Source organism: Rhodococcus sp. NCIMB 12038 (assembly GCF_002165735.1).
In the GTDB taxonomy this organism is placed as follows: Bacteria; Actinomycetota; Actinomycetes; order Mycobacteriales; family Mycobacteriaceae; genus Rhodococcus_F.
Window position 1 is genome coordinate 284433 of record NZ_NHML01000004.1, and the last position, 115343, is coordinate 399775.

Consider the following 115343-nt stretch of genomic DNA (forward strand, 5'->3'; position numbering starts at 1 on the left):
CATCCTGCTGGTCCTGGTCCTCATCCCCGGCATCGGCACCGTGTCCCAGGGCACCCGCGGCTGGTTCGTGGTCGCCGGATTCTCGTTGCAGCCCGCCGAACTGACCAAGATCGCGCTGGCAGTGTGGGGTGCGCACATCCTGGCGTCGCGCCGCAGCGACATCTCCAGCGTCCGCGACATGCTGGTGCCGCTGGTTCCGGCCGCTCTCGTCGCGTTCGTCCTGATCATCCTGCAGCCCGACCTGGGCACCACGGTCTCGCTGGCCATCATCCTGATGGCGCTGCTGTGGTTCGCGGGACTGCCGCTGAAGCTGTTCGTCGCCATCGTCGGCACCGGCGTGACCGGAATCGTGATCCTCGCGCTCACCGCCGGCTACCGGTCCGCCCGCGTGCGCGAGTTCCTCAACCCCGGCTCCGACCCGCAGGGCATCGGATACCAGTCGCGGCAGGCGATGTACTCGCTCGCGGACGGCGGGATCCTCGGACGCGGGCTCGGGCAGAGCCGCGCGAAGTGGAGCTACCTGCCGAACGCGCACAACGACTTCATCTTCGCGATCATCGGCGAGGAACTCGGATATCTCGGCGGCGCCGCCGTCCTCGGCCTGTTCGGGCTGTTCGTGTACACGGGCCTGCGCATCGCGGCCCGATCCGCCGACCCGTTCCTGCGGTTGCTCACCGGAACGGCGACGGTGTGGATCACCGGGCAGGCGTTCATCAACGTGGGATATGTCATCGGGCTGCTCCCCGTCACCGGTCTGCAGTTGCCGCTGGTGTCCGCGGGCGGAACGTCGACGGCCACCACACTGTTCATGTTCGGTCTCGTCGCCAACGCGGCGCGGCACGAACCGGAGGCGGTCGCGGCGCTGCACTCCGGGCAGGACGGCCCGTTCGGTCGTCTGCTGCGGCTCCGCAAACCGGAGGCGTATTCACCGGTGCGGGCGGACGCGGCGCGCGCGGAGGCGGTGCGCCGGGCCGAGGCGCGTCGCCGGGCCGGTCGCGAGATGGCCCCGCGGACCCGCAGCATCACATACGAGAAGGGCCGCCCCGAACGCGGCAAGGGCCGCACCCCCGAACGCGGTGCACGTCAACAGCGAAGCTCGGGTGGCCGAGCAGGAGAGCGAGGATTTCGTAGGTGAACGGCGACAAGTCCACCCTGTCGGTGATCGTGGCCGGCGGTGGTACCGCCGGGCACATCGAACCGGCCCTGGCCGTGGCCGACGCGATCAAGGCGATCGACGACACCGCGGTGGTGACCGCTCTCGGCACGGCGCGCGGCCTCGAAACCACGCTGGTTCCCGAGCGGGGCTACCCCCTCGAACTCGTGCCGCCGGTGCCGCTGCCCCGTAAACCCACGCTCGATCTACTGCGGCTGCCCGGGCGCGTGCGCGCATCGGTGCGCCGCACCCGCGAGGTGCTCGACGCGACCGGCGCCGACGTCGTCGTCGGTTTCGGCGGCTACGTCGCGCTGCCCGCGTACCTCGCGGCGGGCCCCGGTCTGCTCCGCCGCCGTCGTCGCATTCCGATCGTCGTGCACGAGGCGAACGCCAGCGCCGGGATCGCGAACAAGATCGGTGCCCGCCGCGCCGCCCGCGTCCTGGCCGCGGTCGCCGGTTCCGGAGTGTCGGCGCGGGGGCGCTCGGACGCCGAGATCCTCGGGATCCCGGTGCGGGCGTCGATCACCGGTCTCGACCGGGCCGCGCTGCGCGCGGAGGCGCGGGCACACTTCGGCCTCCCCGCAGACGGCCCGGTGCTGCTCGTGTTCGGCGGTTCCCAGGGCGCGCGGTCGCTGAACGAGGCCGTGTCGGGTGCGGCCGAGTCGCTCGCGGCGGCCGGGGTGGCCGTCCTGCACGCGCACGGACCGAAGAACACCCTCGACGTTCCCGCGACCCCGGGCGGCCCGCCGTACGTGGCCGTTCCCTACCTGTCGCGGATGGACCTCGCATATTCGGCTGCGGACGCCGTGATCTGCCGGTCGGGTGCGATGACGGTGGCGGAAGTGTCGGCGGTCGGCCTTCCCGCGGTGTACGTGCCACTGCCACACGGCAACGGTGAGCAGGAACTGAACGCGCGGCCGGTCGTCGCCGCCGGAGGTGGAATGATTGTGGCCGACGGAGACCTGTCCGCCGGATTCGTCGCGGAGACCGTGATCCCTCTGCTGCGCGACCCCGCACAGCTCGAGGACATGGGGCGACGCGCGGCCGGAGCGGGTCACCGCAGCGCAGCCGCCGAGGTTGCGCGCATCGTGATCGACGTGGCCGCGCAGACGAGGGGAACCCGATGACCGACCTGCCCGCGCAGTTGGAACGTGTCCACATGGTCGGGATCGGCGGCGCCGGAATGTCCGGAATCGCGAGGATCCTGCTGGCCAGGGGTGGCCAGGTGTCCGGTTCGGACGCCAAGGAGAGCCGCGGCGTCCTCGCGTTGCGTGCCCGCGGCGCGCAGGTCCGCATCGGCCACGACGCCTCCGCGCTCGACCTGCTGCCCGGCGGCCCGACCGTCGTGGTCACCACCCACGCCGCCATCCCCAAGGACAACCCGGAACTCGTGGAGGCGGCCCGGCGCGGGATTCCCGTGATCCTGCGGCCCGCGGTGCTGGCCTCGCTGATGCAGGGACACCGCACCCTGCTGGTGTCGGGCACCCACGGCAAGACGTCGACGACGTCCATGCTGGTGGTGGCACTGCAACACTGCGGGTTCGATCCGTCGTTCGCGGTCGGCGGCGAACTCAACGAGGCCGGAACCAACGCCCACCACGGCAGCGGCGACGTGTTCGTCGCCGAGGCCGACGAGAGCGACGGTTCACTGCTCCAGTACGACCCGGACGTCGTCGTCGTCACCAACGTCGAGGCCGATCACCTCGACTACTTCGGCAGCCCCGAGGCCTACATCCAGGTATTCGACGATTTCGCGGCCCGGCTGTCGCACGGCGGGCTGCTCGTCGCCTGCCTCGACGACCCGGGGTCCGCGGCACTCGCGCAGCGGGTGGCGGCACGCGGACTGCCCGGGGTGCGGGTGCTCGGCTACGGCAGCGCCGAGAACGCGGACGGGGCCTTCGCACCGATCGACGGCGTCGAGGTCGGCGCGCGCCTGCTGAGTTTCGAGGCCAGGGACGTCGGCGGGGTACTGCAGTTCCAGCTGGCCGGCGAGCAGGCACCGAGAACGATCCGGATGAACGTGCCGGGCAGGCACATGGCGCTCAACGCGCTGGCCGCGCTCCTCGCAGCCCGGGAGGCCGGCGCCGACGTGGACGAGATCCTCGAGGGCATCGCCGGTTTCGGGGGAGTGCACCGCCGGTTCCAGTTCACCGGCCGCGAGCACGGGGTCCGCGTGTTCGACGACTACGCGCACCACCCGACGGAGGTACGGGCGGTGCTCGGCGCCGCCGCCGACCTGGTGCGCCAGCCCCACGAGGCCGACCGCCGCGATTCCGAGGACTCGGTGCGCAGCGGGAAGGTCATCGTGGTCTTCCAGCCGCACCTGTATTCCCGCACAGCAACATTCGCGGAGGAATTCGGGCAAGCACTCGACCTCGCCGACGAGGTCGTCGTCCTCGACGTGTACGGCGCGCGGGAAGAACCGCTCCCGGGCGTCAGCGGCGCCCTGGTCGCGCTGTCGGTGTCGAAGCCGGTGCACTACCAGCCGGACCTGTCGCAGGCGCCGCGTCAGGTCGCGGCACTCGCGTCCCCGGGTGACGTTGTCATCACCATGGGTGCAGGCGACGTGACGATGCTCGGGAACCAGATCCTCGACGCTCTGCGTGCGGCTCCGCACCACCACCCGTCGCGATGACGCGGGAGCGCCGCGGCCGGTCCGAGCGGCCGGACCGCCCTGTCCGCCGCGACGCCGCGCGCAGTCCGCGACCGGACACGTCCGGCGCACGCGCGACGGCGGGCGACCGGACGTCCTCGCGTCGGCGCGGCGCGACCGCTACCGACCCCGGCCCGCGGCGCACCCGCGAATCGGCTTCGGCGGCACGGAAGTTTGCGGCGGTGGAGACACCGCGGCGTCCGTGGTATAGGCGGCCGGCGGTGATGGGCGCCGTCGGCGTCGTGGTGGTCGTGGCGCTCGGTCTCGTCGCGTGGTTCACGCCGCTGCTGTCGGTGCGTCAGACGGACGTCGCGGGGGCGACGTCGATTTCCGAGGAGCAGATTCGCCAGGCGCTGGCGGTGCCGCAGGGGCAGCCGCTGCTCCGCGTCGACACCGAGGGCGCGGCCCTGCGGGTCGCCGCGATCCCGAAGGTGGCGTCCGCCCGCGTGCAGCGGGTGTACCCGTCCACCATCCGCGTCACGGTAACCGAGCGGGTGCCCGTCGTGTTCGTCGACAGCCCCGGCGGCACCCATCTCCTCGACTCGGAGGCCGTGGATTACGAGATCGCCCCGCCGCCGCCCGGGGTGCCGAGACTGGTGACCGAGAAGCCGGGGTGGGGTGACCCGTCGACGGAGGCGGCGATCGAGGTGCTGGAGTCGATGCCGCCCCAGCTGCGCGGTCAGGTGGGACAGGTTGCCGCGAAGTCGATTTCGGATATCGCGGTGACGTTGCTCGACGGCCGGATCGTGGTGTGGGGCGGCACGGAGAAGTCCGAGCGCAAGGCCGCGGTCACGCTGCCGCTGCTCACCCAGCCCGGGCAGACGTACGACGTGTCCAGTCCCGACCTGCCGACGGTGCGGTGAGGGGTCGTGACCGGGATGCGAGAGAGTTGCGGGCGAGTTCGTCAAATAACTCGGCGCGTCTCGGCGCGCCTAATGGCGTATCCGTATGGCGGTGCATAGCGTTTCGCTCTAGTCGAGCAGCACTTGACATAACCGTAACCCTATGGTTGAGGTTGAGGGTTCAGGCTGGGCTGATCTGTACGAAAGCGTGATACACACTCATGGAAGGCGAGAGCCGATGACGCCCCCGCACAACTACCTCGCCGTAATAAAGGTCGTCGGCATCGGCGGCGGCGGCGTGAACGCAGTCAACCGGATGATCGAGCAGGGACTCAAGGGAGTCGAGTTCATTGCCGTCAACACCGACGCGCAAGCGCTGCTGATGAGTGACGCCGACGTCAAGCTCGACGTCGGCCGGGAACTCACCCGCGGGCTCGGCGCCGGTGCGGATCCCGAAGTCGGCCGCAAGGCCGCAGAAGACCACAAGGACGAGATCGAGGAAGTCCTCAAGGGCGCCGACATGGTGTTCGTGACCGCAGGCGAGGGCGGCGGCACCGGCACCGGTGGCGCGCCGGTCGTGGCGAGTATCGCGCGCAAGCTCGGAGCCCTCACCGTCGGCGTCGTCACGCGCCCCTTCTCCTTCGAGGGCAAGCGCCGCGGCGGCCAGGCCGACACCGGCATCCAGTCGCTGCGCGAATCGTGCGACACCCTCATCGTGATCCCCAACGACCGCCTCCTCCAGCTCGGCGACGCCGCGGTCAGCCTCATGGACGCGTTCCGCAGCGCCGACGAGGTCCTGCTCAACGGTGTCCAGGGCATCACCGACCTCATCACCACTCCCGGACTGATCAACGTCGACTTCGCCGACGTCAAGGGAGTCATGTCCGGCGCGGGTAGCGCGCTGATGGGCATCGGATCCTCGCGCGGCGAGGGCCGGGCCATCAAGGCCGCGGAATCGGCGATCAACTCCCCGCTGCTCGAGGCGTCGATGGAGGGTGCGCGCGGCGTGCTGCTCTCGATCGCCGGTGGCAGCGACCTCGGTCTGTTCGAGATCAACGAGGCTGCCTCGCTGGTGCAGGAAGCCGCTCACATCGACGCCAACATCATCTTCGGCACCGTCATCGACGATTCGCTCGGCGACGAGGTGCGGGTCACCGTCATCGCCGCCGGGTTCGACGGCGGCACCCCCACCCGCAGGCCGGTCGAGTCGGGTGCTGCCGGTCGCAGCGCCATCGGCGCCGGACGGGCGGGCGAGGTCGGGCAGTCCGCCGAGCAGCAGAACAGCGAGCCGATGTCGGTGACCCGCGAGACGATCAGCTCCCACCAGAGCCCGAGCAGTCTGCCGCCGCTTCCCGGAAACGGGCAGCCCCGCGCGGTGCCGGTGTCCGACGAGGAGGGTGAAGACGAAGTCGACGTGCCCTCCTTCATGCGTCGTTGAGTTCGCCGTCCGCCCCCGAGTTCAGGGTTCGCCGGGTCGTCACCACCCGTGCCGGAGGACACTCCGCCGCACCGTACGACACGTTCAATCTCGGTGATCACGTCGGCGACGATCCGGCTGCGGTGGAGGCGAACCGGCGCCGGCTCGCAAGCGAGATCGGCGTGCCGTTCGACCACCTGGTGTGGATGGAGCAGATCCACAGCCGCAACGTGACCGTCGTCGACGGGCCCACCGACACGCCGGTGCCCGCGACGGACGCGCTCGTGACGACGGTGCGGGGGCTCGCGCTCGCGACCCTCAGTGCCGACTGCGTCCCGGTGCTGCTGTCCGACGACGAGGCCGGGGTCATCGCCGCCGTCCACGCCGGCCGGATCGGCGCCCGCATCGGCATCGTTCCGCGGGTGCTCGACGTCATGGTCGAGCAGGGAGCGCGGATCGACCGGATCGGCGCGTTCCTGGGTCCTGCCGCGAGCGGCAGGCAGTACGAGGTGCCCGCGGCGATGCAGGCGGACGTCGAGAAGTTCCTTCCCGGCAGCGCTGTCCGCACCGTCAAGGGGACCCCCGGTCTCGACCTGCGGGCGGGTCTGCGGAAGCAACTGCTCGACGCGGGTGTCGCCGGAGTGGCGGAGGATCCACGCTGCACCATCGAGGATCAGACGCTGTTCAGTCATCGCCGCCAGGCCCCGACCGGTCGGCTCGCGGCGGTGATCTGGATGGATACTGGGCAGGACAGCGTGTGACAACTGCCGGCGGTGCCGGCGGTGACAACTGCCGGCGTCGCCGGCGAGAGATTCGGTGTGGGAGTGGAAACGATGAGCAGGGTCGGGGACATCGAGGCTGCGCTCGGCGCCGTGCGCGCACGGCTCGACGCGGCGTGCCGGGACGCCGGTCGCGACCCCTCGGAGGTGTCGCTCCTGCCCGTCACGAAGTTCTTCCCCGAATCGGACGCGCGGATCCTGTACGACCTCGGATGCCGTGAATTCGGGGAGTCGCGGGAGCAGGAGGCCACGGCGAAGATCGCGGAGTTCCGCACCGCGGTGCCGGACCCGTCGGTGCGGTGGCACATGATCGGGCATCTCCAGCGCAACAAGGCGAAGGCCGTCGCGCACTGGGCGTATGCGATCCACTCGGTGGACAGCGAACGACTCGTCGGCGCCCTCGGCCGCGCGGCGACCACGGCCCTGGAGGCGGGGGAGCGGCCCGCGCCTCTTCGGGTGCTGCTGCAGGTCAGTCTGGACGGTGACCCGCAGCGCGGCGGCGCCGCGATCGCCGACCTCGATCGCCTTGCCGCGCAGGTGCAGTCGTCGCCGGGACTCGAGTACCGCGGACTGATGGCGGTTCCGCCGATCGAGGCAGACCCGGACGCGGCGTTCGAGGAACTGCACAACATACACGCGCGGCTGCAGCGCGACCATCCGGATGCGACGGAACTCTCGGCGGGCATGACGAATGATCTCGAGCACGCCGTTCGACACGGGTCCACCTGCGTGCGTGTCGGAACCGCGCTGTTGGGTTCGAGGCCTATAACCTCGAAATAGATCGCTCAGGTGATCGCCAACCCGTCCACACCGCTGCGACCGGTCGCAGTTGGATCCTGTCCGCCGCGCCAAGGAAGGTCGATCAATGAGCAGTCTGCACAAGTTCAAGGCTTACTTCGGCATGGTTCCCCTCGACGACTACGAGGACGAGTACCTGGACGAGCCGGAACCTGCGCGCAGGCCCGCTCGACCGGCCCGCGACAGTGGACGCGATCCGTATCTCGACCGTGACGACCGCGATTTCGCCGAACCAGCCTTCAGTAAGGCCGCCTACGCGCCCGGTCGCCGGGACGATCTGGACGACGACTTCGACCGGTACGAGAGCCCCCGGCACTCGTCCCGGGTGGAACCCGTGGCCGTCCGGTCGGCACGTCCCAGCGCGAGCGGTGCTGTGCGCGGCAGCACCCGCGGCGCGCTCGCCGTCGACACGCGATCCGACCGGGTCGAGAGCCGTCGCGGACCCCTCTTCGACGAAGGTGGCCCCCTGTCCAAGATCACCACGCTCCGCCCCCGCGACTACGGGGAGGCCCGCACCATCGGTGAGCGGTTCCGGGACGGCACCCCCGTCATCATGGACCTGGTCGAGATGAGCAACGCCGACGCCAAGCGCCTCGTGGATTTCGCCGCCGGTCTGGCGTTCGCACTGCGCGGGTCGTTCGACAAGGTGGCCACGAAGGTGTTCTTGCTCTCACCTGCAGACATCGACGTGTCCGCCGAGGAGCGTCGCCGCATCGCGGAAACCGGTTTCTACAGCCAGAAGTAAGCCGGGGAGCGGGGGAAACGACCATCGGGATCCGAACGTCCGACACGACGCGAGCCGCGACGGCTGTGGCGCAGAACGCCCTGGCCACGCGGCTCGTTTTGATCGGCCGGACATTCTCAGGCAGAGTGAAGGTGTGGCCTTGTTCTCGGTGATCTACTTGATACTGTTTGTCTTTTGGCTGCTTCTCATCGGCAGAATCATTGTCGAGTTCGTACGGACCTTCGCACGAGACTGGCGGCCAACCGGCGTCGTGGTCGTCATTCTCGAAGCGATTTTTACGGTCACCGATCCACCGGTCAAACTGCTTCGGCGGTTGATCCCCCCGATCAATCTCGGTGGGGTGCGGTTGGATCTATCCATCATGGTCTTGCTGTTCATCGTCTTCATCCTGATGTCGATCGTTCAGGGACAAGCGCGTGCCACGGGAGTGGTGTGACAGAATGGACCCCATTGATCCAGTCTTGTTTCACCGTTACGTAGACTGCGCTGTAACTGAATGCTTGCTAGACCGCCAAATGACGCGTGAAGGGATCCTTCCATGCCGCTGACTCCCGCTGATGTGCACAATGTCGCGTTCAGCAAGCCACCGATCGGTAAGCGGGGCTACAACGAAGACGAAGTCGATGCGTTTCTCGACCTCGTCGAGCAAGAGTTGTCGCGCCTGATCGAGGAGAACGCCGACCTTCGGCAGCGAGTAGGGGAGCTCGACAAGGAGCTCGCCGATGCGAAGAAGGCTCCCCGCTCCACGTCTGCAGCACCCACTCCTGCCCCCAAGGCGGAGTCCGCTCGCGTCGCCGAGCAGCCCAAGGCGCCGGCTCCGGCGCCCGCTCCGGCCCCGGCCGCTGCGGCTGCCCCGGCTCCCGCTCAGGGCGCTGACGCTCACATGCAGGCCGCCAAGGTCCTGGGTCTCGCCCAGGAGATGGCAGACCGTCTCACGAGCGACGCGAAGACCGAGTCCGAGCAGTTGCTCGGCAACGCACGCACCAACTCGGAGCAGCTGGTCAGCGACGCGCGGAACCGTTCCGAGACGATGATCTCGGACGCCCGCCAGAAGTCGGAAGCACTGATCACCGACGCGCAGACCCGTTCCGAGACCCAGCTGCGCCAGGCCAAGGAGAAGGCCGACGCGCTGCAGGCGGATGCGGAGAAGAAGCACACCGAGATCATGGCGACGATCAACCAGCAGCGTTCGGTGCTGGAGGGTCGAATCGAGCAGCTGAAGACGTTCGAGCGCGAATACCGTGTGCGCCTGAAGTCGTACCTGGAGTCGCAGCTCGAGGAACTGGAGCAGCGGGGATCCGCGGTTCCGGTGGACGGCGGTCAGGATTCGTTCGCGCAGGGTGGATCGCAGTCCAATTACAGCCAGTCCTACGCCAAGGGCAATAGCTGACTGAGCGCGCGGTAGTTGCCCAGCCAGCGGCCCGGATAGAGGTTGAGCCGTGCTGGTCGTGACACTCGCTCTTGCAGCGGTGGGGTTCGCTCTCCTGGTGGTGGCTCTCATGACCGGTTCGGTCGTGTGGGCCTGGGGATGCATCGTGGTATGCGTCGCCGGAGCGGTCCTGCTGCTCGTCAGCGCCCTCGCGGGCAAGAAGGCCGCGGTCGTGCCGAGGCAACCCGCGAGCGGCGTCCCCGGTGACCGCGGTCCCGCAGCGGATACGGACACGACGCCCGGATCCGACGAGACCGACTGAGCTGCCGTCCGGCGGTGGCGGCTAGACTGCATTCAGCGAATAATTCAGTAACCGAGTTTCGTGGCGACGATCCGGCCATCACCGGGGAGCCTTCGGAAGAACGGCCGGCACGCCGGCTCAGTAGAACCGAACGGGTGGGCCCGTCACAGCCCGGCACCGAGAGGCGCCCTCCGGGGTGCAAGCGGGGTGGTACCGCGGTGGTGACGCAGGAGGCGTCCCCGTCGTCCCCGTGCCGAGTACGTCAGGCACGAGGAGATCGCGGTGACCGACACCAGCAACGTGACCAGCAGCAACGAGTCGTACCCCAAGGTCGATTACGGCGTCTCTCAGGACGCCGGCGTCCGGTTCCCCCAGATCGAGCAGCGGGTGCTGGCCGGCTGGGACGAGGACGACACGTTCCGGGCCTCGGTCACCCAGCGTGACGACGCCCCCGAGTTCGTGTTCTACGACGGCCCGCCGTTCGCGAACGGTCTCCCGCACTACGGCCACCTCCTCACGGGGTACGTCAAGGACCTGGTCCCGCGGTTCCAGACCATGCGCGGGAAGAAGGTCGAGCGCCGATTCGGCTGGGACTGTCACGGGCTGCCCGCCGAACTCGAGGCGGAGAAGCAACTCGGCATCAAGGACAAGTCCGAGATCGACGTCATGGGTCTCGAGAAGTTCAACGAGTACTGCAAGTCGTCGGTGCTGCGCTACACGGACGAGTGGCGCGACTACGTCACCCGGCAGGCCCGGTGGGTCGACTTCGACAACGACTACAAGACCCTGGACCTCGACTTCATGGAGTCGGTCATGTGGGCATTCAAGGAATTGTTCGACAAGGGCCTGATCTATCAGGGTTTCCGCGTGCTGCCGTACAGCTGGTACGAGCAGACGCCGCTGTCGAACCAGGAGACGCGGCTCGACGACGCGTACAAGATGCGCCAGGATCCGGCCGTCACGGTCGACATGCCGCTGCGCGGTGAGGGTCCGCTCGACGGTGCCAACGCCATCATCTGGACCACCACCCCCTGGACGCTGCCGTCCAACCTCGCCGTCGCGGTCCATCCGGACATCGACTACGTGCAGGTCGCGGGTGGCGACGGGAAGCGCTACGTACTGGCGAAGGACCGGCTGGGTCACTATGCCCGCGAACTCGGCGAGGCGCCCGAGGTGCTGTCCGAGCACAAGGGTTCCGAGCTCGTCGGGCTCAGCTACGACCCGCCGTTCGATTTCTTCGCCGGCCACGACAACGCGCACCGGGTGCTGTCCGCCGACTACGTGACCACCGAGTCCGGCACCGGAATCGTGCACATGGCACCGGCTTTCGGTGAAGAGGACTACGACTACTGCGTCCGCAACGGGATCGAACTGGTGCAGCCGCTCGACCCGGGCGGCAAGTTCACGGCGATGGTGCCGCCGTACGAGGGTCTCCTGGTGTTCGACGCGAACCCGGTCATCATCAAGGACCTCAAGGCTGCTGGAAAGTTGCTGCGGCACGAGACGATCGAGCACTCGTACCCGCACAGCTGGCGCAGCGGGCAGCCGCTGATCTATATGGCGGTCCCGTCGTGGTTCGTCGCCGTCACCAAGTTCCGCGACCGCATGGTGGAGCTGAACCAGGACATCACCTGGGTGCCCGAGCACATCCGCGACGGTCAGTTCGGCAAGTGGCTCGAGGGTGCCCGCGACTGGAACATCAGCCGCAACCGGTACTGGGGCAGCCCGATTCCGGTGTGGGTGTCCGACGATCCGGCGTACCCGCGTACCGACGTGTACGGCTCCCTCGACGAACTCGAGCGTGACTTCGGGGTGCGGCCGACGGATCTGCACCGCCCGATGATCGACGACCTGGTGCGTCCGAACCCGGACGACCCGACCGGGAAGTCGATGATGCGGCGCGTGCCGGAGGTCCTCGACTGCTGGTTCGAGTCCGGGTCGATGCCGTACGCGCAGGTGCACTACCCGTTCGAGAACCGGGAATGGTTCGACTCCCATTTCCCGGGCGATTTCATCGTGGAGTACAACGGGCAGACCCGCGGGTGGTTCTACACGCTGCACGTGCTGGCGACGGCGTTGTTCGATCGTCCCGCGTTCAAGACCGTTGCGGCCCACGGCATCGTCCTGGGTGAGGACGGCCTGAAGATGAGCAAGTCCAAGGGCAACTACCCGGACGTGAAGGAGGTGTTCGAGCGCGACGGCTCCGACGCCATGCGCTGGTTCCTCATGTCGTCGCCGATCCTGCGCGGCGGAAACCTCGTCGTCACCGAGCAGGGCATCCGCGAGGGTGTCCGGCAGGCGCTGCTGCCGCTGTGGAACGCGTGGAGTTTCCTGCAGTTGTACGCGCCGACGTCCGGTGAGTGGCGCACGGATTCGACGAACGTCCTGGACCGGTACATCCTCGCGAAGCTGGCGGGCACCCGGGACGTCATCACCGACGCGCTCGAGACGAACGACATCGCCGGGGCGTGCGACGAACTGCGCACGTTCTGCGACGCGTTGACGAACTGGTATGTGCGGCGGTCGCGTTCGCGCTTCTGGGACGAGGACGCCGAGGCAGTCGACACCCTGCACACCGTGCTCGAGGTGGTCACCCGGCTCGCCGCTCCGTTGCTGCCGCTGATCAGTGAGGTGATCTGGCGGGGGCTGACCGGCGGACGGTCGGTGCATCTCGCGGACTGGCCCGCGGGAGCGGAGCCTGCGGAGCGACCCGGAAGCTCTGTGGGGGAGCTGCCTGCGGATCCGGAGCTGGTGTCGGCGATGGACGAGGTCCGCTCGGTGTGCTCGACGGTGCTGGGTCTGCGCAAGGCGCAGAACCTGCGGGTACGGCTGCCGTTGCCCGAGGTGACGGTCGCGGCCGAGGACGCGGAGCGGCTGCGCCCGTATCTCGGCCTGATCGCCGACGAGGTCAACGTCAAGAAGGTCGAGCTCACCACCGACGTGGACGTGCACGGCCGGTTCGAGCTCGTCGTCAACGCGCGCGCCGCGGGGCCGCGGCTGGGCAAGGACGTGCAGACCGTCATCAAGGCCGTGAAGGCCGGTGACTGGTCGGAGAATTCGGACGGCGTCGTCGTCGCGGCGGGGATCGAGTTGCTGCCGGAGGAGTACACGCAGCGGCTGGTCGCCGCCGAACCGGAGTCGACGGCGGCCCTGCCCGACGGTGCCGGTCTGGTCGTCCTGGACTCGGCGGTCACCGAGGAACTGGAAGCCGAGGGCTGGGCGAAGGACCGGATCCGCGAGTTGCAGGACGCGCGCCGCGCGGCCGGGCTCGAGGTGTCCGATCGGATCACCGTTGTCCTCGACGTGCCGGCGGAACGGCGGGACTGGGCGCTCGCGCACCGGGACCTGATCGCGGGCGAGATCCTCGCCGTCGAACTGGAACTGGCCGAGGCGCCGGGCGATGCCGTCGAACTCGGTGAGGGTGTGCGGGCGGCGATCACGAAGGCGTGACCTGTCGGACCGGGCGGGTATTTTGCACCAGGTGAGTCGTCGGTGGGTGCTGCACCTCGACATGGACGCGTTCTTCGCGTCGGTCGAGCAGCTCACCCGGCCGACGCTCCGCGGCCGCCCGGTTCTCGTCGGTGGTCTCGGCGGACGCGGTGTCGTCGCCGGGGCCAGCTACGAGGCGCGGGTGTTCGGCGCGCGGTCGGCCATGCCGATGCATCAGGCCCGGAGGCTGGTGGGCCCGGGTGCGGTGGTGCTGCCGCCGCGCGGCCGGCTGTACGGCTTGCTGAGCAAGTCCGTGTTCGACGCGCTCCGCGGGCCGATGCCGGTGCTCGAGCAACTGTCGATGGACGAGGCGTTCGGTGAACCCGTGGAACTGGCCGGAGCGGATGCGGCCACGGTGCAACGCTATTGCGAGGGACTGCGGGCCCTGGTTCTCGAGGAGACGGGGCTCGTCGCGTCCATCGGGGCCGGGTCGGGGAAGCAGGTGGCCAAGATCGCGTCCGGTCTGGCCAAACCCGACGGGATCACGGTGATTTCGCCGGACCGGCAGCACGCGGTGCTGGACGAGCTTCCGGTGCGGAAGCTGTGGGGTATCGGCCCGGTCGCGGAGGAGAAACTGAAGCGGCTCGGCATCGAGACCATCGGCGGTTTCGCGCGGACGCCCGAATCGGAGGTCGCATCCATTCTGGGCACCACGATCGGACCGGGCCTGCACCGTTTGGCGCAGGGCATCGACAATCGGCCCGTCGCCGAACGCGCGGAGTCGAAACAGGTCAGTGCGGAGACGACTTTCGCCACCGACATCGTCACGATGGCGGAGTTGCGGGGTGCCGTCGAGTCGAGCGCGGCGTCGGCGTTCGTGCGGCTGCAGAAGGACGGCCGGGCCGCGCGCACGGTGGTGCTGAAGCTGAAGAAGGCGGACATGAGCATCGTGACGCGCTCGGTCACGCTGCCCTACGCGACCCTCGACCGTCAGATTCTGGTCGCGGCCGCGCAGCGTCAGGTGATCGACCCGATCGAACTCGGGCCGGTGCGTCTGGTCGGGGTGGGATTCGCCGGACTGTCGACGGTGCGCCAGGGCTCGCTGTTCCCCGAACTGGACCTGGACGTCCCGGGCTACCAGGAGTCGAAGATCACGGAGGCGAGCGGTGACGACGGCCCGTCCGCGGCAGTCCCCGCACCCGCCCGGGCAATCGACACGCGGTGGCATCCCGGCCTCGACGTGACGCACCCGGACTTCGGCCACGGCTGGGTGCAGGGTGCCGGGCACGGTGTCGTGACCGTCCGATTCGAAACGCGCACAACGGGTCCGGGAAAGGCGCGCACCTTCAAGGAGGACGACGGGCAACTCGAGACGGCCGATGTGGAAGGCTCGCTCGCGTGACCGGACCCGCCGCCCGGACGAGGGAGTGGAGACCGGCTCCGCGAGAAGGTAGCCTCGGGCGCTGATGCCTACCCTTGGGTAATGTCGCCCGGGTAGCGAACGTGCTCAGATCGTCCGAGAACGAACACCGAGAATGAAGAGGTTATTGAGTTGAAGCTTCGTAAGATCACGGTTGCCGGAGTAGCAATCGCCGCAGCCCTCACGATGTCCGCGTGTGGCTCCGACGACGGCGACACGGCGGCCAAGACCACGACGACGACTTCCGCAGCTGCCGAGACCTCGGAAGCCATCGAGGTGCCCACCGCGGCCGATCTCAACGCGCTTCTGGTGCAGGGCCTCGACCCGGCCACCCCGCTCGAGGTCAAGTCCGCGATGGTCGAGGGCTCGGAACAGGATCCGGAGCTCATCAACCAGGTCGCCGCCGCCGCCAAGGCCAACAACGCCCAGGTCACCGTTCTCGACCCGGTCATCGACAACGGTGACGGCACCGCCAGCGGCCAGCTGCAGCTGACCGTCAACGGCCAGGTCCAGCAGGGTGGCGTTCCGGCCATCTTCGTTCCCGGCGAGAACGGAACGTGGAAGCTGTCGAAGATCACCGCATGCCAGATCGTGTCGCTCGCGCAGCTGACCTCGCCTGCATGCCCTGCCTGATTCCAGGCCGAACTGTGCGGTCCTGACGGATCGCCGCGCTCTCGCACCGATGCCGGTGTCCCCTCGGGGACACCGGCATCGGTCGTTCCGGGGTCGGCTCAGCCGGCGGGTGCGGGCGCGAGCTTCGCCACGGCGGTGCTCGTCAGGTCGCCGAAGACGCCGGCGTCGATCGGATCCTGTCCCGTCGCGACCAGTTGAGTGACGGTGCTGCCGACGACGACCACTACCACGTCCGAGACGAGACTGACACCCTCGCTGGTGGTGACGAGCCGGAACGCCGTCGACGCGTCGCCCGCGGGCTGCTGCCCGCGGCCCCCGATCCGGTACTGCACCTGCACGCCGTCGGCGTCCGTGCCGCTGTATTGGGTGCATCCCGCCAGCCGGTCCTGCACCGCGGCGAAGGCCTGGGCCGCGTCGGCTCCGGTGGCGTAGCTCGCCGCGTCCTGGTCGATGGTCGCGAAGCCCGGGCCGGTGAACCAGCCGGACGCGGACGCCGGCGCTCCCGGGCGCTGGTCCGCGACCGGTGACAGCACCGCGCCGCAGTCCGCGGGATCCGTGCTCGATTTGTCGGAATCCGCCGACTCCGACGCCGGCGGCAACCCCAGATCCTCGTCGGGATCGGGCACCGGGGTGAATCCGACCGGAAGGTCGCCGACGTCGAGGAGCGCCGCCTTCAGCGCGGCCCGATCGGCGAACGGTGTGGCCGGCGCGTCCGGCGCCGCGGTCACCACCGGACCGAGCGGCTCCAGCGATCCGGCGTCGCCTGCGTCGCCGGACGCGTTCGACGAGCAGGCCGACAGTGCGAGCACGGCCAGCAGGGAGCAGGAGACGGCGACGGGTCCGCGGCGCATCAGGACCCCCACCGGACCGAGTTCGACGTGGTCTGGTGCAGGCGGGTGGCGCCGTCGGGGTCGCTGTACTCCTGGTCACCGCCCACGGTCACCGTCCCGGACACCGGCAGCGGAAGGCCCAGGTCGACGGTCATGGTGCCCGAGCCCTGCATCACGTACTGGTCGACGTTCAGCGTGCCTGCCTCTCCGGGCAGTTCCCACACGGGGGACTTCGGCTTCTGGTCGATCGTGTAGTCGACGGTGAGGCGGTTGCCGTCCCGCGCGGTCAGGGTGGCGACGGTCGTCTGGTCGAGCGCGATGCCGCTCATCACCTGCTGGCGGATCGTCCACTGGGCGCCCACACCGACCGGTTCCGACGGAAACGGGACCGTGCGGTACACGGCCTGGTAGAAGGCCTGCTCGATCGCGGAGCGGGCGATGTCCTGAGCGTCGGCGTCCGGTCGCAGTCGCAGCGCGGTGATCGCACCGGTGGGATCGACGGTGAAGCCGGCGCCGGAACCGGCACTGGCTTCGAGTGCGCTGCCGAGGCGGTCGTCGGGGCTGGTGACGTCGCCGAGCGTGAGGTCGACGGTGGTGCTGCCGTCCGCGTCCTCGGTCGCCCGGCCGACGGCGGCGGTGAGAGGGAGCGTCACCTGGGGGGAGGAGAAGTCCTGGGCGGGCTGGTCGTCGATCTGCTGGAACACCTGCGCGTCCGTGGTCAGCTGGACGTCCTGCGTGACCCCTGCCGGCGGTCTGCGTGAGATCACCTCCCGCGGTTCCTCGCCGGGCTGGATCAGTTCGACGGTGGTGGCGGAGATCGGGACGGTCACTTCGGCGGGAGTGGACGTGGACCCTGCGGGGCTCGACTCCGAGGAGTCGCCGTCACCTCCGCACCCTGCGGTCAGAGCGACCAGGGAGAGGGTTGCGGCGAGTAGGCAGAATCCGGGTCGCAGAGCATTCGAGAACAGTGGCACGCCCCCAGGCTAGTGCGCGCGGGAGCGCGTGAACGGAGGCTTGCCTCCGTAGTGGATGATGAACGGGTGAGTCAAGACCCCACGGCAGAGAACGAGACCGACGCCGAAGACCGGAACGACGGTGACACGTCCCGCGCCGTAGCCCCCCGGCCGGCGAAGCATCAGCGCAGGCTGCTGCTGTTCGCGATCGCAGGGACGATCCTCGCGACCGACCTGCTGACGAAGATCCTCGCCGTCGCCAACATCGAGCCCGGGCGCCCGGTCTGGCTGATCGGGGACCTCGTCTCGCTACGGCTCGTGCGGAACCCGGGCGCGGCGTTCTCCATGGCCACCGGCATGACGTGGCTGCTGACCCTCGTCGCCGTGGGGGTGGTGATCGGAGTCGTCCGCATCGGCCGGACGCTGCGCTCGCCGTGGTGGGCGCTCGGTCTCGGACTGGTGCTGGGGGGCGCCCTCGGCAATCTCGTCGACCGGTTCTTCCGGGCCCCCGGAGTGATGCAGGGGCACGTCGTCGATTTCGTCTCCGTCGGCTGGTGGCCGGTGTTCAACGTGGCGGACTCCGCGATCGTGTGCGGTGCGATCCTGCTCGTCGTGCTCACCCTGGTGGGGCTGGAACCGGACGGAACACGCAAGGGGGTAGAGAAGTGAGGGAAACACGGTCGATGCCGGTCCCGGACGGGCTCGAAGCGATGCGGGTCGACGCCGGCCTCGCGCGACTGCTCGGCCTGTCGCGCACCGCGGTCGCGCAGCTCACCGAGGAAGGCTCGGTGCTCGTCGACGGCGCACCCGTGGGCAAGTCCGACCGGCTGTCCGCAGGCACCTGGCTCGAGGTTGAACTGCCGGAACCGCCGCGGCCGCTGACCATCGAGGCGGAACCCGTCGAGGGCATGGAGATCCTGTACGCCGACGACGACGTGGTCGCCGTCGACAAACCGGTCGGGGTCGCGGCCCACGCCAGCGTGGGGTGGACCGGTCCGACGGTGATCGGCGGCCTCGCCGCCGCCGGCTTCCGGATCTCGACGTCCGGTGCGCACGAGCGCCAGGGCATCGTGCACCGGCTGGACGTCGGTACGTCCGGAGTGATGGTGGTGGCCACGTCGGAGCGCGCCTACACGCTCCTCAAGCGCGCGTTCAAGCAGCGGACCATCGACAAGCGGTACCACGCACTGGTGCAGGGGCACCCGGATCCGAGCAGCGGAACCATCGACGCCCCCATCGGCAGGCACCGCAGCAACGACTGGAAGTTCGCCGTCACCGCGGACGGCAAACCCAGCATCACCCACTACGACACGGTCGAAGCGTTCCAGGCGGCGAGCCTGCTCGACATCCACCTGGAGACGGGCCGGACCCATCAGATCCGCGTCCACTTCGCCGCGCTGCGGCACCCGTGCTGCGGCGACCTCACGTACGGGGCCGACCCGCGGCTGGCGGAACGCCTCGGTCTGGAGCGTCAGTGGCTGCACGCCCGGTCGCTCGGTTTCGCGCATCCCGCGGACGGGCGGTGGGTCGAGATCACGTCCAAGTACCCGAAGGATCTCGAGGACGCTCTCGGGGTTCTGCGGGCGAGCTGAGGTGCGGCTCCCGCGCCCCGGCGGTACCGCGGTGCCGGCCGTGCTCACCGCCGTCGTCCTGATCGCGGTGACGGTCGTGCTCGGGGCACTGAACCCCGTCCGGCGTGCGCCCGTGTCGACGGACACGCTGGGCCCGGACAACGGGGAAGTGGTGGCCGACTACCTGGCCCGGGCGGACCGATCGCTCGACGAGGCGGACGGTCGCCAGGAGCGCTGGGCGCTGGTCTCGTTCACGCGTCCGGTGACCACGGAGACCGTCCGGGACGCCGCGTCCGGCACTCGGGTGTCGCAGGTGCTCTTCCGCGTGCCGCTCGACCGGGTACAGACCCCCCTCGTGCCTGTGTCCGTCGCGGCAGGCGACGCGGCCCTCGCCCGGGCGAGCGACCTGGCCGCCGGACGCGCCCAGGCGATGACGGGCGAAACGGCGCGGCAGGCGCAGATCGCGGCGGTCTCGTCGGCGGAACTCGCCCGGAACTGCGCGTGCGTGATCGGCGTCGTCGTCCGCGGCGATCACGACGCTCTGGCCGCGCTGCGGTCCGAACCGGACGTCCGGGCGGTCGAGGCGCTCGGCGCCGACGCCGTCGCCGGGCGGTTCGCGGTGCGCCCGCTGCTGCCGGAGCAGGTCGAGACCGTCGCGCCCGGCCCCGACGACGGGGTCGTCCCGGGGAGCGGTTCGTGACGGCGCGGAAGGCGGAAACCGTGGGCGCCGCCTGCGGAGTCGGCGCCTACGTGCTGTGGGGCGCGTTCCCGGCGTTCTTCGGCCTGCTCGGCCCGGCCGGGTCGGTGGAGATCCTCGCGCACCGCGTGGTGTGGACGCTCGCGCTCATGTTCGTCGTCCTCGCGGTCTCGGGCCGGCTCCGCTCGCTGCGCGGGCTCAGCGCGCGCACCTGGCTGCTGGTCGCGGCCGCCTCGACGGCCATCGCGGTCAACTGGGGCACCTACATCTACGGGGTCACCTCGGACCGGGTGGTCGAGACGGCGCTCGGGTATTTCATCAACCCGTTGGTGAGCGTGCTGCTCGGGGTCGTGATCTTCCGGGAACGGCTCGTCCCCGCCCAGATCGTCGCGCTCGCTCTCGCCGCCGTCGCGGTGATCGTGATCACCGTCGACTACGGGCATCCGCCGTACATCGCGCTCACCCTCGCCGCCTCGTTCGCGCTGTACGGGCTGTGCAAGAAGGTGATGCCACTCGACCCGCGGACGAGCCTCGCCGCCGAGGGCATCGTGGCCGCACCCGTCGCTGTCGGCTACCTCGTGTTCCTCGCCCTCACCGGAACAGGCACGTTCCTCGGGTTCGGCGTCGGGCACACCCTGCTGCTGATGGCCGCGGGCCCGGTGACCGCCCTGCCGCTGCTGCTGTTCGGCGCGGCGGCGCAACGGGTGCCGTTGCGCACCCTCGGCATGCTGCAGTACCTGACACCGGCGCTGCAGATGGCGTGGGGCGTCGCCGTTCTCCACGAGGGCATGCCCGCGTCGCGGTGGATCGGTTTCGCCCTGATCTGGGTGGCGCTCGCGATCTTCAGTACCGATGCGCTGGTACGGGTCCGGCGCGAGCGGCGCAATTCCACCCCGTCCCAGGCGCCCGTCCCGTAACTCGCGTCACGACTTCGGCGACACCCGCCGTCGGCGACCGGAGCTGTCGGTCCGAGGGCCTACACTCGTGAGGCTCCCAGACCTTCAGAGAGGCGCACGTGGCTGACTCGTTCGTACATCTGCACAATCACACCGAGTACTCGATGCTCGACGGTGCGGCCAAGGTCGGCCCCCTGTTCGAAGAGGCAGCGCGGCTGGAGATGTCGGCGGTCGGCATGACCGACCACGGCAACATGTACGGTGCCAGCGAGTTCTACAACGTGGCGAAGAAGCAGGGCATCAAGCCGATCATCGGCATCGAGGCGTACGTCGCGCCCGAGTCCCGCTTCAACACCAAGCGGGTGCTGTGGGGCGACCGCAGCCAGAAGTCCGACGACGTCTCCGGTAGCGGCGCGTACACCCACATGACGATGGTCGCGGAGAACGCGACCGGTCTGCGCAACCTGTTCAAGCTGTCCTCCCTCGCGTCGATCGAGGGTCAGCTCGGCAAGTGGGCGCGCATGGACGAAGACCTCATCGCCACCCACCACGAAGGCATCATCGCGACCACGGGCTGCCCGTCCGGCGAGATCCAGACCCGGCTGCGTCTCGGCCACGACCGCGAGGCGCTCGAGGCGGCCGCCAAGTGGCAGGAGATCTGGGGCAAGGACAACTTCTTCCTCGAGCTGATGGACCACGGACTGTCGATCGAGCGACGGGTGCGTGAGGGCCTCCTCGAGATCAGCAAGAAGCTCAAGATTCCGCCACTCGCCACCAACGACTGCCACTACGTCACGAAGGACGCCGCGGAGAACCACGAGGCGCTCCTGTGCATCCAGACCGGCAAGACGCTGTCCGACCCCACCCGGTTCAAGTTCGACGGTGACGGCTACTTCCTCAAGTCCGCCGCGGAGATGCGGGCCCTGTGGGACGACCAGGTCCCCGGCGCGTGCGACAACACCCTCCTCATCGCCGAGCGCGTCCAGTCGTACGACGACGTGTGGGCGCACCACGACCGGATGCCGATCTTCCCGGTCCCCGAGGGCGAGACGCAGGGCACCTGGCTGCGCAAGGAGGTCATGCGCGGGCTGGACCGCCGGTTCCCCGACGGACCGCCCGAGGAGTACCTGGCCCGCGCCGACTACGAGATCGGCGTCATCCTCGAAATGGGCTTCCCCGCCTACTTCCTCGTCGTCGGCGACCTCATCAACCACGCCCGTGAGGTCGGCATCCGGGTCGGTCCCGGCCGAGGCTCGGCCGCCGGTTCGCTCGTCGCCTACGCGATGGGCATCACCAACATCGACCCCATCCCGCACGGCCTGCTGTTCGAGCGGTTCCTGAACCCCGAGCGCGTGTCCATGCCCGATATCGACATCGACTTCGACGATCGCCGTCGCGGTGAGATGGTGCGCTACGCGACGGACAAGTGGGGCAGCGACCGCGTCGCCCAGGTCATCACGTTCGGAACCATCAAGACGAAGGCGGCCATCAAGGACTCCGCCCGCGTCCAGTTCGGTCAGCCCGGTTTCGCGATCGCCGACCAGATCACCAAGGCGCTGCCGCCGCCGATCATGGCCAAGGACATCTCGGTGTCCGGCATCACCGACCCGAACCACGAGCGCTACAAGGAAGCGGTGGAGGTTCGCGCCCTCATCGATTCCAACCCGGACGTCGCGAAGATCTACCAGACGGCCAAGGGACTCGAGGGCCTGATCCGTAACGCCGGCGTCCACGCCTGCGCGGTGATCATGTCGTCCGAACCGCTGATGGACGCGATTCCCGTGTGGAAGCGCGCCCAGGACGGCGCCATCATCACCGGCTGGGACTACCCGTCGTGCGAGGCCATCGGCCTGCTGAAGATGGACTTCCTCGGACTGCGGAACCTCACCGTCATCGGTGACGCCATCGACAACATCAAGGCGAACCGGGGGATCGAACTCGATCTCGACACCCTCCCGCTCGACGACGCGGCCACGTACGAACTGCTCTCTCGCGGCGACACTCTCGGGGTGTTCCAACTCGACGGCAGCGCGATGCGCGACCTGCTGCGCCGCATGCAGCCCACCGGCTTCGAGGACATCGTCGCGGTGCTCGCGCTGTACCGGCCCGGTCCGATGGGCATGAACGCGCACAACGACTACGCCGACCGCAAGAACGGGCGGCAAGAGGTCAAACCCATCCACCCCGAGCTCGAGGAGCCCCTGAAGGAGATCCTGGCCGACACGTACGGCCTGATCGTCTACCAGGAGCAGATCATGCAGATCGCGCAGAAGGTGGCCGGGTATTCGCTCGGACAGGCCGACATTCTCCGTCGCGCCATGGGTAAGAAGAAGCTCTCGGTGCTGGAGGAGGCGTACGCCGGTTTCCGCGAGGGCATGCTCGCCAACGAGTTCTCCGAACCCGCCATCAAGGCGCTGTGGGACACCATCCTTCCGTTCGCCGGGTATGCGTTCAACAAGTCGCACGCCGCCGGATACGGACTGGTGTCGTTCTGGACCGGGTACCTCAAGGCCAACTATCCGGCCGAATACATGGCCGGTCTGCTCACCTCGGTCGGTGACGACAAGGACAAGGCCGCCGTCTATCTCGCAGACTGTCGCAAGATGGGCATCACCGTGCTTCCGCCGGACGTCAACGAATCGGAGGTCAACTTCGCCTCCGTCGGAGAGGATATCCGGTTCGGCATGGGCGCCGTCCGCAACGTCGGTGCCAACGTGGTGGGCTCGATCATCAAGGCGCGCAAGGAGAAGTCCAAGTTCGTCGACTTCTCCGACTACCTCAACAAGATCGACGCGGCCGCCTGCTCCAAGAAGGTCACCGAATCGCTGATCAAGGCAGGCGGATTCGACTCGCTGGGCCACCCGCGCAAGGGGCTCATGCTCGTCCACGCCGACGCCATCGACGCGGTGATGGGCACCAAGAAGGCGGAGGCGATCGGCCAGTTCGACCTGTTCGGTGGCGACGACGCCGACGAGTCGATCGCCTCGGTGTTCAACGTGAAGATCCCCGAGGAGGAGTGGGACTCCAAGCACCGGTTGGCGCTGGAACGGGAAATGCTGGGACTGTACGTGTCCGGGCACCCGCTCAACGGCGTCGAGCACGTGCTGTCGGCGCAGTCCGACACCGCGATTCCGACCATCCTCGAAGGCGACATCAAGGACGGCACCCAGGTCACCGTCGGCGGCATCCTCGCGTCGGTGAACCGGAGGATCAACAAGAACGGTCTCACCTGGGCGTCCGCGCAGCTCGAGGACCTGACCGGTGGCATCGAGGTGCTGTTCTTCCCGCAGGCCTACTCGGTGTACGGGATGGACGTCACGGAGGACTCCGTGGTGCTCGTCAAGGCACGCGTGTCGATCCGCGACGACCGGATCTCGCTCATCGCCAACGACCTTGCGGTGCCGGACCTCTCGGCGGTGGGGGTCGCGAAGCCGCTGGCGGTCAGCCTGCCGCTGCGTCAGTGCACCAAGGACAAGATCGGCGCGCTGCGGCAGGTGCTCACCCGCCATCCGGGCACGTCGGACGTGCACGTGCGGTTGATCGGCGGCACCGAGGTCACGTTGTGGAAGGTGGACGACGTGCTCCGGGTGGAACCGTCGTCGGCGTTGATGGGCGACCTCAAGGCGCTGCTCGGACCGAGCTGCCTGTCCGTGTGATCGCTTCGGTGGGTGCGGCTAGGAGCGCGGCGGGAAGAGCCGCCGCGCCCACCACACCACGACGGCGGCCGCGGCGGCGGTGAGAACGGCCGCCTGCAGCGTCTGGGTGACGACGAGGATCGTGACGAAGACCAGCAGCGCGACTGCCAGGGCCTCCAGCTTGTAGAGGGGCCACTCGGTGCCGGCGAGATCGACGGTCCTCGACTGGGTGCTGCGGGATACATCGCGGCGCACCCAAGCGTCGTGTGTCGTCATCGCACGTCACCTCACTGGAGCGGGTCGGGGAGCGGACGTCCCCGCGTGCGATCAGGGTACTCGGAATCCGGAGTTCGGCGCAACGAACAAACGGATGTGGCCTTTCGCATGTGCGCTGGTTCGGTGGAATCGGTGGCGGGCTCTCGCGGATCAGGTGTTGACTGGACGCATGCCACTCACAGGTGAATACGAACCCAGTCCGTCCAAGTGGGCAGCGGATCAGGCCGAGTTGATGGAATCCACCGACGGTGCCGAGGGCACGACGCTGGGCGGCAGGCCCGTCGTCCTGTTGACCACCCGTGGAGCGAAATCCGGCAAGATCCGCAAGACGCCGCTGATGCGTGTCGAGCACGACGGAACGTACGCGGTCGTCGCCTCGCTCGGCGGCGCCCCGAAGAACCCGGTCTGGTACTACAACGTGAAGGCCGAACCGCACGTCGAACTCCGCGACGGCTCGGCGACCAACGACATGGTGGCCCGTGAGGTGACGGGCGACGAGAAGGCCACGTGGTGGGAGCGGGCCGTCGCCGCGTTCCCGGACTACGCCGAGTATCAGAAGAAGACCGACCGGGAGATCCCGGTGTTCGTGCTCGAACCCGCCTGAGTCTCGCCCCGCCGCTGTCGTTCGCCGTTCGACCGTCCCCGACCGGAGGCCCGATGAGAGCGAAAACCGTTGCCGATCAACTGGTGCGTCAACTCCAGGACGTCGGCGTCCGGCGAATCTACGGAATCGTGGGCGACAGCCTCAATCCCGTCGTCGATGCCGTCCGGCGGTCGGGCGGCGCGGAGAACGGCGGCATCGACTGGATCCACGTGCGGCACGAGGAGGCCGCCGCCTTCGCCGCGGCCGCGGAGGCGCAGATCACCGGCAAGCTGGCGGTGTGCGCCGGCTCGTGCGGGCCGGGCAATCTGCACCTGATCAACGGACTCTACGACGCGGACCGCTCGGGGGCGCCGGTGCTCGCGATCGCGGCGCAGATTCCGAGCGAGCAGATCGGTCTCGGCTACTTCCAGGAAACCCACCCGGACCGGCTGTTCGTCGAGTGCTCCCGGTACGCGGAGCTGATCGGAACTCCCGCCCAGGCCCCGCGCGTCATGGCGTCCGCGATCGCGCACGCGACCGCGCTGTCCGGTGTCGCGGTGATCACCCTGCCGGGTGATATCGCGGACCGCCCTGCCGTGGGGCGGGCGCCGTCGGTGCCGCGCACCGGTGCGCCGGCGATCGTGCCCGACCAATCCGACGTGCAGGCACTCGCCGACGCGGTGAACGCGGCGGGGAAGGTCGCGATATTCGCCGGCGAAGGGGTCCGCGGGGCCCGCGAGGAGTTGCTGGGCCTGGCCGACACGATCGGTGCGCCGATCGGGCACACCCTCCGCGGCAAGGAATGGATCCAGTACGACAACCCCTTCGACGTCGGGATGACGGGGCTGCTGGGGTATGGGGCGGCGCACGACGGGATGCACGGCGCCGACCTCCTGCTGCTCGTCGGAACGGACTTCCCGTACAACCAGTTCCTGCCCGACGGCGTCCGCACCGCGCAGATCGACTGGGCCGCACAGCGAATCGGCCGGAGAACGGACGTCGAGCTGGCGGTGCACGGCGACGTGGGAAGCACGTTGCGTGCGCTCGCCCCGCTGATCCGGCGGAAGGACGACCGCCGCTTCCTCGACGACATGCTCGAGAAGCACCGGACGCTGATGAACAAGGTGGTCGGCGCGTACACGAAACCGGCCAAGCAACGCGTCCCGATCCATCCCGAGTACGCGGCGTCGATCCTCGACGACCTCGCCGCCGAGGACGCGATCTTCACCACGGACACGGGAATGTCGAACGTGTGGACGGCGCGCTACCTGACGCCGAACGGCTCGCGGCGTTTCCTCTCCTCTGCCCTGCACGGATCGATGGCGAACGCCCTGCCGCATGCGATCGGCGCCCAGGTATGCGCGCCCGGCAGACAGGTGGTGTCCGTGTCGGGCGACGGCGGGCTGTCGATGCTGCTGGGGGAACTGGTGACGGTCGCGATGTACCGGCTCCCGGTCAAGATCGTGGTGTTCAACAATTCCACGCTCGGCATGGTCAAGCTGGAGATGCTGGTGGACGGGCTGCCGGATTTCGGGGTCGACGTCGCACCGGTCGACTACTCGGCGGTGGCCTCCGCGCTGGGCATCTTCGCCCGCCGGATAGAGAATCCGGCCGACATCGAATCGGGTCTGCGGCAGGCGTTCGATCACGACGGACCGGCACTCGTCGATCTCGTCACCGACCCGTTGGCGCTGTCGCTGCCACCGACCATCACGGGTGGGCAGCTCACCGGTTTCGCGTTGGCGCTGTCGAAGATGGTGATGAACGGGGGTGTCGGCGAGGCCGTGAAAATGGCGAAGTCGAACGTCCGGAACGTGCCGCGACCGTCCCAGTTCGATCCGCGCGGCTGAACCCGACTGGTATCCCATGGCCGGAGAGTGGGAACATATCCGGGTGTCCACATCGCCCGATACCGCAGCCCAGAACATCACCTCGCCCCTGACAGTGGGCGACATCGACGCGGCCATCGAGCGAATTTCCCACGTGATCGACGCGACCCCACTGCAGTGGAGCGACCGCCTGTCGACGCTGACGGGCGCGAACGTCTACCTCAAGCGTGAAGACCTGCAGGTCGTCCGCTCCTACAAACTTCGCGGCGCCTACAACCTCATGGCCCAGCTCGACGCCGGCGAGCGCGCCGCCGGAGTCGTGACCGCCAGCGCCGGCAACCATGCGCAGGGCGTCGCGTTCGCCTGCCGCACAATGGAAATCACCGGCCGCATCTACGTCCCGTCGAACACCCCCAAACAGAAGCGTGATCGCATCCGTGCGCACGGCGGTGAGTTCGTCGAGCTGATCCTGACGGGGGAGACGTACGACGCCGCTGCCGCTGCGGCCGCCGCCGACGTGCGGCGGACGGGCGCGACGATGGTTGCGCCGTTCGACGACGCCCGGACCGCGGCCGGTCAGGGCACCATCGCCGCCGAGATCCTCGCCCAGCTCGGCACGGCCCCCGATTCCGTACTGGTGCCGGTCGGCGGCGGCGGGTGCATTGCCGGCATCGCCACGTACCTGCATGCGCACGCACCGCGCACGGCCATCGTCGGCGTGGAGCCGACGGGGGCGGCGTCGATGACGGCGGCCCTGGTGGCCGGTGGTCCCGTGACGCTGACAGAGATCGACCCGTTCGTCGACGGCGCGTCGGTGAAGCGGGTCGGCGACCTGCCCTACGCCGTGGTCTCCGCCCTCGGCGCTGAGGTAGTGACGCACACGTCGCTGGGCCAGGCCGATCGGTCGTCCACGATCCGACTCGATCCGGAGACGTTCGTGATGACCAACCTCGACGAGGGTGCGCTGTGCACCGCGATGCTCGAGCTGTACCAGAACGAGGGCATCATCGCCGAGCCCGCGGGCGCGCTGTCGGTGGCGGCGCTCGCGAACATCACGTTCGAGCCCGGTTCCACGGTGGTGTGCCTGATCTCGGGCGGCAACAACGACGTCTCGCGGTACGGCGAGATCCTGGAACGCTCGCTGGTGAATCTCGGTCTCAAGCACTACTTCCTCGTCGACTTCCCGCAGGAGCCGGGCGCGCTGCGCCGCTTCCTGGACGAGGTGCTCGGTCCCGAGGACGACATCACCCTGTTCGAGTACGTCAAGCGGAACAACCGGGAGACCGGCGCCGCTCTGGTGGGTATCGAACTCGGCAAGGCGGAGGGGCTCGGCGAGCTGCTCGAGCGGATGGAGCAGTCCCGCATGCAGGTGGAACGCCTGGAGCCGGGAAGCCCCGCGTACCGCTACCTCACCTGAGCCGCTACTTCTGCAGCAGCCGCGCGACGACCTTCTTGTACAGCTCGGGCTCGGGCATGGGAAGCCTGAGCAGCGCGGCCAGGTAGATGCCGTCGCCGACGAGGCGCACGATCTCGGCCTGCACAGGATCGTCGATCTCGTCCTGCAGGCCCTCGTCCCAGCTGCGCATGACGTCGGTGACGGCCTTCTGGATCTCGTCGTGCTGACCGTCGACGCTCCGTAGGGCGGCGATGGTGGAACGGTAGAGGGCGAGTTCCTCGGTGGTGCTCGCGTCGGGGACCTGCAGGTACCACTCGGACATCGAGGTGCCGCCGGACACGGCGTCGGCGAGCTGGGCGTCGGCCCGCTCGCCGAGCCGGCGCACCATGGCGGCGAGGAGTGCTTCCTTGCTGGGGAAGTGATAGAGCAGTCCGCCCTTGGACACCCCGGCCTCCGCCGCGACGGCTTCGAGGGTCACCTGGGCTATCCCCACGTCGAGCAGCAGCTTCTCGAGGGCGTCGAGTATTCGATCGCGCGTACCGGCAGCCATGGAGAGGGACTGTACCCGGGAAATAACTTTACCGTCCGGACGGTTAACGGTAAGGTTACGAAACTGTACCGGCCGGACGGTTCATCACGGTGACGGCCCCAATCGAAAGTCGCAGGAAGATAAATGTCTGTCTCCACGGATCGCGGGATCAACGACGCCTACGGCGCTCCAGGTCAGTCCTCCGCATCACGCCGAGACTGGCTCGGATTGGTCGTCCTGGCCTTCGCCGTCCTCCTGATCGCCGTCGACGGCACGGTGCTCGACCTCGCACTGCCGTTCATCAGCGCCGACCTCGAGCCCAGCAGCACTCAACTGCTGTGGATCATCGACGTCTACTCCTTCGTCCTTGCCGGACTGCTCATCACCATGGGCACGCTCGGCGACCGGATCGGACGGCGCCGTCTGCTGCTGATCGGCGCCGCCGGATTCGGTATCGCCTCGCTGATCGCGGCGTGGGCGCCGACACCCGAGATGTTGATCGCGGCCCGTGTGCTGCAGGGAATCTCGGGTGCCACCCTGATGCCCGCGACCCTCGGACTGATCCGCACGATCTTCGTCGACCCGCGACAGCGGACCCTCGCCATCGGCGTGTGGGGCGCGATGGCCGGCGGCGGCACCGCGGCGGGTCCGCTGATCGGCGGCTGGCTGCTCGAGCACTTCTGGTGGGGTTCGGTGTTCCTGATCAACCTCCCCGTGATGCTGGTGCTGATCGCCGTGGGGCCGCTCGTGATCCCCGAGTCGAAGGACCCCGCGCCGGGACGGTTCGACCTGCTCAGCGCGGCACTGTCGATGACGACGATGCTGCCGCTGGTGTACGCGGTCAAGGAAACCGTGGTGCACGGCCTCGACCCGGTGCTCCTCGGCGTCGGTCTCGTCGGTGTTCTGTCGGGCGTGGTCTTCGTGCGCAGGCAGAAGTCGATGAAGGACCCGATGATCGACATCGGCCTCTTCGCCAAGCCGGCGTTCTCGACCGCGGTCCTCACCAACCTGCTGTCCATCTTCGCGCTCGCCGGCGTGCTGTTCTTCGGCTCGCAGTACCTGCAGTTGGTGCTCGGCAACACCGCGTTCGAATCGGGTGTGCTGATGCTGCCCGGCATGCTGATGAGCGCGGTCACCGCGCTCGCGGCGGCCTGGATGGTGCGCCGGTGGGCCACCTCGCACGTGCTCGGCGGCGGCCTCGCCGTCGCGGGTGTGGGTGCGGCACTGATGCTCACGCTCGGCGTGGACGGTGCCCCGACGATGTTCGTGGTCGGCTTCGGTCTCGCCGGAGCCGGTGTCGGTATCGCGCTGACGCTGACGTCCGACCTCGTGGTGAGCGCCGTCGAGCCCGAACGGGCCGGCGCCGCCTCCGCGGTGTCCGAGACCGCGTACGAACTCGGCATCGCGCTCGGTGTCGCCGTGCTCGGCAGCGTCGTCATGGCGATCTTCCGCAGCGGCCTCGACACGTCGATGCTGCCGCAGGAACAGATCGAGCCCGCCCAGGGCACGCTCGGTGCCGCGGTCGCGGAGGCTCAGCATCTCCCCGAGGCCGCGCGGACGGTGTTCCTCGAGTCCGCGCAGTCGGCGTTCGTCGACGGCATGCACGTCGCCGCGGGCGCGACCGCCGTGATCCTGTTCGCGACCGCGATCCTCGTCCTGCGGATGCTGCGCGACCGTCAGGGTGAGCTGTCGAGCAGCACGAACGAGTGACCCGGTAGCACCGTCGCCGACCCGGTCTCGTCCTGCGTCGGCGGCTCCCACCACAGTACGGGGGAGCCGCCGACCGGGACGGTCACCGGTTCGGCACTGAGGTTGCAGGCCAGGCGAAGTGCGCCGCGGTGCACCACGATCCACTGCTGCGCCTCGTCGTAGTCGACGGACAGGTTCGCGAGCCACGGGTCCGTCAGCTCGGTACGCTCCCGGCGAAGCCGCAGCAGCGAGCGATAGCACTCCAGCAACCGCGCATGCGGATCGCGGACCAGTTCGTCCCAGTCGAGCTTGGACCGCTCGAACGTCTCCGGGTCCTGCGGGTCCGGAACGTCGTCGGTGCTCCAGCCGTGCTCCGCGAACTCGGCCTTGCGTCCCTCCGCGGTCGCCCGCGCGAGCTCCGGCTCCGGGTGCGAGGTGAAGAACTGGAAGGGGGTGCTCGCCCCCCACTCCTCGCCCATGAACAGCATCGGCGTGAACGGCGAGCAGAGCACGAGCGCCGCCTTCACGGCGAGCTGCCCGGAATCGAGATACGTGCCGGGGCGGTCGCCGATCGCTCGGTTGCCGATCTGATCGTGCGTGCACGTGTACGTGACCAGCGAACTGGCCGGGATCCGCCGCGTGTCCAGCGGCCTGCCGTGCGTGCGGCCCCGGAACGTCGAGAACGTGCCTGCATGGAACCATCCCTGGCGCAGCGTGTCCGCGAGGCAGGCCATCGAACCGAAATCTCCGTAATAGCCCTGCCTCTCGCCGGAGACCGCCGCGTGGATGGCGTGATGCACGTCGTCGTCCCACTGGGCGTCGAGGCCGAAGCCGCCTGCCGACCGCGACGTGATCAGGCGCGGATCGTTGAGGTCGCTCTCGGCGATCAGCGTCAGCGGCCGCCTCAGGTGCGCGGACAGCCGGCGGGTCTCGACGGCCAGATCCTCGAGAAGGTGGGTGGCGGTGTGGTCGACGAGCGCGTGGACGGCGTCGAGGCGGAGCGCGTCGATGTGGAACTCGCGGAACCACCGCAGCGCGTTGCCGATGATGTAGCGGCGCACCTCGCCGCTGTCCGGTCCGTCCAGGTTGATGCTGCGGCCCCACGTGTTGGCCCCCTGCGCCAGGTACGGGCCGTACCGGTCGAGGTAGTTCCCCGACGGTCCGAGGTGGTTGTAGACGGCGTCGAGAACCACGCCGAGACCGCGGGCGTGGCACGCGTCGACGAGGGTCTGCAGCCCGTCCGGTCCGCCGTAGCCCTCGTGGACCGTGTACCAGAGGACACCGTCGTATCCCCAGTTGTGGGTTCCGTTGAACCCGTTGACGGGCATCAGTTCCACGAAATCGACGCCGAGTCCGACGAGATGGTCGAGCCGGTCGACCGCGGCGGCGAACGTGCCCTCCGGAGTGAACGTGCCGACGTGCAATTCGTAGACGACGGAGCCGGCGAGCTGCCGCCCGGTCCACTGTGAGTCCGTCCAGAGGCTCTCGTCGAGCGTGTGGAGCTGGGATGCGCTGTGGACGCCGTCGGGCTGGCGCGGCGACCGGGGATCGGGAAGCGGGGTGTCGCTGTCGTCGAGGACGAACGCGTACCGCGAGTCCGGCGACGCGTCGACGTCGGCCCGCCACCACCCGTCCGGTGACGGGGTCATGTCATGGCGTTTGCCGTCCACCTCCACGCAAACGGACGTCGGGATCGGGGCCCATACCTCGAATGTGTGCACCCGATCAGCATGCCTCGACCGGGCGGGCCGCGCAGGACAGTCAGCTCTCGGGCGCGGAAGAGTCCTCGACCTCCTCGATGATCTCGGCGCCGAGAACCGACAGCCGGTGTTCCTCGGCGTCCTGCACCGTGCCGAAGTCCTGCTCCTCGAGCACGTTACGGTCCTTGTCGAGGTATCGATACGTAGCCATGCCCCCACGATGGCACACGGCGGCAGAGATGGCGGCGAGTCGGCCCTTTCGCCCCGCATCCGGAAGTAGCAAGCTGAGAGTACGGACTCGAACGTCGCGAGGAGCAGTCATGCACGTAGCAGTGGGAGACCGGTTGCACGTACAAGGCAGGGTGGTCGGGGTGCACGAAACGACCGCCGAGGTCGTGGAGGTACACGGCGAGAACGGCGAACCGCCCTATCTCGTCCGATACGACGACGGCCACGAGGCCCTCGTGTTTCCCGGATCCGATGCCTGGGTGGAACACCCGAAGTCGTAGGCATCGGGCGTTTTCGCCTGGTCCAGGCGCGGCGGATCGCCGTGCCGAATTGGTTGCACGATCGATGAATCGAATGCGTCTATCGTGAGACCGTGCCCGACTCCGCGAAGAGGCCCTACAGTTCGCCGTTGCGTGCCGAATCGGCGCGCCGGACCCGCCTTCTCGTCCGGGATGCCGCGGGCCGATTGTTCGCCGAACGCGGATACGTCAGCACCACGGTGCGGAACGTGGCCGAGGCGGCCGGGGTGTCGGCCCGCACGGTGTTCACCGCGTACCCGGGCGGCAAGGCGGAACTGTTCCACGAGGCACTGCACGCGGCGATCCAGGGCGACACCGACGCCGCGCCTGCCGCCCGCATACCCCGGGACGGCGACCCGGTGGAGCGGATCCTCGAACAGATGGTGGAGTACAGCACCGACGTCCTGGAACGGGCTGGAACCCTGATGGCGACGTCGATCGAATCCTCGGGTGCGGACGAGGACATGCGGCGTTTCGCCGACGAGGGGGCGCGGGCGTCCGCCGAGAATGCGATGACCCTCGCCGAGGGACTCGCCGCGCACGAACTGCTGCGCCCCGAGATCTCCGTCCAGCGGGCCGCCGACGTGCTGTTCACGGTCGTGTCCCCGCAGGTGTATTCGATGCTGCGCCTGCAGTGCGGGTGGGATGTCGAGGATTACCGGAACTGGGTGAAGGCGACGATCCGGGCCAGCCTGCTCCGCTGAGGGCCGACAACCCCGCTTAGGGCAGCAGTATGAATTTGCCGGCCGCGTGCGGCTTCCGGAGATCGGCGTGAGCGCGCGCCGCCTCCGACAGCGCGTAGGTGCGCGCGATCCGCACCCGTACGTCACCGCTGCCCGCGAGGTCGACGAGGAACCCGCGGGCCCGCTTCCGCGGTTCCATGCCTTCCGGCCCCAGCGCCCCGACGATCCGGAACCCGGCCTCGCCCACCCGTGGTCCGGGGACGGTCGTCACCAACCGCGACGGGTCCCGCACCAGGCCCACGGACACGTCGATGGCCTCGTCGCTGCCCGCGGTGTCGATGACGGCGTCCACCCCGTCCGGTGCCAGGACTCGGATCCGGTCGGTCAGGCCGTCCCCGTAGGACACCGGTGTCGCACCGAGCGACCGCACGTAGTCGTGGTTCCCGGGGCGCGCCGTGCCGATGATCGTGGCGCCGCGGGCCCGGGCCAACTGCACGACGAACGACCCCACGCCGCCCGCCGCCCCGTGCACGAGCAGCAGGTCGCCGGTGCCGACGTTCGCCGTGTCGAGGGTGTCGACCGCGGTGGTACCCACCGCGAGAAGTCCGGCGGCCTCGTTCCACGGCAATGACGCCGGTTTCGGGATCACCGAATCACCGGACACCACGAGCCGGTCCGCGTACGCCTCCGACAACGGGTACGCGATCACCTCGTCGCCCACCGCAATGGGGCCGCTCGGTCCCGTGGCGGCGTCACCCACCTCCGCGACGACGCCCGCCGCCTCGCTGCCCAGCCGCATCGGCAGGGCGGCGGGATCGGCGCCGAACGCGCCGCTGTAGAGCTTGTAGTCGATCGGGTTGACCCCGATCGCGCGGACCTCGATCACCACCTCGCCCGGTGCGGGATCCACCGGTTCCGCATCGACGACGGCGAGGACCTCCGGCCCTCCGTACGCCCGGGCAACCACACGTCGCATACAAGGGCCAGTACCCCCGTGAGTACTTATTAACCGCCCATGGTTAAGAAGTACTCACGGGGCCAGCAGGGCAATGGGGTAACGGGCGAACAGGGTGGCGACCTCGACGCGGCCGCCGGGGTGCGTCGTCGAGGTGAGCAGGTCGGTCCACGTGCCGTCCGGGAGGGTCACCGTGGTGTCGCCCCAGCCGTCCTGCTGCAGCCCGACGCTGTGCCGGGTGGCCAGGGCCACGACGTCCGGCGCCGACCCATGGGGCCCGCGGGTGAATCCGATCAGGTGTTCGGCCGCGGTCCCCGATGCGAAGACCGGCGCGTACGTGCCGCCTGCGAAGCTGCCGGGGCGGTCCCGCCGCAGGCGCAGCGCCGTCCGCACGACGTGCATCTTCGCCGCGCCGGTGGCGTCGACCGGAGGAGTGCCGAGCCCCGCCAGCACGGTCCGCCGCACGTCGTAATCGACGGGTCGGCGGTTGTCGGGGTCGACGAGCGAGTCCTCCCACAGTTCGGTGCCCTGGTACACGTCCGGGATCCCGGGCCCGCACAGCTGGAGGAGCTTCTGGCCGAGCGCATCGGACCAGGCGTGCGGCGCCAGTTGCGTGCACAGCGACCCGAGCGCCTTGCCGACGGTTCCGTCGATCACCGTGTCCAGCCAGCGGTGGAGGTCGCGTTCGAAGTCCTCGTTCACGTCGTTCCACGACGTCCGGGTCCCGGCTTCCCGGACGGCCTTCTCCGCGTACGCGTGGACGCGGTCGCGGAAGTCGGGCACGTCGCCCGCGGCGCGGCCGTCGACCGGCCACACACCGAACAGGTTCTGCCACAGGAACAGTCCGGTGACGGGGTCGGGGCTGGGGGCGATGCGCTCCCACTGGTCGACGCATTCCGCCCACAGGTCCGGCACCTGCGACAGGATGCCGATCCGGGCGCGGACGTCCTCGCCGCGCTTGGTGTCGTGCGTCGAGAGCGTCGTCATCGCCCGCGGCCACCGGCTGGCGCGCTCGGCCGCGGCGAGGTGGAATTCGGCGGGGGAGACGCCGACGTTCGCGGGGTTGCCGCCCACCTCCTGCAGCGACACCAGCCGGGCCGTGCGGTAGAACAGGCAGTCCTCCACGGATTTCGCCATCACCGCGCCGCAGACCTGCTGGAAGCGGGTGGCCGCCTCCCCGCCGGTGATGAGGGCGGCGGCGAGGGCGGACAGCGCCGCGGACCGTCCCGGTTCGCGCCGCGCGGCGTCGCCGATCACGCGGGTCGCGAGCCCGGCGAGCGGGCTGTAGTCGGAGCGGTACACGGGCATCGCGGCGACGACGTCCACGACGGCGTCGCGCAGGTCCTCGGCGGTGCAGTCGGTGCCGGTCTCGGCGCGGATCGCGCGGACGAGGCGCCGGACCTCCGGGGCGAGGCCGGTGCCGGCGACGTCGCGTTTGATCGCGGTTTCGTGCTCGTGGATCCACGTCGCGTCACCCCGGTCGCCCGTGCGGGACGCCGACAGGGCGGTGAGCGCGGGAGCTCCCGACGGGTCGACGAACACGCCGCCGAGTTCGGCCAGTGCGTCGTAGCCCGTGGTGCCCTGGATCGGCAGGTGATCGTCCAGCGGTTCGGAGTGCCCGAGAATCTTCTCGATCACCAGCCAGCGGTCCGCGCCGATCACGCCGCGCAGCCGGTCGAGGTACCCGGCCGGGTCGGACAACCCGTCGGGGTGGTCGATGCGCACGCCGTCGATCAACTCGTCCGCCACCCAGCTCCGCAGTTCGCGGTGCGAGGCCTCGAACACGCGCGGATCCTCCTGACGGATCCCGGCCAGTTCGCTGACCGCGAAGAATCGGCGGTACCCGATGAGCCCGGAGTTCCATGGGACCAGGCGGTACGACTGCGCGTCGTGCACCGACTCCGGCTCGGTCGCGTCCGTGCCGGGGGCGATGGGGAAGCGGTGCTCGTAGAACGCGAGCAGCGGCTCGGGTCCCGAGCGGTCGACGGTCAGCGACTCGAGGTCGGCGTCCGATCCGAGGACGGGCAGCGCGAGCCGTCCGCCCGCGCCGTTGTCCTCGCTCCAGTCGATGTCGAAGAAGTCGGAGTATTCGGAGCCGAGACCGTGTGTGAGAACATCCCACCACCAGGCATTCTCACGCGGATTCGCGACGCCCACGTGGTTGGGGACCAGGTCGACGACGAGGCCCATGCCGCGGCCCCGCAACTCCCGCGACAACGCGGCCAGCGCCTCCCTGCCACCGAGGGCGGGGGACACGCGGGTCACGTCGGTGACGTCGTACCCGTGGGTCGATCCCGTCGTGGCCGTCAGGATCGGCGACAGGTAGACGTGCGAGATCCCGAGGTCGTCCAGATAGTCGGCGACGGCGGCGGCGTCCGCCAGGGTGAAGCAGTCTCCGCGCAGTTGCAGCCGGTAGGTGGCCGTGATCGCCATCGTCGTCCCCGGCTCAGGCGGTCCGGCGCAGCACGACCAGCGACCGGGCCTCGACCTGCAGCGAATTCCCGGCCTTGATCACCGCGTCCTTCGCCCCTGTCGGCACGGCGGTGTCGAGCACGACCGCCCACTCGTCGGCGTAATCGGAGTTCGGCGTGGAGAACTCGATCTCCTCGTCGTGCGCGTTGAAACACAGCAGGAACGAGTCGCCGACCACCCGCTCGCCGCGATGGTTGGGTTCGGGGATGCCCTCGCCGTTGAGGAATACCGCGAGGGACTTCCCGAAACCGCTGTCCCAGTCCTCGGGGGTCATCTCCTCACCGGACGGCGTGAGCCAGGCGATGTCGCGGGTCTGGTCGCCGCTGCGGATGGGGGTGCCCTCGAAGAACCGGCGGCGGCGGAACACCGGATTCTTCATCCGTAGCGCGATGACCCGTTTGGTGAACTCGACGAGGTCGGCGTTGGTGTCCGCCAGTGACCAGTCCATCCACGACAATTCCGAGTCCTGGCAGTACACGTTGTTGTTGCCCTGCTGGGTGCGGCCCATCTCGTCACCGTGCGCCAGCATCGGCGTCCCCTGGCTGAGCAGGAGTGTGGCCAGGATGTTGCGGCTCTGCCGCCCACGCAGATCGAGGATCTCCGGATCGTCCGTGGGGCCCTCGATACCGCAGTTCCAGGACCGGTTGTGGCTCTCGCCGTCGTTGTTGTCCTCGCCGTTGGCCTCGTTGTGCTTCTCGTTGTACGACACCAGGTCGTGCAGGGTGAACCCGTCGTGGGCGATGACGAAGTTGATGCTCGCGCCGGGGCGGCGGCCGGTCGCCTCGTAGAGGTCGGAGGACCCGGTGAGCCGGGACGCGAATTCGCCGAGCGTCGCCGGCTCGCCCCGCCAGTAGTCGCGGACGGTGTCCCGGTACTTGCCGTTCCACTCCGTCCACAGGCCGGGGAAGTTGCCCACCTGGTAGCCGCCCTCGCCGACGTCCCAGGGTTCGGCGATGAGCTTGACCTGGCTGACGATCGGATCCTGCTGGACGAGGTCGAAGAATGCGGAGAGCCGGTCGACGTCGTGCAGTTCGCGGGCGAGCGTCGACGCGAGGTCGAAGCGGAAGCCGTCGACGTGCATCTCGGTGACCCAGTACCGCAGCGAGTCCATGATCAGCTGCAGCGTGTGCGGGTGCCGGGCGTTGAGGCTGTTCCCGGTGCCCGTGTAGTCCATGTAGTGCTCGGCGTCGCCGTCGACGAGGCGGTAGTAGGCGGCGTTGTCGATGCCGCGGAACGAGATGGTCGGACCGAGATGGTTGCCCTCGGCGGTGTGGTTGTAGACGACGTCGAGGATCACCTCGATGCCCGCCTCGTGGAACGAGCGGACCATCGCCTTGAACTCCGATACCGCGGCGCCCGGCTTCTCCGCCGACGAATACCCGGTGTGCGGGGCCAGGAAGCCGAACGTGTTGTAACCCCAGTAGTTCCGCAGCCCCTTGTCGAGCAGGGTCTGATCGTGCATGAACTGGTGCACCGGCATCAGTTCGATCGCGGTCACGCCGAGGTCGACGAGGTGGTCGATGATCACCGGATGTGCGAGGCCCGCGTACGTGCCGCGGAGTTCTTCCGGCACACCGGGATGCGTCGCCGTCATGCCCTTGACGTGGGCCTCGTAGATCACGGTGTCGTGGTACGGGTGCTTCGGTGCGCGGTCGGCGGCCCAGTCGAAGAACGGGTTGATCACGACTGTGGTCATCGTGTGGCCGAGCGAATCGTGTCCGGGCAGCCCCGGCGCCGAGTCGTCCTCGGCTTCCGCTTCGAGTGCGTCCTCGGCGTCCTCCGCCTCGATGTCGTCGTCGGTATCGACGATCAGGGCGGCGTCCTCGTATTCGTCGTCCCCGGCATCCTCGGGGGCGGCCTCAGTGGACGCGTCGATGTCGTAGGAGAACAGGGACCGGTCGCCGTCGAATTCGCCGTCGAACGCCTTGCCGTAGGGGTCGAGGAGCAGCTTGCTGGGGTCGCAGCGGTGCCCGGCCGAGGGGTCCCACGGTCCGTGGATCCGGTACCCGTACCGCTGCCCGGGCACGACGGTCGGCAGGTAGGCGTGCCACACGTAGCCGTCGACCTCGTCGAGACGCACCCGCGTCTCCGTGCCGTCCTTCGCGATCAGGCACAGATCGACCGCCTCGGCGACCTCGGAAAACAGGGAGAAGTTCGTCCCGGCCCCGTCGTAGGTGGCGCCCAGTGGGTAGGCGCTGCCGGGCCACACGGGAATGGGCGTGGTGCCGGTCGACTCGCTCGCTTCCATATCGAGAACATTAGCCCGCGTTCGCGTCGCTCTCAGCCCGACGGGAGCACAGCGTCAGCCCTGGGTGGAGGTCCGTGCGGCAGCAAGCATTCCGGTTGTGATCTTCAGCACGTCCTCGCTGGTGCACACGTACGGCGGCATCGCGTAGATCAGGTTGCGGAAGGGTCGCAACCAGACCCCGGCCGCCACCGCGGCGTCGGTCGCGGCCCGCATGTCGACGGGCTCCGAGAGTTCGATCACTCCGATCGCGCCGAGCACCCGGACGTCCCGGACGCCGGGCAGTTCCCGGGCAGGCGCAAGACCCGATTCGAGCCCGCGGCGCACGTCCTCGACCTCGCCTCGCCAGTCGCGCGACAGCAGGAGTTCGATCGACGCCACCGCGACGGCGCAGGCGAGCGGGTTCGCCATGAACGTGGGTCCGTGCATCAGCCCGCCTGCGTCGCCGGCGCTGATGGTCTCGGCGACGTCGGTGGAACAGAGCGTCGCGGCGAGGGTCAGGTATCCGCCGGTGAGGGCCTTGCCGACGCACATGATGTCGGGGCGGGTCCCGGCGTGCTCCGCGGCGAACAGTTCGCCGGTGCGGCCGAAGCCCGTAGCGATCTCGTCGAACACCAGCAGGAGCCCGTGCTCGTCGCAGATGCGGCGCAGCTCCGACAGATACCGGGGGTCGTGGAAGCGCATGCCTCCGGCGCCCTGGACCACCGGCTCCACGATGACGGCCGCGAGTTCGTCCGTGTGCTCGGCCGCCAGACGCTCGAACTCCGCGACGTACCGGGGGTCGAACTCGCGCGGCGGCGGTCCCGCGAACACCTGCCGTGCCAGGACGTCCGTCCACAGGGAATGCATGCCGCCGTCCGGGTCGCAGACGCTCATCGGCGCGAACGTGTCGCCGTGATAGCCGCCGCGCCAGGTCAGCAGCCGATGCCGCTCCGGCCTGCCGCGACTGCGCCAGTACTGCAGGCACATCTTGACGGCGACCTCGACGGATACCGAACCGGAATCGGCGAGGAACACCTTGTCGAGTCCGTCCGGGGTGATCTCCACGAGCAGCTGGGCGAGCCGCGCGGCCGGTTCGTGGGTCAGCCCGCCGAACATCACGTGGCTCATCCTGCCGAGCTGCGCGGTCGCCGCTGCGTCGAGGACGGGATGCCGATAGCCGTGGACCGCCGCCCACCACGAACTCATGCCGTCGACGAGTTCGCGTCCGTCGGCGAGAGTGAGGCGGGTGCCGCTCGCCTCGGCCACCACGAGCGGGGTGGTCGAGGCGGGGAAGGCGCCGTACGGATGCCAGAGCAGCGAGGCATCGAGGGAGGTGATGTCGTCCGCGGACAGGCTCGGGGAGGTCACGGTCTCGACCCTAGCCATCGGAGGAAAAGTGGGTCCACCCGGGTTGAACACCGTTCAAGTCGCGTATGGTGCCGAGTGTGAGTACCGACCACACCTTCACCACCTGGCTCGACGACGTCGAGGAGCAGCGGCGCGCCGCGGGACTGCGCCGCGAACTGCGCCCACGCACGTCCGGCAGCGCGCTCATCGACCTGGCGTCCAACGACTACCTCGGGCTCGTGCGGCACCCCGAGGTGCTGCACGGCGCGATGACCGCGTTGCGGCGGTGGGGCGCAGGGGCCACCGGCTCGCGACTGGTCACGGGATCGACCACCGAGCACGAACTGCTCGAAACGGAACTCGCCGAGTTCGTCGGCGCCGACGCCGGGCTGGTGTTCTCCTCCGGGTACACCGCGAATCTCGGCGCCGTCACCGCGCTGTCCGGCGCCGGATCGCTGATCGTCTCCGACGCGGGCAGTCACGCCTCGCTCGTCGACGCGTGCCGGCTGTCCCGGGCCCGGGTGGCCGTCGCGCCGCACGCCGATCTCGACTTCGTCCGCAGCGCACTGGCCACCCGGCCGGAGGAACGGGCACTGGTCGTCACCGATTCGGTGTTCAGCGCGGACGGTGATCTCGCGCCCCTCGTCGACCTGCACCGGGTGTGCCGCGAGTACGGCGCGTTTCTCGTGGTGGACGAGGCCCACGGTGTCGGAGTCCGCGGCGCAGGGGGTCGCGGACTCGTGCACGAGGTGGGACTCGCGGGCGAACCCGAAATCGTCGTCACGGCCACGCTGTCGAAGTCGCTGGCCAGCCAGGGCGGTGTGGTGCTGGCGTCGGAGAAGGTCCGTGCACACCTCGTCGACGCCGCGCGCACATTCATCTTCGACACCGGACTCGCCCCGGCCGCCGTCGGGGCGGCCCGCGCCGCCCTCGCCGTTCTGCGGCGTGAACCGCACCGCGCCGACTCCGTCCTGGAGCGCGCCCGGGATCTCGCGCGGTTCACCGGTGCCGCGGCACCCGAGTCCGCCGTGGTCTCGGTGATCCTCGGGGACCCGCAACGCGCCTTCGACGCCGCGGCCGCCTGCCGCGAGCAGGGGCTGCACGTCGGCTGCTTCCGGCCCCCGTCGGTGCCCGAGGGCACGTCGCGGCTGCGGCTCACCGCCCGCGCCACGCTCGATCAGGACGAACTGGCCCGGATCGAGACCGTGCTCACCGACGTCCTTGCGGGGGCGTCGGCATGAGCATCCTGATGGTCACCGGAACGTCGACGGACGTCGGCAAGACTGTGGTCACGGCGGCGCTCGCCGCCGCGGCGCGCGAGGCCGGGCTGTCCGTCGCGGTGTGCAAGCCCGCGCAGACCGGGGTCGCGCCGGGAGAACCGGGCGATCTGGCCGAGGTGACCCGGCTGTCCGGTGTCACCGCGGTGGTGGAACTCGCCCGCTACCCCGAACCGCTCGCCCCCGACACCGCCGCCCGGCGCAGCGGTTTGCCGATGCTGCGGTGCGACGACGTCGTCGACGCGGTCCGCGCGCTCGCCGACCGGCACGATCTGGTCCTCGTCGAGGGTGCGGGCGGGCTGCTGGTGCGGATGGGCGCCGAGGGCTTCACCCTCCTCGATCTCGCGCTCGCTCTCGGCGCACCGGCCGTCGTGGTCGCGGCGGCCGGACTCGGCACGCTCAACCACACCGAACTCACGACCCGGGCGCTGGCGGCGGCCGGCGTCGCCTGTGCAGGCACGGTGATCGGGTCGTGGCCGGACGAGCCCGGGCTCGCCGAGCGGTGCAATCTGGACGACCTGCCCGCCGTGACGGGTGTCGACCTGGCCGGCTCGATTCCGGCGGGCAGCGGCCGCCTCGACCCGGCGTCGTTCGCCGCGGCCGCGTCCACGTGGTTCGACGGCACCTGGCTGAAGACGACGATCACGGCTCGCTGAGCGCGACGGTCAGGATTCCGCGAGCACCGACATCACGTTGCCTGCCGGGTCGGTGAACCAGGCGATGTCCGGCCCGTTGCCGCGCATGATTCCCTTGTCGTCCTGGTCGAAACCGTCGTACCGCAGGAGCCGGATCCCGCGTTCGGTGAGCGCGTCGACGGCCTTTTCGACGTCGTCGACCGCGAAGTTGAGGATCGTGAACGTCGCAGGCGTGTGATCGGGTTTCGGGTAGATCAGCACCACGGGACCCTGGGGGAGATGCAGGCCCAGCAGGCCCATCTCCTCCTCGGTGACCTCGAGCCCCAGGGTGTCGCTGTAGAAGGATTTGGCCGCGGCGATGTCGTCGACGGCGAATCCGCTGAATGCTCTCGCGTTGTTCAACATGGTTCTGTCTCTTTCCTGCCGGTGGTCAGGACATCTCGGCGCGCGCCTGTGCGCTGAGCTGGATTATCTGGACGTAGTTGCCGTCGGGGTCGACGGCGGTGCCGAACCAGCTGCCGTCACGATCCTCGAGCGGGGACAGCCACGTCGCCCCGAGTTCGTCGAGGCGGCCTGCCGCGGCGCGGGCGTCGGCGACCTCGACGTTGAGGAGGACACGCCCGGGTTCGGGATTCGTGTCGCCGACGTCGTCGCGCCGGTCGAGCATGATGTAGAAGCCGTCGAAATCGAGGACGTCGTAGCCCGGTTCGCCGGGCGTGCGGTCGACCTTCGGCGAGAACGCGGCCGTGTACCAGTCCCGCAATCGTTCGGGGTGTGTGCTGGCGAGCAGGATGCTTCCGATCGTGGCGTCGGCCATGATTTCCTCCCGGTGGGGGTTCGGTTTCGGTTGTCCTACAGGTATCGACTCGGTAGCCCGGCAAAATTCATCGCCCCCGGTTTCCGGGGGCCGAAAGCTGCCCCGGTTTCCCGGAATATCGGTAGTGTGATTCAGGTCACGGCTACACCGGCTGGGTTGGGAGGGGTCACATGTCGACCTCCGAAATGCTCGAATTGAATCGCACCATCGACCGCCTTCGGCGCGCTGTCGGTTCGTTGCGAACGATGTACGGCGACGCCGCATCCGTGCGGCGACTGAGCAATGATCTGGAGCGCCTCGAGATCGACGCGCGCGACCTCGACGCCTCGCCACCGAACGTCGTCCACCGCGAACCGGTGGAGCGAATCAAGGTGTCGGACACCCCGTACGACGCGTCGATGTGGCTCGGTATCGATGACGAGGGGCTGGGCGGGCTCCACTACGAGCGCGGATGAGCGCGCCGCCGAAGAATTCCGATAGTGCCGGTGTGGGGGCGCCGACGCGTGCCCGGATCGCGGAACGCACGCTCCGCACCGACCGGTGGTGGCTGGCGCCGCTGCTGACGGTGCTCGGCCTGTCCGTCTTCGTGGTGTACGCATCGGTCCGGTCGTGGGTCCGGACCGCGTACTTCGTCGAGGAGTACCACTACCTGACCCCGTTCTACTCGCCGTGCCTGAGCGATTCGTGCGTGCCCGGCTCGAGTGACTTCGGGACACCCATCGGCGAGTTGCCGATGATCATCCCGCTCGGATTCCTGGTGCTGCCGTTCCTGCTCGGCTTCCGGCTCACGTGCTATTACTACCGCAAGGCCTACTACCGGTCGGTATGGTTCTCGCCGCCCGCGTGCGCGGTCGCGGAACCGCACGGCAAGTACACGGGGGAGACGCGGCTGCCGCTGATCGTCCAGAACGCGCACCGCTACTTCTTCTACGTCGCGCTCGTCGTGTCACTGATCAACACGTACGACGCGATCCGCGCGTTCCACGGCGCCGACGGCGGATTCGGAATCGGGCTCGGCACCCTCATCATGGTCGGCAACGTGATCCTGCTCTGGGCGTACACCGTGTCCTGCCATTCCTGCAGGCACGTCACCGGCGGCAGGCTCACCCACTTCTCCCGGCACCCGATCCGATACCGGCTCTGGACCGGGGTCAGCAAACTGAACACGCGGCACATGCAGCTCGCCTGGACCACGCTCGCCACCCTGATCGTCACCGACTTCTACGTGATGCTCGTGGCCAGCGGCACCATCTCCGACCTGCGCCTGATCAACTGACTTCACCGAAGAGGGAGTGGAATGACGGAAGTCGAACGGCACCAGTACGACGTCGTGGTCATCGGTGCCGGGGGCGCCGGACTGCGAGCCGTCATCGAGGCCCGGGAACAGGGCCTGTCCGTGGCCGTCGTCTGCAAGTCGCTGTTCGGCAAGGCGCACACGGTCATGGCGGAGGGCGGCTGCGCCGCCGCGATGGGCAACGCCAACGAGAAGGACACGTGGCAGACCCATTTCCAGGACACGATGCGCGGCGGCAAATTCCTCAACAACTGGCGGATGGCCGAACTGCACGCGAGGGAGGCCCCCGACCGGGTGTGGGAACTCGAAACGTACGGCGCCCTGTTCGACCGGACCCCTGACGGCCGGATCAGCCAGCGCAACTTCGGCGGTCACACGTATCCGCGGCTCGCGCACGTCGGTGACCGCACCGGGCTCGAACTGATCCGCACCATGCAGCAGAAGATCGTGTCGCTGCAGCAGGAAGACTTCGCCGCCACCGGCGACTACGAGGCCCGCATCAAGATCTTCGCCGAGTGCACCGTCTCCGAACTCACCAAGGACGGCGACCGGATCTCCGGCGCCTTCGGATACTGGCGCGAGAGTGGACGTTTCGTGCTGTTCGAGGCGCCCGCCGTGGTGATGGCCACGGGCGGAATCGGCAAGTCGTTCAAGGTGACGTCGAACTCGTGGGAGTACACCGGCGACGGGCACGCTCTCGCCCTGCGCGCGGGCGCGAACCTCATCAACATGGAATTCGTGCAGTTCCACCCCACCGGCATGGTGTGGCCGCCCAGCGTCAAGGGAATCCTCGTCACCGAGGGTGTCCGCGGCGACGGCGGGGTCCTGAAGAACTCCGAGGGCGAGCGGTTCATGTTCTCGTACATCCCGCCCGTCTTCAAAGGGCAGTACGCGGAGACCGAGGAAGAGGCCGACGGTTGGTACAAGGATTCCGACAACAACCGCCGCACTCCGGACCTGCTGCCCCGCGACGAGGTGGCCCGGGCCATCAACTCCGAGGTCAAGGCGGGACGGCAGACCCCGCACGGCGGCGTGTACCTCGACATCGCCTCGCGGATGCCCGCCGACGAGATCGTCCGGCGCCTGCCGTCGATGTACCACCAGTTCAAGGAACTCGCCGACGTCGACATCACGAAGGAGCAGATGGAAGTCGGACCCACCTGCCACTACGTGATGGGAGGCATCGAGGTCGACCCCGACAGCGGATCGTCCAGCGTCGCCGGGTTGTTCGCCGCGGGGGAGTGCTCGGGCGGGATGCACGGCTCCAACCGGCTCGGCGGCAACTCGCTGTCCGACCTCCTCGTGTTCGGCCGTCGCGCGGGACTCGGGGCCGCGGAATACGTGAAGTCGCTGCAGGAGCGGCCGGTCGTCTCCGCCGACGCGGTGGATGCGGCGGCCCGGATGTTGTTGTCGCCGTTCGATCCGGCGGTCGGGGAGGGCGGCATCACCGAGAATCCGTACACCCTCCACACCGAACTGCAGCAGACCATGAACGACCTCGTCGGCATCATCCGGAAGGAAGACGAGATCGCGCGCGCCCTGGAGAAACTCACCGAGATCAAGGGCCGGATCGGGGGCGTCGAGGTGGAGGGGCACCGCCAGTTCAACCCGGGCTGGCACCTCGCCGTGGATCTGCGGAACATGGTGCTGGTCAGCGAATGCGTCGCGCAGGCGGCCCTGCTGCGCACCGAGAGTCGCGGCGGGCACACCCGCGACGACCACCCGAGCATGGAGGCGGAGTGGCGCAACACCCTGCTGGTGTGCAGCGTCGTCGGCGACATGTCCGCGCATCCCGATTCCGTGGTCCCGGACGTCACGGTCACCCGCGAGCCTCAGCTTCCGATGCGCCCGGAACTGCTGGAGCTGTTCGACATCGACGAACTGGCCAAGTACTACACCGATGCCGAGCTCGCCGAACATCCGGGAAGGAAGGCCTGAGATGGGATACGACGCGCAGTTCCGGGTATGGCGCGGCGACGCCGACGGCGGCGCCCTCGAGGACTACTCCATCCCCGTCAACGAGGGTGAGGTGGTGCTCGACATCATCCACCGGTTGCAGGCGACGCAGACCCCGGACCTCGCGGTGCGATGGAACTGCAAGGCGGGCAAGTGCGGGTCGTGCTCCGCGGAGATCAACGGTCAGCCGCGGCTGATGTGCATGACCCGGATGTCGACGTTCACGGAGGACGAGGTGGTGACGGTGACGCCGCTGCGGGCGTTCCCCGTCATCCGCGACCTCGTCACCGATGTGTCGTTCAACTACCAGAAGGCCAGGGAGATCCCGTCGTTCACCCCGCCGCCGGGACTCGGGCCGGGCGAGTATCGGATGCAGCAGATCGACGTCGAACGGTCGCAGGAATTCCGGAAGTGCATCGAATGCTTTCTCTGCCAGAACACCTGCCACGTCATCCGTGATCACGACGACAACAAGCCGGCGTTCTCCGGTCCCCGCTTCTTCATCCGCGTCGCCGAACTGGAGATGCATCCGCTCGACACGGCGGACCGTCGTGACGCGGCGCAGGAAGACTTCGGTCTCGGACTGTGCAACATCACCAAGTGCTGCACCGAAGTGTGCCCCGAAGGGATCAAGATCACCGACAACGCCATCATTCCGATGAAGGAACGGGTGGTCGACCGGCGGTACGACCCGATCGTATGGTTGGGCAACAAGCTGCGGCGTCGCCGCCCGTGAGTACTTGTTAACCGCCGGCGGTTAACAAGTACTCACGGGTGGGTCAGCGCACGGCGTGGAGGTTGCGGGCAGTGGGCGACTTCTCGACCGATTCGGGGTCGGGGTCGGTGCCGAGGATCCGGTCGGCGGTTCCCGAGGTGGTGACGGTGAACCAGTAGTGCTCGTTCTTGTAGTGGTGATGGCGGTGGTTGCGCCAGATCGCGCGGTACAGGCGGGAGTTCGGCTTGTAGTCGCTGTGGATGAGGTAGTGCGTCCATTCGTAGAGGACGCCCAGGACGCTCAGCACCACGAGGAACGTCAGCCCGAGTCCGGTGCGCGGGAACGCGAACAGCGCGAGCGCCACGAGAACCGGGATCAGCCACGTCAGGGTCTGCCACGGAATGAAGACGAGCGGCACGTCGCGGGGATCGACGTGGTGTTCGCGATGCTTGCGTGCAAGCAGCGAATCGACGGTCAGGCCCATGACCTTCCGGGGCTTCCAGTGCAGGATGCAGACGTGGATGACCCATTCGGCGAACGGGAACACCGCCAGCATCACCAACGGCACGACGGCGTCGGTGACCTGCCAGTCGCCGACGACGAGGCGGGCGACCACGGCGGTGGCAAGCATGCCGCCGATCATCCACGGTGAGGGGTGGCGGCGGAACTGGTCTGCGGCGTCGCGCAGGGTGATCGACCTGCGCTGGCGGCGATCTGTGGGAGGTGTCGTGGTCATGTGTCCTTCTCCGAATCGTGTTGTTGCAGTGTGTCGATCACGGCGGTCACGGCCGCCGTCCCGAGGTCGAGCAGGGTGGCGGCGGTGTGCGCCGCGAGGTCTTCGTCGTGTGCGGAGACGGCCTCCGCAAGCTGGTGGTACAGGTCGGTGCGACCGACCTCCGCGACCATGACGGCGGCCATCGCCGTCATGGTCGGTTCGTACGCGTTGCGGAGGCTGTTGAAGATGAGCCGGAACGCGATGGAATCGGCCGTGTCGACGACGCGCTCCCAGAACGCCAGCGCGGCGACCTGCTGCGCGACCGGATCGGTCTCGGCAGCAAGGTGATCCACCGCCTCGCCAAGAGCTGCGGCCGACTTCTCGGTAACCCGGTCCGCGGCGAGCCGTGCGACCTGCACGCCGATCATCCGCCGCGCCTCGAGGACGCTGCGGACCACCGCCCAGTCGGGGACGCCGCCGCGGATCAACAGCTGGGACAGCAGTTCGGGTCCGCCGTGTTGCCGGAAGTCGCGGACCGAGGTGGCATCGCCCTGCCGGACCTCGACGAGTCCGGCCTGCGCGAGTTTCTGGATCGCTTCCCGGACCGCGGGCCGGGACACCCCGAACGCCTCGGCCAGGCGCCGCTCGCTGGGCAGGGCCTCGCCGGGGCCGAGGTCGCCGCCGAGTACGCGTGCGGTGATCTGGTCGAAAACTTCGGTGGAGGCGGATTTCCGCGCGATCGGCTCGAACATCATGATTTCGACCCTAGAACGGCTACAGGTAAGAGGTCAAGTGGTCTTACCAGTGAATCTCAGCCGAACAGGCTCCGGACGAAAGCGGTGGTGTCGGGCAGCGACGCGGGCATGGTCGTGAGGTGGCCGGTCGGATACGTCCGGAAGAGGAACTGCTGCCCGTTCGCGGTGAGGTCGGCGGTGAACTTCCAGGTGAGAGGGATGGGGACGACGTCGTCGAACAGTCCCTGACCGATGAACAACGGCCGGTCGTAGCCCCGGACGGGGACTCCGAGCGTGGTGCGCAGGGCCGCCAGGACCGCCGGGTCGTCGAGGGGACGCGACATCAATTGTCCGATGGTGATGCCGGCGAGTTGCGGGGCCGCCTCCTCGTAGCAGAGCGACTCGACGCGATTGAGGACGTCCACGCCGAGCGGGGTGAGGTAGCTGTCGACGTCCAGGTCGGGCCGCGACGCGCGCAGTCCCGCGAGCGCGTACGCCACGAACACCGTGCTCCCGGTGAGGGGAATCTGCGGGAAACCGGGGCCGACGAGCGGCGCGAGGTTCTCCAGATTGGACGGGGCGCCGGTGGCGACGGTGCCGCGGAAGTCGAGGTCGGGTGCGTAGGTGGTGGCCATCGAGGCGGCGACGAGTGCGGCGTGGCCGCCTTGCGATTGGCCGATCGCGACCCACCGCTTCGACAGGGACGGCGTGACGGCCCGCGCCGCGCGCACCATGTCGATCACGCTGTGCGCTTCGGTGGGACCGTCCAGGTACGGGTGCACGCCGGGTGTGCCGAGGCCGACGTAATCCGTTGCAGCGATCGCGTATCCCTGGTCGAGCCAGGCCTGAACGTACGGTCCGACGAGTTTCCCCGTCACCGTCGGCGCGCACGCGTCCGCGATGCCGACCGTTCCGTGGGCCCAGGACACCACGGGCCACCCGCCGGGCGGCGCGTCACCGGGTGGCAGCAGGACCGCGCCGGTGCTGAGCGCGGGTTCGTTCATCGGCCCCGTCGTCCAGTACGTGACGTAGGTGGCCTCGGCGACGCCCGGCGGCCGCGCGTCCGGCGCGAACGGCGTCGCGGCGACGACGGCACCGGGATCGCCCTCCGCGGTCTGTGCGGGCGCCGGGGTGGGCGCGCCGAAAAGCGACAGTGCGAGTGCCGCCGCGAGGACCGTTCCGGCGCGGCGGCCGAGTGAAGACGTCATCGCGTCCGTCCCTGGGCCGTCGGAGGCGCCGCGCGGCCCGCGAGTGGCCGGCGCGGCGTCCACTCAATTGTGCCCGCTCAGGGGCGGTGGGCGGAGTCTTTCAGTCGCGCGCGAATTCCGTCCACGAACAGCGACAACCCGAAGTCGAACCGGACCGCCGGATCGCCGTCGAGGAGATCCTCGTCGTACGCCGCGATCGGCGACTGCGGGGCGTCGGGGGAGAGCGCGGCGCGGGTGAGGGCGCCTGCCGATTCCATCTGCGCCCGCGACTGCTCGTCGACCGTGTGGCCGAGGACGTAGTACAGCAGCGAATAGGACGACAGTTCGGCGTGTTCGCGGGACAGACCGGATCGCAGACCTACCGCCGCGAAGCTTTCCCGGACCCGGGAGTTGGTCATGCGGGACGCGTAGGTGGCGGAGACCAGTTCGGCGCCGTCGCGGTGGGCGAGTAGCGCGATGCGTAGCCGGTGCGCCAGTTCGGTGAACTCCGCGTCCCATCCGGGCGCCGTGACCGGGGCGTCGACGTCTTCGAGAATCTTGTCGGCGAGGGCGCCGAGCAACGTCTGCTTGTTGGGGAAATGCCAGTACAGGGCGCCCGGCTGCACGCCGAGGGCCGTTGCGAGTCTGCGCATCGTGAGGTCGGCGAGGCCGAACTCGTCGAGGATGGCCATTGCGCCGTCGAGTACGTCGCCGCGTCGCAATTGCACTGTGTGATCTCCCAATCTCGTCGAAAAACTTGCTCCGGCTTTGACAGTATTCCATCACGGATCTAACGTGAACACCGTTCAACTTGTACGGTGTTCAATTTTTCGGTTCCGTCGACTCACGGCACGTGATCGGCCCGTTTTCCAGGAGATACGTGTGACCTCGGCCCCGGTACAGACAGACATCCTCGCCCTCGCGCGTGAGCAGGTTCTCGAGCGCGGCGAAGCGCTGAACGAGAGCCAGGTGCTCGAAGTCCTGCAACTTCCCGACGACCGTCTCGAGGATCTGCTCGCCCTCGCCCACGACGTGCGCATGAAGTGGTGCGGCCCCGAGGTCGAGGTCGAGGGCATCATCAGCCTCAAGACCGGCGGCTGCCCCGAGGACTGCCACTTCTGCTCGCAGTCCGGGCTGTTCCAGTCGCCGGTCCGCGCGGCATGGCTCGACATCCCCTCGCTCGTCGAGGCCGCCAAGCAGACCGCCAAGTCCGGCGCCAGCGAATTCTGCATCGTCGCCGCCGTCCGCGGACCCGACGAGCGGCTGCTCGCCCAGGTCGCCGCCGGTATCGAGGCGATCCGCAACGAGGTCGACATCCAGATCGCCTGCTCGCTGGGCATGCTCACCCAGGAACAGGTCGACCAGCTCGCCGCGATGGGGGTGCACCGCTACAACCACAACCTCGAGACGTCGAAGTCCCACTTCCCGAACGTCGTCACCACCCACACGTGGGACGAACGCTGGAATACCCTCCGCATGGTCCGCGAGGCCGGCATGGAGGTGTGCTGCGGCGGCATCCTCGGCATGGGTGAGAGCCTCGAGCAGCGCGCCGAGTTCGCCGCCAACCTGGCCGAACTCGAACCCGACGAGGTTCCGCTGAACTTCCTCAATCCGCGTCCGGGAACCCCGTTCGGCGACCTCGAGGTGCTGCCGGCGAGTGAGGCCCTCAAGTCGGTGGCAGCCTTCCGGCTCGCGCTGCCCCGCACCATCCTCCGCTTCGCAGGCGGCCGCGAGATCACTCTCGGCGACCTCGGGGCCAAGCAGGGCATCCTCGGCGGCATCAACGCCGTCATCGTCGGCAATTACCTGACGACCCTCGGCCGCCCGGCCGAACAGGACCTCGACCTGCTCGTCGATCTGCAGATGCCGATCAAGGCCCTGAACGACACCCTGTGACGACCATGGAGACGACCGCGGGCGAACCCGACGGTCTGGAGGAGCGCTACAACCCGTACACCGGCCGCCGCGTGGTGGCCGGTGTGGACGACGCCGTCCCCACCGCCGCGCAACTCGGGCTGGAACCGCCCCGCTTCTGCGAGGCGTGCGGCCGCCGGATGGTGGTGCAGATCAGCCCCGACGGCTGGTGGGCGAAATGTTCCCGCCACGGTGTGTTCGACTCGATCTGCCGCGGACGGCGGTAGCGTCGGACGCGTGACCACGCTCCCGCGCTTCAGGCTTCGATCTGCCGCCGGAATCTTCTGCGGGACGGTGGTGGCGAGCGCACTCGCCGGGGTGCTGTGGGGACTCCTGGCACCACCGGAACATCTGCTGGTGGTCGCCCCCGACCGCGGGGTGTCGCTGACCGGGGAGAGCGTGCACCGGTTCGACGCGATCGGGATGTTCGCGTGTGCGGGCCTGGTCGTCGGCATCCTCACCGCGGTCGCCGCGTGGACGGCGCGGAAAAGCCGCGGACCGGTGGCGCTGGGCGCCGTCCTCGCCGGCAGCGTGGTCGGGGCCTGTGTGATGGCCCTCGGCGGCATCGGTGTCGCGGCCCTGCGTTTTCCCGACCCCGACACCTCGACCGCCGGCACCGTCGTGGCGGTCGCGCCGGGGATCGGGACCCCGCTGGTGCTGATCTTCCAGCCGCTCGTCGCGTGCGTCGTGACGTTGGTGCTCGCCGCGCTCAACCCGTACGACGATCTCGGTGTCGGCGATGGGCCGGTCGAACTCGACGAGCCGGAAGAGCGCGACGTGACGATTACTTCGTGACGATTACCTCGTACTTCGTGACGATTACCTCGCGACTGTGGCCCGCATTCGCACGTCACCGAGCAGGCGCCCGCTGGCGAGAGCACCGATGCGGCGAGTCGCGAAACGGGTGCTCACCGACGACACCCAGTTCATCAGCCCGGAGACGACGCTCGGCGGAGTGCTGCGCCGGTCCAGGGCCCGCAGCGCCGTCGCGACCACCTGGTCCGCGGTCTGCATGCGGCCGACGGCGGCGTCCTCGGAGCCGACGACGTCGAAGAACTCGGTGCGGGTGGGGCCCGGGCAGACGGCGAGCACGGTGAGGCCGGTGCCTCGCGCCTCCGCCCACAACGCCTCCGTGAAGTTCAGGACGAATGCCTTCGTCGCCCCGTAGACGGCCATGCCCGGAGTCGGCTGGAACGCCGCGGTGCTCGCCACGTTGACGAGTGCGCCGCGCCCCCGGAGCAGGTCGGGCAGGAACGTGTGCGACAACTCGACGAGGGTGGTGACGTTGAGCTGGATCTCGGAGGTCAGCCGCTCCAGGTCGGCGGACGCGAAGTCTCCGTGCGTCCCGAATCCCGCGTTGTTGATCAGTGAGTCGACGCGGATGTCCCGCGCAGCGAGTTCGCTGCGCAACCGCGCGCCTGCGCCGGGTGCCGCGAGGTCGAACGGGAGCACGGTGACCGTCACGGGGTGTGCGGCGCGGAGTTCGGCGGCGAGTTGTTCGAGCCGGTCGGCGCGCCGCGCGACGAGGACGAGGTCGGCGCCGCGACCGGCGAACCGGCGGGCGAATTCGGCACCGAGGCCCGCGCTCGCGCCGGTGATGAGGACGGTGGTTCCGGATGCGTCGAAAGGCATGTCTGCTCCTAGCGGTGGGGTGATTCCGAATGTAGTCAGTGCCATCTATGTAGTCAATGACAACATTTTGCTAGGCTTGCGCCGTGTCCGCCGCCGAACAGCCCTACCACCACGGGAGTCTTCGCCAGGTGCTGCTCGCACGCGCCGAGAGCACCCTCGAGCGGGACGGCGTCGACGGCCTGTCCCTGCGACAGCTCGCCCGCGAGGCCGGGGTCAGTCACGCCGCACCGAGCAAGCACTTCCGCGACCGGCAGGCGCTGCTCGACGCACTCGCCGAATCCGGTTTCCGGCGGCTCACGGCCGCCCTCGAACGCGCGGTCGAACAGGCCGAACCCCATGCCCGGGCTCGCTTCGCGGCGCTCGCCGACGCCTACGTCACCTTCGCGCTCGCGCACCGGGAGTTGCTGGCGCTGATGTACGGCAACAAGCACGCGCCCGGGGCCGCCTCCCAGGTCGTGGAGGCGGGCCACACCTCGATGGACCTGACGGTCCGGATCGTCACCGAGGCCCAGGCCGCGGGCGACATCGGACCCGGGGACGCCTCGCGCATCGCCCTTGTCGCGTTCGCGACGTTCCACGGGATCGCGACCCTCGCCGCCGGCGGGATGCTCGACGACGCACCGGTGGACGAAGTGGTCACCGCCGCATCCGACACGTTCTGGCGGGGTCTCGCCCGGGCGTGACACGGCTCCCGGCGATCTCACAGCGCGCTCCCGCCGCAGTCTCGAGTACCGGCGCTTACCTGGAATCGAAATGTCGATCCCTTAGGAGGCGAAGATGATGCGTACCGACGAATCCGGCTCGGCCCGTGGTGTCGTGGTGGTGACGGCCGCCGGCAGCGAGCAGGGCAGGCGGACCGCGCAGGAGTTGCTCGATTCGGGCTGGTGCATTGCGGTCACCGCACGCACGGTCGCGGAACTGGCCCGGATCATGCCGGGCATGTCCGGGCACCGGTTGCTCGCGGTCGCCGCCGATCCGGATGATCCCCGCCAGGTCGCGCAGTTGCTCGACCGCGTTCTCGGCCGCTTCGGCCGCATCGATTCGGTGCTCGGCGCGGAGTCGTCGGTCGCGTCGGCGTGGCGGCGGCGCACCTCTCAGGAGGGCGGTGTCGCGGCCGCCTGACGGCCGGATTCAGCTCGGCGGCCGGAGCGCTGCGAACTCGTCCGTCACCCGCAGGGTGGAATCGGTGAACCGGTAGAGCGCGGCCGGGCGACCGCCGGTGCGGCCGGACGGTGCCGTGTTGCCGGTGGGGGTCAGTACCCCGCGGCGTCCGAGGACGCGCTGCAGGTTGGTCGCATCCACCTGGTAACCGAGTGCGGCGCAGTAGATCTCGCGCAGCGTCGACATGGAGAACTCGTCGGGCGCCAGACCGAACGCGATGTTGGTGTAGGAGAGCTTGGCCGCGAGGCGGGTCCGGGCGTGCCGGACGACGGTGCCGTGGTCGAACGCCATCTCGGGGAGCGCGGACACGGGATGCCACGCGGTGTCCGGCGGCAGCTGCGGGTCGGCGGGGAGGGGGACGAGCCCGAGGAACGTCGACGCGATGGTGCGCGGTCCGGGCACCCGCCGCGGATCGCTGAACACCGACAGCTGCTCGAGATGGGAGACCTCCTGCACGTCCACTTTCTCGGCCAGCTGGCGTCGCGCGGACGTCGTGAGGTCCTCGTCCTCGTGGAGGAGTCCGCCGGGCAGCGACCACGCGCCGGCCTGTGGATCGAGGGCCCGTTGCCACAGCAGCACGGCGAGCTCTCCGGTGCCCCCCGCGTGACGCATATCACCGCTGTGACCTGCGTCGATATAGCCGGGGAAGTGGCGAACCTGGAACACCGCGGTAAGCACTTCATGCGTGGTGTTACTATTGGGCATGTTTTCGATCCTAAGTCGAAAACCTCGATTTCGGAAATTCGGGCCAGCCCGCCCGAGTTCACGGTGAAGGAGCAAGCCATGACGACCACGACGTTGTGGACGGGTACCAACCCGCAGATTCAGGACGGTCCCGGCGGTTACGCGGGCGTCGAGGCGAGCGAAGAGTGGGCTGCCGAGATCAAACGGCTGGCACGCGAGCGGGGAGCGACGCTCCTCGCGCACAACTACCAGCTGCCCGCCATCCAGGACGTGGCCGACCACGTCGGCGACTCGCTGGCGCTCTCGCGCATCGCGGCGGAGGCCCCGGAGGACACGATCGTGTTCTGCGGCGTGCACTTCATGGCCGAGACCGCGAAGATCCTCAGCCCCGCCAAGACGGTGCTGATCCCGGACGAGCGCGCGGGATGCTCGCTGGCAGACTCGATCACCGCCGATCAGCTGCGTGAGTGGAAGGCCGAATTCCCCGACGCCGTCGTCGTGTCGTACGTCAACACCACCGCCGAGGTGAAGGGTCTGACGGACATCTGCTGCACGTCGTCCAACGCCGTCGACGTGGTCGCGTCGATCGACCCCGACCGCGAGGTCCTGTTCCTGCCCGACCAGTTCCTCGGCGCCCACGTCAAGCGCGTCACCGGACGCAAGAACATGCAGATCTGGGCCGGCGAGTGCCACGTCCACGCCGGCATCAACGGCGACGAGCTCACCGCGCAGGCCAAGGCGCACCCCGGTGCCGAACTGTACGTCCACCCCGAATGCGGTTGCGCCACCTCAGCCCTCTACCTCGCCGGTGAGGGATTCGTGCCCGAGGACAAGGTGAAGATCCTGTCGACGGGCGGCATGCTCGACGCCGCCCGCGCCACCGGGGCCAAGCAGGTTCTCGTGGCCACCGAGGTCGGGATGCTGCACCAGCTGCGCAAGGCCGCGCCGGAGGTCGACTTCCAGGCCGTCAACGACCGCGCATCCTGCCCGTACATGAAGATGATCACCCCCGCGGCCCTGCTCCGCTGCCTGCTCGAGGGCAAGGACGAGGTTCACGTCGATCTCGCGACCGCCGAGCGTGCCCGCAAGTCGGTGCAGCGGATGATCGAGATCGGAAACCCGGGCGGCGGCGAGTGAGCAGCCCGGCCCGGGGGATTTCCTGGGAAGAGCGCGCCGACCTCGTCGTGGTGGGTGGTGGTGTGGCCGGACTGACGGCCGCACGCACCGCCTCGCTGCGCGGGCTGACCGTGCTCACCGTCAGCAAGGGTGGGGCGACGGACACCGCGACGCAGTACGCGCAGGGCGGCATCGCCGTGGTCGGTGACGCCGTCACCGATTCGGTGGACTCGCACGTGGCCGACACGTGCGAGGCCGGCGTCGGCCTGTGCGACGAGGACGCCGTGCGGTCGATCGTGGCCGGCGGCCGCGACGCCGTGGCCGCGTTGACCGATCTGGGCGCGGTGTTCGACCGCGGTCGCGACGGCGCCGTGTCACGCACCCGCGAGGGCGGGCACAGCACCCGGCGGATCATCCACGCCGGCGGCGACGCCACCGGTGCGGAGGTCCAGCGCGCACTGGGTGCGGCCGGGCTACCGGTCCTGTTCGACAGTTCCGCCGTCCGTGTGCTCACCGATGCGCGCGGCGTCACCGGGGTGCTCGTCGACTCCCCGCGCGGACTCGGCGTGATCCACACACCCGCCGTCCTCCTGGCGACCGGCGGACTCGGGCAGCTGTACGCCTGCAGCACCAACCCGCCCGGCGCCACCGCGGACGGCATCGCCCTCGCACTCGACGCCGGCGCGGCCGTCGCCGATCTCGAGTTCGTGCAGTTCCACCCGACCGTGCTGTTCACCCCCGGCGGTCTCGGCAGGCGTCCGCTGATCAGCGAGGCCGTCCGCGGCGAGGGCGCGATCCTCGTCGACGCCAACGGCGATTCGGTGACCCACGGCGTCCATCCGCGCGGCGACCTGGCACCCCGCGACGTCGTGTCGCGGGCCATCGCGTCGCGGCTGCGGGAACTCGGACACGACCACGTCTACCTCGACGCCCGTCGGCTGCCCGGGTTCGCGCAGCGGTTCCCGACCGTGACGGCGTCCTGCCTGGAAGCCGGGATCGACCCGCGCGAACAGCTGATTCCGGTCGCCCCCGCCGCGCACTACTCGTGCGGCGGTGTGGTCACCGACGTGGACGGACGCACCGCCGTCCCCGGCCTCTACGCGGCGGGCGAGGTGGCCCGCACCGGGCTGCACGGCGCGAACCGGCTGGCCTCCAACAGCCTCCTCGAAGGCCTGGTGGTCGGCGAACGGGCCGGCGCCGCGGCCGTCGAACGCGCCGATCTGCGTGTCGAGGCGGCCGACCCTGAGCGCCGCGCACTGCCGTCCGCGCCGCGGGAACTGGTGCAGCAGTTGATGACCGGCAACGCCTCCGTCGTCCGAGACGGCGCAGGTCTCGAGGCGGTCGCCGCCGCCCTGGCCGCCGCGCCGCGCACGGTGCCCGAGGGGGAGACCGCGCTCGAAGACGCCGCGCTGACCCTCACGGCGGCAGCGCTCGTGCTCGCCGCAGGCGCGCGCACCGAAAGTCGTGGATGCCACACGCGCAGCGACTACCCGGAGACGTCCGGCGAGTGGCGTCGCAGCACACGCGTGCGCCTGCGCGACGGCGAACTCGAGCTTCTCCAACCCCAACTGACAGGAGTGCAGTGATGGCCGACCACGTCCTTCCCGACGGTCTGGACGCGGACGAGGTCCGCACGCTCGTGCGCCTCGCGCTGGACGAGGACCTGCGGTACGGACCCGACGTGACGTCTGCGGCCACGGTCCCGGCCGACGCGGTCGCCAAGGCATCCGTGGTCTCCCGCGCGCACGGCACCGTCGCCGGCCTCGACGTGGGACTGCTGGTGCTCGACGAGGTGATCGGGGCCGGCCGCTACGAGGTCCTCGACCGTGTCGCCGACGGCACCTGGATCGTGCCCGGCCAGGCCGTGCTGACGGTCTCCGCGCCCACGCAGGGACTGCTCACCGCGGAACGGACGATGCTCAACCTGGTCTGCCACCTGTCCGGCATCGCCACCGCGACGTCCGCGTGGGTCGATGCGGTCGAGGGCACCGCGGCGAAGATCCGCGACAGCCGCAAGACGCTGCCCGGACTGCGGTCGCTGCAGAAGTACGCCGTCCGGGTGGGCGGCGGCGTCAACCACCGCATGGGTCTCGGCGACGCCGCGCTGATCAAGGACAACCACGTCGCGGCCGCCGGGTCGGTGGTGGCGGCGCTGCGGGCCGTGCGCGCCGCGGCACCCGACATCGAATGCGAGGTGGAGGTCGACAGCCTCGCGCAACTCGACGAGGTGCTCGCGGAGAACGTGGAACTGGTGCTGCTCGACAACTTCCCGCTGTGGCAGACCCAGATCGCGGTGCAGCGCCGCGACGCGAACGCTCCCGCCACCAAGCTCGAATCGTCGGGCGGTCTCACGCTGGACGTCGCGGCCGAGTACGCCGCGACCGGCGTCGACTACCTCGCGGTCGGTGCGCTCACCCACTCGGTGACCGTGCTGGATCTGGGCCTCGACATGTGACCCCACCCGTGAGTACTTCTTAACCGCCGGCGGTTAACAAGTACTCACGGGTCAGACGGCACGGCGAATCGTCGCCAGGAACGTGGCCGCGACGAAGAACAGCCCGGAGAACGTCCGGTTGGTGGTCCGCTGCTGGCGCGGTGAGCGCATCAGCCGCAAAACCTTCGATGCCAGCCCGGTGTAGCCGGTCATGACGACGACGTCGACCGCGACCATGGTGGCGGCGATGATCAGGTACTGGGGGAGCAGCGGCGCCGACGGGGTGATGAACTGCGGGAGCACCGCAAGCATGAAGACGACGGCCTTGGGGTTGCTGGCGTTGACGAGGAAACCGCGCAGCGTCATCGCCGGCCCGCTGGTCTCGGCGACCTCGCCGTCGACGCCGGACACATCGGTCGCGCTCGCCCGCCACTGCCGGACGCCGAGATACACCAGGTACGCGACGCCGAACCACTTGATCACCGTGAACGCGAGGGTCGAGTTCGCGAGCAGCGCCCCGAGCCCGGCGGCGACCACCGCGATCTGCAGCAGCAATCCCAGTTGGAGACCGGCGATGTTCCAGTAGCCGCGCCGCAACCCGAATCGCATTCCGGTGGCCATCGACGCGATCGCACCGGCGCCCGGCGACAGACTGATCACACACGACGCCCCGAGCACTGCACACCACATCTGCCACGACACGAGCTGATCGTACGTCGCGTCCCGCCGTGTTCCCGTTACGGGGGATTCGTGCAGCTGAGGGGCGGATCGACGAGGGAGCAGACCCCGGCGCGACGGCCGGGTTCGTAGCCTTGTGGGAGCCCGTTCGCGACGAGGTCCCGGTAGGTGGCCACCGCATCGGTCGGCCGGCGGGTGAGGGTGGGATCGGTCAGCGCGTCGACGGTGAACAGGCCGAACCGGGGGCGGTACGTGCCCCACTCGTAGTTGTCGGTGATCGACCAGTAGTTGTATCCGATCACCGGTGCGCCGTCGGCCCGCGCCCGCTCCACCCAGTAGAGATGATCACGGAGATGATCGGACCGGGTGTAGCCGTCCGGGCGCGGCTTCCCGTCGTCGGTGGGCATGCCGTTCTCCACGAGGTACAGCGGCAGTCCCGGGAACTTGCGGGTGTACCGCATCAGGGCGTGGTAGATGCCGTCCGGCTGGGGACTGATGTCGTAGAAGGCGTCGGTGACCGCGTTCGCCGCGGTGAGGTTGTCGAGGGAGAGGCCGTAGTAGTAGTCGACGCCGAGGAAGTCGAGCTTGTCGCGGACGCGGTCGACGAACGTGGCGTCGAGCGCGTCCATGGCGGCCGGAATGTAGGCGAGGTTGCTGCTGACCCGGGCGCCCGGATCGTTTTCGTGGATCAGGTCGTACGCGCGGCGGTGGACCTCGACGAGCCGGTCGAGCATCTGCGGCGCCCGGTCGGGGCCGATGCCGCCGAACGTCAGCTCCTTCTGCACGTACACGGTCGGCTCGTTGATCGTGATCCAGAGCGCGCCCACACCGGCATAGCGCTCGACCACTTTCTGCGCGTTCGCGAGCCAGTCGTCGACGATCTCCGGGTTCGCCCACCCGCCCCGGTCCGCGACCCATCCGGGGTACACCCAGTGGTCGAGCGTGATCATCGGGGTCATGTCGTGGCCCGTGATCTCGCGGACGACGTCGTCGTAGTACCGCAGCTCGGTCTCGTCCCACACGCCCGGCGCGGGCTGCAGTCGCGCCCATTCGACGCCGAACCGGAACACGTCGACACCCAGATCTGCGGCGCGGGTGATGTCCTCGGTGTACCGGTGCCGGAAGTCGACGGAGTTGCCGATCGCGTCGTGGGTGCGGCCGGAGTCGGAATACCGCCGCCAGTTGCTGTCGGGGGAGGAACCCTCCGATTGGAACCCGGACGTCGCCACGCCCCACAGGAAGTCGCCGGGGAGAGGGTCGGCGTGCACCGCGGCGGCGGGGCTCAGCAAGCACAGTAGAACCGCGCCGGCACCCAGGAGTCGCGAGGGAGTCCGCACCGGCCGAACAGTATCGGAAACGCTGTCCCGAGTGCGCAGATTGGGGGATACTGGCGAGTAGGACTACCCGCCAGTAGGAGGCGCGTCATGGTCGACACCTCAGCTCCGAAGGTCACCGAAGAAGAAGCACGAGCAGTCGCGGAGGAGGCGAGGGAATCCGGCTGGGACAAACCCTCCTTCGCGAAAGAACTGTTTCTCGGACGGTTCCGGCTGGATCTGGTTCATCCCTTCCCACGGCCGGCTGCCGAAGACGCCGCCAAGGCCGAAGAATTCCTCGTCCGCCTCCGCGCATACTGCGAGGAGATGGACGGCAGCGTCATCGAAACGCAGTCCCGCATTCCCGACGAATACGTCCGCGGCCTCGCCGACCTCGGATGCTTCGGCCTCAAGATCTCGGAGGAGTACGGCGGCCTCGGACTCTCGCAGGTCGCGTACAACCGGGCGCTGATGCTCGTCGCGTCGGTGCACCCGAGCCTCGGCGCGCTGCTGTCGGCCCATCAGTCGATCGGCGTCCCCGAACCACTCAAACTGGCAGGCACCCCCGAACAGAAGGCCGAGTTCCTGCCGCGCTGTGCGCGCGGCGCCATCTCCGCCTTCCTTCTCACCGAACCCGACGTCGGTTCCGACCCGGCGCGGCTGGCGTCCTCGGCGGTCCCCATCGAGGGCGGTGCCGCGTACGAACTGGATGGCGTGAAGCTGTGGACGACCAACGGCGTCGTCGCGGAACTGCTCGTCGTCATGGCGCGGGTACCGAAGAGCGAAGGCCATCGCGGCGGCATCTCCGCGTTCGTCGTCGAGGCGGACACCCCGGGCATCACCGTGGAACGGCGCAACGCGTTCATGGGACTGCACGGAATCGAGAACGGCGTCACCCGCATGTACAAGGTGCGCGTTCCGCGGGAGAACCTGATCGGGCGGGAGGGCGACGGACTCAAGATCGCGCTCACCACCCTCAACGCAGGCCGGCTGGCGATTCCGGCGATGTGCGCGGGCGCAGGCAAGTGGTCGCTGAAGATCGCGCGCGAATGGTCCGGCGTCCGCGTCCAGTGGGGCAAAGCGATCGCCGAGCATGCGGCCGTCGCCAACAAGCTGTCGTTCATGGCCGCGACGACCTACGCGCTCGAGGCCGTGGTGGACCTGTCGGCGCAGATGAACGACGAGGGTCGCAACGACATCCGGATCGAGGCGGCACTCGCCAAGCTGTGGTCGTCCGAGATGGCCTGCGTCATCTCCGACGAGCTGATCCAGGTCCGCGGCGGTCGCGGATACGAGACGGCGGCGTCGCTGGCCGCCCGTGGTGAACGGGCGGTGCCGGTGGAACAGCTGGACCGCGACCTGCGCATCAACCGGATATTCGAGGGGTCGAGCGAGATCATGCGGTTGCTGGTCGCGCGCGAGGCCGTGGATGCGCACCTCACGGCGGCGGGCGATCTCGCCGATCCGCACGCCGACACCGGTGCGAAGGCGCGGGCGGCGGCCAAGGCGAGCGGTTTCTACGCGAAGTGGCTGCCGCAACTCGTGGCGGGCAAGGGGCAGGTGCCGACGTCGTTCGGCGAATTCGGCGTCCTGGCCAAGCACCTGCGGTTCGTCGAACGGCACTCCCGGAAGCTGGCCCGCTCCACGTTCTACGGGATGGCCCGGTGGCAGGCTGCCCTGGAGAAGCAACAGGGCTTCCTCGGCCGGGTCGTGGACATCGGCGCCGAACTGTTCGCGATGTCCGCCACGTGCGTCAAGGCGGAGATGCAGCGGCAGGAGAACGAGGCCGAGGGCGACGCGGCCTACGAACTCGCCGACGTGTTCTGCCGTCAGGCGGCGCTGCGGGTCGAGAAGTTGTTCGACGGTCTGTGGCACAACACCGACGACGCCGACAAGCAGGTCGCGCACTCGATCCTCGAGGGACGGTACGCGTGGCTGGAGCGGGGCGTGGTCGACCCGAGCGAAGGCACCGGTCCGTGGATCACCGAGTGGACGCCCGGCGCGTCGACCGAGGAGAACCTGGCGAGGAGGTTCCTGCACTCGACCCGGCTCTAGGCCGTCGGGTTCCCCCGCGGCCGGGGCAGCACAAACGCGGCACCCGCCGGCGTCACGGCGCCGGCGGGTGCCTGTGTGTGCACGGCGGCCCCGGCCGAAACCCGGTCGGCCGCCGACCGGTGAAAACGGGGTGCGCCTATCCTGGATAATCGGTGTCATGCCCTGTTCTCCGCAGAACAGTCCGCTCGTCCGAGACACCGTGTCCCGACAGTCGCAGAGAGGACCTCTCATGCTCGCCCGCACCGACCTTCGTGGTCGTACCCCTTCCACGGCCGAACTTCGCGCCGCACTTCCTCGAGGTGGAGTGGATGTGGACGCGGTCCTGCATCAGGTTCGCCCCGTCGTCGAGGCGGTCCGTGAGCGCGGCGCCGACGCGGCCCTCGAATTCAGCGAGAAGTTCGACGGCGTCCGTCCCGCGCAGGTGCGGGTGCCGCAGGCCGAGCTGGACCGTGCCCTCCACGAACTGGACCCGGCCGTCCGCGCCGCCCTCGAGGTCGCGATCGAACGCACCCGCAAGGTGCACGCCGACCAGCGCCGCACCGACACCACCACCGAGGTCGTCCCCGGCGGCACCGTCACCGAACGGTGGGTGCCCGTCGACCGTGTCGGGCTGTACGTTCCGGGCGGCAACGCCGTCTACCCGTCCAGCGTCGTGATGAACGTGGTGCCCGCGCAGGCCGCCGGCGTCCGCTCGCTCGTCGTGGCGTCGCCGCCGCAGTCCGAGTTCGGCGGTCTGCCGCACCCGACCATTCTCGCGGCGGCCGCCCTGCTGGGTGTCGAAGAGGTATGGGCCGTCGGCGGCGGTCAGGCCGTCGCGCTGCTCACCTACGGCGGCAACGACGTCACCCCGGACGGCACCGAACTCACCCCCGTCGACCTCATCACCGGTCCCGGCAACATCTACGTCACCGCCGCGAAGCGTCTCTGCCGCGGCCTCGTCGGCATCGACGCCGAGGCGGGCCCCACGGAGATCGCGATCCTCGCCGACCACACCGCCGACCCGGTGCACGTCGCCGCCGACATGATCAGCCAGGCCGAGCACGACGTGATGGCCGCGAGCGTCCTCGTCACGTCCAGCGTCGAACTCGCCGACGCCGTCGACACCGCGCTGGCCGCGCAGCTCGAGATCACCAAGCACAAGGAGCGCGTCACCGCCGCGCTGTCCGGCACCCAGTCGGGCACCGTTCTGGTCTCCGACGTCGAGGCCGGGCTTCGGGTGGTCAACGCGTACGCCGCCGAGCACCTCGAGATCCAGACCGAGAACGCCACCGCCGTCGCCGCGAAGGTGACCAGTGCGGGCGCGGTGTTCGTCGGCCCGTGGGCGCCGGTCAGCCTCGGCGACTACTGCGCCGGATCCAACCACGTGCTACCCACCGCGGGCTGCGCCCGGCACTCCTCCGGGCTGAGCGTGCAGACGTTCCTGCGCGGCATCCACGTGGTCGACTACTCCGAATCCGCGCTGAAGGAGGTCTCCGGCCACGTCATCACCCTCGCGAACGCCGAGGACCTGCCCGCACACGGTGAGGCCGTGCGGCTGCGGTTCGAGGCGCTGCGGTGACCGCCGCGAACGTGCCCGGTTCGTCGATCGGGGTCGACGCCCTGCCGATCCGGGAGAATCTGCGCGGTAAGTCGGCGTACGGGGCGCCGCAGCTGACGGTCCCGGTTCAGCTGAACACCAACGAGAACCCGCACCCGCCGACGAAGGCGCTCGTCGACGACGTCGCGGAGTCCGTGCGCGAGGCCGCACGAGAACTGCATCGCTACCCGGACCGCGACGCGGTTGCCCTGCGCACCGACCTCGCTGCGTACCTCGTCCGCCAGACCGGGGTGCCGGTCACGGTCGACAACGTGTGGGCGGCCAACGGGTCCAACGAGATCCTGCAGCAGCTGCTGCAGGCGTTCGGCGGTCCCGGTCGCAGCGCGATGGGCTTCGTGCCGTCGTACTCGATGCACCCGATCATCGCGGACGGCACCGAGACGGAGTGGCTGCCCATCTTCCGGCGTGCCGACTTCGCACTCGACGTGGATGCCGCGACCGCCGCGATCGCCGAACGCAGGCCCGACGTCGTGTTCGTCACGAGCCCCAACAACCCGACCGGGCACAGCGTCGGCATCGCGGAACTGCGCCGGGTCCTCGACGCCGCGCCGGGCATCGTGATCGTCGACGAGGCGTACGCCGAATTCTCCGACGCACCGAGCGCCCTGACGTTGATCGACGAGTACCCGTCGAAGCTCGTGGTGTCGCGGACGATGAGCAAGGCATTCGCGTTCGCCGGCGGCAGGCTCGGATACCTCGCGGCCGCACCGGCATTCATCGAGGCGCTGCTCCTGGTCCGGCTGCCGTACCACCTGTCGGTGGTCACGCAGGCCGCTGCCCGCGCGGCGCTGCGGCACGCGAACGACACACTCGGTAGCGTGCACGCCCTCGCCGCGGAGCGCGTACGGGTGTCGAAGGCATTGGAGGACACGGGGTTCCACGTCATCCCCAGCGACGCGAACTTCATCCTGTTCGGTGAGTTCACCGACAGCGCCCGCGCCTGGCAGGCCTACCTCGACCGCGGGGTGCTGATCCGGGACGTCGGGATCCCCGGATACCTGCGGGCCACCGTCGGGCTGGCCTCCGAGAACGACGCCTTCATCGTGGCGAGCGACGAGATCGCCGCCACCGAACTCACCAGCTCAGGAGACCGAGGATGACCGACCGCATCGCCCGCGTGGAACGCACCACCAAGGAATCGAGCATCACCGTCGAACTGAACCTCGACGGCACCGGCATCGTCGACGTCTCCACCGGGGTTCCGTTCTTCGACCACATGCTGACCGCGCTCGGCTCCCACGCGAGTTTCGACCTCACCGTCCACGCGAAGGGCGACATCGAGATCGAGGCGCACCACACGGTCGAGGACACGTCGATCGTGCTCGGCCAGGCGCTGGGTCAGGCGCTCGGCGACAAGAAGGGCATCCGCCGGTTCGGTGACGCGTTCATCCCGATGGACGAGACACTCGCCCACGCGTCGGTCGACGTGTCGGGGCGCCCGTACTGCGTCCACACCGGCGAACCGGAACACCTGCTGCACGCCGTCATCGGCGGGTACCCGGGGGTGCCGTACGCGACGGTGATCAACCGGCACGTGTTCGAGTCGATCGCGCTCAACGCGCGCATCGCCCTGCACGTGCGCGTGCTCTACGGGCGCGATCAGCACCACATCACCGAGGCCGAGTTCAAGGCCGTCGCCCGCGCCCTGCGCGAGGCCGTCGAACCCGACCCCCGCGTCACGGGTGTGCCGTCCACCAAGGGCAGCCTGTGAACCGGACGCATTCGTGAGCGTCGTCCTCGTCTACGTCCTGTTCATCGCCGCGGGTATCGCGGCGGGCGGCGCGTACTCCATGTGGAAGTTCAACAAACTGGCCTCGGGCGTGCTGCTGGCACTGGCGGTGCTGGCAGCCGTGGCGGGCGTTCTCAGGCTGATGTAGTGCCGGTCGCAGTGGAGGCGCGCCGCGGCCTGCTCCGCACCCGCGGTCTGCCCACCGCGATGGTGATGGGCGCCGCGGCGTTCGGCGGCTGGGCGGTGCTGCTGCCGGTGGTTCCGCTGATCGTCTCGCTGTCCGGCGGCTCGGACACGCTCGCCGGCAGCGTGACGGCCGTGTTCATGGCCGCGACCGTCGCCACCCAACTCGGCGTGCCCCGGCTCCTGCGCAGATGGGGGCACCGGTGGGTGCTCGCCGCGGGCTGCATGCTGCTGGGGCCGCCGTCGCTTCTCCTCCTGCTCTCCACCGAGGCGATCCCGGTGCTGGCGGTGTCGGCCGTCCGCGGATCGGGCTTCGGCATGCTCACCGTCGCGAGCAGTGCGCTGGTCGCGGAACTCGTTCCGCGGCAGATGCTCGGCCGCGCGACGGGTGCGCAGGGAATCGCGGTGGCCGCCGCGCAGATGGTCGGGCTGCCCGCGGGTCTCGCGATCATGCAGCACTGGTCCGCGACCCCCGTCTTCGTGATCGGCGCTCTCATTCCCGCGCTCGCGGTCGTCGCGGTCACTCGGCTCCCCGCGATCGACGCCCCCGCGGATCGCGCGTCGCGCGGCCGCATCCCGCTCGCCGCCGTGCTGACCCCGTGGCTGTCGATCGCGATCGTGGCGGCCGCGTTCGGCGGTCTGTCCAGCCTGCTGCCGATCGCGATCTCGGAGCGGGCTTCGCTCGCCGGGGTGATCCTCGCCGTGTCGAGCGGCGCGACGCTGATCGGGCGGTACGCCGCGGGATCGTTCTCCGACCGGCTCGGGGTGGGCCGTGCCCTGATTCCCGCCCTCACGTTCGTGTGCCTCGGCCTGGTCCTGTTCGCCGTCGCCGCGGCGTCAGGGGCGCCCGTGCCGCTCCTGGTGTGCGCGGCGCTGGCATTCGGATTCGGGTTCGGCGCGGTGCAGAACGAGTCGCTCGTCATGATCTTCACCGCCGCGGGACCGGCCCGATTCGGCTCGGCGAGCGCCGGATGGAACATCGGGTTCGACGCAGGCACCGGGTTCGGTTCCCTCGCACTCGGAGCCGTCGCGTCTGCGGCCGGGTATTCCTGGGTGTTCGGGGCCGCGGCGACAGCGGTCGCGGTGGTCCCGGCCGCCGGAACGGTCGTCGGCCGCGCCCTCCGGCGTCGTTCGGCCGCCGGATAAGGTTGTGTCATGACCGTCTCCACGATTGCCGTCCTCGACTACGGCTCCGGCAACCTGCATTCGGCCACCCGCGCTCTGGCCCGGACCGGCGCGCGCGTCGAGGTCACCTCCGATCACAAGGTCGCACTCGCGGCCGACGGTCTCGTCGTTCCCGGCGTCGGCGCCTTCGCGGCGTGCATGGAAGGACTCCGCGCGGTGCGGGGAGAACGGATCATCGGCCAGCGCCTGGCCGGCGGGCGGCCGGTCCTCGGGATCTGCGTCGGCATGCAGATCCTCTTCGACCGCGGCGTCGAGTTCGGCGTCGAGGCGGAAGGCTGCGGCGAATGGCCCGGCACCGTCGAACGGCTCCAGGCCGACGTGCTGCCGCACATGGGGTGGAACACCGTCGAGGCGCCGGCCAACAGCACGCTGTTCGCCGGCATCGATCCCGACACGCGCTTCTACTTCGTCCACTCGTACGCCGCCCAGACCTGGGAGCTCCCGACGCCGGAGCGGCTCGCGCCCCCCGCCCTGACCTGGGCAGACCACGGCGGCAAATTCCTCGCCGCCGTCGAGAACGGCGCGCTGTCCGCCACCCAGTTCCACCCCGAGAAGTCCGGCGACGCGGGCGCGGAACTGCTCCGCAACTGGGTTCGCAGTCTGTGACCGAACCCGGGGACGGGCGCGGTGACCTGTCGATCGGCAGGCTCGCCGTGTACGCGATGGGCGCCGCCACCGTGGTCCTGGTCCTCGCGACCGCGATCATTCTGGTACTGAAACCGGGCCCCGTCCTCGGGCTGATCGTCGGGTTGCTCGGCGTCGCCGGCGCGATCGCCGCTATGGGCTACGTGTCGAAACGCATGACCCGCAACGCCTACGGCCGCGACCCCGAGGACCCGAAGCCGGGTTCCGACCGCTGAGCGACTAGGGTTGTCGCACGTGAGCCTGGTCCTTTTGCCTGCTGTAGATGTCGTCAACGGTGAAGCTGTTCGCCTCGTCCAGGGGGAGGCGGGAAGCGAGACCGGATACGGCTCGCCTCGTGATGCCGCCCTCGCGTGGCAGAACGACGGTGCCGAGTGGGTCCACATCGTCGACCTCGACGCCGCATTCGGTCGCGGCTCGAACCGTGAGCTCCTCGCCGACGTGGTGGGAGAGCTCGACGTCCAGGTGGAACTGTCCGGCGGAATCCGCGACGACGCATCGCTCGAGGCCGCACTGGCCACCGGATGCGGTCGCGTCAACCTCGGCACCGCCGCCATCGAGAACCCGGAGTGGTGTGCCCGCGCCATCGCCAAGTACGGCGAGAAGATCGCTGTTGGTCTGGACGTGCGCCTCGTCGACGGTGAGTACCAGCTCCGCGGTCGCGGCTGGGTCACCGAGGGCGGCAACCTGTGGGAGACCCTCGCCCGGCTCGACAAGGACGGCTGCTCCCGCTACGTCGTCACCGACGTGAGCAAGGACGGCACTCTCACCGGCCCCAATCTCGAACTCCTCGCGCAGGTCTGCGCGGCCACCGACGCCCCCGTCGTCGCCTCGGGGGGCGTGTCCACCATCGACGACCTCCGGGCGATCGCCGGACTCGTCGACCGGGGCGTCGAGGGATCCATCGTCGGCAAGGCGCTGTACGCGGGGCGATTCACCCTCCCCGAGGCGCTCGCCGCGGTCTCGGGCTGAGTTCCCGTCATGGCCCTGTCCCGCGATCCCCGGGAACTCCTCGCCGTCGCCAGTGAGCTGCTCGACGGAGTGCACGACCGGTTCGTCTCGGGGGTGGGTGCGCCCAGCGCCGTCCACAAGGGCCCCGACGATTTCGCGACCGCCGTCGACCTCGAACTCGAGAAGCGGCTGACCGGCGAACTGCGCGACCGGACCGGCATCGACGTCCACGGCGAGGAGTTCGGCGGACCCGACCTCGACAGCGGACCGGTCTGGGTGCTCGACCCCATCGACGGCACGTTCAACTATTCGGCCGGTCTGCCCACCGCGGGCACGCTGCTCGCGCTCCTCGACGACGGCGTTCCGGTCCTCGGTCTCACGTGGCTGCCGCTCGTCGGGCGCCGCTACGCGGCCGTCGCGGACGGACCGCTGCTCGAGGGCGGTCAGCCGCTGCCGCGGCTCGGCCGCACGTCGCTGGCGTCGTCGATCGTGGGCTTGGGGGCGCTGAACATCGACAGTCGCGGGCGGATCCCCGGCGCGTACCGGCTGCAGGTCCTCGCGCAGCTCAGCCGGGTGTCCTCGCGGATCCGGATCCACGGGTCCACCGGTGTCGACCTCGCGTTCACCGCGGCCGGAATACTCGGCGGTGCGGTGGTGTTCGGCCACAATGCGTGGGACAACGCGGCCGGTGTCGCGCTGGTGCGCGCCGCGGGCGGTGTGGTGACCGATCTGGGCGGCAAGCCCTGGACCGTGACGTCCGACTCGGTGCTCGCGGGAGCGCCCGGGGTGCACGGCGAAATTCTCGATATCCTCGGATCACTGGGTGATCCCCGTTCCGAGCCTTCAGGAGGGCGTACGCAATGACTCTGGCGGTTCGAGTGATCCCGTGTCTGGACGTCGATGCCGGACGCGTCGTCAAGGGCGTCAACTTCGAGAACCTGCGGGACGCGGGCGACCCCGTCGAACTGGCGGCCGCGTACGACGCCCAGGGCGCTGACGAGCTCACGTTCCTCGACGTCACCGCGTCGACCGCAGACCGGGGCACCATGCTCGACGTGGTCAGCCGGACGGCGGAACAGGTGTTCATCCCGCTCACGGTCGGCGGCGGTGTCCGCACCGTCGAGGACGTCGACCGGTTGCTGCGCGCCGGCGCCGACAAGGTGAGCGTCAACACCGCCGCGATCGCGCGGCCCGAGTTGCTCCGCGAACTGAGCGAACGTTTCGGCTCCCAGTGCATCGTGCTGTCGGTAGACGCGCGCACCGTGCCGCAGGGCCAGCCGGACACCCCGTCGGGGTGGGAGGTCACGACCCACGGCGGCAAACGCAGCACCGGCATCGACGCGGTCGAGTGGGCGGTCCGCGGCGCCGAACTGGGCGTCGGGGAAATTCTGCTCAACTCGATGGACGCGGACGGCACGAAGGCCGGTTTCGACCTGCCGATGATCCGCGCGGTCCGAGCCGCCGTGCACGTGCCGGTGATCGCCAGCGGGGGAGCGGGCGCCGTCGAGCACTTCGCGCCCGCCGTCGGGGCAGGCGCGGACGCCGTCCTCGCCGCCAGTGTCTTCCACTTCGGCGACATGACGATCGGCGACGTCAAGAAGTCGATGCGTGCAGAAGGGATCACCGTCCGATGAGTCTCGACCCGGCCATCGCGTCACGGCTCAAGCGCAACGAGGCGGGACTGTTCAGCGCCGTCGCGCAGGAGCGGTCGACGGGCAACGTCCTGATGGTGGCGTGGATGGACGACGAGGCCCTCGCGCGCACTCTCGACACCCGCAAGGGCACGTACTACTCCCGTTCCCGTCAGCAGTACTGGGTGAAGGGCGAGACGTCCGGTCATACGCAGTACGTCCACGAGGTGCGGCTCGACTGCGACGGCGACACCGTGCTTCTCGTCGTCGACCAGGAGGGGGCGGCGTGCCACACGGGCACGCACACCTGCTTCGACTCGGACGTGCTGCTCGCCGCCGACTAGCGGAGCGGCCCTCGGGCGGAACGCGCGTATGCCCTCGGGCAGGATGTCCGCATGCCACTCGGGCAGGATGTCCGCATGCCACTCATTCAGATCAGTCAGACGCCGGGGCTCACGGCGGAGCAGAAGCGCGCCACGATCGAGGCCGTCACGAAGGCCTACGCCGACGCGACGGGCAAGGATCCCGCGAAGGTGTGGGTGACGATCACCGAGGTTCCGCTCGACAGTTGGGGTGTCGGCGGGACGCCGCTGGGGTGAGCTGACGTTGCTGGGGTGACCGGCGGTCAGGCCTTGCCGGTTCCCGCGGCGATGCTCTTGTCGAGTTGGGTGAGCATGGCGCCGGACAGTTCGGACAGTTGACGGACCTGGTCGGCGGAGAGGCCGTCGAAGATCAGTGACCGCACGGATTCGACGTGCGGCGGTGCGGCCTCGACGACCTTGGCCATGCCTTCGTCGGTGAGGACGGCGTCGGAGCCGCGGCTGCCGCGGATGCTTTCGCGCCGCACCCAGCCGGCTTTCTCCATCTTGGTGACGACGTGGGACAGCCGCGACAGCGACGCGTTGGCGCGCTGGGCGAGCAGGGACAGCTGCAGGCGCCGGTTCGCCTCGCCGGAGAGCGAGGCGAGGACGAAGTACTCGAAGTGGGTGAGTGCCGAGTCGCGTTGGAGTTGGGTGTCGAGTGCGGCGGGGAGCCGGGTGACCAGTGCGATGAGGGTGAGCCAGGCCTCCTGCTGCTCTGCGTCGAGCCATCGGGTGCCGGGCTGGTCCGGCGTGCCCTCGTCGTTGCCACTCATCGGTGGTGTCCTCCGTCCGTACGTTGATCCACGCGTGCGCAGCGTGCCCTCAATAGTTAGCACGCCGCGGGGCCGATTCGTGCCCGGGGAATAGTTGCCGCGCCTGCATGTTGACTCCTATACTAACTTGAAGGTTCAACATCGCGGTCGGTGACGGGTTCACTTGTTCGTCGGTGCCGGACCTCGATCCGAAGGAGTCGCGATGACCAACGCCATGCCCGCCCTGTTCCTCAGCCATGGTGCGCCGCCGCTGGTGGACAGCGACCTCTGGGTGTCGCAGCTGGCGAAGTGGGCGGGTGAGCTGCCACGGCCGAAGGCCATTCTCATGGTGTCGGCGCATTGGGAATCGGCGCCGCTCACGATCGGATCCACCACCACCGGCACGCCCCTCGTCTACGACTTCGGAGGCTTCCCCGAGCGGTTCTACCGGACCACGTACGAGTCGCCCGGCGCCCCCGACCTCGCCGCACAGGTCGTGGCCTTGATGCCGGACGACGAGGCCGTGTCGCACCAGCCGCTTCGCGGCCTCGACCACGGCGCCTACGTGCCGCTGACGGTCATGTACCCGGACGCCGACATCCCGGTCCTCCAGATCTCGTTGCCGACCCTCGACCCGCAGCGGCTGCTGCACCTCGGCGAGCGGCTGCGTCCCCTGCGCGAGCAGGGCGTGCTGATCGTCGGTTCCGGATTCACCACACACGGACTGCCGTTCCTGCGCGACCCGTCACCCGACGCGAAGGCGCCCGGCTGGTCCGCGGAGTTCGACGCGTGGGCGGACGAACGTCTCGCCGCGGGTGACGTGGATTCGCTGATCGACTTCCGCTCGCTCGCGCCGGGCATGCCGTACGCACACCCGACGATCGAGCACTTCGCGCCGCTCTTCGTCACGCTCGGCGCGTCGAGCGACCCGGAGCAGATTCCCCGGCAGGTGATCGACGGTTTCTGGATGGGGCTGGCCAAGCGGTCGATTCAGGTGGCCTGACGCGTCCGGAGGAAGGCCAGCGCCTGATCGCCGTGCGTGTTGGCGCGGAACTCGCTCGAGATGACCTCGAGCACCGTGCGGTCGGTGTCGATGACGAACGTCGACCGCTTGACCGGGGCGAGTTTGCCGAGCAGTCCGCGGCGGACACCGAACTTCTCGGCGACGGCTCCGTCGGTGTCCGACAGCAGTGGGTAGTCGAAGGACTGCGCCTGCGCGAACGACGCCTGCTTCGCCACCGCGTCGGTGCTGATCCCGGCGCGCGACGCGCCCACCGCGGAGAACTCCGTTCCGAGGTCCCGGAAATGGCAGGCCTCTGCGGTGCAGACCGGCGTCGACGCCGCGGGGTAGAAGAACAGCACCAGGGGGCCGTCCTCGAGGAGGCTCGACAGCGATCGTGTGATGCCGTCCTGATCGGGCAGGGTGAATTCCGGTGCGAGCTGACCTGGCTTCATGAGTGCCGAGGCTACCCGCGCACGCAGACAGTACGAGTGCGCCTGGGATGATGGTCGGCATGCACGGCGAGCCCATTACGATTCCCGCACCCGAGTCCGCCGCCACCCCGGCCGACGGCGGGTCCGACTCGACCACCACGCGCGAGCAGTTCCACGCTCTCGCCGCCGAACACCGGGTCGTCCCGGTGACGCGCAAGGTGCTGGCGGACGCGGAAACTCCGCTGTCCGCGTACACCAAGCTGGCGGCGAACCGGCCCGGCACCTTCCTGCTCGAGTCGGCGGAGAACGGCCGATCGTGGTCGCGGTGGTCGTTCATCGGCGCGGGCAGCCCCGCCGCGCTGACCGTCGTCAACGGGGAAGCCGCCTGGTACGGCAACGTTCCCGCGGGCGCACCGTCCGGCGGCGATCCGATCGCGGCTCTCGGGCAGACCCTCGAACTGCTGCGCAGCGAACGGCTGCCCGATCTGCCGCCGCTGACCGGCGGCATGGTCGGCTTCCTCGGATACGACGCGGTGCGGCGCATCGAGCGCATCGGCGAGCACGCCACCGACGATCTGCAGATCCCCGAGATGGTGATGCTGCTGGCGACGGACCTCGCGGCCGTCGACCACCACGAGGGCGCCATCACCCTGATCGCCAACGCCGTCAACTGGGACGGTACGGACGAACGCGTCGACGAGGCCTACGACTCCGCGGTCGAGCGGCTGGACCGGATGACGCGCGCCCTGTCGGCCCCGGCGTCGTCGACCGTGTCCACGTTCGCGAAACCCGCCCCCGACTACCGCCGTCAGCGCACCACCGAGGGGTTCGGCGCCGACGTGCAGAAACTCGTCGGCGACATCGAGGCCGGCGAGGCCTTCCAGGTGGTGCTGTCGCAGCGTTTCGAGATCGACTGCACCGCCGACCCGATCGACGTCTACCGGATGCTGCGCGCGTCCAACCCCAGCCCCTACATGTACCTCCTCAACGTGCCGAACGGCGACGACGAGACCGCGTTCTCGATCGTCGGATCGAGCCCGGAGGCGCTGGTGACCGTGTCGGAAGGCGTCGCCACCACACACCCGATCGCGGGCACCCGGTGGCGCGGGCACACCGAGGAGGAGGACATCCTGCTCGAGAAGGACCTGCTCGCCGACGAGAAGGAGAACGCGGAGCACCTGATGCTCGTGGACCTGGGCCGCAACGACCTCGGACGCGTCTGCGAACCGGGAACGGTGAAGGTCCACGACTACCGCCACATCGAGCGGTACAGCCACGTGATGCACCTCGTCTCCACCGTTACCGGTCACCTCGCCGAGGGCAAGCAGGCCCTCGACGCCGTCACCGCCTGCTTCCCGGCGGGCACCTTGTCGGGCGCGCCGAAGGTCCGGGCGATGCAGTTGATCGAGGAACTCGAACCCACCCGGCGGGGCATCTACGGCGGCATCATCGGGTACCTCGACTTCGCCGGCGACGCCGACACGGCCATCGCGATCCGCACCGCGCTGATCAAGGACGGCATCGGGTACGTCCAGGCGGGCGCGGGCGTCGTCGCCGACTCGAACCCCGAGTACGAGGACACCGAGGCACGGAACAAGGCGATGGCGGTGCTCAGCGCGATCGCGGCGGCGCACACGCTGAAGACCCTGGGAGGCGACACGCAGTGAGCGACGCGTCGGAGCCGGCCCGGGACCCCGCGCGGGCGGGGCGTCGCCGATCGATGATCGCGGTGCTGCTCCTCGCGGTCGCCGCAGTGTGCCTGTGGGGCGCGTCACGGATGACGTGGGTGGAGGTCACCTCCTCCGACGGACTCGGTGAGGAACGCACGTCGGTGCTCGTGGGCGGCACGTGGGCGGCGGCGCTCACACCGCTGGCGCTGACCCTGGTGGCCGCGATCGCCGCGTCGTTCGCGGTGAAGGGCTGGGCCCTGCGCGTGCTGGGTGTGCTCGTCGCGGTGGTGGCCGTCGCGGCCGCGGTCCCGGCGATGGGTTTGCTCGTGTCCGGCGCCTCCGACGACGAAGCGGCGCGGCTGGCCGAGTTGCCGGGCCGGGCCGACGTCCAGTCGGTGTCCGTGCACGCCGGACCTGCCGTTCTCGTGCTGGTGGGGGCCCTGGCGGCGCTCGCCGCCGCGGTGGAACTGATCCGCAGGCCGCGGGTGCGGGCGGGGCTGTCCTCCAAGTACGACAGCCCCGGTGCGCGACGCGACGCGGCGAAGAAGGCCGGTGCCGATTCCGCCGACGGGCCCGTCACCCAGCGCATGCTCTGGGACGCCCTGGATGCGGGGGAGGACCCCACGGTGGAAGACAGGAAAGCCGAACCTGTCGACCAAGTTGACGGTTCGGAGGAAGACCCGGGTACCCGGACGTAGACACAATCAGAGTGCCATCTAGGCTGGCTTCACCCCTGATGATGTTCCTCACATCGGGTTTCTGCCCAGAAAGGACTCGGGCCACGATGACCGTTCTCGACTCGATTCTCGACGGGGTGCGCGCCGACGTCGCCGCCCGCGAAGCCGTCCTCGACTTCGCCGCAGTCAAGGCCGCCGCCGCCGCCGCACCGCCGGCCCTCGATGCCGCGGCCGCCCTGCTCGCGCCGGGCATCGGAGTCATCGCCGAGGTCAAGCGCGCCAGCCCCTCGAAGGGTGCGCTCGCCGACATCGCCGATCCCGCCGAACTGGCCGCCGCCTACCAGGCCGGTGGCGCCCGCGTGATCAGCGTGCTCACCGAGGAGCGCCGGTTTCAGGGGTCCCTCGCGGACCTCGACGCCGTCCGCCGCGCGGTGAGCATTCCGATCCTCCGCAAGGACTTCATCGTCGGGCCGTACCAGATCCACGAGGCTCGCGCGCACGGCGCCGACATGGTGCTGCTCATCGTCGCCGCCCTCGAGCAGGACGCGCTCGCGTCGTTGATCGACCGGACGGAGTCGCTGGGCATGACGGCCCTCGTCGAGGTCCACACCGAGGAAGAAGCGAATCGGGCGATCGAAGCGGGCGCCAAGGTCATCGGTGTCAACGCGCGCAACCTCAAGACGCTCGAGGTCGACAAGAACACGTTCGGCGAGATCGCTCCCGGACTGCCCACCGAGATCATCAAGATCGCGGAGTCCGGGGTGCGCGGCACGGCCGACCTGCTGGCGTACGCCGGTGCGGGAGCCGACGCGGTGCTGGTCGGCGAAGGCCTCGTCACCAGCGGTGATCCGCGCAAGGCGGTGGCCGATCTGGTCAACGCCGGCGCGCACCCGTCCTGCCCCAAGCCGTCGCGCTGACCCCGCTCCGGCGGACCTGACCCGGACGGCGGCGGAACCCGGCCTCGAGGCAGACTGGACCTGTGACTTCACGTAATCAGGAAACCGTCTTCAAGGGTGGCAATCTGCCGACTGCCAGCGCCGGAATCGCCGAGCGTACGACGCACGACCCCGACGCCGGAGGGCACTTCGGCGTGTACGGCGGACGGCACGTGCCGGAGGCCCTGATGGCGGTGATCGAGGAGGTCACCGCCGAGTACGAGAAGGCGCGCGGCGACGAGTCGTTCCTGAACGAACTCGACCGACTCCAGCGCGACTACACCGGCCGTCCGTCCCCGATCTTCGAGGCGACGCGGATGAGCGAGTTCGCCGGTGGGGCGCGGCTGATCCTCAAGCGCGAAGACCTCAACCACACCGGCTCGCACAAGATCAACAACGTGCTCGGGCAGGTGCTGCTCGCCAAGCGCATGGGCAAGACCCGCATCATCGCGGAAACCGGTGCCGGTCAGCACGGTGTGGCGACCGCCACCGCCTGCGCGCTCCTCGGCCTGGAATGCATCATCTACATGGGTGCCGTCGACACCGAGCGGCAGGCACTGAACGTCGCCCGCATGCGGCTGCTCGGATCCGCGGTCGTGTCCGTCGAGTCGGGGTCGAGGACCCTGAAGGACGCGATCAACGAGGCGCTGCGCGACTGGGTCACCAACGCCCACAACACCTACTACTGCTTCGGCACCGCCGCCGGACCGCACCCGTTCCCGACCATCGTCCGCGACTTCCAGCGCGTCGTCGGTCTGGAGACGCGGGTCCAGGTGCAGGCGCTGACGGGCCGACTGCCCGACGCCGTGACGGCGTGCGTCGGCGGCGGATCCAACGCCATCGGCATCTTCCACGCGTTCCTCGACGACCCGTCCGTGCGGCTGGTCGGGTACGAGGCCGCCGGTGACGGCGTCGAGACCGGAAGGCACGCCGCGACGTTCGCGGGTGGCACCCCGGGCGCGTTCCAGGGCGCGTACTCGTACCTGCTGCAGGACGAGGACGGCCAGACCATCGAGTCGCACTCGATCTCCGCGGGCCTCGACTACCCCGGGGTCGGCCCGGAACACGCACTGCTCAAGGACATCGGCCGCGCCACCTACGAGCCGGTCACCGACTCGGAGGCCATGGACGCGCTCCGACTGCTGTCCGAGCGCGAGGGCATCATCCCGGCCATCGAGTCCGCCCACGCCGTCGCCGGTGCACTGCGACTGGGCCGCGAACTGGGGGAGGGCGCGATCATCGTCGTCAGCCTGTCCGGGCGCGGCGACAAGGACATGGACACGGCCGCCAAGTGGTTCGGACTGTTCGATCCCGACGACTCGACCGAGACCACCACGACCGACAAGGAAGGTTCGGCCAAGTGAGCGAACGACTCTCGCGCCTCGCCCCGACGTTCGCGCAGTGCCGCGAGGAGAAGCGCGCCGCGCTCGTCGGGTACCTCCCGGCCGGGTTCCCCACCGTGCAGAAATCCATCGACGTGTTCAAGGCGATGGTCGAATCCGGTTGCGACATCGTCGAGGTCGGCATCGCCTACTCCGACCCGGTGATGGACGGACCCACCATCCAGGCTGCGGCCGAGACGGCGTTGCAGAACGGCGTCCGGGTGCGCGACGTGTTCACGGTCGTCGAGGCGATCGCCTCCGTCGGCGGCAAGGCCGTCGTGATGACGTACTGGAACCCGGTTCTGCAGTACGGCGTCGACAAGTTCGCCCGCGATCTGGCGGACGCAGGCGGCCTCGGCCTGATCACCCCCAACCTCATCCCCGAGGAAGCCGGCGAGTGGATCGCCGCGTCGAAGGAACACGACCTCGACCGGATCTTCCTCGTCGCCCCGTCGTCCACCGAGGAGCGTCTCGCGATCACCCTCGACGCCAGCAGCGGGTTCGTCTACGCCGCGTCCACGATGGGCGTCACCGGCGCCCGTGACGCCGTGTCGTCGATGGCACCGGAACTGACGGCCCGCATCCGCGCCCACTCGGACATTCCGGTCGGCGTCGGACTGGGTGTCCGCTCCGGCGCGCAGGCCGCCGAGATCGCCGCCTACGCCGACGCGGTCATCGTCGGATCCGCGCTGGTCACGGCGGCGGAGAACGGTCTGGACGCGGTGCGCGCGCTGACGGAGGAACTCGCCGAGGGCGTTCGCTCCGCTACCGTGGCGTCGTGACTTCCACTGTGGACGTACTGGCCTACATTCCGAGTCCGCCCCAAGGTGTCTGGTATGTCGGACCGGTGGCCCTGCGCGCATACGCGCTGTTCATCATCGTCGGGATCATCGTCGCGATCGTATGGGGTGACCGTCGCTGGGTCGCCCGCGGCGGCGAGAAGGGCACCGTCCTCGACATCGCCATCTGGGCGGTGCCGTTCGGCCTGATCGGCGGCCGCCTCTACCACGTGATGACCGACTGGCCGACGTATTTCGGGGAGGGCGGCGACCCCGTCGACGCCCTGAAGGTGTGGCAGGGCGGCCTCGGCATCTGGGGCGCCGTGGCGCTCGGCGGTGTCGGCGCCTGGATCGGATGCCGGCGCCGCGGCATCCCGCTGCCGGCGCTCGGCGACGCGGTCGCGCCGGCCATTCTGCTCGCGCAGGCGATCGGACGGATCGGAAACTACTTCAACCAGGAACTCTACGGTCGCGAGACGGACGTTCCGTGGGGGCTCGAGATCTTCGAGCGCCGCAACGACGTCGGCCAGGTGTCGCCGCAGCTGATCGACGGGGTGTCCACCGGCGAGGTCGCGTTCGTGGTGCATCCGACGTTCCTGTACGAGGCACTGTGGAACGTGCTGATCGTGATCCTGCTCGTGTGGGTCGATCGCCGATTCCGCATCGGGCACGGCCGTCTCTTCGCCCTGTACGTGGCCGGGTACTGCGCCGGGCGTTTCTGGATCGAACTGATGCGCAGCGACCACGCGAGCCTCATCGCCGGTGTCCGCGTCAACTCGTTCACCTCCGCCCTGGTGTTCGTCGCGGCCGTGGTGTATTTCTTCGCCGCCACGAAGGGGCGCGAGGATCCGGCGGAACTGCGGCCTGCCGACGGCGAACCGGTCGCGGACGAGACCGCACAGGCGGAGCCGGACGATTCCGCACCGGCCGAGGGGGAGAAGAAGGTCGAGGGCAAGGACGAGGACGGGAAGGCGTCTGCATCGGAGTCGGTATCGGACGACAAGGCCGCGAGCACTGCGAGTGCCGGCGGCGATGCGGGCACGAAGACCATCGACAGCAAGAAGGATGACGCGAATGACTGAACCGGGGAAAGCATCCGACGATTCCGGCACGGGTGCATCCGAGGACGCACACAAGGTCGACCTGGGAAAGAGCAGCGACGGCACCGAGAACAGCAACGACGCGAGCGTGCCGCCCGAATTCGGCTCCCCGTTCGACTACGACGCCACCGCCGAGGCTTCGCTGTCCCAGCCGCCCGCCACGTCCGACGCGACGCCGTCACCGGGTTCGTCCGGGACGGGACCGGGCTGGGACACGTATTCGGGTGTCGGCAACGGCCCGGGCTGGGGGTCGACACCCACCTACCCGTCGCCGGGCGGAACCGAGCCGACGGCCCCGTTCCCGAACGTGGGCGAGCCGACTTCGCCGACCGCGCCCTACTCCGGGTACGAGAAGCCCCAGCAGCCGGACGGTCCGACCTACGGCGCACCGGATCCGAATTACGGCGCGCAATACGGGGCGGCTCCGCAGTCGCCGCAGGACTACCAGCAGCCCGGGTATCAGCAGCCGGGTTACGGACAGCAGCAGGGTTATCCTCAGCAGGGGTACCCGCCGCCCGGGTACGCCCCCGGCTACAACACGTACGCCGATCCGTCGGCGCCGTTCGGCAGGCACCCGCTGACGGGTGAGCCGTACTCCGACAAGTCCAAGTTGACCGCCGGACTGCTGCAGATCTTCCTCGGTGCGTTCGGCGTCGGGCGGTTCTACCTGAACCAGCCCGGCATCGCCGTGGCGCAGATCGCCGTCACGTGGCTCACGTGTGGAATCGGCGGTATCTGGCCGCTGGTCGACGGGATCATGATGCTGACCGGCAGCGTGAAGGACCAGTACGGACGGCCCCTGCGGGACCAGTGACGATCCCCGGAAAACGTGTGGCCCGTGTTGCTGATGCGACACGGGCCACCGTCCGTTCCGGGCCCGATTCGGCATATCTTGCCGGGTATCGGTCCTGGTAAGCTGAGCGCGCCGGGTGTATGTCCGGTAACAACCTTCACGGGCCGATGCTGTCCCGGTAGACCCCCGAAAAGCAGTTAGCGCCCGTCGTGGCGACCCCGCTAGCGGAGGCCGCCGACAGCACGTGCGGAGCGCACACACTGGTGGTCTTCCCGGCCGATGTGGAGGTATATCGGTGCTGTTCTCTCAATTGCCCGGTCCCCAGGGCTTGTACGACCCGGACCAGGAAGTCGATTCCTGCGGCGTCGCCATGGTCGCGGACGTGCACGGCCGCCGCTCCCACTCCATCGTCTCCGACGGACTTCTCGCTCTCGAGAATCTCGAGCATCGCGGCGCGGCGGGCTCGGAACCGAACAGCGGCGACGGCGCAGGCATCCTGCTCCAGCTCCCCACCGAATTCTTCGGGGCTCTCGCCCTGTTCGACCTCCCCGCACCCCTGGCCGACGGCAGCAGCACGTACGCGGCGGGCATCTGTTTCCTCCCGCAGGACCCGCAGGCGCGGGCGGCCGCGCAACGACGCGTGTCCGACCTCGCGGACGAGGAGGGACTCCAGATCCTCGGCTGGCGTCCGGTGCCCGTCGAGCCGGACGGTGCGGACGTCGGCTCCACGGCCCGCGCCTGCGCACCGCACATGAGCCAGTTGTTCGTCGCCGCACCCGCCGTCGGCGGAATCCGGCCCGGCGGGCTCGCCCTCGACCGCCTGGTCTACCCGCTGCGGAAACGGGCCGAACAGGTCACCCCCGATGTCGAGTCGGAGGGCAGCGGCGTGTACTTCCCGTCGCTGTCGAGCCGGACGATCGTCTACAAGGGGATGCTGACCACGTCCCAGTTGGCGCGGTACTTCCCGGACCTGCGCGACCCGCGGATGGCGAGCGCGATCGCGATCGTGCACAGCCGGTTCTCGACCAACACGTTCCCGTCCTGGCCGCTCGCGCACCCGTTCCGGTTCGTCGCGCACAACGGGGAGATCAACACGGTCCGCGGCAACCGGAACCGCATGCGGGCCCGCGAGGCACTGCTGTCGAGTGCGGTGATCCCGGGCGACCTGCGCAGGGTGTATCCGATCTGCACCCCCGACGCGTCGGATTCGGCGTCGTTCGACGAGGTGCTCGAACTGCTGCACCTCGCCGGCCGCAGCGTGCCGCACGCGGTGATGATGATGGTGCCGGAGGCGTGGGAGAACGACACGTCGATGTGCCCGGACCGGCGGGCGTTCTACCAGTTCCACGCGTCGCTGATGGAGGCGTGGGACGGGCCTGCGTGTGTGACGTTCACCGACGGGACCGTGGTCGGCGCCGTGCTGGACCGCAACGGCCTGCGCCCGGGGCGCTGGTGGCAGACCGTCGACGGGCGGGTGGTCCTCGCGAGCGAGAGCGGTGTCCTCGACGTCCCGCAGTCGGAGGTCGTGGCCAAGGGCCGCCTCGAGCCGGGGCAGATGTTCCTGGTCGACACGTCCGAGGGCCGCATCGTGCCCGACGAGGAGATCAAGATGCGGCTCGCGGCGGAGCGGCCGTACGCCGAGTGGCTGTACGCCGGTCTGCTGGAACTGAAGACGCTGCCGGATCGTCCGCACGCGCAGCACAACCACGAGTCGGTGGTGCGGCGGCAGGTGGCGTTCGGGTACACAGAGGAGGATCTGCGCATCCTGCTCGCCCCGATGGCCACGTCCGGCGGCGAGCCCCTCGGTTCGATGGGGACGGACACGCCGATCGCCGTCATGTCGCAGCGGTCGCGGCTGCTCTACGACTACTTCGTCGAACTGTTCGCGCAGGTCACGAACCCGCCGCTCGACGCGATCCGCGAGGAGATCGTGACGTCGCTGTCGCGGGTCATGGGTCCGGAGCAGAATCTGCTCGAACCGACCGCGGCGTCGTGCAGGCAGATCGTGCTGCCGTGGCCGGTGCTCGACAACGAAGAGCTGAACAAGATCATCCACGTGAACGCGGACGGCAACCATCCCGGGCTCGCCGCGGCGGTGCTGCGCGCGCTGTACGACGTGGAGCGCGGCGGTGCGGGGATGGCCGAGGCGATCGAGGAGTTGCGGGCGCAGGCGAGCGCCGCGATCGCGGACGGCTACCGGACGCTGGTGATCTCGGACCGCGACTCCGACCACACGCGGGCGCCGATCCCGTCGCTGCTCGCGGTGGCCGCGGTGCACCACCACCTGGTGCGGACCAAGGAACGCACCAAGGTGGCGCTGGTCGTCGAATCCGGTGACGCCCGCGAGGTCCACCACCTGGCGTTGCTCATCGGGTACGGCGCCGCCGCCGTCAACCCGTACCTCGCGATGGAGTCGATCGAGGACCTCGTGTCCGAGGGCGAACTCACCGGGGTCGAGCACACGATCGCCGTGCGGAACTACCTCACGGCGCTCGGCAAGGGTGTGCTCAAGGTGATGTCGAAGATGGGCATCTCCACCGTCGGCTCGTACACCGCGGCGCAGGTGTTCGAGGCGATCGGCCTGGACCGCGACCTCGTCCAAGAATACTTCACGGGCACGGTCAGCAAACTGGGCGGCGCCGGTCTCGACGAGATCGCCCGCGAGGTCACCGTCCGCCACCGGCAGGCGTACCCGGACAACCCGGCCGAGTTCGCCCACCGGCGGCTCGAGGACGGCGGCGAGTACCAGTTCCGCCGCGACGGCGAACTGCACCTGTTCACCCCGGAGACGGTGTTCCTGCTGCAGCACGCCACCCGCACCGGTCAGCACGAGGTGTTCGCCAAGTACAGCGAGGAGGTGAACCGGCTCGCCGAGGCCGGTGGCGCCCTGCGCGGCCTGTTCACGTTCCGCGAGGGTGTGCGGCCGCCGGTGCCGCTGGACGAGGTGGAACCGGTGGAGCGGATCGTCACCCGGTTCAACACGGGCGCGATGAGTTACGGTTCCATCTCCGCCGAAGCGCACGAGACGATGGCCGTCGCGATGAACAATCTCGGCGGGCGCTCCAACACCGGGGAGGGCGGCGAGAACGTCGACCGGCTCTACGATCCGTTGCGGCGCAGCGCCGTCAAGCAGGTGGCGAGCGGGCGGTTCGGTGTCACCAGCGACTACCTGGTCAACGCCAGCGACATCCAGATCAAGATGGCGCAGGGCGCCAAGCCCGGTGAGGGCGGCCAGTTGCCGGCGTACAAGGTGTACCCGTGGGTCGCGGAGACCCGCCACTCGACGCCGGGGGTCGGGCTGATCTCGCCGCCGCCGCACCACGACATCTACTCGATCGAGGATCTCGCGCAGCTGATCCACGACCTGAAGAACGCCAACGATCAGGCCCGGGTCCACGTCAAGCTGGTCAGCTCGGTGGGGGTGGGAACCGTTGCCGCAGGCGTCAGCAAGGCGCACGCCGACGTCGTCCTCATCTCCGGCAACGACGGCGGCACCGGCGCCACCCCGCTGACGTCGATGAAGCACGCCGGGGCGCCGTGGGAGATCGGGCTGGCCGACGCCCAGCAGACGCTCGTGCTCAACGGTCTCCGCGACCGCATCACCGTCCAGTGCGACGGCGGGATGCGCACCGGACGGGACGTCGTGGTCGCGGCGCTGCTGGGTGCGGAGGAGTTCGGGTTCTCCACGGCCCCGCTGATCGTGGCGGGCTGCATCATGATGCGGGTGTGCCACCTCGACACCTGCCCGGTCGGTGTCGCCACCCAGAACCCGGAGCTGCGCAAGCGGTACACCGGCAAACCGGAGTTCGTGGAAGAGTTCTTCCGGTTCGTCGCCGAGGACGTGCGCCGCTACCTGGCGGATCTCGGGTTCCGCAGCATCGACGAGGCCGTCGGTCACGCCGACGTCCTCGAGACCGCGCAGGGGATCGCCCACTGGAAGAACCGCGGACTCGACCTCACCCCGATCTTCGCCGTGCCCACCGGGCCGGACGGGGAGCCGCTGCCGCAGCGGCGCCGGGACCGCGATCAGGACCACGGACTGGACCGGGCACTGGACCGCACGCTGATCCAGTTGGCGGAGGGCGCCCTCGAGGACGCGCACGCCGTGGAGATCGAGATGCCGGTGCGCAACGTCAACCGGACCGTCGGCACGCTGCTCGGCGCGGAGGTCACCCGCCGCTACGGCGCCGCCGGATTGCCGGACGACACGATCCGGCTCACGTTCACCGGTTCGGCCGGGCAGTCGCTCGGCGCGTTCCTGCCGCCGGGCATCACCATCGACCTGACCGGGGACGCCAACGACTACGTCGGCAAGGGGTTGTCGGGTGGGCGGATCGTGGTCCGTCCTGCCGCCGACGTCCTGTTCGTCCCGGAGACCCAGGTGATCGCGGGCAACACCCTGCTCTACGGCGCCACCTCCGGGGAGATCTACCTCCGGGGACGCGTCGGGGAACGCTTCTCGGTGCGCAATTCCGGAGCGTCGGCCGTCGTGGAGGGTGTCGGTGACCATGCCTGCGAATACATGACGGGCGGGCGGGTCGTGATCCTCGGACCGACGGGACGGAACATGGCGGCCGGCATGTCCGGCGGCATCGCGTACGTCCTCGACCTCGACCCGGAGGACGTGAACCCGGCGATGGTGAAGCTGATGCAACCCGACCCGGACGATCTGGACTGGTTGCGCGGCGCCGTCACCCGGCACCACCGGTGGACGGGTTCCGCGGTCGCGGCGTCCGTGCTCGCCGACTGGCCGCGGCGGTCTGCACTCTTCACCAAGGTGATGCCGGTGGACTACCAGCGGGTGCTGGACGCGACCCGGATGGCGAAGGCCGAGGGTCTCGACGTCGACACTGCGATCATGGAGGCGGCACGTGGCTGATCCCCAGGGCTTTCTGCACATCGTGAAGAAGGAGGCGCGCAAGCGCCCGGTCGCGGAGCGGGTGCACGACTGGAACGAGGTGTACGCGCCGCAGAGTTCCGCGGAGCGGGCCGCCGAGGTGTCCGAGCAGGCGGCGCGGTGCATGGACTGCGGAATCCCGTTCTGCCACTCGGGAAGTGCGGGCTGCCCGCTGGGCAACCTGATCCCGGAGTGGAACGACCTCGTGCGGCGCGGCCGCTGGTCGGCGGCGAGCGAGCGGCTGCACGCCACCAACAACTTCCCGGAGTTCACGGGCCGGGTGTGCCCGGCCCCGTGCGAGTCGGCGTGTGTGCTCTCGCTCGCCGACACGCACACGACGGGCAGTGTCACGATCAAGCGGATCGAACAAGCCATCGCGGACGTCGCGTGGGACTCCGGCACTGTGGTCCCCAAACCACCGATGATCGCCACGGGACGGAAGGTCGCGGTGGTCGGTTCCGGCCCGGCCGGTCTTGCGGCGGCTCAGCAACTGACCCGGGCGGGGCACGACGTCACCGTCTACGAGCGCGACGACCGGCTCGGGGGACTGCTGCGGTACGGCATCCCGGAATTCAAGATGGAGAAGGCCATCCTCGATCAGCGCCTGATGCAGATGCGCGCCGAGGGAACCCACTTCGTCACCGACTGCGAGGTCGGCGTCGACCTCACCGTGGAGCAGATGAGCGGGAACTTCGACGCGGTCGTGCTCGCGATCGGTGCGCTGCGGGCCCGCGACAACACCACCGTCGAGGGCCGCGAGCTGAACGGGATCCATCTCGCGATGGAACATCTCGTCACCTCGAACAAGGAATGCGAGGGCGACGGTCCCGCGGACATCACCGCCAAGGGTAAACACGTCGTCATCATCGGCGGCGGCGACACCGGCGCCGACTGCCTCGGAACGGCGCACCGCCAGGGCGCGCTGTCGGTGACCCAACTGGACTACAACCCGGAGTTGCCGACGGAGCGAGACGAGGCCGCGACGCCGTGGCCGGCCTGGCCGATGGTGCTGCGCACGTCGCCCGCGCACGCCGAGGGTGGTGTCCGCCGGTATCAGGTCGCGGTGCAGCGGTTCCTCGGCGACGCGAACGGGAACGTCCGGTCCATGGTGCTCGCCGAGGTCGAGGTCACCCGCGAAGACGGCAAACGCATCATCACGCCGGTCGGCGAAGAGATCGAATTGCCTTGCGAACTGGCTCTTTTCGCGATCGGATTCGAGGGCGTCGATCTCGGTCCGCTGCTCGACGACTACGGGTTGTCGCCGACCCGGCGCGGAGCCCTCGCCTGCGGACCGGACTGGCAGACCACCGCCCCCGGGGTCTTCGTCTGCGGGGACGCGCACCGCGGCGCGTCGCTCGTCGTGTGGGCGATCGCGGAGGGCCGGTCCGCGGCGCACGCCGTCGACGTGTACCTCACCGGGGCGTCGGACCTCCCGTCGCCGGTGCATCCGACAGCGCTTCCGCTGGCAGTCGTCTAAATGGAGAAGGGCGCGCGGGACGACTAGGCTCGAGGCCGTGAACCGACGCACGAAGATCGTATGCACACTTGGACCTGCTACCGCCACCGGTGACCGTATTCGCGAGCTCGTCGAAAGCGGTATGGACGTGGCCCGGCTGAATTTCAGCCACGGCGAGCACGCCGACCACGAGGAGAACTACAAACGCGTGAGGGCGGCCTCGGACGCGACGGGCAAGGCGGTCGGTGTCCTNGCCGATCTGCAGGGCCCGAAGATNCGGTTGGGCCGGTTCGCGGAGGGTCGCACCACGTGGGCCAACGGTGAGGAGGTGCGGATCACCGTCGACGAGTGTGAGGGCACCCANGACCGGGTCTCGACCACNTACAAGCAGTTGGCCGAGGACGCGAAGCCGGGCGACCGGCTGCTGGTCGACGACGGCAAGGTCGGTCTCGTCGTGTCCGGGGTGGAGGGCAACGACGTGATCTGCCGGGTCACCGAGGGCGGCCCGGTGTCNAANAACAAGGGTGTGTCGNTGCCGGGGATGAACGTGTCGGTCCCGGCGTTGTCGGAGAAGGACATCGCCGACCTNGAGTTCGCGCTCGGGTTGGGAGTCGANTTCATCGCGTTGTCGTTCGTGCGGTCGCCGGCGGATGTGGAGTTGGTGCACGCGGTGATGGACCGGGTGGGNCGGCGGATCCCGGTGATCGCGAAGCTGGAGAAGCCGGAGGCGATCGACAACCTCGAGGCGATCGTGCTGGCGTTCGANGCGGTGATGGTCGCNCGNGGTGATCTGGGGGTGGAGTTGCCGCTCGAGCAGGTGCCGCTGGTGCAGAAGCGGGCGATTCAGATCGCGCGGGAGAACGCGAAGCCGGTGATCGTGGCGACGCAGATGCTGGAGTCGATGATCGAGAACTCGCGGCCGACCCGCGCGGAGGCCTCGGATGTGGCGAACGCGGTCCTCGACGGTGCGGATGCGGTGATGCTCTCCGGTGAGACGTCGGTGGGNAAGTATGTGATGGAGACGGTGCGNACGATGGCGCGGATCGTGGAGGCGGTGGAGAACGAGTCCACGCAGGTGCCGCCGTTGACGCATGTGCCGCGGACCAAGCGGGGGGTGATTTCGTACGCGGCCCGTGACATCGGGGAGCGGTTGGATGCGAAGGCGTTGGTGGCGTTCACGCAGTCCGGGGACACGGTNCGNCGGTTGGCGCGGTTGCANACGCCGTTGCCGTTGCTGGCGTTCACGCCGTTGCCGGAGGTGCGGTCGCAGTTGTCGTTGACGTGGGGGACGGAGACGTTCATCGTCGATCCGGTNGACAGCACGGATGCGATGGTGCGGCAGGTCGACAACGCGTTGCTGGGGNTGGGCCGGTACCAGAAGGGTGAACTCGTCGTGATCGTGGCGGGGTCGCCGCCGGGCACCGTAGGCTCGACCAACCTGATCCACGTCCACAGAATCGGCGAAGAGGACCACTAGGTGAGCGAAGTCGCGGCGAAGACCGATCTCCAGACCCTGCTCGAACTTCTCGACCTCGAGAAGACCGGGGAGGACACGTACCGAGGTCGGCATCCCGCGCAGGTGGGTAGCCGGACGTTCGGCGGCCAGTTGATCTCCCAGGCACTGGTCGCCGCCGGCCGCACCGTCAGCGGCGAGCGCGCCGTGCACGCGGTCAACGCCCACTTCATCCGCGGCGGAAACGTCAAGGAACCCATCGAATACCGCGTCGAGCGGCACCGCGACGGCCGGGCATTCGCGAATCGCCAGGTCACGGCGCTGCAGAACGGTCAAGAATTGTTCGTCATGCTGGCGGCGTTCCAGGACTGGGGCAAGGGTCTCGAGCACGCGGTCGAGGTGCCCGACGTCCCGTTCCCGGACACGCTGCCGCCGCTCGGCGACCACTTCCAGGGTTACGAAGACCGGCTGAAGATGTTCGTCGACGCGCTCAAGCCGATCGACATGCGGTACGCGAACGACCCGTCGTGGATCATGAAGGGCACGGGGGAGAAACTCACCCACAACCGGGTCTGGATGAAATCGGACGGCGACCTCCCGGACGACCCGCTCATCCACGTAGCCGTCATGGGCTACTCGTCGGACACCACGGTCCTGGACTCCATCATCACCACCCACGGCCTGTCGTGGGGGCTGGACCGGATCGTCGCGGCCACCGTGAACCATTCCGTCTGGTTCCACCGGCCGTTCCGCTTCGACGACTGGACGCTGTACGCCACCGAATCGCCGGTCGCGGCAGGTTCCCGCGGTCTCGCGACGGGGCGCTTCTTCTCCCTCGAAGGGGAGTTGCTGGCGACGGTGGTCCAGGAGGGGCTCATCCGGCACTTCCCGCCGCGGCAATAGCGGCGCTGCCATTGTGTTGCCACCGAACGGCTTTGAACGGTAGTTCAACCGGTGACCGCGGCGTAGGGTCGGTCTGGAATCTCCGAAACGGAACGGACGTGCAACATGAGCGCAGACGAACCCGAGAAGAAGACCGACCGGCCGGCCGAGAGCGAAGTTCCCGTGCCCGACGACGAGGCGCTCGCCGAAGCCAGGAAGAAGGTGGAGGAGATCGACGCCCGCTACGAACCGGGGGCCCGCGAGACGGTCGTCCTGCCCGGCTCCGACGGTACGGTGTCGGGCACCGCCTTCGACGACTACGTCGACGACGAAGGCAATTTGAAAGAGCCCGAACCCGATAAGGACTCGTAGACCCCTGTCGCCTGGGTCCGTTCTCCTCACCCGATGTCCCACCCGTGCGGCCGAAACCGCACAAATGGGACATCGGGTGATCTGCGTCTTCCGAGCCGACGCGTGTCCTGCGCGGATCTCTCGCCCATCACCGACGTCCGGGGTTAGACTTCGCCATCTTTTCTGGTGAGTTTCACCTCGTGATCGGGGATATGGGTCGTGGACTGGAACAACGTCGTATGGGACAGCTCGATGTGGCTGCTCAAGGCCTACGTCATGACTGTCGTCGCGTTCGTCGTCGTGGTGATACTGCTCGCGCGGTTCACCAAATGGGGTAGGCAGTTCTGGCGCTTCGCCGCGCCGTACTTCGATCCGCGGCGCAGCCTCAAGCCGTTGACCATCCTGGCGGTGCTGTTGCTGTCGACGGTCTTCGCGGTGCGGATGACGGTGCTGTTCTCCTACTGGTACAACGACTTCTACGATTCGATCCAGAACCTGGACGAGACGGCCTTCTGGCACTTCCTCCGCGTGTTCGCCATCCTGGCGACCGTCCACGTGGTCCGTGCCCTCGTCGAATACCTGATCGGGCAGACCCTCGACATCGACTGGCGTACCTGGCTCAACCACCATCTCGTCGACGACTGGCTCGACAGCCGCGCCTACTACCGCGACCGCTTCCTCGGCGACGCGATCGACAACCCGGATCAGCGCATCCAGGCCGACATCACCAACTTCGTCACCACGTCCCGCTCGCTGTCGATGGGCGCGGTGACCGCGGTGCTGTCGATCGTGTCGTTCACCGGAATCCTGTGGGACCTGTCCGGCCCGATGACCGTGTTCGGCGTCGAGATCTCGCGGGCGATGATCTTCCTCGTCTACATCTACGTGCTGGTGACCACGGTGGTGGCGTTCTGGATCGGCAAGCCCCTCATCAAGCTGAACTTCCTCAACGAGAAACTCGGCGCCAACTTCCGTTACGCGCTGATCCGGGTGCGGGAGTACGGCGAGAGCATCGCGTTCTACCGCGGCGAGAACGTCGAGCGCCGCACCCTCGCCGGACGGTTCGCGAACGTCATCCGGAACATGTGGCAGATCGTCTTCCGGACGTTGAAGTTCAGCGGCTGGAACCTCACCGTCAACCAGACGGCCGTCATCTTCCCGTTCCTCGTGCAGGGTCCGCGGCTGTTCACCGGCCAGGTGTCGCTCGGTGACGTGATGCAGACGTCGCAGGCCTTCGGGCAGGTCCACGACTCGCTGTCCTTCTTCCGCGAGTCGTACGCCGACTTCGCCAGCTTCCGCGCGACCCTCATCCGCCTCAACGGTCTGGCCAACGACAACCAGCACGCCGCCGAACTTCCGGTCCTGAAGACCGGCAAGTCGGGCGACGATCTGCAGGTAGAGAAGCTGGACGTGCGCATCCCGACGGGGGAGACCCTCATCGAGGGCCTCGCGCTCACCGTGACTCCCGGGCAGTCGCTGCTGGTCAAGGGGCCGTCGGGCTCGGGCAAGACCACGTTGCTCCGCACCCTCGCGGATCTGTGGCCGTACGCCGACGGCACGGTGTCGCGGCCCTCGGGGGAAGCCATCTTCCTGTCCCAGCGCCCGTACCTACCGCTCGGGTCGCTGCGCACCGCACTGGCCTACCCGAAGGAGCCGACGGCGTCCGACGACGTCGTGCGTGGTGCGCTGTCGAGGGTGTCCCTCGGCAACCTGGGTGATCGGCTCGACGAGACCGCCGACTGGACGAGGATCCTGTCGCCGGGCGAGCAGCAGCGTCTCGCGTTCGCGCGGGTGCTGATAGCCCGTCCCGCGGTGATCTTCCTCGACGAGGCCACGTCGGCGATCGACGAGGGCCTAGAGCACACCCTCTACACGCTGCTCAGGACCGAACTCCCCGACAGCATCGTGGTCAGCGTCGGGCACCGGAGCACCCTCAACCAGTTCCATTCCCGTGGTGTGGAACTCGAAGGGGAAGGGCGGTGGACGGAGTCGGAGCTCGTGAAGTGACCGGCACGTCCAGCCGGGTGGTGAACTGCAGCACGCGATAGGGATCCCCAGTCGTGGTGTTCCATTGCGACACAAGAAGATGCAGCCCGTCCAGCGTGGACGCTGGATGGATGTAACCGCCGTAGATCTGCGCCCACGTGCCGTCCGCGGCTCCCCAGCCACCGCCGGCGACCTGCACCGTCGGTTCCGACCACAGTCCGTCGATGTGCTGCGCCGTGCGGGTGACGATCGCGTAGGCGGTCGGGTCGAAGTAGGCGAGGACCCAGGTGCCCTCGATCCGCCGCAGGCACATCTCCCCGACGGGTCCCGGCAGGATCGGGGTCGCGGGTTGCCCCCACGCCCATCCCGTGCCGCGGTCCCAGCCCCAGTCTTCGTACACTCCGGGTTCGAGAATGCGCGCCTCAGGGACTCGGCGCAGGATCATTCCACCCGGATTGGTGCGGTCGAACGCGCTCGAGACGACGTAGACGTAGCCTTCGTGCCGTTCCATGGTCCACAGTTGGTCCAGCGACCCGCCTCGGTTGTCCCAGCGCGCGCATGTCCGGTGCCAATGCTCGCCGCCGTCGTCGGACCACGCCAGATACGTGAAGTTCGTCGGCCACGCCTGCGACGCCCACGAGTGCACACTGACGACGGACAGATACGTCCGGTCGCCGATGGTGACGGCGTCCGCGGGAACCACTGTGAACTCGCTGCCCGCCGACTCCCGGTGGGGTGATTCGCCGTCGTCGTGCGCGTTCGGGAGGATCTCCCTCGCCGTCCGCCCGCCTGCGGCGGAGTCGAATTCGATGCCGCCGCGGGGGTCGGTTGTGGTGGAGCGCAACATCACGGGACTGCGCCACCCCCGGCCGCTCCGGCCGCGCGAGCGGAACGTGTCGCCGAAGAAGAACGCGACCCGGCCGTCGGCCAGGCGCACCGGACAGCCGAGGTCAGTGCCGCGCACACCCCATCGCCGCGTCGCCTCCCCGGTGACCTCCTGCACGAAGGTTGCTGCCGGTGTGGTGGTGCTGCCCGGGATACGCACTCCCTACTGTCGGCGAATTCGGGTGGTCAGGGAAGTCGGTTGATCAGGACGTCTTGCGGTAGGACTCGGCGAGTTCGTCGGCCCGATCCCACAGCGACCAATCGACTTCGCGGCCGTCCAGTTGCGCTTCGACGACCTCGAGCCCTGCGTGCCAGCCTGCGGCGTGCGCGTAGGCGGATTCTTCTTCTTCCACGGTGTGGGTGAGCGTCAGCCAGCAGCCGCCGCTGCCGTCGGGAACGAGTTCCCAGTGCAGCGTCTCGGCGTCCCACAGGTATTCGAGGATGTGCGCGGGATGCACCGAGATGACCGTTCCGGTGGTGGTCTGATCTGCGGGCAGTCCGAATCGGCTCACCTGTTCCGGTGTGACCCGGAAGACGAGTTCGGCCCCCGGGGTGAGGTCGAAGTCGACGTCGGCAGGAAACCAGACCTTCAGGTACTGCGGGTCGGTGAGAACACGCCACACCTTCTCCGGCGAGTGCGAGAGCGCTTGCTGGAATCGAAGGGCTACCCGCCCGTCGTAGGTGAAAGTGACGGTGCCGAGCTCCATGGGTGACCTCCGTGCTCGAGGGCGTACCTGTCCCACCATGGTACTGGCAGGACGCCGCAGATCCCCAGGATCGGGCACAAAAAACCGCCGCTACCTGCGCGTCGTCAGGCGTCGCCGGGGGAGATACCCAGACGCTGCAGACGGACCGGGTCGGCGAGGACGTCGATCCGGACGATCTTCCCGGCCGCGACGGTGAACGCCATGACCGAGAACGTCTTCCCGTCGGGTGCGGTCACCACCCCGGGCGTGCCGTTCACCAGGGCGAGCCGCCCGAAAGGAGCGAAACGCGAGAACGTGAGGGCCTGCTCGCCCACGGCACGGGCTCCGCGCACCATGTCGGATCCGTCGGCGCCGCGGTCGGCCCGCAGGACGATGTCCGGGTCGAGCAGGGCCAGGAGGTCGTCGAACCTGCCGCCCCGCGAGGCGGTCATGAATGCCTCGACCACCTCGCGCTGCCGGGTCGGGTCGGTCTCCGGGGCAGGCCCCGATCCCTGGACTCGCCGCCGTGCCCGGCTCGCGAGTTGCCGGGTCGCGGCGGGCGTGCGGTCGGCGATCGGGGCGATCTCGTCGAAGGACAGGGCGAACATGTCGTGCAGCACGAAGGCGAGCCGCTCGGCTGGCGTCAGCGTGTCGAGAACCACCAGCAGCGCGAGACCGACGGAGTCGCCCAGCACCGCCTCGTTCTCGGGATCGGTCCCGTCCACCTCGCGCACGATCGGATCCGGAACATGGACCTCCAGGGGATCCTCGCGCCGCGCCTTGCGGGACCGGAGCATGTCGAGGCAGACCCGCCCGACGACCGTCGTCAGCCAACCACGCAGGTTCTGCACCTCGGACGTCTCGGCCCGGCTGAGCCGCAGCCAGCCCTCCTGCACGGCGTCCTCGGCCTCGCTTGTCGAGCCGAGCATCCGGTACGCGACCGCCGACAGATGCGACCGGTTCTCCTCGAATCGGTGCGCCAGAACTTCAATCTCGTCCATCCGTCACATTCTCCCGTCCCGGTTCGTCATGTCGGTGAGAAGGAAAAACAGGAGAAACAAAACCAGCCGGTGTGACCTCACACCACCCGAATACCCCACCATCCAAACAACCTTGGAGGCAGGCAATCATGAAAGCCCGGATGACCAACCCCGCGATGATCGTTCCCGACGCCATGAAGTCTCTGCTGGCGCTGGGGAAGGCCACGACGAAGGCGAACGTGCCGCCGGTGACCCACGCCCTCGTGCACCTGCGGTCGAGCCAGATCAACGGCTGCAGCGTGTGCGTGGACATGCACGCGCGTGAGTTGGAGAAGGAAGGCGAGACCAACCAGCGAATCTTCGCGGTGGCAGCGTGGCGGGAGGCCCCGTACTTCAGCGACGCCGAACGTGCGGCTCTCGCGCTGGCCGAGTCGATGACCCGGCTGAGCGATCGACCGGACCCGGTCCCGGACGAGGTGTGGGACGAGGCCGCCCGGCACTACGACGAGGAGCAACTCGCGTCGCTGGTGCTGTCGATCGCCGGCGTCAACCTGTGGAACCGCATCAACGCCGCCACCCGGCAGATCGCGGGCGGGCAGTGGTGAGGCACACGCCGTAACAGGGGTGAAGATGCGAATCGCAGGTCAGAGAATGCATCTGACCTGCGATCGCGGGATGATCCCGGCGGTGCCCTCGGTGAGACTCGAACTCACACTGGACGGGTTTTGAATCCGTTTCCTCTGCCAATTGGGATACGAGGGCGTGTTGCGCTGTACCACTGTAGAAGATCGCCGTCGGGAGTCAACCACCGGTACCCTTCTAACGTTCGCTCCCCGCGCCGGGGTCGTCCGAGCAGAGGAGAATGGTGGCCATGAACGCTCCCCAGCAGCAAGGTGTGCCGTCGCAGCCGCGACGGGTCGTGGTGGCCGAGGACGAGGCGCTGATCAGGCTCGATCTGGTCGAGATGCTGAGGGAAGAGGGCTACGACGTGGTCGGTGAGGCGGGGGACGGGCAGGCCGCCGTCGACCTGGCGGTGGAGCTGAAACCCGACCTCGTGATCATGGACGTGAAGATGCCTCGCCGCGACGGCATCGATGCGGCCTCCGAGATCGCGGCGAAACGCATTGCGCCCGTGGTCATTCTCACAGCCTTCAGTCAGCGCGAGCTGGTGGAGCGGGCGCGCGACGCCGGGGCGATGGCCTATCTCGTCAAGCCGTTCTCCACGGCCGACCTGGTGCCCGCGGTCGAGTTGGCGGCGAGCCGGTTCAAGGAGGTGACCGCGCTCGAGCGGGAGATCTCCGATCTGTCCGAGCGCCTCGAGACCCGCAAGATCGTCGAGCGGGCCAAGGGCGTGCTGATGGAGAAGCAGTCCTTGACCGAGCCCGAAGCGTTCAAGTGGATCCAGCGGGCCGCGATGGACCGCCGGTCGACGATGAAGGCGGTCGCGCAGGTGGTGCTCGAGACCCTCGGCGGCGAAGCCCCCACGATCTGACCCGCGAGATCGGCGGCAGCCGGCACGTTTTCGCGTCTTTCGCCGGAACGGAGTCAGCCGCCGGCGGGGAAGTCCGCGGAGCGGCTGACATCGGCCCACGCGAGGGCCTCGGCGGCGCGTTCGCGGGACGACTCCTCGGCCATCTCGACGGCGCCGGCGCCGAGCAGCAGACGCAGTGGCGCGTCCTCGGCGGCAACCACATCCATGATGATCCGAGCGGCCCGCGCCGGGTCTCCCGGCTGGGTGCCGTCGGAGTCCTCCCGGTAGCGGTTCATCGCGCCGACCGTCGCCTCGTAATCGGGCCCGACAGAGCTTCGTTGCATCGACGAGCCCTGCCAATCGGTGCGAAACGCCCCGGGTTCCACGATGAGCACCTTCACCCCGAACGGTCTCACCTCGGCCGCCAGCACTTCGGAGAACCCTTCGACGGCGAACTTCGCGGCCTGGTACGCGCTCAGCCCGGGCGTGCCGCCGACGCGGCCTCCGACGGAGGAGAATTGCACGAAGCAGCCGCTGCGCTGCTCGCGCAGGATGGGCAGTGCCGCCCGGGTGACGTTGACGACGCCGAAGAAGTTGGCGTCGACCTGCTGCCGGAAGTCGTCGTCGGTCATTTCCTCGATGGGGACGCTGTTGGCGTAGCCGGCGTTGTTCACCACGACGTCGAGTCCGCCGAACTCGGCGACCGCGGTCGCGACGGCCGTGCGGGCGGCCGCGGCGTCGGTGACGTCCAGGGCGACCGTCCGAACCCGGCGGCCGAACGCGTCGATCAGGTCGGTGAGCTGTTCGGGCTTGCGGGCGGTGGCGACGACGTTGTCGCCACCGCGCAGGACCGCGGTCGTGAGTTCCCGGCCGAACCCGCGTGAACTACCGGTGATGAGCCAGGTTTTGGCCATGAGAGGTCCCGTTTCTGCTTGCAACTGACTGGTTGGATGCTTACGGGATCCATGGAACACCCGCGCGGCGGAGCTGTCAACCAACTGGTTAGTTGATAGCCTGGACGCATGGTCCGTGATGCAGAGGCAACGAAGAAACGACTGCTTGACGCAGCGGCGGCCGAGTTCGCCGAATTCGGTATCGCCGGGGCGCGGGTCGACCGCATCGCCCTCGCCGCCAAGGCGAACAAGTCGATGATCTACGCGTACTTCGGCGACAAGGGGCAACTGTTCGACGCCGTCTTCGCCGCCCACGTGGTGGCGTTCACCGAGCAGGTGCGCTTCGACGCCACCGACCTCCCGGGCTACGCGGGACGCTCGTTCGACCTGTACGAGGACAACCCGGCGACACTGCGGCTCGCCACCTGGTACCAGCTCGAACGGCCCGAGGGAGAACCGCTCCAGGTGGTGGTCGCGTCCAACCGGTCGAAGCTCGCCGACATCGAGCGAGCGCAGAAAAGTGGTGTGCTGCCAACCCGATTCACGCCGGTGGAGTTGCTCGCCCTCGTCCGGTCCGTCGCGATGTCCTGGCACACACAGACCCCGGAACTCGGCGCGTCGGCGCCCGCGGACCGGGCCCGCCGGCGTCGGGTGGTGGTCGAGTCCGTGCGCCTTCTCGTCGGCGCCTGACGCCCGCCACGCTACGGCCGCGTAAACACTCGCCGTATTCAGATCACAGTAAGGTCACGAGCCCTTGCGGACCGATCGCGAAAGCCGCCGGACCGCTAGCGTCTGATCCCACAGCGGACGCCAACTCGGGTGGCGCCCGTACACAGGTGATCTAAGGAGAGTTTGGATGGCTAGACGGACCCTCGTGCGGGCGGCCGCGGTTCTCGGCGCGGCATCTCTCGCACTGGCAGGTTGTAGTTCGGACAGTGGCGACGACTCCGCGAGCGGGAGTGGCAGCTCTGCCTCGGCCACCACGGTTTCCACCGACTGCACCCCCGAAAAAGCGGCGGCAGCGGGTGCCCCGTCCACGGCGCCGCTGAAGATCGGCACCCTGCTCCCCGACACGGGAAGCCTCTCCTTCCTCGGACCGCCGATGGTGGCGGGCACCCAGCTCGGCGTCAACGACGTCAACGCGGCAGGCGGGGTTCTCGGCCAGCCCGTCCAGCTGATTCCCGGCGACTCGGGCGACACCACCACCGACACCGCGAACACCACCGTGGACCGGGAACTGGCCGCGGGCACCCAGGTGATCATCGGTGCGGCGTCGTCGTCGGTGTCGCTGAAGGTCATCGACAAGGTGTCCAGCGCCGGAGTCGTGATGTTCTCCCCGGCCAACACGTCCGACCAGTTCGTCTGCTACCCGGACAAGGGGCAGTACTTCCGCACTGCCCCCACCGACGTGCTGCAGGCTCAGGCTGTGTCGCAACTCATCTCGGACGACGGCGGTCAGCGCGTGTCGATCCTGGCCCTCAACGACCCGTACGGCACCGGGCTCGCCGACAACATCCAGAAGAACCTCGTCGACGCGGGCATCCCCGAGGACCAGATTCAGAAGATCATCTACGACCCCAACGCGCAGTCGTTCAACTCCGAGGTCGACCAGGTGAAGGACTTCGCCCCGGACGCCGTCGCCGTGGTCGGATTCGAGGAGTCGGCCAAGATCATCACCCGTATGCACGAGGTCGGCATCGGCCCGTCCGACGGCATGAAGGTCTACGGCGTGGATGGCAACATGGGTAACGCACTCGGCGAGTCGGTGGCCGCACCGCTGCTCGACGGCATGCAGGGCACCACACCGCTCACCGACGTCGGCCCCGCCTTCCAGGATCGACTCAAGGCCATCAACCCGGGGCTGATCGACTTCAACTACGCCGGTGAGTCCTACGACGCCGTCGTCATTTCCGCGCTCGCAGCGGAAGCGGGGAAGTCGACGGCAGGCCGCGACATCGCCGCGAACATCAACAACGTCACCGAGGGTGGCACGCCGTGCACGTCGTACCAGGAGTGCCTGCCGCTCGTGCAGGCCGGAACGGATATCGACTACAACGGCATCACCGGCAAGCTCGACTTCGCCGCCGCAGGCGAGCCGTCCATCGGCTCGTACGGCAAGCTGAAGTTCGGCGCCGACAACAAACTGACGACGGACGGGTACATCGTCGTCGGCGGGTGATCGCGCTGCTCTGAAACGAACTGTGGGCCAGGGAAACCTGGCCCACAGTCGTGTCCGGAACCGCCGGGACTACTTCTTCTCCTGGCTGCCCGCGAGCGTGCCGAGGTACAGCTCGATCACCTTCGGGTCGTGCATCAGGTTGGGCCCCGAATCGGTGTAGGCGTTGCGGCCCTGGTCGAGGACGTAGCCGCGGTCGCAGATCTGCAGGCACCGCCGGGCGTTCTGTTCCACCATGATCACCGAGACGCCCGCCGCGTTGATCCTCTTGCAGCGGATGAACACCTCGTCCTGGAACATCGGGGAGAGTCCGGCGGACGGCTCGTCGAGCAGCAGTACGGACGGATCCATCATCAGAGCCCGGCCCATGGCGACCATCTGCCGCTCACCGCCGGACAGGGCGCCCGCCTTCACCTTCTTCCGCTCGACGAGCAGCGGGAACAGGTCGCCGACGAACGCGAACCTCTCCGCGAAGAGCTTGGGGCGCAGATACATCCCCATCTCGAGGTTTTCCTCGATGGTGAGCGAGGGAAAGACGTTCTGCGTCTGCGGGACGTAGCCGACGCCCTTCTGCACGAGCACGTGGGCGGGTTTGGACGTGATGTCCTCGCCGCGCAGGGTCACCGAGCCCTCCCGCACCGGGATCAACCCGAACAACGACTTCAGGAGCGTGGACTTCCCGGCGCCGTTGGGGCCGATGATGCCGACGATCTCCCCCTCGCGCAGGAAGAAATTGCATTCGCGGAGGATGTTGACGCCGGGGATGTAGCCGGCCACCACACCGTCCGCGCGGACGAGGGCACCCTCGGCGAGCCGGGCGTGCTCCTCGGGGGTGGCCGCGAATTCTGCCGGGGTCGGTTCGGTCATGGGTTCTCACGCCTCAGCTCGGTGATGTCGGGTTCGGAGAGGTCGCCGCCGGTCCCGAGGGTTTCGGCCTCGGCGCTCTCGAGTGCCTCGGCGAGGACGGCGGTCGCGCCCACCGGATTCCCCTCGTCGTCGAATTCGAGTGCTTGATCGTGGTGGCTCCCGAGGTACGCGTCGACGACCGCGGTGTTCGACGAGAGGTGTTCCGGGGTGGACTCGGCGATCACGCTGCCCTGCGCCATCACCACCACCCAGTCGCTGATGTCGCGGATGACGTCCATGTCGTGCTCGACGAACACGACGGTCATGCCCTCGTCCCGAAGCGATTTGATGTGGCCGAGCAGACTCTGGGTGAGCGCCGGGTTCACCCCGGCCATCGGCTCGTCGAGCATCACGACGGTCGGCTCGGTCATCAGCGCCCGCGCCATCTCGAGCAGCTTGCGCTGACCGCCGGACAGCGAGCCGGCGAGGTCGTCGGACTTGGTGTCGAGTTTGAACCGCGCGAGCAGTTCGTTGGCCCGTTCGGTGACGGCGCGTTCCTGGGCCTTCCACGTCCACGGCAGCAGCGTGTTGACGATCCGCTCGCCGCGCTGCCCGGTGGCGCCGAGCCGCACGTTGTCGAGCACCGTCAGCTTCGACAGCGCCTTCGTCAGCTGGAACGTGCGGACGACGCCGCGGCGGGCCACCTGGTGCGGATACATCCGGCCGAGCGACTGGCCGTCCATCGACCATGTGCCGCTGTCCGGCCGGTCGAAACCGGTGAGCAGGTTGAACAGGGTGGTCTTGCCCGCCCCGTTCGGACCGATCAGTCCGGTGATGCAGCCGCGCTGGATCTCCAGATGCGCCACATCGACGGCCTTGAGTCCGCCGAACGTCCGGGACACGTTGTCGACAAGGAGGATCGGGTCGGGTTTGGCTGCGCCGGGGGAGTGCGGGACGTCGGTGAAGATCGAGGCCCGTTCCTCGGCGGTGAGCACGCTGTCGGTCTGCAGATGATCCGGCAGTCTGTGGTCAGGCATTGAGCTGCACCTCCCGCTTGTTGCCCAGTATGCCCTGCGGCCGGAAGACCATCAGCACCGCGATCATGATGCCGAGCAGGACGAACCTCATGGCCCCGACCTGCTGTTCGGTCAGCGGCAGCAGCGGATCCGGACCGGAGATGGCCTGGCGCAGCAGTGCGTCCGGGATGGCCAGCAGGAACCAGAACAGCATCGCTCCGACCACCGGTCCGAAGACGGTGGCCGCGCCGCCGAGGATGAGGGCGCCGAACGCGAAGAACGTCTGGGCGGTGGAGTAGAAGTCGGGGTTGATCGACTTGGTCTGCAGTGCGTTGAACACACCGCCGAGCCCGCCGATCATGCCGCCGAGGACCAGCGCCTGCATCTTGTAGACGAAGACGTTCTTGCCGAGGGCGCGCGCGGCGTCCTCGTCCTCGCGGACGGCCTTGAGGACGCGGCCCCACGGGCTGTGTGTGAGGAGGTACACGAATCCGCACAGCACCAGGACGAGGGTCCAGCCGACGACCATCGACCACAGGTCGTCGCCGTAGAACTTCACGCCGAGGAAGTTGTACTGCTTACCGGAGTCGAACGGGCTGAGCGTGGTGAACGGATCGGCGAAGCCGAACAGGCCGTTGGTTGATCCGGTGATCGAATCCGAAGCGGTGGAGCGGAATATCAGCCGCAGGATCTCGGACGCGGCGATCGTGACGATGGCGAGATAGTCGGCCCGCAACCGCAGCGTCGGGATACCGAGGACGACGGCCAGCAACCCGGCGGCGGCGAGACCGACGAGGATGCCGACCCACAGCGGCTGCTGGTAGGTGACGGTCATGATCCCGACGCCGTAGCCGCCGAGCAGTGCGAAACCGATCTGACCGAAGTTCAGCAGCCCGGCGTAACCGAAGTGCAGGTTGAGGCCGATCGCCAGCAGCGCGTAGAAGATCGCGGACGGGCCGATCAGCTGGGCGAGCGAGACCTGGAGTGCTCCTGTGATGTCCATGCCCTCACCCGATCCTTTGCCGGCTGCCGAGAATGCCCTGAGGCCGGACGACCAGGATGACGATCAAGATGAGCAGTCCTCCGATGTACTTGAGGTCGGGGTTGATCACCAGCGTCGACAGCTGGACGAGCAGACCGACGATCACACAGCCGAGCAGCGCTCCGTAGGCGGTGCCGAGTCCGCCGAGCGTGATGCCGGCGAACATCAGCAGCAGGAGTTTGAAACCCATCTCCCACTGCACGCGGCCCCCGAGTTCGGAGATGCCGAACAGCACGCCGCCGAGCGCGGCCAGGCCGCCGCCGAGCCCCCACACGAAGCGGATCACCCGTTCGACGTCGATGCCGGAGGACGCGGCCAGGTCGCGGTTGTCGGACACGGCGCGCATGGCCTTGCCGATGCGCGTCTTCTGCAGCAGCAGGGCAACTCCGACGAGGACGACGAGGCTGATCGCGATGCACACGAGGTTGGCGTCGGTGATCGCGATCGGACCCCAGTGCCTCTCCACCTGCGCCTGGTAGTCGACGAACGGCTCCGCGCGATCGGAGAAGAAGATCAGGATCAGGTAGCGCAGGGAGATCGCGAGTCCGATCGACACCACCAGCTGGGCTATCAGGCCGGTTTTGCGTTTTCGCAGCGGTTTCCAGATCGCGGCGTTGTTGAGTAGGCCGATCAGGATCCCCACGAACACCGCGAGGATGGTCGCCGGGATCAGCTGCACACCGAACGTCACGTTGATGACCCACGCCGCGACCGCGCCGAGAGTGACGAGTTCGCCGTGCGCGAAGTTCGTCAAACCGGTGGTGCCGTAGATCAGGCTCAGCCCGACACCGGCGATGGCGATGACGAGACCGAAGCGGAGTCCGTCGATGGTCTGGCGGATCAGCTTCTCGTAGAACGGGACCGCGGAACCGGTGCGGGCCTCGCCGAACGAGAAGATCACCGTGTTGGCGCGACCGGCCACCACCTCACGCTCCACCGTGCCCTGCACGCTGACGTCGTCGGGCAGGGAGTCCGCGACGATCTCGAACGTGTACGTGCCGGGCGCGAGCTGGAGCTCCCAGCGGCCGTTCGACTCCGACGTCGCCTTCGCGACCTCGGTGCCCGAGGAGTCGAGGGCGCGCACCTCGACGTCCGCGAGCCGTTCGCCTGCGTTGTTGAGATTGCCGCTGACCCGCACCGCGTTCGCCGGCGGCGCCGGTTGCTGACTGGTCGCGGTCGGTGGAGCCGGCGGTGGCGTGGGTTCCTGCGCCGCCGCGGGACCGCCGAAGGCGATCGCCGCGACGAGGCCGAGCAGGACGAGGACGAACGCACGGCCGAGTTGCCGGGTGACCGGACCTCGTCTCGTGTGTTTCCTCGCGGATGTCGGTCGCGTCCTCACTGCTGGGAGTCGCTTCCTCACGGTTGGGGCCACGCAGGTCCTCCGGGGACGTGTAGTCGGTCAGGAACGTGCGGCGACGGGCAGGGCTACCGCCCGTGCCGCAATTTCCGGACTCTAACGGCTCCGGTCGCGCGAAATGGGGTTCTCGGATTTCCGGCACGTTTCGGTTGGGTATCGAACCATCCGGCTGATCGGTGTCGGATCCGCTCCCTAGACTGGGCAACCGTGAGCCCTGCAACCACCCCCCGGTCCACCACGTCCCCCGCGTCCGGCGCAGCCGCGCCGTCCGACGATCGCCCCACCCTGATGCTGCTCGACGGCCATTCGCTGGCCTTCCGTGCGTTCTACGCCCTGCCCGCCGAGAACTTCAAGACACACAGTGGTCAGGTCACCAACGCCGTCTACGGGTTCACGTCGATGTTGATCAACCTGCTGCGCGACGAACAGCCCACCCATGTGGCGGCGGCGTTCGACGTGTCCCGGCAGACGTTCCGGGCCGAGAAGTTCCCCGAGTACAAGGCCAATCGCAGCACGGCCCCGGACGAGTTCAAGGGGCAGGTCGAGATCACGAAGGACGTCCTCGGGGCCCTCGGCATCCCGGTGATGGCAGAGCAGGGGTTCGAGGCCGACGACATCATCGCCACGCTCACCACCCAGGCGGAGGTACTCGGGTACCGCGTCCTCGTGGTGACCGGCGACCGGGACTCGCTCCAGCTGGTCACTGACGGGGTGACGGTGCTCTACCCGAAGAAGGGCGTCTCGGACCTCACCCGGTTCACGCCTGCGGCGGTCGAGGAGAAGTACGGGCTCACACCTGCGCAGTACCCCGACTTCGCGGCCCTGCGCGGCGACCCGAGTGACAACCTGCCGGGCATCCCGGGTGTGGGGGAGAAGACCGCCACCAAATGGATCAGGGAGTACGGCGATCTCGTCGGGCTGGTCGACAACGTCGACAAGGTTCGAGGCAAGGTCGGTGACGCGCTGCGGGAGAACCTGCCGAACGTCCTGCTCAACCGGGAGCTCACCGAGATGGTGCGCGACGTTCCGCTGCCGTACACCCCGGACCAGCTGATGCTGGCGCAGTGGGATCGGGAGAAGATCCACGCGCTGTTCGACGACCTCGAGTTCAAGGTGCTGCGCGACCGGCTGTTCGCGACGCTCGCCCCGGTCGCGGCCGAGGCGGAGGAGGGCTTCGAGGTGCGCGGCAGTGCGCTCGAACCGGGTGCGGTCGCGGATTGGCTGTCGGCGCACGCGTCGACGGGCGAGCGGTCCGGTGTGTCGGTGGTCGGCACTCGCACCCCGTACGGCGGCGACGTGACGGCGATCGCTATCGCGTCCGCCGACGGCGAGGGCGCGTACGTCGCCACCGCGTCCGCCACCCCGGAGGACGAGAAGGCGCTCGGCGACTGGCTCGCGGACGCGGATCAGCCGAAGGCTCTGCACGAGGCCAAGTGGGCGATGCACGCGCTGCGCGGACGCGGCTGGGTGCTCGGCGGTCTCACCAGCGACACCGCGCTCGCGGCGTACCTGGTGCGCCCCGGGCAGCGAACGTTCAACCTCGACGACCTGTCGCTGCGCTACCTGCGCAGGGAACTGCGGGTGGAGGAGACCGGGCAGGAGCAGCTGTCGCTGCTCGACGACGCCGACCAGGTCGACGCCGAAGCCGCCGAGACCGAGATTCTCAGTGCCCGCGCCGTCCTCGACCTCGCGGCCGCGCTCGACACGGAACTCGAGAACATCGAGTCGACGGCCCTGCTGTCCGAGATGGAGTTGCCGCTGCTGGCGGTGCTGGCCGACATCGAGGCGTCCGGCATCGCCGTCGACGGCGACCACCTGCACGACCTGCAGAGCCGGTTCGCGGCCGAGGTGTCCGAGGCGGCGGAGGCGGCCTACGGGGTCATCGGCAAGCAGATCAACCTCGGGTCGCCCAAGCAGCTGCAGGTCGTGCTGTTCGACGAGCTGGAGATGCCCAAGACGAAGAAGACGAAGACCGGCTACACCACGGACGCCGAGGCGTTGCAGAACCTGTTCGAGAAGACGTCGCACCCGTTCCTCGAGCACCTTCTCGCGCACCGCGACGCGACGCGGCTGAAGGTGACCGTGGACGGTCTGCTGAAGACGGTCGCCGACGACGGGCGGATCCACACCACGTTCAACCAGACGGTCGCCGCCACCGGCCGGCTGTCGTCGACGGAGCCCAACCTGCAGAACATCCCGGTCCGCACGGACGCGGGCCGTCAGATCCGCGACGGGTTCGTCGTCGGTGAGGGGTTCGACTCGCTGCTCACCGCCGACTACAGCCAGATCGAGATGCGGATCATGGCGCACGTGTCCGGCGACGAGGGACTGATCGAGGCGTTCAACACCGGCGAGGATCTGCACAGCTTCGTCGGTGCCCGCGCGTTCGGCGTGCCGATCGAGGAGGTCACCCCCGAACTGCGCCGCCGCGTGAAGGCGATGTCGTACGGGCTGGCGTACGGGCTCAGCGCGTTCGGTCTGGCAGCGCAGCTCAAGATCTCGACCGAAGAGGCCAAATCGCAGATGGAGGCGTACTTCGCCCGGTTCGGCGGGGTGCGCGACTACCTGCACGAGGTCGTCGAACAGGCCCGCAAGGACGGCTACACGTCGACGCTGTACGGGCGCCGCCGCTACCTGCCCGACCTCACCAGCGACAACCGCCAGCGGCGGGAGGTCGCCGAGCGGGCCGCGCTCAACGCCCCCATCCAGGGCACGGCCGCCGACATCATCAAGGTCGCGATGATCGACGTGCAGCGCTCACTGCGCGAGGCGGGACTGAAGTCGCGCATGCTGCTGCAGGTGCACGACGAACTGGTGCTCGAGGTCGTCGAAGCGGAACGGGACCGGGTGGAACAACTGGTCCGCGACAAGATGGCCTCGGCCATCGAGCTGTCGGTGCCGCTCGACGTGTCCGTCGGCACCGGTCGCAGTTGGGACGCCGCCGCACACTAGGCGGCGGCGGTCCGCAGCCTGTTCGGCCGGGGCCCTCGCCCTATTCGGCGGGGGCCTGCTCGGCGATCTGCTTGCGCACCTCGTCCATGTCGAGGGCCTTGACCTGCGTGACCAGATCCTCGAGCGCCGCAGGCGGCAGCGCACCCGGCTGACTGAACACCAGCACACCCTCGCGGAACGCCATGATGGTCGGGATCGAGCGGATGTTCGCGGCGGCGGCGATGCCCTGTTCCGCCTCGGTGTCGACCTTGGCGTGCACGACGTCCGGGTGCTGCTCCGACGAGGCCTCGAAGGTGGGGGCGAAGGAGCGGCACGGTCCGCACCACGACGCCCAGAAGTCGACCAGCACGACGTCGTTGCCGGTCACGGTCTCGTCGAAGTTCTGCTGAGTCAGAGTCTTGGTGGCCACGAGGGTCCTTTCGATCGGTGGGTCTGCCTGTGCAACGCCGCGTCGCCGTCGATTCTTCCCTGCGGGTTCCTCAGCCGGTGCGCTCCGTGTCCCGGAACGTGCGGCGGTACGCCTGCGGTGTGGTGTGGCGCAGCCGCAGGAAATGCTGCCGCAGCACCGCGCCACCGCCGAAGCCGACGCGTTCGGCGATCACGTCGACCGAGAGGTCCGAGTTCTCGAGCAGGTGCTGCGCGGCCAGCACCCGCTGGTCGCCGAGCCAGCGGGCCGGGGTGGTCCCGGTCTCGGCCTGGAACCGTCTCGCGAACGTCCGCGGCGACATGTTGGCTTTGGCGGCCACCGCGGTCACCGTGAGGTCCAGGGCGAGGTGCTCGGTCATCCAGTCGAGCAGCGGCCCGAGCGTGTCGATCGTCGTCGACGGCAGCGGCATCGCCACGTACTGCGCCTGGCCGCCGTCGCGGTGCGGCGGGACGACCATGCGCCGGGCGATCACGTTGGCCACCTTGCTGCCCTGTTCCTTACGCACGATGTGCAGGCACAGGTCGATGCCCGCGGCGGTGCCCGCGCTGGTCAGGACCGGATCGTCGTCGACGTAGAGGACGTTGGGGTCGACGGTGGCCGCCGGGTGGAGTTCGGCGAGCCGCCGGGCGTGCCGCCAGTGGGTGGTGCACTTGCGTCCGTCCAGCAGTCCGGCGGCGCCGAGCACGAACGCGCCGCTGCAGAGGCTGGCGACCTTGGCGCCGCGGTCCACCGCCGCCCGGAGTTTGCCGAGGAGCGGATCCATGTGCGAGGCGGGCTCCTTCGCGCACAGGTAGGAGCCGTCCTCCTCGGCGTAGGTGCCGCCCGCGGGAACGAGGATGAGGTCGGCGTCGTCGAGCCGGTCGAGGTCGTACGGGACGTCGATGCCGTATCCGAATCGGGTGCGGATGGGTTCCGGTGAGCCGGCGACGAGGGAGAAGTCGTAGGTGGGCAGGCCGTCGTCGGAACGGTCGAAACCGAACACCTCGCAGGCGACGCCGAGTTCGAACGCCTCGGTGAGCGGCATCAATGGCACGACGACCTTTTTCAGCACGAACCGAGTATGGCAGGAAAACGATCAACTATGTCGTTTCTGCCACTTTTGCTCGGGGGCCGAGGGAACCAGGCTGAAGGCATGACAATCCTGGTCGTGGTACTCCTCGTGTTCCTGGCGCTCGCTGCGCTGGCGCTCGCCGGCCGCACGCCCGACACGCACAACGAAGTCATCCAGCACGGAGACTTCCGGTTTTGAGAGGGAATCCGGCGGTCCAGTACGCGGGCACGGCGCTCGCCTGGGGCGCGAGTTTCCTCTTCATCAAAGTCGGCCTCGAGGGCCTGTCCTTCACCCAGGTCGTGCTGTGGCGACTCGTGTTCGGGGCGGTGACCCTCGGTGCCGTCCTCGGAATCACCCGGACGCGGTTGCCGCGCGAAGCGGCGACGTGGGCGCACCTGTCAGTGCTGGCCGTCGCGCAGTGCCTGCTGCCGTGGCTGCTGTTCAGCTGGGCCGAGCAGAGCATCAGTTCGGGGCTGGCCAGCATCTACAACGCCACCACACCGCTGATGACGATGTCGGTGGCCCTGGCATTCCTGCCGGGGGAGAAGCTCACGGACGCAAAGCTGTTCGGCCTCCTGCTCGGATTCACGGGTGTGGTCGTGGTGCTGGCGCCGTGGCAGTCGGGGATTCTCGGCAGCGTTCCCGCGCAACTCGCGTGCCTGGGTGCCACCGCGTCCTACGGCGTGGCGCTGGTCTACCTGAGGCGGTTCATCCTCCCGCGCGGCGTGAGCACACCGACCATCGCGTTCATGCAGGTGTCGATCGCCGCAGCCGTCATGGTTCTCGCCACACCGTGGGTCGCGAGCACACCGATGCACCTGACCCCCGCGATCGTCGCGTCGATGATCGGGCTCGGGGCGTTCGGCACGGGACTGGCGTTCGTGTGGAACACGAACGTGGTGCGCGGCTGGGGACCCACCGCGGCGTCCACCGTCACGTACCTGACCCCGGTGGTCGGCGTGGTGCTCGGCGCGGTCGCACTCGACGAGCACATCTCCTGGAACCAGCCGGTCGGGGCGCTGGCCGTGATCGCGGGAATCGTCGTCACCCAACGGTCTTCGCGACGGGCCGCCGCGACGATCGCCGCGCACACACCGTGATCACGGGGGTGCCGTGACCACCCACTCGCGTTTGGCCTCCCCGTCCCACCGGCGCACCACCGACGCCCGGCCGATGATGTCGCCGCCGTCGAGCAACCGCGCGGCCTCCGCGATCTGATCCGCCGGGAGCCGACGCGCGAGGGTCACGTGCGGCGTCCACTCGCCGGGGCGGATGTGCGGCGTGACCTCTGTGGCGTGCTCCGCGAGATCGAACACGCTGCGGTGCAGAGACAGCAGGGCCTTCGACGGCACCACCAACCGGGACAACGTGACGTGCCTGCCGCCGAACATCACGAGCCCGCCCAGCCGGATGTGGAACGAGGGCGTCGCGATCCGGCGGCCCAGCAGTTCGTCGATCTCGGGTGGGATGTGGCGTGCGACGAACAGGGTGATGTGGGGCCGATTCGATTCGGCGCGAACCCGGGTGCGGCTGGGCATCCCCGCATCCCACAGGCGTTGCCACTCGGCGCGCACGGCAACGTCGGTCGCCTCGTCGAACAGCAGTTCCACCGACTGGACCATGGTAGGCAATGATGGCCTCATGAGCGGTGCTACGGCAAACATTTCCGGCAACCGGATCGGGGTGCTCCTCGGCGACGGCATCGGTCACGAGATCGTTCCGGCGACCCAGCGGGTGGTCTCGGCCGCGGTGACCGCGGCCGGCGGCGGTGACGTCGACTGGGTGGAACTGCCCCTCGGCCTGGGCGCCATCGAGTCGCACGGAACGCCGATCCCCGACTCCACGCTCTCCGCGCTGGACGAATTCGACGCCTGGATCCTCGGTCCGCACGACAGCGCCGCCTACCCTGAGCCGTTCCGCGGCAGGCTGACCCCGGGCGGGGTGGTGCGCAAGCGTTTCGACCTGTTCGCCAACATCCGTCCCGCGCGTTCGCTCGAGGGCGTCGCCTCGACGGTGCCGGACATGGATCTCGTGATCGTCCGGGAGAACACCGAAGGCTTGTACGCGGACCGCAACATGTTCGCCGGCAGCGGCGAGTTCATGCCGACTCCGGACGTCGCGCTGGCAGTCGGAGTCGTGACGAGGCGGGCGTGTGAGCGCATCGCGCACACCGCATTCGCGCTGGCGCGCACGCGGGCCCGCCACGTCACGATCGTGCACAAGGCCAACGTGCTGTCGATGACCACCGGACTGTTCCGCGACGTCTGCCGGGAGGTGGGGGAGCGCCACTACCCGGACGTGCGGATCGACGACGAGCACGTCGACGCCATGACCGCGCACCTCGTCCGCAGGGGTCGCGACTTCGACGTCGTGGTGACGGAGAACATGTTCGGCGACATCCTGTCGGACCTGACGGGCGAGCTGTCCGGCTCGCTCGGCACGGCGCCGTCGATCAACACTTCCGAGACGAAGGTGATGGCGCAGGCGGCGCACGGAGCCGCCCCCGACATCGCGGGCCGCAACCGGGCCAATCCGACGGCCCTGATGCTGTCGGCGGCGATGATGCTCGAGTGGCTCGGGGACCGGCGCGCCGACCGGAATCTGGGCGGCGCGGCCCACCGTATCCGCGACGCGGTCCGTGCGACGATCGCCTCCGGGGTCGCCACGGCTGACCTGGGTGGACTCGCGTCGACCAGCGAGTTCACCGAGACCGTCCTCGCCCGGACACTGCGTCGCTGAAACCGCCGCCACGGGCCGGGTCAGGCCGTTAATGTTCGGTAACGACGTCCGCAGTCGCGGGTGTCGTGACCTACCGTTCGACTGGTCGGAGTTCGAGAGTTCTCCGTCGCCGTAGCTCGCCCGGTGCACCACGATTCTTGGAGGACATGCCAGTGTCTGGTCGATCCGTCTTCGCGCGAGGCCGAGTGGCCCGCACCATCTGTGCACTGGCGGGTGGCAGTGCTCTGCTGCTCGCCGGCTGCGCCAGCAACACCGAGGGCGGCGGCTCGCCGTCCGGAGAAGACACCGTCGCCGTGGAAGTCGACAAGGTGGATGCCATCGCGGCGACACTGCCCGAGAAGATCGCCTCGTCCGGCAAGATCATCGTCGGCGTCAACATTCCCTACTCGCCCAACGAGTTCAAGGATCCGAGCGGCAAGATCGTCGGCTTCGACGTCGACCTCGTGGACGCCGTGGGCAAGGTGCTCGGCGTGACACCGCAGTACACCGAGGCGGACTTCGACAAGATCATCCCGTCGATCCAGGCCGGCAGCTACGACATGGGTATGTCGTCGTTCACCGACACGAAGGAACGCGAGCAGTCGGTCGACTTCACCACCTACTTCAGCGCCGGGGTGCAGTGGGCGCAGCCCGCCGGGAAGTCCGTCGACCCCACCAATGCGTGCGGCCTCCGGGTGGGCGTGCAGACGACCACCATCGAGGACCTCGAGGAAGTGCCCGCCAAGAGCGCCGCGTGCGTCGCCGCCGGTAAGCCGCCGATCGACATCGTGAAGTTCGACAGCCAGGACGACGCGGCCAACGCCGTCGCCCTCGGCAAGGTCGACGCGATGTCGGCCGACTCGCCCGTCACCGCGTACGCGATCAAGCAGAGCGACGGCAAGATCGAGGCCGCGGGCGAGGTCTTCGACGCCGCGCCGTACGGCTGGCCCGTCGCGAAGGGCTCGCCGCTCGCGCAGACCCTGCAGCAGGCGCTTCAGCACCTCATCGACGACGGCACCTACCGGACGATCGCGGAGAACTGGGGTGTCGAGGCGGGCGTCATCACCACGTCCCAGATCAACGGCGCCACGAGCTGAGCGGTTGACGAGTGTCTGACGTGGAGAAGGCCCCGGACCGGACGGGCACCGAGACGGGGCAGGAACCGGAACCCATCAAGGCGATCCCGCTGCGGCGGCCCGGCCGGTGGATCGCCGCGATCGTCGTCGGCCTGCTGCTGGCGCTGTTCGTCAACGGTGCGCGCACCAACGAGGCGTACCGCTGGGACGTCTACGCGCAGTATCTGTTCGACGCCCGGATCTCGGCCGCGGCGTGGAACACCATCCAGCTGACGATCCTGTCGATGGCCATCGCCATCGTGCTCGGTGTCGTGCTCGCCGTCATGCGGTTGTCGCCGAACCCGGTTCTGAAGGCGGCGTCGTGGGGGTACCTGTGGATCTTCCGCGGCACCCCGGTCTACGTGCAGTTGGTGTTCTGGGGACTGTTCCCGTCCATCTACAAGCAGCTGGATCTGGGGATCCCGTTCGTCCACCAGTTCGTGCACATCGACCTGCAGGGAATCAACGCGGCGTTCCTGTTCGCGGTGATCGGGCTGGGACTCAACGAGGCCGCGTACATGGCCGAGATCGTCCGCGCCGGCGTGAACTCGGTCGCCGAGGGGCAGTCCGAGGCGTCGGTGGCGCTCGGCATGACGTGGTCGCAGACCATGCGTCGCACGGTTCTGCCGCAGGCCATGCGGGTGATCATCCCGCCCACCGGCAACGAGCTGATCAGCATGCTGAAGACGACGTCGCTGGTCACGGCAGTGCCCTACAGCCTGGAGTTGTACGGACGTGCCAGAGACATCTCGGGCGCGAACTTCCAGCCCATCCCGCTGCTGATGGTGGCCGCCACCTGGTACCTCGCCATCACGAGCCTGCTCATGATCGGCCAGTTCTACCTGGAGCGGTACTACTCGAAGGGTGCGTCCCGCAAGCTCACCGCGCGGCAACTGCAGGCGCTCGCCGACGCGCAGGGCAAGCCGCTGGTCATCGAACCCGGTCCCGAGACCCTGCCCGATACACCCGGAGGGGAACGAAAATGACGCCGATGGTCATGGCGGACCGGGTCTGCAAGAACTTCGGGGCGCTGAAGGTGCTCAAGGGTGTGTCGCTGGAGATCGGCGCCGGCCAGGTCCTGTGCCTGGTCGGGCCGTCCGGGTCGGGCAAGTCGACGTTCCTGCGGTGCATCAATCACCTCGAGCAGGTCAACGCAGGCCGGCTGTACGTCGACGGCGAGATCGTCGGGTACTCCGAGCGAAACGGCAAGCTCTACGAACTCCACCCCCGGGCGGCGGCGAAGCAGCGCCGCGACATCGGGATGGTCTTCCAGCACTTCAACCTCTTTCCGCACCGGACGGCGCTCGAGAACATCATCGAGGCGCCCATCCAGGTGAAGAAGCTGAGCAAGAAGAAGGCGCTCGAACGGGGACGCGATCTCCTCGACCAGGTGGGCCTGAGCGAGAAGGCGGACGCGTACCCCGCGCAACTGTCGGGCGGTCAGCAGCAGCGCGTCGCGATCGCCCGCGCGCTGGCGATGGACCCCAAGCTGATGCTGTTCGACGAGCCGACGTCCGCCCTCGACCCGGAGTTAGTGGGGGAGGTGCTCACCGTGATGAAGGATCTCGCGGCAGGCGGCATGACCATGGTCGTCGTCACCCACGAGATGGGTTTCGCCCGCGAGGTGGCGGACCAGCTGGTGTTCATGGACGCCGGCGTCGTCGTCGAATCGGGCGATCCCCGCGAGTTGCTGGCCAATCCGCAGCACGATCGCACCAAGGCGTTTCTGTCGAAACTGCTCTAGTGGCCTCCGGCCCCGTGAGTACTTGTTAACCGCCGGCGGTTAACAAGTACTCACGGGCCGAAGGCAGCTGAAGATCGCGGTGCCGGGGAAGATCTGCCCCCGGAGCGGGCTCCATTGCCCCCATTCCCGGTCGAGCCACTCGGGCCACTCCGGCTCGATGATGTCGCGCACCTCCAGCCCGGCCGCGACGATCTCGCGGACCCGGTCGCCGATGGTCCGGTGGTGCTCGACATAGGTGGGGACGCCGTCGCCGTCGACCTCGACGTAGGGCGTGCGGTCGAAGTAGGGGAGTGATGCGGTGAGACCGCGCGGGCCCGGATCGTCCGGGAAGATCCAGCGGATCGGGTGGTTGACGGCGAACACCCACAGCCCGCCGGGCCGAAGGACCCGGGCGACCTCACTCATCACCTGCTGTGAGTCCGCCACGAACGGAACTGCGCCGAAAGCCGAACAGGCGATGTCGAAGCTCGCGTCGGCGAAGGGGAGGTGCTCGGCTCCCGCATGAACGAGCGGCACGGCCGGGCCGCCCGCCCGCATGGCCTCTACCCCGCGGGTCAGCATCGACATGGACAGATCGAGTCCGACGGCCCGTGCGCCTTGGCCGGCCAGCCACCGCGCACAGGGTGCGGAACCGCAGCCCACCTCGAGGACGTCCTTGCCCGCGACATCCCCGAGGAGGTGGTAGTCACCCTCGTGGAGCCCTTCGGGGCACCACACGAACTCGCCCCGGGAGGAGTCCACGCCGAGGAACTCGCCGTGCGTGCGGTGATAGTCGTCCGCGTCGGCGTCCCACCAGGCCCGGCTCGCGCGTTCGCTGGACTCCGAGTCGACGCGGACGCGGCTCACCCCCGACGTTCCGAGGACGCTGTTGGCGGTGCCGTGGCGGTCGTCTTCCGCGGACAGGGGAGAATCGGACGGGCGAGGATCGGGCATGGGCAACAGCGTAGAGCGTGGCAACGCACCCGGGTTTGCCCAGCTTGCCCACGGGCGCGTAGCCTATTCCACGCGAGTGTCTATGTGTGCGGCATCGGATTCGGTTCAGTTCGAGTTTGTTCGGTTCCAATCGGGTGTCGTTCCTTGCGCTTGCGGTGATCTGATTCGGCGGGAATGTTTTCGTCGGGTCGGGTTGCTTGTCCGACAGAACACCATCAACCGACCACAACCCGTCCGGAGCAACTCAACACATGCCCTCCACCACCGTGACCTCGCCGCAGGTAGCCGTAAACGACATCGGCTCCGCCGAGGACTTCCTCGCCGCCATCGACGCAACGATCAAGTACTTCAACGATGGCGACATCGTCGAAGGCACCATCGTCAAGGTCGATCGTGACGAGGTCCTGCTCGACATCGGTTACAAGACCGAAGGCGTCATCCCTTCCCGTGAGCTCTCCATCAAGCACGACGTCGACCCCAACGAGGTCGTCTCCGTGGGCGATGAGGTCGAAGCTCTCGTCCTCACCAAGGAGGACAAGGAAGGCCGACTGATCCTGTCGAAGAAGCGCGCTCAGTACGAGCGTGCCTGGGGCACCATCGAGGAGCTCAAGGAGAAGGACGAGGCCGTCAAGGGCACCGTCATCGAGGTCGTCAAGGGCGGCCTGATCCTCGACATCGGCCTGCGTGGCTTCCTTCCCGCTTCGCTCGTCGAGATGCGCCGTGTCCGCGATCTGCAGCCGTACGTCGGCAAGGAGATCGAGGCCAAGATCATCGAGCTCGACAAGAACCGCAACAACGTCGTCCTCTCGCGCCGCGCATGGCTCGAGCAGACGCAGTCCGAGGTTCGCAGCGAGTTCCTGCACCAGCTGCAGAAGGGCCAGGTCCGCAAGGGCGTCGTGTCCTCCATCGTCAACTTCGGTGCCTTCGTGGACCTGGGCGGCGTCGACGGCCTGGTGCACGTGTCCGAGCTGTCCTGGAAGCACATCGACCACCCGTCCGAGGTTGTCGAGGTCGGCACCGAGGTCACCGTCGAGGTCCTCGACGTCGACCTGGACCGCGAGCGCGTCTCCCTGTCGCTCAAGGCCACCCAGGAAGACCCGTGGCGTCAGTTCGCCCGCACGCACGCCATCGGCCAGATCGTGCCCGGCAAGGTCACGAAGCTGGTTCCGTTCGGTGCCTTCGTGCGCGTCGAAGAGGGAATCGAAGGCCTCGTCCACATCTCCGAGCTGGCCGAGCGCCACGTGGAGGTTCCGGACCAGGTTGTCGGCGTCAACGACGATGCACTCGTCAAGGTCATCGACATCGACCTCGAACGTCGTCGCATCTCGCTGTCGCTGAAGCAGGCCAACGAGGACTACAACGCCGAGTTCGATCCGTCCAAGTACGGCATGGCGGACAGCTACGACGAGCAGGGCAACTACATCTTCCCCGAGGGCTTCGATCCCGAGACCAACGAATGGCTCGAGGGCTTCGACAAGCAGCGTGAAGAGTGGGAGAACCGCTACGCCGAGGCTGAGCGTCGTCACAAGATGCACACCGCTCAGATGGAGAAGACCGCTGCAGACGAGGCCGC

The 115343-nt window shown here is 68.8% G+C and carries 111 protein-coding genes and 1 tRNA gene (2 of these 112 cut by a window edge); 77 read left to right on the forward strand and 35 right to left on the reverse strand.

The annotated features are described in order from the left end of the window. The 14 genes from ftsW to CA951_RS07600 all read left to right on the forward strand — a co-directional run. On the forward strand, window positions 1-1135 hold the 3' portion of the coding sequence (gene ftsW / locus CA951_RS07535; RefSeq protein ID WP_087556244.1) for a putative lipid II flippase FtsW. Its footprint begins 401 nt before the window's first position; 1135 of the gene's 1536 nt are visible here — the last part of the coding sequence; its start codon lies beyond the left edge, outside the window; the stop codon is at window positions 1133-1135. Beyond that, complete coding sequence (gene murG, locus CA951_RS07540; RefSeq protein WP_087556245.1) at window positions 1132-2280, forward strand: undecaprenyldiphospho-muramoylpentapeptide beta-N-acetylglucosaminyltransferase; 1149 nt, start codon at window positions 1132-1134, stop codon at window positions 2278-2280. Before ftsW ends, murG begins: the two co-directional genes overlap by 4 nt. After that, a complete protein-coding gene (gene murC / locus CA951_RS07545; RefSeq protein ID WP_087556246.1) occupies window positions 2277-3788 on the forward strand; it encodes a UDP-N-acetylmuramate--L-alanine ligase in 1512 nt (503 codons plus the stop codon). The genes murG and murC overlap by 4 nt, the downstream gene beginning before the upstream one ends. Further along, on the forward strand, window positions 3785-4669 hold the full coding sequence (locus CA951_RS07550) for a cell division protein FtsQ/DivIB (protein ID WP_256973410.1): 885 nt from the start codon (window positions 3785-3787) through the stop codon (window positions 4667-4669). The genes murC and CA951_RS07550 overlap by 4 nt, the downstream gene beginning before the upstream one ends. A gap of 217 nt (window positions 4670-4886) precedes the next feature. Beyond that, window positions 4887-6086 carry a cell division protein FtsZ gene (ftsZ, locus tag CA951_RS07555; protein WP_087556247.1) on the forward strand — a complete coding sequence of 400 codons (1200 nt, stop codon included), beginning with the start codon at window positions 4887-4889 and terminating at the stop codon, window positions 6084-6086. Continuing rightward, a complete protein-coding gene (pgeF, locus tag CA951_RS07560) occupies window positions 6083-6826 on the forward strand; it encodes a peptidoglycan editing factor PgeF (protein ID WP_087556248.1) in 744 nt (247 codons plus the stop codon). The genes ftsZ and pgeF overlap by 4 nt, the downstream gene beginning before the upstream one ends. Before the next feature lie 72 nt (window positions 6827-6898). Next, window positions 6899-7624, forward strand: coding sequence for a YggS family pyridoxal phosphate-dependent enzyme (locus CA951_RS07565; protein ID WP_179220137.1), 726 nt, complete (start codon window positions 6899-6901; stop codon window positions 7622-7624). Window positions 7625-7709: 85 nt separating this feature from the next. Further along, window positions 7710-8387 (forward strand): cell division protein SepF, encoded by a 678-nt coding sequence (locus CA951_RS07570; protein ID WP_072945350.1) that lies wholly within the window; start codon window positions 7710-7712, stop codon window positions 8385-8387. A 133-nt stretch (window positions 8388-8520) separates the two neighbouring features. Next, on the forward strand, window positions 8521-8823 hold the full coding sequence (locus tag CA951_RS07575; RefSeq protein WP_012688051.1) for a YggT family protein: 303 nt from the start codon (window positions 8521-8523) through the stop codon (window positions 8821-8823). A gap of 102 nt (window positions 8824-8925) precedes the next feature. After that, window positions 8926-9777 (forward strand): DivIVA domain-containing protein, encoded by an 852-nt coding sequence (locus CA951_RS07580; protein ID WP_087556249.1) that lies wholly within the window; start codon window positions 8926-8928, stop codon window positions 9775-9777. Between the two features lie 49 nt (window positions 9778-9826). Next, window positions 9827-10078, forward strand: coding sequence for a hypothetical protein (locus CA951_RS07585; protein WP_087556250.1), 252 nt, complete (start codon window positions 9827-9829; stop codon window positions 10076-10078). 261 nt (window positions 10079-10339) lie between these two features. Next, window positions 10340-13507, forward strand: coding sequence for an isoleucine--tRNA ligase (gene ileS / locus CA951_RS07590; RefSeq protein ID WP_087556251.1), 3168 nt, complete (start codon window positions 10340-10342; stop codon window positions 13505-13507). Window positions 13508-13553: 46 nt separating this feature from the next. After that, a complete protein-coding gene (locus tag CA951_RS07595) occupies window positions 13554-14888 on the forward strand; it encodes a DNA polymerase IV (RefSeq protein ID WP_087556252.1) in 1335 nt (444 codons plus the stop codon). Window positions 14889-15038: 150 nt separating this feature from the next. Next, a complete protein-coding gene (locus tag CA951_RS07600; protein ID WP_087556253.1) occupies window positions 15039-15539 on the forward strand; it encodes a hypothetical protein in 501 nt (166 codons plus the stop codon). A 98-nt stretch (window positions 15540-15637) separates the two neighbouring features. Here CA951_RS07600 and CA951_RS07605 read toward each other — a convergent pair whose 3' ends face one another. Continuing rightward, window positions 15638-16390 (reverse strand): sensor domain-containing protein, encoded by a 753-nt coding sequence (locus CA951_RS07605; RefSeq protein ID WP_087556393.1) that lies wholly within the window; start codon window positions 16388-16390, stop codon window positions 15638-15640. Further along, complete coding sequence (locus CA951_RS07610; protein WP_087556254.1) at window positions 16390-17343, reverse strand: hypothetical protein; 954 nt, start codon at window positions 17341-17343, stop codon at window positions 16390-16392. Before CA951_RS07610 ends, CA951_RS07605 begins: the two co-directional genes overlap by 1 nt. Before the next feature lie 51 nt (window positions 17344-17394). Between CA951_RS07610 and lspA the strand changes: the two genes are divergently transcribed. From lspA to dnaE, 5 genes are all read left to right on the forward strand, one after another. Next, the gene (gene lspA, locus CA951_RS07615; RefSeq protein ID WP_179220138.1) at window positions 17395-17991 is read left to right on the forward strand and encodes a signal peptidase II; all 597 of its coding nucleotides are present in this window, start codon (window positions 17395-17397) and stop codon (window positions 17989-17991) included. Then, entirely contained in the window at window positions 17988-18914 is a 927-nt protein-coding gene (locus CA951_RS07620; RefSeq protein ID WP_005260233.1) for an RluA family pseudouridine synthase, read from the forward strand. Before lspA ends, CA951_RS07620 begins: the two co-directional genes overlap by 4 nt. A gap of 1 nt (window position 18915) precedes the next feature. Next, the gene (locus tag CA951_RS07625; RefSeq protein ID WP_087556256.1) at window positions 18916-19593 is read left to right on the forward strand and encodes a hypothetical protein; all 678 of its coding nucleotides are present in this window, start codon (window positions 18916-18918) and stop codon (window positions 19591-19593) included. Next, on the forward strand, window positions 19590-20507 hold the full coding sequence (rarD, locus tag CA951_RS07630; protein WP_087556257.1) for an EamA family transporter RarD: 918 nt from the start codon (window positions 19590-19592) through the stop codon (window positions 20505-20507). The genes CA951_RS07625 and rarD overlap by 4 nt, the downstream gene beginning before the upstream one ends. A gap of 98 nt (window positions 20508-20605) precedes the next feature. After that, window positions 20606-24142, forward strand: a complete 3537-nt coding sequence (gene dnaE / locus CA951_RS07635; protein WP_087556258.1) for a DNA polymerase III subunit alpha — start codon at window positions 20606-20608, stop codon at window positions 24140-24142. An 18-nt stretch (window positions 24143-24160) separates the two neighbouring features. On the opposite strand, the gene CA951_RS07640 is transcribed toward dnaE, so the two are convergent. Further along, window positions 24161-24397, reverse strand: a complete 237-nt coding sequence (locus CA951_RS07640; protein WP_087556259.1) for a hypothetical protein — start codon at window positions 24395-24397, stop codon at window positions 24161-24163. A 169-nt stretch (window positions 24398-24566) separates the two neighbouring features. Between CA951_RS07640 and CA951_RS07645 the strand changes: the two genes are divergently transcribed. Genes CA951_RS07645 through ilvA form a run of 3 tightly spaced genes read left to right on the forward strand, consistent with a single transcriptional unit; the run spans window position 24567 to window position 28226 of the window. Next, the gene (locus CA951_RS07645) at window positions 24567-25001 is read left to right on the forward strand and encodes a nitroreductase family deazaflavin-dependent oxidoreductase (RefSeq protein WP_087556260.1); all 435 of its coding nucleotides are present in this window, start codon (window positions 24567-24569) and stop codon (window positions 24999-25001) included. Between the two features lie 53 nt (window positions 25002-25054). Further along, window positions 25055-26830: a pyruvate dehydrogenase gene (locus CA951_RS07650; protein ID WP_087556261.1), complete on the forward strand. Its 1776-nt coding sequence runs from the start codon at window positions 25055-25057 to the stop codon at window positions 26828-26830. A gap of 43 nt (window positions 26831-26873) precedes the next feature. Beyond that, window positions 26874-28226, forward strand: a complete 1353-nt coding sequence (ilvA, locus tag CA951_RS07655; protein ID WP_087556394.1) for a threonine ammonia-lyase IlvA — start codon at window positions 26874-26876, stop codon at window positions 28224-28226. A gap of 4 nt (window positions 28227-28230) precedes the next feature. Here the strand turns inward: ilvA and CA951_RS07660 are convergent, their stop codons facing one another. Next, the gene (locus CA951_RS07660; RefSeq protein ID WP_087556262.1) at window positions 28231-28755 is read right to left on the reverse strand and encodes a TetR/AcrR family transcriptional regulator; all 525 of its coding nucleotides are present in this window, start codon (window positions 28753-28755) and stop codon (window positions 28231-28233) included. A 123-nt stretch (window positions 28756-28878) separates the two neighbouring features. Here CA951_RS07660 and CA951_RS07665 point away from each other — a divergent pair, with 123 nt between their 5' ends. Beyond that, window positions 28879-30444: an MFS transporter gene (locus tag CA951_RS07665; protein ID WP_087556263.1), complete on the forward strand. Its 1566-nt coding sequence runs from the start codon at window positions 28879-28881 to the stop codon at window positions 30442-30444. On the opposite strand, the gene treZ is transcribed toward CA951_RS07665, so the two are convergent. After that, window positions 30411-32144 carry a malto-oligosyltrehalose trehalohydrolase gene (gene treZ / locus CA951_RS07670; protein ID WP_087556264.1) on the reverse strand — a complete coding sequence of 578 codons (1734 nt, stop codon included), beginning with the start codon at window positions 32142-32144 and terminating at the stop codon, window positions 30411-30413. The genes CA951_RS07665 and treZ overlap by 34 nt on opposite strands. A gap of 40 nt (window positions 32145-32184) precedes the next feature. After that, window positions 32185-32334, reverse strand: a complete 150-nt coding sequence (locus CA951_RS43325; RefSeq protein ID WP_179220139.1) for a hypothetical protein — start codon at window positions 32332-32334, stop codon at window positions 32185-32187. A gap of 109 nt (window positions 32335-32443) precedes the next feature. On the opposite strand from CA951_RS43325, the gene CA951_RS07675 reads away from it, so the two are divergent. Beyond that, window positions 32444-32632 (forward strand): DUF1918 domain-containing protein, encoded by a 189-nt coding sequence (locus CA951_RS07675; protein WP_005247576.1) that lies wholly within the window; start codon window positions 32444-32446, stop codon window positions 32630-32632. Window positions 32633-32724: 92 nt separating this feature from the next. Continuing rightward, window positions 32725-33354, forward strand: coding sequence for a TetR/AcrR family transcriptional regulator (locus tag CA951_RS07680; RefSeq protein WP_087556265.1), 630 nt, complete (start codon window positions 32725-32727; stop codon window positions 33352-33354). A gap of 16 nt (window positions 33355-33370) precedes the next feature. Here the strand turns inward: CA951_RS07680 and CA951_RS07685 are convergent, their stop codons facing one another. Genes CA951_RS07685 through CA951_RS07700 form a run of 4 tightly spaced genes read right to left on the reverse strand, consistent with a single transcriptional unit; the run spans window position 33371 to window position 40355 of the window. Continuing rightward, entirely contained in the window at window positions 33371-34309 is a 939-nt protein-coding gene (locus tag CA951_RS07685; protein ID WP_087556266.1) for an NADP-dependent oxidoreductase, read from the reverse strand. Between the two features lie 54 nt (window positions 34310-34363). After that, window positions 34364-36721, reverse strand: a complete 2358-nt coding sequence (gene treY / locus CA951_RS07690; protein ID WP_087556267.1) for a malto-oligosyltrehalose synthase — start codon at window positions 36719-36721, stop codon at window positions 34364-34366. 13 nt (window positions 36722-36734) lie between these two features. Further along, a complete protein-coding gene (gene glgX / locus CA951_RS07695; RefSeq protein WP_087556268.1) occupies window positions 36735-39008 on the reverse strand; it encodes a glycogen debranching protein GlgX in 2274 nt (757 codons plus the stop codon). Between the two features lie 54 nt (window positions 39009-39062). Further along, window positions 39063-40355, reverse strand: a complete 1293-nt coding sequence (locus tag CA951_RS07700) for an adenosylmethionine--8-amino-7-oxononanoate transaminase (protein ID WP_087556269.1) — start codon at window positions 40353-40355, stop codon at window positions 39063-39065. Window positions 40356-40420: 65 nt separating this feature from the next. Here CA951_RS07700 and CA951_RS07705 point away from each other — a divergent pair, with 65 nt between their 5' ends. Both CA951_RS07705 and bioD read left to right on the forward strand, forming a co-directional pair. Beyond that, window positions 40421-41575 carry an 8-amino-7-oxononanoate synthase gene (locus CA951_RS07705; protein ID WP_087556270.1) on the forward strand — a complete coding sequence of 385 codons (1155 nt, stop codon included), beginning with the start codon at window positions 40421-40423 and terminating at the stop codon, window positions 41573-41575. Beyond that, window positions 41572-42267, forward strand: a complete 696-nt coding sequence (gene bioD / locus CA951_RS07710) for a dethiobiotin synthase (RefSeq protein WP_087556271.1) — start codon at window positions 41572-41574, stop codon at window positions 42265-42267. The genes CA951_RS07705 and bioD overlap by 4 nt, the downstream gene beginning before the upstream one ends. A 9-nt stretch (window positions 42268-42276) precedes the next feature. Here bioD and CA951_RS43330 read toward each other — a convergent pair whose 3' ends face one another. Together CA951_RS43330 and CA951_RS43335 are read right to left on the reverse strand one after the other, a co-directional pair. After that, entirely contained in the window at window positions 42277-42651 is a 375-nt protein-coding gene (locus CA951_RS43330; RefSeq protein WP_179220140.1) for a VOC family protein, read from the reverse strand. Between the two features lie 25 nt (window positions 42652-42676). Next, window positions 42677-43063, reverse strand: coding sequence for a VOC family protein (locus CA951_RS43335; RefSeq protein ID WP_012688023.1), 387 nt, complete (start codon window positions 43061-43063; stop codon window positions 42677-42679). Window positions 43064-43233: 170 nt separating this feature from the next. Between CA951_RS43335 and CA951_RS07720 the strand changes: the two genes are divergently transcribed. Genes CA951_RS07720 through CA951_RS07735 form a run of 4 tightly spaced genes read left to right on the forward strand, consistent with a single transcriptional unit; the run spans window position 43234 to window position 47049 of the window. Beyond that, on the forward strand, window positions 43234-43518 hold the full coding sequence (locus CA951_RS07720) for a hypothetical protein (RefSeq protein ID WP_012688022.1): 285 nt from the start codon (window positions 43234-43236) through the stop codon (window positions 43516-43518). Continuing rightward, window positions 43515-44339, forward strand: coding sequence for a hypothetical protein (locus CA951_RS07725; protein WP_087556272.1), 825 nt, complete (start codon window positions 43515-43517; stop codon window positions 44337-44339). The genes CA951_RS07720 and CA951_RS07725 overlap by 4 nt, the downstream gene beginning before the upstream one ends. Before the next feature lie 21 nt (window positions 44340-44360). Further along, window positions 44361-46295, forward strand: coding sequence for a fumarate reductase/succinate dehydrogenase flavoprotein subunit (locus tag CA951_RS07730; RefSeq protein ID WP_087556273.1), 1935 nt, complete (start codon window positions 44361-44363; stop codon window positions 46293-46295). 1 nt (window position 46296) lies between these two features. After that, window positions 46297-47049 carry a succinate dehydrogenase/fumarate reductase iron-sulfur subunit gene (locus tag CA951_RS07735; RefSeq protein ID WP_087556274.1) on the forward strand — a complete coding sequence of 251 codons (753 nt, stop codon included), beginning with the start codon at window positions 46297-46299 and terminating at the stop codon, window positions 47047-47049. A 43-nt stretch (window positions 47050-47092) separates the two neighbouring features. Here the strand turns inward: CA951_RS07735 and CA951_RS07740 are convergent, their stop codons facing one another. The 4 genes from CA951_RS07740 to CA951_RS07755 all read right to left on the reverse strand — a co-directional run bounded on the left by CA951_RS07740 (window position 47093) and on the right by CA951_RS07755 (window position 50392). After that, the gene (locus CA951_RS07740; protein WP_087556275.1) at window positions 47093-47764 is read right to left on the reverse strand and encodes a sterol desaturase family protein; all 672 of its coding nucleotides are present in this window, start codon (window positions 47762-47764) and stop codon (window positions 47093-47095) included. Beyond that, entirely contained in the window at window positions 47761-48498 is a 738-nt protein-coding gene (locus tag CA951_RS07745; RefSeq protein WP_087556276.1) for a FadR/GntR family transcriptional regulator, read from the reverse strand. Before CA951_RS07745 ends, CA951_RS07740 begins: the two co-directional genes overlap by 4 nt. A gap of 56 nt (window positions 48499-48554) precedes the next feature. Further along, window positions 48555-49685 carry a lipase family protein gene (locus CA951_RS07750; RefSeq protein ID WP_087556277.1) on the reverse strand — a complete coding sequence of 377 codons (1131 nt, stop codon included), beginning with the start codon at window positions 49683-49685 and terminating at the stop codon, window positions 48555-48557. A 77-nt stretch (window positions 49686-49762) separates the two neighbouring features. Continuing rightward, on the reverse strand, window positions 49763-50392 hold the full coding sequence (locus CA951_RS07755; protein ID WP_087556278.1) for a TetR/AcrR family transcriptional regulator C-terminal domain-containing protein: 630 nt from the start codon (window positions 50390-50392) through the stop codon (window positions 49763-49765). A gap of 154 nt (window positions 50393-50546) precedes the next feature. On the opposite strand from CA951_RS07755, the gene bioB reads away from it, so the two are divergent. The 3 genes from bioB to CA951_RS07770 are packed head-to-tail and all read left to right on the forward strand — an operon-like array spanning window position 50547 to window position 52373. After that, entirely contained in the window at window positions 50547-51560 is a 1014-nt protein-coding gene (bioB, locus tag CA951_RS07760; protein ID WP_087556279.1) for a biotin synthase BioB, read from the forward strand. A 5-nt stretch (window positions 51561-51565) separates the two neighbouring features. Further along, a complete protein-coding gene (locus CA951_RS07765; protein ID WP_087556395.1) occupies window positions 51566-51805 on the forward strand; it encodes a hypothetical protein in 240 nt (79 codons plus the stop codon). 10 nt (window positions 51806-51815) lie between these two features. Then, window positions 51816-52373 (forward strand): DUF2567 domain-containing protein, encoded by a 558-nt coding sequence (locus CA951_RS07770; RefSeq protein WP_087556280.1) that lies wholly within the window; start codon window positions 51816-51818, stop codon window positions 52371-52373. A gap of 24 nt (window positions 52374-52397) precedes the next feature. Here CA951_RS07770 and CA951_RS07775 read toward each other — a convergent pair whose 3' ends face one another. Then, window positions 52398-53210: an SDR family oxidoreductase gene (locus CA951_RS07775; RefSeq protein WP_087556281.1), complete on the reverse strand. Its 813-nt coding sequence runs from the start codon at window positions 53208-53210 to the stop codon at window positions 52398-52400. 83 nt (window positions 53211-53293) lie between these two features. Between CA951_RS07775 and CA951_RS07780 the strand changes: the two genes are divergently transcribed. Beyond that, on the forward strand, window positions 53294-53893 hold the full coding sequence (locus CA951_RS07780; RefSeq protein WP_087556282.1) for a TetR/AcrR family transcriptional regulator: 600 nt from the start codon (window positions 53294-53296) through the stop codon (window positions 53891-53893). 94 nt (window positions 53894-53987) lie between these two features. Continuing rightward, window positions 53988-54332, forward strand: coding sequence for an SDR family oxidoreductase (locus tag CA951_RS07785; RefSeq protein WP_256973414.1), 345 nt, complete (start codon window positions 53988-53990; stop codon window positions 54330-54332). 9 nt (window positions 54333-54341) lie between these two features. Here CA951_RS07785 and CA951_RS07790 read toward each other — a convergent pair whose 3' ends face one another. Continuing rightward, window positions 54342-55076: an NUDIX domain-containing protein gene (locus tag CA951_RS07790; RefSeq protein WP_087556283.1), complete on the reverse strand. Its 735-nt coding sequence runs from the start codon at window positions 55074-55076 to the stop codon at window positions 54342-54344. A 78-nt stretch (window positions 55077-55154) separates the two neighbouring features. Here CA951_RS07790 and nadA point away from each other — a divergent pair, with 78 nt between their 5' ends. The 3 genes from nadA to nadC are packed head-to-tail and all read left to right on the forward strand — an operon-like array spanning window position 55155 to window position 58626. Further along, entirely contained in the window at window positions 55155-56192 is a 1038-nt protein-coding gene (gene nadA / locus CA951_RS07795) for a quinolinate synthase NadA (RefSeq protein WP_087556284.1), read from the forward strand. Further along, entirely contained in the window at window positions 56189-57757 is a 1569-nt protein-coding gene (locus tag CA951_RS07800) for an L-aspartate oxidase (RefSeq protein WP_087556285.1), read from the forward strand. Before nadA ends, CA951_RS07800 begins: the two co-directional genes overlap by 4 nt. Then, window positions 57757-58626, forward strand: coding sequence for a carboxylating nicotinate-nucleotide diphosphorylase (nadC, locus tag CA951_RS07805; RefSeq protein WP_087556286.1), 870 nt, complete (start codon window positions 57757-57759; stop codon window positions 58624-58626). The genes CA951_RS07800 and nadC overlap by 1 nt, the downstream gene beginning before the upstream one ends. A gap of 51 nt (window positions 58627-58677) precedes the next feature. Here nadC and CA951_RS07810 read toward each other — a convergent pair whose 3' ends face one another. Continuing rightward, complete coding sequence (locus CA951_RS07810) at window positions 58678-59307, reverse strand: LysE family transporter (protein WP_087556287.1); 630 nt, start codon at window positions 59305-59307, stop codon at window positions 58678-58680. Between the two features lie 35 nt (window positions 59308-59342). Continuing rightward, a complete protein-coding gene (locus tag CA951_RS07815) occupies window positions 59343-60620 on the reverse strand; it encodes a glycoside hydrolase family 1 protein (protein ID WP_087556288.1) in 1278 nt (425 codons plus the stop codon). A gap of 87 nt (window positions 60621-60707) precedes the next feature. Between CA951_RS07815 and CA951_RS07820 the strand changes: the two genes are divergently transcribed. The 13 genes from CA951_RS07820 to CA951_RS07875 all read left to right on the forward strand — a co-directional run bounded on the left by CA951_RS07820 (window position 60708) and on the right by CA951_RS07875 (window position 71168). Beyond that, window positions 60708-62651 (forward strand): acyl-CoA dehydrogenase family protein, encoded by a 1944-nt coding sequence (locus CA951_RS07820; protein WP_087556289.1) that lies wholly within the window; start codon window positions 60708-60710, stop codon window positions 62649-62651. A 229-nt stretch (window positions 62652-62880) separates the two neighbouring features. Next, window positions 62881-64209, forward strand: coding sequence for a histidinol dehydrogenase (hisD, locus tag CA951_RS07825; RefSeq protein WP_087556290.1), 1329 nt, complete (start codon window positions 62881-62883; stop codon window positions 64207-64209). Further along, window positions 64206-65348, forward strand: coding sequence for a histidinol-phosphate transaminase (locus CA951_RS07830; protein ID WP_087556291.1), 1143 nt, complete (start codon window positions 64206-64208; stop codon window positions 65346-65348). Before hisD ends, CA951_RS07830 begins: the two co-directional genes overlap by 4 nt. Continuing rightward, entirely contained in the window at window positions 65345-65959 is a 615-nt protein-coding gene (gene hisB / locus CA951_RS07835; RefSeq protein ID WP_005247522.1) for an imidazoleglycerol-phosphate dehydratase HisB, read from the forward strand. Before CA951_RS07830 ends, hisB begins: the two co-directional genes overlap by 4 nt. A 13-nt stretch (window positions 65960-65972) precedes the next feature. Then, window positions 65973-66125, forward strand: coding sequence for a hypothetical protein (locus CA951_RS43340; RefSeq protein WP_007297398.1), 153 nt, complete (start codon window positions 65973-65975; stop codon window positions 66123-66125). Further along, window positions 66125-67306 (forward strand): MFS transporter, encoded by a 1182-nt coding sequence (locus tag CA951_RS07840; protein ID WP_087556292.1) that lies wholly within the window; start codon window positions 66125-66127, stop codon window positions 67304-67306. The genes CA951_RS43340 and CA951_RS07840 overlap by 1 nt, the downstream gene beginning before the upstream one ends. A gap of 9 nt (window positions 67307-67315) precedes the next feature. After that, window positions 67316-67951: an imidazole glycerol phosphate synthase subunit HisH gene (gene hisH, locus CA951_RS07845; protein WP_087556293.1), complete on the forward strand. Its 636-nt coding sequence runs from the start codon at window positions 67316-67318 to the stop codon at window positions 67949-67951. Continuing rightward, window positions 67948-68205 carry a hypothetical protein gene (locus tag CA951_RS07850; RefSeq protein WP_087556294.1) on the forward strand — a complete coding sequence of 86 codons (258 nt, stop codon included), beginning with the start codon at window positions 67948-67950 and terminating at the stop codon, window positions 68203-68205. The genes hisH and CA951_RS07850 overlap by 4 nt, the downstream gene beginning before the upstream one ends. Window positions 68206-68224: 19 nt before the next feature. Next, window positions 68225-68959, forward strand: coding sequence for a bifunctional 1-(5-phosphoribosyl)-5-((5-phosphoribosylamino)methylideneamino)imidazole-4-carboxamide isomerase/phosphoribosylanthranilate isomerase PriA (priA, locus tag CA951_RS07855; protein ID WP_012687996.1), 735 nt, complete (start codon window positions 68225-68227; stop codon window positions 68957-68959). Between the two features lie 9 nt (window positions 68960-68968). Next, complete coding sequence (locus CA951_RS07860; protein ID WP_087556295.1) at window positions 68969-69802, forward strand: inositol monophosphatase family protein; 834 nt, start codon at window positions 68969-68971, stop codon at window positions 69800-69802. Further along, window positions 69799-70572: an imidazole glycerol phosphate synthase subunit HisF gene (gene hisF / locus CA951_RS07865; RefSeq protein WP_072945236.1), complete on the forward strand. Its 774-nt coding sequence runs from the start codon at window positions 69799-69801 to the stop codon at window positions 70570-70572. The genes CA951_RS07860 and hisF overlap by 4 nt, the downstream gene beginning before the upstream one ends. After that, window positions 70569-70913 carry a phosphoribosyl-AMP cyclohydrolase gene (gene hisI / locus CA951_RS07870; protein WP_087556296.1) on the forward strand — a complete coding sequence of 115 codons (345 nt, stop codon included), beginning with the start codon at window positions 70569-70571 and terminating at the stop codon, window positions 70911-70913. Before hisF ends, hisI begins: the two co-directional genes overlap by 4 nt. A 75-nt stretch (window positions 70914-70988) precedes the next feature. Further along, window positions 70989-71168 (forward strand): 4-oxalocrotonate tautomerase family protein, encoded by a 180-nt coding sequence (locus tag CA951_RS07875; RefSeq protein ID WP_087556397.1) that lies wholly within the window; start codon window positions 70989-70991, stop codon window positions 71166-71168. A 26-nt stretch (window positions 71169-71194) separates the two neighbouring features. Here the strand turns inward: CA951_RS07875 and CA951_RS07880 are convergent, their stop codons facing one another. Further along, window positions 71195-71704, reverse strand: a complete 510-nt coding sequence (locus CA951_RS07880; protein ID WP_087556297.1) for a MarR family winged helix-turn-helix transcriptional regulator — start codon at window positions 71702-71704, stop codon at window positions 71195-71197. Between the two features lie 202 nt (window positions 71705-71906). Here CA951_RS07880 and CA951_RS07885 point away from each other — a divergent pair, with 202 nt between their 5' ends. After that, on the forward strand, window positions 71907-72686 hold the full coding sequence (locus CA951_RS07885) for a dioxygenase (protein ID WP_087556298.1): 780 nt from the start codon (window positions 71907-71909) through the stop codon (window positions 72684-72686). On the opposite strand, the gene CA951_RS07890 is transcribed toward CA951_RS07885, so the two are convergent. After that, on the reverse strand, window positions 72674-73138 hold the full coding sequence (locus tag CA951_RS07890) for a peroxiredoxin (RefSeq protein ID WP_087556299.1): 465 nt from the start codon (window positions 73136-73138) through the stop codon (window positions 72674-72676). The two genes, CA951_RS07885 and CA951_RS07890, sit on opposite strands and share 13 nt — an antisense overlap. A 59-nt stretch (window positions 73139-73197) precedes the next feature. On the opposite strand from CA951_RS07890, the gene CA951_RS07895 reads away from it, so the two are divergent. The 13 genes from CA951_RS07895 to CA951_RS07955 all read left to right on the forward strand — a co-directional run bounded on the left by CA951_RS07895 (window position 73198) and on the right by CA951_RS07955 (window position 91499). Next, window positions 73198-74784 (forward strand): anthranilate synthase component I, encoded by a 1587-nt coding sequence (locus CA951_RS07895; RefSeq protein WP_179220141.1) that lies wholly within the window; start codon window positions 73198-73200, stop codon window positions 74782-74784. Then, window positions 74781-75485, forward strand: a complete 705-nt coding sequence (locus CA951_RS07900; RefSeq protein WP_087556301.1) for a TIGR02234 family membrane protein — start codon at window positions 74781-74783, stop codon at window positions 75483-75485. The genes CA951_RS07895 and CA951_RS07900 overlap by 4 nt, the downstream gene beginning before the upstream one ends. An 86-nt stretch (window positions 75486-75571) precedes the next feature. Further along, a complete protein-coding gene (gene trpC / locus CA951_RS07905; RefSeq protein ID WP_087556302.1) occupies window positions 75572-76381 on the forward strand; it encodes an indole-3-glycerol phosphate synthase TrpC in 810 nt (269 codons plus the stop codon). Between the two features lie 62 nt (window positions 76382-76443). Continuing rightward, the gene (gene trpB / locus CA951_RS07910) at window positions 76444-77763 is read left to right on the forward strand and encodes a tryptophan synthase subunit beta (RefSeq protein WP_087556303.1); all 1320 of its coding nucleotides are present in this window, start codon (window positions 76444-76446) and stop codon (window positions 77761-77763) included. Continuing rightward, window positions 77760-78563 carry a tryptophan synthase subunit alpha gene (gene trpA, locus CA951_RS07915; RefSeq protein ID WP_087556304.1) on the forward strand — a complete coding sequence of 268 codons (804 nt, stop codon included), beginning with the start codon at window positions 77760-77762 and terminating at the stop codon, window positions 78561-78563. The genes trpB and trpA overlap by 4 nt, the downstream gene beginning before the upstream one ends. Next, on the forward strand, window positions 78560-79642 hold the full coding sequence (gene lgt, locus CA951_RS07920; protein ID WP_087556305.1) for a prolipoprotein diacylglyceryl transferase: 1083 nt from the start codon (window positions 78560-78562) through the stop codon (window positions 79640-79642). The genes trpA and lgt overlap by 4 nt, the downstream gene beginning before the upstream one ends. Then, window positions 79635-80474, forward strand: coding sequence for a TM2 domain-containing protein (locus tag CA951_RS07925; protein WP_087556306.1), 840 nt, complete (start codon window positions 79635-79637; stop codon window positions 80472-80474). The genes lgt and CA951_RS07925 overlap by 8 nt, the downstream gene beginning before the upstream one ends. Before the next feature lie 274 nt (window positions 80475-80748). After that, window positions 80749-85332, forward strand: coding sequence for a glutamate synthase large subunit (gene gltB, locus CA951_RS07930; protein WP_087556307.1), 4584 nt, complete (start codon window positions 80749-80751; stop codon window positions 85330-85332). Continuing rightward, window positions 85325-86827 (forward strand): glutamate synthase subunit beta, encoded by a 1503-nt coding sequence (locus CA951_RS07935; protein ID WP_087556308.1) that lies wholly within the window; start codon window positions 85325-85327, stop codon window positions 86825-86827. The genes gltB and CA951_RS07935 overlap by 8 nt, the downstream gene beginning before the upstream one ends. Before the next feature lie 37 nt (window positions 86828-86864). After that, window positions 86865-88283 (forward strand): pyruvate kinase, encoded by a 1419-nt coding sequence (gene pyk / locus CA951_RS07940; RefSeq protein ID WP_087556309.1) that lies wholly within the window; start codon window positions 86865-86867, stop codon window positions 88281-88283. Continuing rightward, window positions 88284-89162, forward strand: a complete 879-nt coding sequence (locus tag CA951_RS07945) for an acyl-CoA thioesterase II (RefSeq protein WP_087556310.1) — start codon at window positions 88284-88286, stop codon at window positions 89160-89162. A 105-nt stretch (window positions 89163-89267) separates the two neighbouring features. Further along, the gene (locus CA951_RS07950) at window positions 89268-89513 is read left to right on the forward strand and encodes a hypothetical protein (protein ID WP_087556311.1); all 246 of its coding nucleotides are present in this window, start codon (window positions 89268-89270) and stop codon (window positions 89511-89513) included. A 198-nt stretch (window positions 89514-89711) separates the two neighbouring features. Continuing rightward, on the forward strand, window positions 89712-91499 hold the full coding sequence (locus tag CA951_RS07955; protein ID WP_087556312.1) for an ABC transporter ATP-binding protein/permease: 1788 nt from the start codon (window positions 89712-89714) through the stop codon (window positions 91497-91499). On the opposite strand, the gene CA951_RS07960 is transcribed toward CA951_RS07955, so the two are convergent. The 3 genes from CA951_RS07960 to CA951_RS07970 all read right to left on the reverse strand — a co-directional run bounded on the left by CA951_RS07960 (window position 91426) and on the right by CA951_RS07970 (window position 94050). Then, window positions 91426-92523, reverse strand: coding sequence for a DUF4185 domain-containing protein (locus CA951_RS07960; protein ID WP_087556313.1), 1098 nt, complete (start codon window positions 92521-92523; stop codon window positions 91426-91428). The two genes, CA951_RS07955 and CA951_RS07960, sit on opposite strands and share 74 nt — an antisense overlap. Window positions 92524-92566: 43 nt before the next feature. Beyond that, the gene (locus CA951_RS07965; protein WP_087556314.1) at window positions 92567-93070 is read right to left on the reverse strand and encodes an SRPBCC family protein; all 504 of its coding nucleotides are present in this window, start codon (window positions 93068-93070) and stop codon (window positions 92567-92569) included. A gap of 104 nt (window positions 93071-93174) precedes the next feature. Then, entirely contained in the window at window positions 93175-94050 is an 876-nt protein-coding gene (locus CA951_RS07970) for a sigma-70 family RNA polymerase sigma factor (RefSeq protein ID WP_087556315.1), read from the reverse strand. A 128-nt stretch (window positions 94051-94178) separates the two neighbouring features. Here CA951_RS07970 and CA951_RS07975 point away from each other — a divergent pair, with 128 nt between their 5' ends. Continuing rightward, complete coding sequence (locus CA951_RS07975; protein WP_087556316.1) at window positions 94179-94634, forward strand: carboxymuconolactone decarboxylase family protein; 456 nt, start codon at window positions 94179-94181, stop codon at window positions 94632-94634. An 83-nt stretch (window positions 94635-94717) separates the two neighbouring features. On the opposite strand, the gene CA951_RS07980 is transcribed toward CA951_RS07975, so the two are convergent. Next, window positions 94718-94791, reverse strand: a tRNA-Leu gene (locus CA951_RS07980). A 100-nt stretch (window positions 94792-94891) separates the two neighbouring features. Between CA951_RS07980 and CA951_RS07985 the strand changes: the two genes are divergently transcribed. Next, on the forward strand, window positions 94892-95521 hold the full coding sequence (locus CA951_RS07985; RefSeq protein WP_087556317.1) for an ANTAR domain-containing response regulator: 630 nt from the start codon (window positions 94892-94894) through the stop codon (window positions 95519-95521). Between the two features lie 53 nt (window positions 95522-95574). On the opposite strand, the gene CA951_RS07990 is transcribed toward CA951_RS07985, so the two are convergent. Further along, window positions 95575-96414 carry an oxidoreductase gene (locus tag CA951_RS07990; protein ID WP_087556318.1) on the reverse strand — a complete coding sequence of 280 codons (840 nt, stop codon included), beginning with the start codon at window positions 96412-96414 and terminating at the stop codon, window positions 95575-95577. A 108-nt stretch (window positions 96415-96522) separates the two neighbouring features. On the opposite strand from CA951_RS07990, the gene CA951_RS07995 reads away from it, so the two are divergent. Both CA951_RS07995 and CA951_RS08000 read left to right on the forward strand, forming a co-directional pair. Next, window positions 96523-97083: a TetR family transcriptional regulator gene (locus tag CA951_RS07995; protein ID WP_087556319.1), complete on the forward strand. Its 561-nt coding sequence runs from the start codon at window positions 96523-96525 to the stop codon at window positions 97081-97083. Window positions 97084-97249: 166 nt separating this feature from the next. After that, on the forward strand, window positions 97250-98572 hold the full coding sequence (locus CA951_RS08000) for an ABC transporter substrate-binding protein (protein ID WP_087556320.1): 1323 nt from the start codon (window positions 97250-97252) through the stop codon (window positions 98570-98572). Between the two features lie 69 nt (window positions 98573-98641). Here CA951_RS08000 and CA951_RS08005 read toward each other — a convergent pair whose 3' ends face one another. Genes CA951_RS08005 through CA951_RS08020 form a run of 4 tightly spaced genes read right to left on the reverse strand, consistent with a single transcriptional unit; the run spans window position 98642 to window position 102812 of the window. Next, window positions 98642-99436, reverse strand: a complete 795-nt coding sequence (locus tag CA951_RS08005) for an ABC transporter ATP-binding protein (protein WP_087556321.1) — start codon at window positions 99434-99436, stop codon at window positions 98642-98644. After that, the gene (locus CA951_RS08010) at window positions 99433-100452 is read right to left on the reverse strand and encodes an ABC transporter ATP-binding protein (RefSeq protein WP_087556322.1); all 1020 of its coding nucleotides are present in this window, start codon (window positions 100450-100452) and stop codon (window positions 99433-99435) included. Before CA951_RS08010 ends, CA951_RS08005 begins: the two co-directional genes overlap by 4 nt. Further along, entirely contained in the window at window positions 100445-101434 is a 990-nt protein-coding gene (locus CA951_RS08015) for a branched-chain amino acid ABC transporter permease (RefSeq protein ID WP_087556323.1), read from the reverse strand. The genes CA951_RS08010 and CA951_RS08015 overlap by 8 nt, the downstream gene beginning before the upstream one ends. 4 nt (window positions 101435-101438) lie before the next feature. Continuing rightward, window positions 101439-102812 (reverse strand): branched-chain amino acid ABC transporter permease, encoded by a 1374-nt coding sequence (locus CA951_RS08020; protein WP_087556324.1) that lies wholly within the window; start codon window positions 102810-102812, stop codon window positions 101439-101441. Window positions 102813-103037: 225 nt separating this feature from the next. On the opposite strand from CA951_RS08020, the gene polA reads away from it, so the two are divergent. Further along, window positions 103038-105782 (forward strand): DNA polymerase I, encoded by a 2745-nt coding sequence (gene polA, locus CA951_RS08025; protein ID WP_087556325.1) that lies wholly within the window; start codon window positions 103038-103040, stop codon window positions 105780-105782. A gap of 40 nt (window positions 105783-105822) precedes the next feature. Here the strand turns inward: polA and trxA are convergent, their stop codons facing one another. Then, window positions 105823-106191, reverse strand: coding sequence for a thioredoxin (trxA, locus tag CA951_RS08030; RefSeq protein ID WP_005247443.1), 369 nt, complete (start codon window positions 106189-106191; stop codon window positions 105823-105825). Window positions 106192-106261: 70 nt separating this feature from the next. Continuing rightward, entirely contained in the window at window positions 106262-107260 is a 999-nt protein-coding gene (locus CA951_RS08035; protein WP_087556326.1) for a helix-turn-helix domain-containing protein, read from the reverse strand. A 194-nt stretch (window positions 107261-107454) separates the two neighbouring features. Between CA951_RS08035 and CA951_RS08040 the strand changes: the two genes are divergently transcribed. After that, on the forward strand, window positions 107455-108360 hold the full coding sequence (locus CA951_RS08040) for a DMT family transporter (RefSeq protein ID WP_087556327.1): 906 nt from the start codon (window positions 107455-107457) through the stop codon (window positions 108358-108360). Here CA951_RS08040 and CA951_RS08045 read toward each other — a convergent pair whose 3' ends face one another. Then, entirely contained in the window at window positions 108361-108882 is a 522-nt protein-coding gene (locus CA951_RS08045; protein ID WP_087556328.1) for a 2'-5' RNA ligase family protein, read from the reverse strand. It lies immediately after the preceding gene. Between the two features lie 19 nt (window positions 108883-108901). Between CA951_RS08045 and CA951_RS08050 the strand changes: the two genes are divergently transcribed. From CA951_RS08050 to CA951_RS08065, 4 genes are all read left to right on the forward strand, one after another. Continuing rightward, window positions 108902-109999 (forward strand): isocitrate/isopropylmalate dehydrogenase family protein, encoded by a 1098-nt coding sequence (locus CA951_RS08050; protein WP_087556329.1) that lies wholly within the window; start codon window positions 108902-108904, stop codon window positions 109997-109999. Between the two features lie 146 nt (window positions 110000-110145). Further along, window positions 110146-111075 carry an ABC transporter substrate-binding protein gene (locus CA951_RS08055; protein WP_087556330.1) on the forward strand — a complete coding sequence of 310 codons (930 nt, stop codon included), beginning with the start codon at window positions 110146-110148 and terminating at the stop codon, window positions 111073-111075. A gap of 20 nt (window positions 111076-111095) precedes the next feature. Beyond that, window positions 111096-112079: an amino acid ABC transporter permease gene (locus CA951_RS08060; RefSeq protein ID WP_087556331.1), complete on the forward strand. Its 984-nt coding sequence runs from the start codon at window positions 111096-111098 to the stop codon at window positions 112077-112079. Then, window positions 112076-112837: an amino acid ABC transporter ATP-binding protein gene (locus CA951_RS08065; protein ID WP_087556332.1), complete on the forward strand. Its 762-nt coding sequence runs from the start codon at window positions 112076-112078 to the stop codon at window positions 112835-112837. The genes CA951_RS08060 and CA951_RS08065 overlap by 4 nt, the downstream gene beginning before the upstream one ends. A 39-nt stretch (window positions 112838-112876) precedes the next feature. Here CA951_RS08065 and CA951_RS08070 read toward each other — a convergent pair whose 3' ends face one another. Further along, window positions 112877-113770 (reverse strand): class I SAM-dependent methyltransferase, encoded by an 894-nt coding sequence (locus tag CA951_RS08070; RefSeq protein ID WP_087556333.1) that lies wholly within the window; start codon window positions 113768-113770, stop codon window positions 112877-112879. A 251-nt stretch (window positions 113771-114021) separates the two neighbouring features. Between CA951_RS08070 and rpsA the strand changes: the two genes are divergently transcribed. Beyond that, window positions 114022-115343: the 5' portion of a 30S ribosomal protein S1 gene (gene rpsA / locus CA951_RS08075; RefSeq protein ID WP_012687956.1), read on the forward strand. The gene runs 163 nt beyond the window's last position; only the first 1322 of its 1485 coding nucleotides appear in the window; it begins with the start codon at window positions 114022-114024; its stop codon lies off the right edge, out of view.

What these genes read in the sequence shown, in the direction of transcription:
- CA951_RS07785 (WP_256973414.1), top strand. Translation starts at nt 53,988, where the DNA reads ATGATGCGTACCGACGAATCCGGCTCGGCCCGTGGTGTCGTGGTGGTG.
- CA951_RS07745 (WP_087556276.1), bottom strand. Translation starts at nt 48,498, where the DNA reads ATGATGTTCGAGCCGATCGCGCGGAAATCCGCCTCCACCGAAGTTTTC.
- CA951_RS07645 (WP_087556260.1), top strand. Translation starts at nt 24,567, where the DNA reads ATGCCACTCACAGGTGAATACGAACCCAGTCCGTCCAAGTGGGCAGCG.
- CA951_RS08005 (WP_087556321.1), bottom strand. Translation starts at nt 99,436, where the DNA reads ATGACCGAACCGACCCCGGCAGAATTCGCGGCCACCCCCGAGGAGCAC.
- CA951_RS07765 (WP_087556395.1), top strand. Translation starts at nt 51,566, where the DNA reads ATGGAGACGACCGCGGGCGAACCCGACGGTCTGGAGGAGCGCTACAAC.
- CA951_RS07965 (WP_087556314.1), bottom strand. Translation starts at nt 93,070, where the DNA reads ATGGAGCTCGGCACCGTCACTTTCACCTACGACGGGCGGGTAGCCCTT.
- CA951_RS07790 (WP_087556283.1), bottom strand. Translation starts at nt 55,076, where the DNA reads ATGCCCAATAGTAACACCACGCATGAAGTGCTTACCGCGGTGTTCCAG.
- hisF (WP_072945236.1), top strand. Translation starts at nt 69,799, where the DNA reads ATGACTCTGGCGGTTCGAGTGATCCCGTGTCTGGACGTCGATGCCGGA.
- CA951_RS07735 (WP_087556274.1), top strand. Translation starts at nt 46,297, where the DNA reads ATGGGATACGACGCGCAGTTCCGGGTATGGCGCGGCGACGCCGACGGC.
- CA951_RS07775 (WP_087556281.1), bottom strand. Translation starts at nt 53,210, where the DNA reads ATGCCTTTCGACGCATCCGGAACCACCGTCCTCATCACCGGCGCGAGC.
- CA951_RS07985 (WP_087556317.1), top strand. Translation starts at nt 94,892, where the DNA reads ATGGTGGCCATGAACGCTCCCCAGCAGCAAGGTGTGCCGTCGCAGCCG.
- bioD (WP_087556271.1), top strand. Translation starts at nt 41,572, where the DNA reads ATGAGCATCCTGATGGTCACCGGAACGTCGACGGACGTCGGCAAGACT.
- CA951_RS07565 (WP_179220137.1), top strand. Translation starts at nt 6,899, where the DNA reads ATGAGCAGGGTCGGGGACATCGAGGCTGCGCTCGGCGCCGTGCGCGCA.
- CA951_RS07995 (WP_087556319.1), top strand. Translation starts at nt 96,523, where the DNA reads ATGGTCCGTGATGCAGAGGCAACGAAGAAACGACTGCTTGACGCAGCG.
- CA951_RS07660 (WP_087556262.1), bottom strand. Translation starts at nt 28,755, where the DNA reads ATGGCTGCCGGTACGCGCGATCGAATACTCGACGCCCTCGAGAAGCTG.
- CA951_RS07730 (WP_087556273.1), top strand. Translation starts at nt 44,361, where the DNA reads ATGACGGAAGTCGAACGGCACCAGTACGACGTCGTGGTCATCGGTGCC.
- hisI (WP_087556296.1), top strand. Translation starts at nt 70,569, where the DNA reads ATGAGTCTCGACCCGGCCATCGCGTCACGGCTCAAGCGCAACGAGGCG.
- glgX (WP_087556268.1), bottom strand. Translation starts at nt 39,008, where the DNA reads ATGGAAGCGAGCGAGTCGACCGGCACCACGCCCATTCCCGTGTGGCCC.
- CA951_RS07640 (WP_087556259.1), bottom strand. Translation starts at nt 24,397, where the DNA reads ATGACGACACACGACGCTTGGGTGCGCCGCGATGTATCCCGCAGCACC.
- murC (WP_087556246.1), top strand. Translation starts at nt 2,277, where the DNA reads ATGACCGACCTGCCCGCGCAGTTGGAACGTGTCCACATGGTCGGGATC.
- CA951_RS07885 (WP_087556298.1), top strand. Translation starts at nt 71,907, where the DNA reads ATGACCAACGCCATGCCCGCCCTGTTCCTCAGCCATGGTGCGCCGCCG.
- CA951_RS07950 (WP_087556311.1), top strand. Translation starts at nt 89,268, where the DNA reads ATGAGCGCAGACGAACCCGAGAAGAAGACCGACCGGCCGGCCGAGAGC.
- CA951_RS43335 (WP_012688023.1), bottom strand. Translation starts at nt 43,063, where the DNA reads ATGGCCGACGCCACGATCGGAAGCATCCTGCTCGCCAGCACACACCCC.
- CA951_RS07740 (WP_087556275.1), bottom strand. Translation starts at nt 47,764, where the DNA reads ATGACCACGACACCTCCCACAGATCGCCGCCAGCGCAGGTCGATCACC.
- CA951_RS07895 (WP_179220141.1), top strand. Translation starts at nt 73,198, where the DNA reads ATGCACGGCGAGCCCATTACGATTCCCGCACCCGAGTCCGCCGCCACC.
- CA951_RS07750 (WP_087556277.1), bottom strand. Translation starts at nt 49,685, where the DNA reads ATGACGTCTTCACTCGGCCGCCGCGCCGGAACGGTCCTCGCGGCGGCA.
- hisB (WP_005247522.1), top strand. Translation starts at nt 65,345, where the DNA reads ATGACCGACCGCATCGCCCGCGTGGAACGCACCACCAAGGAATCGAGC.
- CA951_RS07880 (WP_087556297.1), bottom strand. Translation starts at nt 71,704, where the DNA reads ATGAGTGGCAACGACGAGGGCACGCCGGACCAGCCCGGCACCCGATGG.
- CA951_RS08010 (WP_087556322.1), bottom strand. Translation starts at nt 100,452, where the DNA reads ATGCCTGACCACAGACTGCCGGATCATCTGCAGACCGACAGCGTGCTC.
- CA951_RS07990 (WP_087556318.1), bottom strand. Translation starts at nt 96,414, where the DNA reads ATGGCCAAAACCTGGCTCATCACCGGTAGTTCACGCGGGTTCGGCCGG.
- CA951_RS43325 (WP_179220139.1), bottom strand. Translation starts at nt 32,334, where the DNA reads ATGGCTACGTATCGATACCTCGACAAGGACCGTAACGTGCTCGAGGAG.
- treY (WP_087556267.1), bottom strand. Translation starts at nt 36,721, where the DNA reads ATGGCGATCACGGCCACCTACCGGCTGCAACTGCGCGGAGACTGCTTC.
- CA951_RS07975 (WP_087556316.1), top strand. Translation starts at nt 94,179, where the DNA reads ATGAAAGCCCGGATGACCAACCCCGCGATGATCGTTCCCGACGCCATG.
- CA951_RS07860 (WP_087556295.1), top strand. Translation starts at nt 68,969, where the DNA reads ATGGCCCTGTCCCGCGATCCCCGGGAACTCCTCGCCGTCGCCAGTGAG.
- CA951_RS08045 (WP_087556328.1), bottom strand. Translation starts at nt 108,882, where the DNA reads ATGGTCCAGTCGGTGGAACTGCTGTTCGACGAGGCGACCGACGTTGCC.
- CA951_RS08050 (WP_087556329.1), top strand. Translation starts at nt 108,902, where the DNA reads ATGAGCGGTGCTACGGCAAACATTTCCGGCAACCGGATCGGGGTGCTC.
- CA951_RS08065 (WP_087556332.1), top strand. Translation starts at nt 112,076, where the DNA reads ATGACGCCGATGGTCATGGCGGACCGGGTCTGCAAGAACTTCGGGGCG.
- CA951_RS07570 (WP_072945350.1), top strand. Translation starts at nt 7,710, where the DNA reads ATGAGCAGTCTGCACAAGTTCAAGGCTTACTTCGGCATGGTTCCCCTC.
- CA951_RS07675 (WP_005247576.1), top strand. Translation starts at nt 32,444, where the DNA reads ATGCACGTAGCAGTGGGAGACCGGTTGCACGTACAAGGCAGGGTGGTC.
- CA951_RS07550 (WP_256973410.1), top strand. Translation starts at nt 3,785, where the DNA reads ATGACGCGGGAGCGCCGCGGCCGGTCCGAGCGGCCGGACCGCCCTGTC.
- hisD (WP_087556290.1), top strand. Translation starts at nt 62,881, where the DNA reads ATGCTCGCCCGCACCGACCTTCGTGGTCGTACCCCTTCCACGGCCGAA.
- CA951_RS07890 (WP_087556299.1), bottom strand. Translation starts at nt 73,138, where the DNA reads ATGAAGCCAGGTCAGCTCGCACCGGAATTCACCCTGCCCGATCAGGAC.
- CA951_RS07875 (WP_087556397.1), top strand. Translation starts at nt 70,989, where the DNA reads ATGCCACTCATTCAGATCAGTCAGACGCCGGGGCTCACGGCGGAGCAG.
- nadA (WP_087556284.1), top strand. Translation starts at nt 55,155, where the DNA reads ATGACGACCACGACGTTGTGGACGGGTACCAACCCGCAGATTCAGGAC.
- CA951_RS08015 (WP_087556323.1), bottom strand. Translation starts at nt 101,434, where the DNA reads ATGGACATCACAGGAGCACTCCAGGTCTCGCTCGCCCAGCTGATCGGC.
- ftsZ (WP_087556247.1), top strand. Translation starts at nt 4,887, where the DNA reads ATGACGCCCCCGCACAACTACCTCGCCGTAATAAAGGTCGTCGGCATC.
- CA951_RS07665 (WP_087556263.1), top strand. Translation starts at nt 28,879, where the DNA reads ATGTCTGTCTCCACGGATCGCGGGATCAACGACGCCTACGGCGCTCCA.
- CA951_RS07685 (WP_087556266.1), bottom strand. Translation starts at nt 34,309, where the DNA reads ATGCGACGTGTGGTTGCCCGGGCGTACGGAGGGCCGGAGGTCCTCGCC.
- CA951_RS07580 (WP_087556249.1), top strand. Translation starts at nt 8,926, where the DNA reads ATGCCGCTGACTCCCGCTGATGTGCACAATGTCGCGTTCAGCAAGCCA.
- CA951_RS07650 (WP_087556261.1), top strand. Translation starts at nt 25,055, where the DNA reads ATGAGAGCGAAAACCGTTGCCGATCAACTGGTGCGTCAACTCCAGGAC.
- CA951_RS08070 (WP_087556333.1), bottom strand. Translation starts at nt 113,770, where the DNA reads ATGCCCGATCCTCGCCCGTCCGATTCTCCCCTGTCCGCGGAAGACGAC.
- CA951_RS07720 (WP_012688022.1), top strand. Translation starts at nt 43,234, where the DNA reads ATGTCGACCTCCGAAATGCTCGAATTGAATCGCACCATCGACCGCCTT.
- nadC (WP_087556286.1), top strand. Translation starts at nt 57,757, where the DNA reads ATGGCCGACCACGTCCTTCCCGACGGTCTGGACGCGGACGAGGTCCGC.
- trpC (WP_087556302.1), top strand. Translation starts at nt 75,572, where the DNA reads ATGACCGTTCTCGACTCGATTCTCGACGGGGTGCGCGCCGACGTCGCC.
- CA951_RS07605 (WP_087556393.1), bottom strand. Translation starts at nt 16,390, where the DNA reads ATGCGCCGCGGACCCGTCGCCGTCTCCTGCTCCCTGCTGGCCGTGCTC.
- CA951_RS07925 (WP_087556306.1), top strand. Translation starts at nt 79,635, where the DNA reads ATGACTGAACCGGGGAAAGCATCCGACGATTCCGGCACGGGTGCATCC.
- CA951_RS07705 (WP_087556270.1), top strand. Translation starts at nt 40,421, where the DNA reads ATGGTGCCGAGTGTGAGTACCGACCACACCTTCACCACCTGGCTCGAC.
- CA951_RS08055 (WP_087556330.1), top strand. Translation starts at nt 110,146, where the DNA reads ATGCCAGTGTCTGGTCGATCCGTCTTCGCGCGAGGCCGAGTGGCCCGC.
- CA951_RS07725 (WP_087556272.1), top strand. Translation starts at nt 43,515, where the DNA reads ATGAGCGCGCCGCCGAAGAATTCCGATAGTGCCGGTGTGGGGGCGCCG.
- CA951_RS08000 (WP_087556320.1), top strand. Translation starts at nt 97,250, where the DNA reads ATGGCTAGACGGACCCTCGTGCGGGCGGCCGCGGTTCTCGGCGCGGCA.
- hisH (WP_087556293.1), top strand. Translation starts at nt 67,316, where the DNA reads ATGACCGTCTCCACGATTGCCGTCCTCGACTACGGCTCCGGCAACCTG.
- CA951_RS07970 (WP_087556315.1), bottom strand. Translation starts at nt 94,050, where the DNA reads ATGGACGAGATTGAAGTTCTGGCGCACCGATTCGAGGAGAACCGGTCG.
- CA951_RS43330 (WP_179220140.1), bottom strand. Translation starts at nt 42,651, where the DNA reads ATGTTGAACAACGCGAGAGCATTCAGCGGATTCGCCGTCGACGACATC.
- CA951_RS07820 (WP_087556289.1), top strand. Translation starts at nt 60,708, where the DNA reads ATGGTCGACACCTCAGCTCCGAAGGTCACCGAAGAAGAAGCACGAGCA.